The sequence below is a fragment of the Paraflavitalea pollutisoli genome (assembly GCF_029360705.1).
Lineage (GTDB): Bacteria > Bacteroidota > Bacteroidia > Chitinophagales > Chitinophagaceae > Paraflavitalea > Paraflavitalea pollutisoli.
Genome location: NZ_JARKMX010000008.1, coordinates 1,617,674 through 1,733,016, shown reverse-complemented (window position 1 = coordinate 1,733,016; position 115,343 = coordinate 1,617,674). Strand labels below are relative to the sequence as shown.

At 51.6% G+C, this 115,343-nt stretch carries 91 protein-coding genes (2 of these 91 running past the window's edge); 49 read left to right on the top strand and 42 right to left on the bottom strand.

Annotated features, from left to right (window positions below; genetic code table 11):
• From P2W70_RS20620 to P2W70_RS20605, 4 genes are all read right to left on the bottom strand, one after another.
• Positions 1 to 502 carry the 5' portion of a hypothetical protein gene (locus P2W70_RS20620; RefSeq protein WP_276483411.1) on the bottom strand. 92 nt of this gene lie to the left of the window's left edge, so only the first 502 of its 594 coding nucleotides appear in the window; the start codon lies at positions 500 to 502; the stop codon falls past the left edge of the window.
• 113 nt (positions 503 to 615) lie between these two features.
• Complete coding sequence (locus P2W70_RS20615) at positions 616 to 1,872, bottom strand: T9SS type B sorting domain-containing protein (protein ID WP_276485383.1); 1,257 nt, start codon at positions 1,870 to 1,872, stop codon at positions 616 to 618.
• Positions 1,873 to 2,894: 1,022 nt separating this feature from the next.
• Positions 2,895 to 3,995, bottom strand: coding sequence for a hypothetical protein (locus tag P2W70_RS20610; RefSeq protein WP_276483410.1), 1,101 nt, complete (start codon positions 3,993 to 3,995; stop codon positions 2,895 to 2,897).
• A gap of 96 nt (positions 3,996 to 4,091) precedes the next feature.
• Complete coding sequence (locus tag P2W70_RS20605) at positions 4,092 to 4,832, bottom strand: energy transducer TonB (RefSeq protein ID WP_276483409.1); 741 nt, start codon at positions 4,830 to 4,832, stop codon at positions 4,092 to 4,094.
• 124 nt (positions 4,833 to 4,956) lie between these two features.
• Here P2W70_RS20605 and P2W70_RS20600 point away from each other — a divergent pair, with 124 nt between their 5' ends.
• Positions 4,957 to 5,631 carry a GDSL-type esterase/lipase family protein gene (locus tag P2W70_RS20600; protein WP_276483408.1) on the top strand — a complete coding sequence of 225 codons (675 nt, stop codon included), beginning with the start codon at positions 4,957 to 4,959 and terminating at the stop codon, positions 5,629 to 5,631.
• A gap of 1 nt (position 5,632) precedes the next feature.
• Here the strand turns inward: P2W70_RS20600 and P2W70_RS20595 are convergent, their stop codons facing one another.
• Positions 5,633 to 8,095, bottom strand: coding sequence for a DUF5686 and carboxypeptidase regulatory-like domain-containing protein (locus P2W70_RS20595; protein WP_276483407.1), 2,463 nt, complete (start codon positions 8,093 to 8,095; stop codon positions 5,633 to 5,635).
• 175 nt (positions 8,096 to 8,270) lie between these two features.
• On the opposite strand from P2W70_RS20595, the gene P2W70_RS20590 reads away from it, so the two are divergent.
• From P2W70_RS20590 to P2W70_RS20545, 10 genes are all read left to right on the top strand, one after another.
• Positions 8,271 to 11,123, top strand: coding sequence for a S41 family peptidase (locus P2W70_RS20590; RefSeq protein WP_276483406.1), 2,853 nt, complete (start codon positions 8,271 to 8,273; stop codon positions 11,121 to 11,123).
• A gap of 27 nt (positions 11,124 to 11,150) precedes the next feature.
• Positions 11,151 to 11,702, top strand: a complete 552-nt coding sequence (locus P2W70_RS20585; RefSeq protein WP_276483405.1) for an RNA polymerase sigma factor — start codon at positions 11,151 to 11,153, stop codon at positions 11,700 to 11,702.
• Positions 11,703 to 11,810: 108 nt separating this feature from the next.
• Positions 11,811 to 12,911 (top strand): FecR family protein, encoded by a 1,101-nt coding sequence (locus P2W70_RS20580; RefSeq protein WP_276483404.1) that lies wholly within the window; start codon positions 11,811 to 11,813, stop codon positions 12,909 to 12,911.
• Positions 12,912 to 13,018: 107 nt separating this feature from the next.
• A complete protein-coding gene (locus P2W70_RS20575; RefSeq protein ID WP_276483403.1) occupies positions 13,019 to 16,303 on the top strand; it encodes a TonB-dependent receptor in 3,285 nt (1,094 codons plus the stop codon).
• 11 nt (positions 16,304 to 16,314) lie between these two features.
• Entirely contained in the window at positions 16,315 to 17,748 is a 1,434-nt protein-coding gene (locus P2W70_RS20570; RefSeq protein ID WP_276483402.1) for a RagB/SusD family nutrient uptake outer membrane protein, read from the top strand.
• A gap of 2 nt (positions 17,749 to 17,750) precedes the next feature.
• Entirely contained in the window at positions 17,751 to 19,718 is a 1,968-nt protein-coding gene (locus P2W70_RS20565; protein WP_276483401.1) for an isoaspartyl peptidase/L-asparaginase, read from the top strand.
• Positions 19,719 to 19,899: 181 nt separating this feature from the next.
• Positions 19,900 to 20,877, top strand: a complete 978-nt coding sequence (locus tag P2W70_RS20560) for a 3-keto-disaccharide hydrolase (protein ID WP_276483400.1) — start codon at positions 19,900 to 19,902, stop codon at positions 20,875 to 20,877.
• Positions 20,878 to 21,067: 190 nt separating this feature from the next.
• Entirely contained in the window at positions 21,068 to 22,822 is a 1,755-nt protein-coding gene (locus P2W70_RS20555) for a sensor histidine kinase (RefSeq protein ID WP_276483399.1), read from the top strand.
• Position 22,823: 1 nt separating this feature from the next.
• The gene (locus P2W70_RS20550) at positions 22,824 to 23,579 is read left to right on the top strand and encodes a LytR/AlgR family response regulator transcription factor (RefSeq protein WP_276483398.1); all 756 of its coding nucleotides are present in this window, start codon (positions 22,824 to 22,826) and stop codon (positions 23,577 to 23,579) included.
• Between the two features lie 78 nt (positions 23,580 to 23,657).
• Positions 23,658 to 25,112 (top strand): TlpA family protein disulfide reductase, encoded by a 1,455-nt coding sequence (locus P2W70_RS20545; protein WP_276483397.1) that lies wholly within the window; start codon positions 23,658 to 23,660, stop codon positions 25,110 to 25,112.
• A gap of 256 nt (positions 25,113 to 25,368) precedes the next feature.
• Here P2W70_RS20545 and P2W70_RS20540 read toward each other — a convergent pair whose 3' ends face one another.
• Together P2W70_RS20540 and P2W70_RS20535 are read right to left on the bottom strand one after the other, a co-directional pair.
• Positions 25,369 to 25,611: a hypothetical protein gene (locus P2W70_RS20540; protein WP_276483396.1), complete on the bottom strand. Its 243-nt coding sequence runs from the start codon at positions 25,609 to 25,611 to the stop codon at positions 25,369 to 25,371.
• A 240-nt stretch (positions 25,612 to 25,851) separates the two neighbouring features.
• Complete coding sequence (locus P2W70_RS20535) at positions 25,852 to 26,262, bottom strand: hypothetical protein (RefSeq protein WP_276483395.1); 411 nt, start codon at positions 26,260 to 26,262, stop codon at positions 25,852 to 25,854.
• A 165-nt stretch (positions 26,263 to 26,427) separates the two neighbouring features.
• Here P2W70_RS20535 and P2W70_RS20530 point away from each other — a divergent pair, with 165 nt between their 5' ends.
• From P2W70_RS20530 to P2W70_RS20520, 3 genes are all read left to right on the top strand, one after another.
• Positions 26,428 to 28,410: a sensor histidine kinase gene (locus tag P2W70_RS20530; RefSeq protein ID WP_276483394.1), complete on the top strand. Its 1,983-nt coding sequence runs from the start codon at positions 26,428 to 26,430 to the stop codon at positions 28,408 to 28,410.
• Complete coding sequence (locus P2W70_RS20525; RefSeq protein WP_276483393.1) at positions 28,391 to 29,032, top strand: response regulator; 642 nt, start codon at positions 28,391 to 28,393, stop codon at positions 29,030 to 29,032. The genes P2W70_RS20530 and P2W70_RS20525 overlap by 20 nt, the downstream gene beginning before the upstream one ends.
• Positions 29,033 to 29,128: 96 nt before the next feature.
• Positions 29,129 to 29,560 carry a PRC-barrel domain-containing protein gene (locus P2W70_RS20520; RefSeq protein ID WP_276483392.1) on the top strand — a complete coding sequence of 144 codons (432 nt, stop codon included), beginning with the start codon at positions 29,129 to 29,131 and terminating at the stop codon, positions 29,558 to 29,560.
• A 120-nt stretch (positions 29,561 to 29,680) separates the two neighbouring features.
• Here P2W70_RS20520 and P2W70_RS20515 read toward each other — a convergent pair whose 3' ends face one another.
• The 3 genes from P2W70_RS20515 to P2W70_RS20505 form a co-directional block, all read right to left on the bottom strand.
• Positions 29,681 to 30,097 carry an SWIB/MDM2 domain-containing protein gene (locus P2W70_RS20515; protein ID WP_276483391.1) on the bottom strand — a complete coding sequence of 139 codons (417 nt, stop codon included), beginning with the start codon at positions 30,095 to 30,097 and terminating at the stop codon, positions 29,681 to 29,683.
• Positions 30,098 to 30,346: 249 nt separating this feature from the next.
• Entirely contained in the window at positions 30,347 to 33,211 is a 2,865-nt protein-coding gene (ligD, locus tag P2W70_RS20510) for a DNA ligase D (protein ID WP_276483390.1), read from the bottom strand.
• Between the two features lie 57 nt (positions 33,212 to 33,268).
• Positions 33,269 to 34,192 carry a magnesium transporter CorA family protein gene (locus P2W70_RS20505; RefSeq protein ID WP_276483389.1) on the bottom strand — a complete coding sequence of 308 codons (924 nt, stop codon included), beginning with the start codon at positions 34,190 to 34,192 and terminating at the stop codon, positions 33,269 to 33,271.
• Positions 34,193 to 34,373: 181 nt separating this feature from the next.
• Here P2W70_RS20505 and P2W70_RS20500 point away from each other — a divergent pair, with 181 nt between their 5' ends.
• The gene (locus P2W70_RS20500; RefSeq protein WP_276483388.1) at positions 34,374 to 34,928 is read left to right on the top strand and encodes a DinB family protein; all 555 of its coding nucleotides are present in this window, start codon (positions 34,374 to 34,376) and stop codon (positions 34,926 to 34,928) included.
• 54 nt (positions 34,929 to 34,982) lie between these two features.
• Here the strand turns inward: P2W70_RS20500 and P2W70_RS20495 are convergent, their stop codons facing one another.
• Together P2W70_RS20495 and P2W70_RS20490 are read right to left on the bottom strand one after the other, a co-directional pair.
• Positions 34,983 to 36,161, bottom strand: a complete 1,179-nt coding sequence (locus P2W70_RS20495; RefSeq protein ID WP_276483387.1) for an MFS transporter — start codon at positions 36,159 to 36,161, stop codon at positions 34,983 to 34,985.
• 184 nt (positions 36,162 to 36,345) lie between these two features.
• Complete coding sequence (locus P2W70_RS20490) at positions 36,346 to 36,636, bottom strand: oxidoreductase (RefSeq protein ID WP_276483386.1); 291 nt, start codon at positions 36,634 to 36,636, stop codon at positions 36,346 to 36,348.
• Positions 36,637 to 36,882: 246 nt separating this feature from the next.
• On the opposite strand from P2W70_RS20490, the gene P2W70_RS20485 reads away from it, so the two are divergent.
• Both P2W70_RS20485 and P2W70_RS20480 read left to right on the top strand, forming a co-directional pair.
• Entirely contained in the window at positions 36,883 to 37,896 is a 1,014-nt protein-coding gene (locus P2W70_RS20485) for a LacI family DNA-binding transcriptional regulator (protein WP_276483385.1), read from the top strand.
• Positions 37,897 to 38,004: 108 nt separating this feature from the next.
• Complete coding sequence (locus tag P2W70_RS20480) at positions 38,005 to 38,514, top strand: DinB family protein (RefSeq protein WP_276483384.1); 510 nt, start codon at positions 38,005 to 38,007, stop codon at positions 38,512 to 38,514.
• Between the two features lie 82 nt (positions 38,515 to 38,596).
• Here P2W70_RS20480 and P2W70_RS20475 read toward each other — a convergent pair whose 3' ends face one another.
• The 4 genes from P2W70_RS20475 to P2W70_RS20460 form a co-directional block, all read right to left on the bottom strand.
• Positions 38,597 to 39,343 (bottom strand): DUF4397 domain-containing protein, encoded by a 747-nt coding sequence (locus P2W70_RS20475; protein ID WP_276483383.1) that lies wholly within the window; start codon positions 39,341 to 39,343, stop codon positions 38,597 to 38,599.
• Between the two features lie 330 nt (positions 39,344 to 39,673).
• Positions 39,674 to 40,210, bottom strand: coding sequence for a DUF4199 domain-containing protein (locus tag P2W70_RS20470; protein WP_276483382.1), 537 nt, complete (start codon positions 40,208 to 40,210; stop codon positions 39,674 to 39,676).
• A 119-nt stretch (positions 40,211 to 40,329) separates the two neighbouring features.
• On the bottom strand, positions 40,330 to 40,848 hold the full coding sequence (locus P2W70_RS20465; protein WP_276483381.1) for a LuxR C-terminal-related transcriptional regulator: 519 nt from the start codon (positions 40,846 to 40,848) through the stop codon (positions 40,330 to 40,332).
• Between the two features lie 102 nt (positions 40,849 to 40,950).
• Entirely contained in the window at positions 40,951 to 41,298 is a 348-nt protein-coding gene (locus tag P2W70_RS20460; RefSeq protein WP_276483380.1) for a hypothetical protein, read from the bottom strand.
• 337 nt (positions 41,299 to 41,635) lie between these two features.
• On the opposite strand from P2W70_RS20460, the gene P2W70_RS20455 reads away from it, so the two are divergent.
• Complete coding sequence (locus P2W70_RS20455) at positions 41,636 to 42,469, top strand: sugar phosphate isomerase/epimerase family protein (RefSeq protein ID WP_276483379.1); 834 nt, start codon at positions 41,636 to 41,638, stop codon at positions 42,467 to 42,469.
• A gap of 88 nt (positions 42,470 to 42,557) precedes the next feature.
• Here the strand turns inward: P2W70_RS20455 and P2W70_RS20450 are convergent, their stop codons facing one another.
• Entirely contained in the window at positions 42,558 to 43,589 is a 1,032-nt protein-coding gene (locus P2W70_RS20450) for an aldo/keto reductase (RefSeq protein ID WP_276483378.1), read from the bottom strand.
• Positions 43,590 to 43,922: 333 nt separating this feature from the next.
• On the opposite strand from P2W70_RS20450, the gene P2W70_RS20445 reads away from it, so the two are divergent.
• The 4 genes from P2W70_RS20445 (at position 43,923) to P2W70_RS20430 (ending at position 46,433) form a co-directional block, all read left to right on the top strand.
• Positions 43,923 to 44,840, top strand: coding sequence for a DnaJ C-terminal domain-containing protein (locus P2W70_RS20445; RefSeq protein ID WP_276483377.1), 918 nt, complete (start codon positions 43,923 to 43,925; stop codon positions 44,838 to 44,840).
• A gap of 20 nt (positions 44,841 to 44,860) precedes the next feature.
• Entirely contained in the window at positions 44,861 to 45,226 is a 366-nt protein-coding gene (locus tag P2W70_RS20440; protein ID WP_276483376.1) for a hypothetical protein, read from the top strand.
• Between the two features lie 9 nt (positions 45,227 to 45,235).
• The gene (trxA, locus tag P2W70_RS20435) at positions 45,236 to 45,535 is read left to right on the top strand and encodes a thioredoxin (RefSeq protein WP_276483375.1); all 300 of its coding nucleotides are present in this window, start codon (positions 45,236 to 45,238) and stop codon (positions 45,533 to 45,535) included.
• A 115-nt stretch (positions 45,536 to 45,650) separates the two neighbouring features.
• Positions 45,651 to 46,433, top strand: coding sequence for an RMD1 family protein (locus P2W70_RS20430; RefSeq protein ID WP_276483374.1), 783 nt, complete (start codon positions 45,651 to 45,653; stop codon positions 46,431 to 46,433).
• Positions 46,434 to 46,472: 39 nt separating this feature from the next.
• On the opposite strand, the gene P2W70_RS20425 is transcribed toward P2W70_RS20430, so the two are convergent.
• The 3 genes from P2W70_RS20425 to ppsA all read right to left on the bottom strand — a co-directional run bounded on the left by P2W70_RS20425 (position 46,473) and on the right by ppsA (position 51,387).
• A complete protein-coding gene (locus P2W70_RS20425; RefSeq protein WP_276483373.1) occupies positions 46,473 to 47,687 on the bottom strand; it encodes an SGNH/GDSL hydrolase family protein in 1,215 nt (404 codons plus the stop codon).
• Between the two features lie 89 nt (positions 47,688 to 47,776).
• Positions 47,777 to 48,742: an Abi family protein gene (locus P2W70_RS20420; protein WP_276483372.1), complete on the bottom strand. Its 966-nt coding sequence runs from the start codon at positions 48,740 to 48,742 to the stop codon at positions 47,777 to 47,779.
• 209 nt (positions 48,743 to 48,951) lie between these two features.
• On the bottom strand, positions 48,952 to 51,387 hold the full coding sequence (gene ppsA, locus P2W70_RS20415) for a phosphoenolpyruvate synthase (protein ID WP_276483371.1): 2,436 nt from the start codon (positions 51,385 to 51,387) through the stop codon (positions 48,952 to 48,954).
• A 322-nt stretch (positions 51,388 to 51,709) separates the two neighbouring features.
• On the opposite strand from ppsA, the gene P2W70_RS20410 reads away from it, so the two are divergent.
• The 4 genes from P2W70_RS20410 (at position 51,710) to P2W70_RS20395 (ending at position 57,435) form a co-directional block, all read left to right on the top strand.
• Positions 51,710 to 52,582 (top strand): AraC family transcriptional regulator, encoded by an 873-nt coding sequence (locus P2W70_RS20410; protein ID WP_276483370.1) that lies wholly within the window; start codon positions 51,710 to 51,712, stop codon positions 52,580 to 52,582.
• Between the two features lie 237 nt (positions 52,583 to 52,819).
• A complete protein-coding gene (locus tag P2W70_RS20405) occupies positions 52,820 to 53,188 on the top strand; it encodes a hypothetical protein (RefSeq protein ID WP_276483369.1) in 369 nt (122 codons plus the stop codon).
• 222 nt (positions 53,189 to 53,410) lie between these two features.
• Positions 53,411 to 55,747 carry a TonB-dependent receptor gene (locus tag P2W70_RS20400; RefSeq protein ID WP_276483368.1) on the top strand — a complete coding sequence of 779 codons (2,337 nt, stop codon included), beginning with the start codon at positions 53,411 to 53,413 and terminating at the stop codon, positions 55,745 to 55,747.
• 2 nt (positions 55,748 to 55,749) lie between these two features.
• Positions 55,750 to 57,435 carry a PepSY domain-containing protein gene (locus P2W70_RS20395; RefSeq protein WP_276483367.1) on the top strand — a complete coding sequence of 562 codons (1,686 nt, stop codon included), beginning with the start codon at positions 55,750 to 55,752 and terminating at the stop codon, positions 57,433 to 57,435.
• A 380-nt stretch (positions 57,436 to 57,815) separates the two neighbouring features.
• Here P2W70_RS20395 and P2W70_RS20390 read toward each other — a convergent pair whose 3' ends face one another.
• The 5 genes from P2W70_RS20390 to P2W70_RS20370 form a co-directional block, all read right to left on the bottom strand.
• Positions 57,816 to 58,730 carry a helix-turn-helix domain-containing protein gene (locus P2W70_RS20390; protein ID WP_276483366.1) on the bottom strand — a complete coding sequence of 305 codons (915 nt, stop codon included), beginning with the start codon at positions 58,728 to 58,730 and terminating at the stop codon, positions 57,816 to 57,818.
• Positions 58,731 to 58,851: 121 nt separating this feature from the next.
• Positions 58,852 to 59,853 carry an aldo/keto reductase gene (locus P2W70_RS20385; RefSeq protein ID WP_276483365.1) on the bottom strand — a complete coding sequence of 334 codons (1,002 nt, stop codon included), beginning with the start codon at positions 59,851 to 59,853 and terminating at the stop codon, positions 58,852 to 58,854.
• Positions 59,854 to 59,944: 91 nt separating this feature from the next.
• A complete protein-coding gene (locus tag P2W70_RS20380; protein ID WP_276483364.1) occupies positions 59,945 to 60,508 on the bottom strand; it encodes a hypothetical protein in 564 nt (187 codons plus the stop codon).
• Positions 60,509 to 60,523: 15 nt separating this feature from the next.
• On the bottom strand, positions 60,524 to 60,940 hold the full coding sequence (locus tag P2W70_RS20375) for a hypothetical protein (protein ID WP_276483363.1): 417 nt from the start codon (positions 60,938 to 60,940) through the stop codon (positions 60,524 to 60,526).
• Positions 60,941 to 61,064: 124 nt separating this feature from the next.
• On the bottom strand, positions 61,065 to 61,712 hold the full coding sequence (locus P2W70_RS20370) for a porin family protein (protein ID WP_276483362.1): 648 nt from the start codon (positions 61,710 to 61,712) through the stop codon (positions 61,065 to 61,067).
• Positions 61,713 to 61,967: 255 nt separating this feature from the next.
• Here P2W70_RS20370 and P2W70_RS20365 point away from each other — a divergent pair, with 255 nt between their 5' ends.
• From P2W70_RS20365 to P2W70_RS20355, 3 genes are read left to right on the top strand one after another with little or no spacing between them, the layout of a single operon-like run.
• On the top strand, positions 61,968 to 62,852 hold the full coding sequence (locus tag P2W70_RS20365) for an MBL fold metallo-hydrolase (protein WP_276483361.1): 885 nt from the start codon (positions 61,968 to 61,970) through the stop codon (positions 62,850 to 62,852).
• Positions 62,845 to 63,423 (top strand): hypothetical protein, encoded by a 579-nt coding sequence (locus P2W70_RS20360; protein ID WP_276483360.1) that lies wholly within the window; start codon positions 62,845 to 62,847, stop codon positions 63,421 to 63,423. Before P2W70_RS20365 ends, P2W70_RS20360 begins: the two co-directional genes overlap by 8 nt.
• Positions 63,410 to 63,904: a CPCC family cysteine-rich protein gene (locus P2W70_RS20355; RefSeq protein ID WP_276483359.1), complete on the top strand. Its 495-nt coding sequence runs from the start codon at positions 63,410 to 63,412 to the stop codon at positions 63,902 to 63,904. Before P2W70_RS20360 ends, P2W70_RS20355 begins: the two co-directional genes overlap by 14 nt.
• 97 nt (positions 63,905 to 64,001) lie before the next feature.
• Here the strand turns inward: P2W70_RS20355 and P2W70_RS20350 are convergent, their stop codons facing one another.
• The 9 genes from P2W70_RS20350 to P2W70_RS20310 form a co-directional block, all read right to left on the bottom strand.
• Positions 64,002 to 66,344, bottom strand: coding sequence for a TonB-dependent receptor (locus P2W70_RS20350; protein ID WP_276483358.1), 2,343 nt, complete (start codon positions 66,342 to 66,344; stop codon positions 64,002 to 64,004).
• A gap of 285 nt (positions 66,345 to 66,629) precedes the next feature.
• Positions 66,630 to 67,415, bottom strand: coding sequence for an SDR family oxidoreductase (locus tag P2W70_RS20345; protein WP_276483357.1), 786 nt, complete (start codon positions 67,413 to 67,415; stop codon positions 66,630 to 66,632).
• A gap of 20 nt (positions 67,416 to 67,435) precedes the next feature.
• Entirely contained in the window at positions 67,436 to 68,290 is an 855-nt protein-coding gene (locus tag P2W70_RS20340; protein WP_276483356.1) for a fumarylacetoacetate hydrolase family protein, read from the bottom strand.
• Between the two features lie 52 nt (positions 68,291 to 68,342).
• Positions 68,343 to 68,912, bottom strand: coding sequence for a LutC/YkgG family protein (locus P2W70_RS20335; protein WP_276483355.1), 570 nt, complete (start codon positions 68,910 to 68,912; stop codon positions 68,343 to 68,345).
• Positions 68,912 to 70,294, bottom strand: coding sequence for a LutB/LldF family L-lactate oxidation iron-sulfur protein (locus P2W70_RS20330; RefSeq protein ID WP_276483354.1), 1,383 nt, complete (start codon positions 70,292 to 70,294; stop codon positions 68,912 to 68,914). Before P2W70_RS20330 ends, P2W70_RS20335 begins: the two co-directional genes overlap by 1 nt.
• 21 nt (positions 70,295 to 70,315) lie before the next feature.
• The gene (locus P2W70_RS20325; protein WP_276483353.1) at positions 70,316 to 71,053 is read right to left on the bottom strand and encodes a (Fe-S)-binding protein; all 738 of its coding nucleotides are present in this window, start codon (positions 71,051 to 71,053) and stop codon (positions 70,316 to 70,318) included.
• Between the two features lie 9 nt (positions 71,054 to 71,062).
• Complete coding sequence (locus P2W70_RS20320; protein ID WP_276483352.1) at positions 71,063 to 71,827, bottom strand: SDR family NAD(P)-dependent oxidoreductase; 765 nt, start codon at positions 71,825 to 71,827, stop codon at positions 71,063 to 71,065.
• 65 nt (positions 71,828 to 71,892) lie between these two features.
• The gene (gene fucP / locus P2W70_RS20315) at positions 71,893 to 73,188 is read right to left on the bottom strand and encodes an L-fucose:H+ symporter permease (RefSeq protein WP_276483351.1); all 1,296 of its coding nucleotides are present in this window, start codon (positions 73,186 to 73,188) and stop codon (positions 71,893 to 71,895) included.
• 112 nt (positions 73,189 to 73,300) lie between these two features.
• Entirely contained in the window at positions 73,301 to 73,648 is a 348-nt protein-coding gene (locus P2W70_RS20310; RefSeq protein ID WP_276483350.1) for an L-rhamnose mutarotase, read from the bottom strand.
• 302 nt (positions 73,649 to 73,950) lie between these two features.
• Between P2W70_RS20310 and P2W70_RS20305 the strand changes: the two genes are divergently transcribed.
• From P2W70_RS20305 to P2W70_RS20260, 10 genes are all read left to right on the top strand, one after another.
• Positions 73,951 to 77,085, top strand: a complete 3,135-nt coding sequence (locus P2W70_RS20305) for a SusC/RagA family TonB-linked outer membrane protein (protein ID WP_276483349.1) — start codon at positions 73,951 to 73,953, stop codon at positions 77,083 to 77,085.
• An 11-nt stretch (positions 77,086 to 77,096) separates the two neighbouring features.
• The gene (locus P2W70_RS20300) at positions 77,097 to 78,629 is read left to right on the top strand and encodes a RagB/SusD family nutrient uptake outer membrane protein (RefSeq protein ID WP_276483348.1); all 1,533 of its coding nucleotides are present in this window, start codon (positions 77,097 to 77,099) and stop codon (positions 78,627 to 78,629) included.
• A gap of 10 nt (positions 78,630 to 78,639) precedes the next feature.
• Positions 78,640 to 79,413, top strand: coding sequence for a hypothetical protein (locus P2W70_RS20295; protein WP_276483347.1), 774 nt, complete (start codon positions 78,640 to 78,642; stop codon positions 79,411 to 79,413).
• A gap of 140 nt (positions 79,414 to 79,553) precedes the next feature.
• Complete coding sequence (locus P2W70_RS20290) at positions 79,554 to 82,019, top strand: glycoside hydrolase family 2 protein (protein ID WP_276483346.1); 2,466 nt, start codon at positions 79,554 to 79,556, stop codon at positions 82,017 to 82,019.
• Positions 82,020 to 82,021: 2 nt separating this feature from the next.
• Positions 82,022 to 84,364 carry a PDZ domain-containing protein gene (locus P2W70_RS20285; protein WP_276483345.1) on the top strand — a complete coding sequence of 781 codons (2,343 nt, stop codon included), beginning with the start codon at positions 82,022 to 82,024 and terminating at the stop codon, positions 84,362 to 84,364.
• A gap of 8 nt (positions 84,365 to 84,372) precedes the next feature.
• On the top strand, positions 84,373 to 86,925 hold the full coding sequence (locus P2W70_RS20280; protein WP_276483344.1) for a glycoside hydrolase family 95 protein: 2,553 nt from the start codon (positions 84,373 to 84,375) through the stop codon (positions 86,923 to 86,925).
• Positions 86,926 to 86,954: 29 nt separating this feature from the next.
• Positions 86,955 to 89,105, top strand: a complete 2,151-nt coding sequence (locus tag P2W70_RS20275) for a glycoside hydrolase family 31 protein (RefSeq protein ID WP_276483343.1) — start codon at positions 86,955 to 86,957, stop codon at positions 89,103 to 89,105.
• Positions 89,106 to 89,140: 35 nt separating this feature from the next.
• Positions 89,141 to 90,358: an alginate lyase family protein gene (locus P2W70_RS20270; protein ID WP_276483342.1), complete on the top strand. Its 1,218-nt coding sequence runs from the start codon at positions 89,141 to 89,143 to the stop codon at positions 90,356 to 90,358.
• A gap of 15 nt (positions 90,359 to 90,373) precedes the next feature.
• Complete coding sequence (locus tag P2W70_RS20265) at positions 90,374 to 92,260, top strand: alpha-L-fucosidase (protein ID WP_276483341.1); 1,887 nt, start codon at positions 90,374 to 90,376, stop codon at positions 92,258 to 92,260.
• 10 nt (positions 92,261 to 92,270) lie between these two features.
• Positions 92,271 to 93,440 (top strand): glycoside hydrolase family 88 protein, encoded by a 1,170-nt coding sequence (locus P2W70_RS20260; RefSeq protein ID WP_276483340.1) that lies wholly within the window; start codon positions 92,271 to 92,273, stop codon positions 93,438 to 93,440.
• 65 nt (positions 93,441 to 93,505) lie between these two features.
• Here the strand turns inward: P2W70_RS20260 and P2W70_RS20255 are convergent, their stop codons facing one another.
• Positions 93,506 to 93,691, bottom strand: coding sequence for a hypothetical protein (locus P2W70_RS20255; RefSeq protein ID WP_276483339.1), 186 nt, complete (start codon positions 93,689 to 93,691; stop codon positions 93,506 to 93,508).
• A gap of 46 nt (positions 93,692 to 93,737) precedes the next feature.
• A complete protein-coding gene (locus tag P2W70_RS20250) occupies positions 93,738 to 94,283 on the bottom strand; it encodes a DUF6934 family protein (protein ID WP_276483338.1) in 546 nt (181 codons plus the stop codon).
• 132 nt (positions 94,284 to 94,415) lie between these two features.
• Between P2W70_RS20250 and P2W70_RS20245 the strand changes: the two genes are divergently transcribed.
• The 8 genes from P2W70_RS20245 to P2W70_RS20210 all read left to right on the top strand — a co-directional run bounded on the left by P2W70_RS20245 (position 94,416) and on the right by P2W70_RS20210 (position 103,221).
• Positions 94,416 to 94,892 carry a hypothetical protein gene (locus P2W70_RS20245; RefSeq protein WP_276483337.1) on the top strand — a complete coding sequence of 159 codons (477 nt, stop codon included), beginning with the start codon at positions 94,416 to 94,418 and terminating at the stop codon, positions 94,890 to 94,892.
• Positions 94,893 to 95,092: 200 nt separating this feature from the next.
• Entirely contained in the window at positions 95,093 to 95,611 is a 519-nt protein-coding gene (locus P2W70_RS20240; RefSeq protein ID WP_276483336.1) for a hypothetical protein, read from the top strand.
• Positions 95,612 to 95,786: 175 nt separating this feature from the next.
• Positions 95,787 to 97,190, top strand: a complete 1,404-nt coding sequence (locus P2W70_RS20235) for a sialate O-acetylesterase (RefSeq protein WP_276483335.1) — start codon at positions 95,787 to 95,789, stop codon at positions 97,188 to 97,190.
• A gap of 187 nt (positions 97,191 to 97,377) precedes the next feature.
• Complete coding sequence (locus P2W70_RS20230) at positions 97,378 to 98,760, top strand: alpha-L-fucosidase (protein ID WP_276483334.1); 1,383 nt, start codon at positions 97,378 to 97,380, stop codon at positions 98,758 to 98,760.
• An 87-nt stretch (positions 98,761 to 98,847) separates the two neighbouring features.
• On the top strand, positions 98,848 to 100,629 hold the full coding sequence (locus P2W70_RS20225; protein WP_276483333.1) for an alpha-L-fucosidase: 1,782 nt from the start codon (positions 98,848 to 98,850) through the stop codon (positions 100,627 to 100,629).
• Between the two features lie 240 nt (positions 100,630 to 100,869).
• Positions 100,870 to 102,015 carry a glycoside hydrolase family 88/105 protein gene (locus P2W70_RS20220; protein WP_276483332.1) on the top strand — a complete coding sequence of 382 codons (1,146 nt, stop codon included), beginning with the start codon at positions 100,870 to 100,872 and terminating at the stop codon, positions 102,013 to 102,015.
• Positions 102,016 to 102,205: 190 nt separating this feature from the next.
• Positions 102,206 to 102,685 (top strand): hypothetical protein, encoded by a 480-nt coding sequence (locus P2W70_RS20215; protein ID WP_276483331.1) that lies wholly within the window; start codon positions 102,206 to 102,208, stop codon positions 102,683 to 102,685.
• Between the two features lie 110 nt (positions 102,686 to 102,795).
• Positions 102,796 to 103,221 (top strand): hypothetical protein, encoded by a 426-nt coding sequence (locus P2W70_RS20210; protein ID WP_276483330.1) that lies wholly within the window; start codon positions 102,796 to 102,798, stop codon positions 103,219 to 103,221.
• Here the strand turns inward: P2W70_RS20210 and P2W70_RS20205 are convergent.
• Complete coding sequence (locus P2W70_RS20205) at positions 103,218 to 104,267, bottom strand: sensor histidine kinase (RefSeq protein WP_276483329.1); 1,050 nt, start codon at positions 104,265 to 104,267, stop codon at positions 103,218 to 103,220. The two genes, P2W70_RS20210 and P2W70_RS20205, sit on opposite strands and share 4 nt — an antisense overlap.
• 185 nt (positions 104,268 to 104,452) lie before the next feature.
• Between P2W70_RS20205 and P2W70_RS20200 the strand changes: the two genes are divergently transcribed.
• Together P2W70_RS20200 and P2W70_RS20195 are read left to right on the top strand one after the other, a co-directional pair.
• Entirely contained in the window at positions 104,453 to 105,838 is a 1,386-nt protein-coding gene (locus P2W70_RS20200) for a T9SS type A sorting domain-containing protein (RefSeq protein ID WP_276483328.1), read from the top strand.
• A 124-nt stretch (positions 105,839 to 105,962) separates the two neighbouring features.
• Positions 105,963 to 106,982 carry a LacI family DNA-binding transcriptional regulator gene (locus P2W70_RS20195; RefSeq protein ID WP_276483327.1) on the top strand — a complete coding sequence of 340 codons (1,020 nt, stop codon included), beginning with the start codon at positions 105,963 to 105,965 and terminating at the stop codon, positions 106,980 to 106,982.
• A 23-nt stretch (positions 106,983 to 107,005) separates the two neighbouring features.
• Here the strand turns inward: P2W70_RS20195 and P2W70_RS20190 are convergent, their stop codons facing one another.
• From P2W70_RS20190 to P2W70_RS20170, 5 genes are all read right to left on the bottom strand, one after another.
• Positions 107,006 to 108,532: a hypothetical protein gene (locus P2W70_RS20190; RefSeq protein WP_276483326.1), complete on the bottom strand. Its 1,527-nt coding sequence runs from the start codon at positions 108,530 to 108,532 to the stop codon at positions 107,006 to 107,008.
• 230 nt (positions 108,533 to 108,762) lie between these two features.
• Positions 108,763 to 109,656: a BT_3987 domain-containing protein gene (locus P2W70_RS20185; RefSeq protein ID WP_276483325.1), complete on the bottom strand. Its 894-nt coding sequence runs from the start codon at positions 109,654 to 109,656 to the stop codon at positions 108,763 to 108,765.
• Between the two features lie 27 nt (positions 109,657 to 109,683).
• Positions 109,684 to 111,177 (bottom strand): SusD/RagB family nutrient-binding outer membrane lipoprotein, encoded by a 1,494-nt coding sequence (locus P2W70_RS20180; protein WP_276483324.1) that lies wholly within the window; start codon positions 111,175 to 111,177, stop codon positions 109,684 to 109,686.
• 21 nt (positions 111,178 to 111,198) lie between these two features.
• Positions 111,199 to 114,375 (bottom strand): SusC/RagA family TonB-linked outer membrane protein, encoded by a 3,177-nt coding sequence (locus tag P2W70_RS20175; protein ID WP_276483323.1) that lies wholly within the window; start codon positions 114,373 to 114,375, stop codon positions 111,199 to 111,201.
• A 474-nt stretch (positions 114,376 to 114,849) separates the two neighbouring features.
• Positions 114,850 to 115,343 carry the 3' portion of an SMP-30/gluconolactonase/LRE family protein gene (locus tag P2W70_RS20170; protein ID WP_276483322.1) on the bottom strand. It continues 337 nt past the right edge of the window, so only the last 494 of its 831 coding nucleotides appear in the window; the start codon falls outside the window, past its right edge; its stop codon occupies positions 114,850 to 114,852.

The window sequence follows — 115,343 nt, the reverse complement described above, 5'->3', positions numbered from 1 at the left end:
TGGCCGTCAGTTCTGTGATCTGTACACTGTTGTTGTCATCGCTGAACGGACGGTCGTCCCACTCGTAAACAAAATGATCCGGCTTGGTGCTATGCCACTGCCATTTGGCCAGTTCGGCTGTTTTCAGCTTCCCTTTTGAAAAGCGCTGCACGAGATAAGTACCATTCTTACTCATGGTTATCGTGACGCTGTCGACGGTATAACGTATTTCCTGTCCGTTTACGTATTCCCACTCTTCATAATTGAGCAGGTCGGCGCCAGCTGCTTCGGGTGTTACATACCAGGGCTGCTGGCAGAATAAGGTAGCGTGGTCATTGGTCTTTACCGGCTCTGCCTTATTGGAGGTGATGGAGATGGTTTTGCTGCCTGCGCTGTAGTACAGTTTAGACGTCAATTTGCTGTTTTCGATGGCGATACCCGGCAGGTAACCAAAACCTGCCAGTGCGATCGAGTCGCCCGATTTGGCTTCGAATTGCGCACGCCAGGTGGAGTTGTTTTTCAATGGGGTTGGATGTTTCGCGTGCTAATGTAAGGCGGTTGTTTGGATAATGCAAGGGGGACTGGCATATTCAATGCCGGAGGTAGTCGTAGGGCCGTTATTGCTATTGGGTGGTATTACCTGAGCAGCAGTACCTGGCCTTTTTGCCGGATAGGTTTGCCCAGTATATCGGTGCCTTCGGCGATCCAAACATAGGTGCCGGTGGGTTGCGGTTTCTGCTGCCAGTTACCATCCCAGCCCTCGTTCAGTTGGCGGCTTTCAAAGACCAGCTGTCCCCAGCGACTGTATACACGGAAGTATTTTAGTTGGAGGAGGCCCGTGATGCGGATGTGGAGACGATCGTTGTTGCCGTCGTTGTTGGGTGTAAAGGCATTGGGGATGGAGAAAAAGGATTCGTCAACTACACGGATCCCAATGCGACTTGTCGATGGGGTACAATCACCCACTGCGTGTTGTACATAATAAACCGTATCGGACGCGACCTTTTTTCGTACGAACAGACCGGTGTTGTTCTCTTCGAGCAACCGGGTGGCGGCTGCATCGGCATATAGCCGGTAGCTGCCTGTTGCCGGTCCTTTCAGCTGAAGGGTGGCATCGTGGTGGCGCGGTATCACCAGGTCGTCATAGGGTGGGGGTAGCAGGTTGGTATTACTGTTCGTGATAGACAATGCATTCGATACGACGGTGCAGAGCTGTGGGTTGTCTACTGTAAGCGAGTAGTGGCCTGCCTTCGCGTTGGTGAGTGACAGGGTATTCGCCACGATGGCGGCTGTTTCATCACGCCAGGTGTAGGTGACGGCGCCGATCGTACCACTGACCTGCAGGCCCCGGATGCTGCCCAGCGCCTGGTTGCAGGCGTCGTGGGTGACGACCACTTTGCTGGCGTCGATTATGGGTGCGGGATAAGCGCCCAGTCCCACGGAATAGATCTGGCTTTCGCAATGGTTGGTGTCGGTTGCCAGCAGGTGATAACTGCCGGTAGGGAGATTGTACAAGCCTGTATTGGTGCCAAGTGTTTGCCCGCTGTGTGGGTCGATCCACCGATACGTATACAAGGTCGAGTCGTTGGTGAACGACCTGGGTTGTGCAAAGGCATTGCGTCCGTTGCATTTTTCAGAATCTGTATCCACGTCTACGACGCTGATGGGTATAAAACTGGCTACCCGTATGGTAAGGTTGGTGGTGGATGTCTCGCAGCCTGTTGCATTGGTTACTTTCAAACGATATTTTCCAGCGGGCAGGTTGTATACATCGAGTCCCTGGCCTACGAGGTGGTTGACGGTATCGAACCACTGATAATTACCGGCATTGGTAACGTTGATACCCGTGATGGCACCACCGGCGCCGCTGCATTTGGCCGGGGCGATGGTCATGCCAGATAGATCGACGGTAATATCGCCTGCATTCGGAATGGTATGCCAGGGACCATAGGCGGTATCGCAGATGGCGTCGTCCTTATACTTTAGCCGGTAGCGGCCGGGTGGTGCATTGTTCAGGGCACTGTTGGTGGCCATGACCTGCCCTTGCTCGTTGATCCACTGGTGAAACATCCTGCCCTGTACATTGGAAAAGATAATGCCGGTAATACTGCCGTTGGCTTTGCCACAGGTGGCGGATTGTATACCGATACCTGGCTCAATAGTGGGACCGTTTATGTTCAGCACCTTGTAAGGGCCATATGTTTTATTACAGGTAGGGTCGTCCGTTACCCAGGCTTTGAGGTAGTAGCTATCGGGGTAAAGATCTTTCATGCTGTTGCTGCCGGCGACGATTTCCTGCCGGCTGTTCATCCATTGGTAGGATAGATAGGGCGCTGGTTGTACCCAGAGTGAACCGATGTTTTGTCCGCAATACGCGTATTCCATTTTAGCATTGTAACCGGACGGTGGAATAATATCGTCGATGGTATAGTTGGCCTGCCAGTCACATCCATTGGCGCCATTGGCAACACGTAAAGTATAGGTGCCCGGGACCACGTCTTTTAACTGGGGGGTAGTGCTCAATGTATTACCCGACTGGGTCCAGGTGATATGGGTGCCCTGCCGCACGTTGATGCCGGTGATGGTGCCCGTTGGCCGGGAACAAATGGCATGTTTTACCACTACCTGTTGCTGGTCGATGGCAACGGTAGAAAATACAGACGTGGCACTGTCGGGCGTGGTAGCAGTAGCCGCAAGGTTGGGCATGGCGGCGGTGTATGGAAAATGCCATTTACCGGCTGCGTCGGCGGTGACGGAAGCCAGCCAGTTCTTGCCCACGCAAGACGCCTGGCAGTCGTTGGTGTACAACTGGATCTTCGATCCGGGAATGGCCGTACCCGTGATGGTACCATTGTCATAGCTAGTAATGGCAACAAAAGGATCGCCGTCGACATACCCGGCCATCCGGATATTGGTCAGTTGGTTCTTGATGATGTGTATACCCTGCCGTTGGGTGGTAATGGTACCGGCGATACTATTTTGTTCTTGTGGGGCATGGCCACCCAGCTGTACGTCGACGCAGTTTTGGAAACTGATGTCGGTGGGTGTCTGGCAACTGGGGCCGGCCGGATCGATGCCCAGCTTGTTGCCGGTAATGATGGCTTTGTGCAATAGTTTGGATATACGATGCCGCCGGCTGTACTGATGAAATGATTGCCGACCAATTGTGTTTTAGTGGTATGACGGCTATCGTTGTTGTTGCCCGCCAGGTAAAGGCCTCCGGGGAGTTTGTAGGAGATGGTGGAGGTCCAGTCGAGGTTGAACCTGTTTAACCGGATATCGGCAAAGAAGGCATGACTGCTGTTGGGTGATTGGGTGATGTCGACGATGCAGCCGACGAATACATTGCCGTAGGAGGGATCATCGGCCCCAATGGTCAGGTTAGCTGCCTGGGTAAGGGTAATATTGCCGCCTTTGGACGGGGTATTGTCGGCCTGCATACCGAACACATTACCCTGTATGGTGATATCGATGGCGGAATCTCCCTGATGATCCCAGAACTTATTGGTGATGGCATTGCGTACCCCCGTGAAGAGATTGCCTTTGTTGATCGTCCCTATGGAAATATGACTGCTGCCCTTGAGGCCGATGGCGTAGTGGTCGCGGTCGGACATGGTGGGATCACCCATAGAGCGGAAACAAAGTCCATATAGATTGACGTTGGTAGCCTTGTCGATGAGCACATAAATGAATGGTGATACATTGGGCGCGACGAGGACTACTCGCGCTAAACTAATGCCGAATGGGGCACCAACTTGTGTACTGCCATCGATGGTGATGTACGAGGTGAGCGTCGGCAGGCTACTGTTGAGGTAGATGGTGCGGCCGGCGACTGTTGTGACGGGTAGGTTGAAACGAATGAGATCGGGTGAAGCTGTGCCGTTGGCATTGGCCTGCAGGATGGCGGTGCGCAGCGAACCCGGACCGCTGTCTGCATTGGTGGTGACGACAAAATCGGCAGCCGCTGCGGCTTTATATCCGATCATCGTCATCAAGAACAGCAGGACATTTTTCATTGATAGGGTTCTGCTACCAAGTTAGGCAAAATCGTGCATCGGTCAAATGCCCGTTGCCGTTCTTAACAACGAACCGCCCCGAAGGGGGCTGTATGTTTATTCTTGTAATTTGAACACAACGGGCATGGTAAATTTGGTACGCACCTTCATGCCGTTTTTCAGCGCTGGCACAAACTCGAACCCGAATTCTTTCACTAGCCGCAGGGCCTCTTGATCCAGCAACGGATGCGCAGGCGCGCTGACCTGGTAGTTGATCACGTTGCCATACTCATCAATCGTCATTTCTACCAACACTTTGCCTTGTATGTTTTTGTCGATGGCTTCGTAGGGGTAACGCAGTTTGGTGCTCATCCAGCCCAGCCACTCGTATTTGGACATCAGCGGGGTGGGGGTAATATCGAGTTGGTCCTTCACCCAGGTGCCGGCAGTGGTGTAATAGTAATAGGCGGCCGTGTCTTCCTGCAGGTTAAAGACGGCATTGTTGGCCGGGTCGTATTGAAAATCGGGTGTTTCCTGGTTGAAAAATTCCCAGTTGCCCACTCTTTCCCCTTTTTTGTATTGTTTGCGGGATACGACGCGGCCCTTGTACTTGCGCTCCCACACACCGTCTTTCTGGTTGCTTTGATATTGACCGGCTACCTGGAATTGATTGGCATCGCCATGACTTTCTTCGTAGCGTCCTTGTTTGACGGAATCTTTACCGGCCTGGATGGAAAAGGTCTTGTTGACACGTTCCCGGGCCGTGCCGGTGGTGATGGCGATTTGCTGCAAAGGTGTCGTTTGGGAATTGGCCTGTAAGGCAATGAGTAGTGCCAGGGAAACAGAGGTTGGTTTCATGAGGTTAATGGATTTGACAGCAATTATAGGTAATTAACGCTTGATTTGCAAATACCTGCGGCATATGTAGTACATAATAAGCGTCGATGTCTTATCTTGGCGGCCACAAATATTGCCTGTTACCATGAAACACCTTTTACTGGCTGCTCTTTTGGGTGGCAGCTGCTTCACGACCACTGCACAAACATCTGCCGCCACCGCCAATCCCGATTACCGGCCTGGTGCCTATGCCATCAAAGCGGCCCAATTCCGGAGTTATCCCAACTCCACCAAAGACATTATTTTCCTGGGCAACAGCATTACGGCTGGTACAGACTGGGCCGAGCTGCTGGGCAATCCCAACGCCCGCAATCGCGGTATATCGGGCGATATCACCTATGGCATCCTGGCGCGGCTCGATGAAGTGACCGAAGGCCAGCCCGCCAAAGTGTTTTTGCTGATCGGTATCAACGATATCCAGCACAATACCCCCGATAGTCTCATCATCGCCAATTACCGGAAGATCGTACAGACGATCAAAACGGCTTCACCGAAAACGAAGATCCACGTGCAAACCTTGTTGCCGGTGAACAATACTTTCACCCAGTTTAAGAACCACTACAACAAAGACGAGCATATCGCGGCCGTGAACGAAGGCATCCGGAAGATCGCTGCCGAAGAAAAGGTCACGCTCATCGAGCTCAACAAAGCTTTCCAGGATGGTGAAGGCAAGTTGAACAAAAACTACACGATGGACGGGCTTCACCTGACGGCGGATGGATACAAGGTTTGGGCAGGCATATTGAAACCCTACCTGTAAACTATCGCCATTTTAGGTTGATCCGGTCCCAGCTGGTGATGCCCACCTTAAATTGCACAGGGTTTCTGAATTGGTTGGCGACCGAACCTACCACATATACACCGAGCTTGAACTTAGCCAGCGGCGCAAAGGGCCATTTGAATACCCGTTCAATACCGGCAAATACTTCGCCGTACCGCAGGTTGCGTTCAGGGGCCACCAGGAAGCCACCGCCGGCTACTTCCCGTAGTTCCAGCTTCTTCAGCAAGGGTATTTTATTCAGCAGGTAACCATTGAATTCGTGCAGGTAATGCGCCTGGTAAAAACGACGGAAGACGGGGAAGGTGGAATCGAGCGATTGAAAGGCCTCCTGTGGGTTGAGCCAGAGGATTGGATCACCGCGCCGCTGGAATTTATAATCGACCAGGCGCAGGTCGCGCTGGTTGAGGAAGCTGCCGGTGAGCACACTGTAGTTGGAGACACCGGCATGGCTCAGGGCGAATTGTTGCTCGATACCAAACTCGAGGTAATCGAAATCGACCTTGCTGCCTAATAGGCCGGGAATGCCTTTGCGCCAGAGGGCGTAGAAGGTGGGCCAGTCGGACCCCAGGATCGTTTTCTGCCGCGGCTCGCGGATATAACGCTGTCCGGGTGTGTAGGCCAGTTTGATCTTTCCGTATAGCGCATTGTACGGCTCGAAGGGAATGGCCTGGTTCTCTTTCAGGATATCACCAAAGAGGCTATCGATCTTATCGTTGATCTTATAGTCTGCTACCGACCGGCGTAGGGCGAAGTCGAGGTCTGTATGGAGGAACAGTCCGTTGGCGATCTCGAGCCCATGTGCTACACCGATGGCATTGTTGAGGTACACATTGCTGCGCTTGAGCTGGTTGATCCACGCATCACCGGCAAATACAGCCTGGAACTCGCGGCCACCCGATACGCGTACATAACCCCGGTTGAACGGATTGTACATGTGTGCGACACTAACACTGCCATTGAGGTCCTTGTTGCGCAGGCCATAACTCAGGTTGGCCCATACGCGGATCGTTTTCTTGTTGGGATAGGTACGCCAATAGCCTATACTGGGCAATATACGAGCGCCGCCGAAACTGATGGGCTGGTACAAGCCTACCAGCGTAGGCAATGCCCAGGTGCGGTCTTTCTCCCGGTTATAGATGAGCTGCCCCATGAAGACAATCTTTTTCCAGGTGACCTTATTGGTGAGTCGGTCCAGCGAGTCGAGATAGGTTTTGGTATGCGTGGCGTGGTAGATACTGTCCTTGTACCTGATAAACTGTACCTCCTGTGGTGTCAATGGTTCGGTACGTGTGGCTTCCCAAAAACTGCTGTCGCGTTTGTAGGCTTCTTCCGTCGTGGCACTCACCTCATTGCTGAAATATCCTTTGGGAAATGTTTTCTGTAATTCGAAGTGATGGTAGTTGACGGTGGTTTGTCCGGATACCTTGCCTTTGCCCTGTTTGGAAAAATAGGTGAAGGTTTGCCGGGTGATCATCCAGGCCGAATCACCCACAGGTTGGTATTGCTGGTTGACTTCAAAGTAATCGTATTCCGGCAGGTGAAAGCGCGGCAGTTGGAAGCTGGCGGTGCGGATAACCCAGGTACTGTCTTCGATCACGAGTTCGCCTTCCATGGCGGAGCTGCTGAGTTGTCGCGGGCGGAAACTGATCGTGTATAGTTTGCGTCCATTCTCTTTTTCGGTGGTGACCGTTTTGAAGCGGTAAGCGAGCAGTCCGCTGTAACTGACGGGAGAAATAAACGGTATGGCCGACAGTTTGCGTATGTGCAGGCTGTTGTGGTAGAGGTTGAAGTCGCCATCGGTGAGCGAGAGGTAGAAGAGGCCGTCGGGATTACCTCTGCGGCTTACGCCGGTCCGCTCTTCGTGTACCTGTTTGCCGTTGCCCTGATCGTACTTCATAGAGATCTCAGCCATCGCCGTTCGGTTGAAATCGCGCACCATCGTTTGTCGCTCACTGGTATCGGGACGGGCGCGTTTGGGTGGCCTGGCTGTTGAGTCTTTTTTTATGGCACGGATATACGCTTCGCAACTATAAGGGCCAATGGCGTCGAGCAGGCGAGCTTTGTTACGGATCACCTGGCGGATGTATTCTTCCGCCCGATCTTTGGTACGGGCCCGCACCGTGATCTCCGACAGTGAGCTGGATTCACCGGCTTCCAGGATGAGGTGTTGGGTGATGTTCTTATCGACCACCAGGGTGATCTTGCGGCCCTGGTAACCGACCATGGTAATGAGTAGATCGTATTTCCCTGCTTCCAGTTGTAGCTCGTATTTACCATCGGCATCGGTGACGGTGCCCCGTTGCAATTCTTTTACCTGAATGCTGACGTAGGCGAGGGGTTCGCGTTGTGCGTTGGTGATGCGGCCGGAGACGGTAAAGACCTGTGTCCAGCCAGTAAGGCTTCCTGTTAATAGTACAAGGGTTAATAAGCAGTTGCGTGGCATGGGTTGGTTTGCGGGCTCAAAATGTGGTTTTTCGGTCAAAGATTGTCTTAAGGAATTGGTAAAACTGTTCTTTTCTGTGACGGACCAGCCGGTGCCAAAGGTTGGGATGGTATTGTTATTTTCTGGCGGCGTTCGTTGGTTTGTCCGTAATTTGACCGCGCTTTATGGTTTGTATATGAAAAGGATCCTGTTGTTGCTTATATGGAGTGGGGTAGTTGGCAGGTTGCCGGCACAAACGCCTGCGGCTGCCGCTCCGCAGTGGATGCGCTATCCTGCTATCGCTCCCGATGGCAAGACCATTGCCTTTGTGTACGCAGGCGACATCTATACCGTGCCTGCAACGGGGGGAGAAGCCCGTTTGTGGGTGGGTGGCGCGGGCTATGAGTTCATGCCGGTATGGAGCCATGATGGGAAACGGATCGCTTATGCGAGCGACCGCGCCGGTAATTTCGATGTATATGTGCGGCCCCTGGCCGGTGGACAGGACATCCAACTGACCCGACATGTCGCTGATGAATTCCCTTTCGATTTTTCTGCGAAAGATACCAGGGTACTGTTTGGCAGTGCCCGGGTGGCACTGGCGCAAAGCCGCCAGTTTCCCCTGGATGAAGGACACAAGTTATTCGAAGTGCCGTCAACGGGAGGGGATACGCGTTCCTTGTTGTCGACGCCCATGGCGGATGTACGGGTAGGCCCCGGAGGCAAACTGGTGTACGAGGATGTGAAGACCCGCGAGAACCGTTGGCGCAAACACCAGACAGGTGTCGGCGCGCGGGATATCTGGGTGTATGATGCCGCGCAACAGGTGCACCAACGGATAAGTAGCTTTGTCGGCGAAGACCGCAATGGGGTGTATGCTCCCGATGGTAAAATCATCTATTACCTCAGCGAGCGGAATGGTTCCTTCAATATTTACCAGCAACTGGTGGGGGATACTACCGCTGTTGCTGTAACGGCTTACCGGGGGCAGCCCGTCCGTTTTTTAAGTATTGACCGTAACGGCACCCTGTGTTACGGCTATGGTGGACAGTTGTATATTAAACGTTACCATAAGGCGACGGTGCGGGTGCAGGTAAATCCCATACCACGACCCGATGCGCAGCGACGCCAGCTAACCCATCAGCCTGTTACGGAAATGGCCATCTCTCCATCGGGCCGCGAGATCGCCTTCGTCGCCGCGGGGGAGGTTTTTGTGACCTCGATCCGGGATACACGTGTCCGCCAGATTACTGCTACTGCTGCTCCGGAAGCGGGCATTGGCTTTTCGCCAGACGGCAAGCAGTTGATCTATGGCACCGAACGCCAGGGAAGTTGGGAGATCATGCAGGCCACAGCAGTCATGACACCTGACTCGTTGTGGGTATCGGCTACTTCGATAGTCGAGCAGGTATTGATCAGCAATGATGCCGACAACAACCAACCGCAATTCTCGCCGGATGGTCGGGAGATCGCCTACATCGAAAACCGGCAGACACTGAAAGTCTATCATCTACGAACCCGTCAATCGAGAACGATACTCGACCGTCAACTGATCAATGAAGGCGAACTGGATCAATATTTCAAATGGAGTCCTAGTGGACAGCAATTACTGGTACAGTTTCCTGCGCCAGGCAATGGCAATAGCGAAGTGGGCGTGGTGGATGCAGCGGGAGGCGGTGCACTGATCAATCTGTCGCAAAGTGGCTTCGACGATATCCGCCCATCCTGGCAACAGCATGGCCGTGGTATCACCTGGCTGAGTGACCGGGAGGGCCTGCATGGGTTTGGTCGCAGCGGTAAGCGACAGCTCGATGTGTATGGACTTTTTGCGGGGCAGGATACAGCCTTGCCCGCAGCGCAGCGTACACGTTTGACGACGGATGCTGCCTTGTTGTCGGACGCGTTGTTGTCGAACGACGGACAGCGGCTTTATTGCCTGGCAAAAACAATGGATCAATATGATCTCTGGTGTACGGATTTGCAGCAGCAGACAACACGCCGGCTTAGTTCCTTCGGCACAGAAGGTGGCAGCCTGCAATGGGACGATGCCCAACGTTTTCTATATACATTGTCGGATGGGGTGATCACGCAAGTCGATCCGCGCAACGGTAATAAACGGGTGATACCAACGTCGGTAACAATATCGATAGACCTGGAGGCTCAGCGGCGGTCGATGCTGGACCATGTATGGCGGCGGGTAGCTACGGCGTTTTATACAACAGGATGGCATGGCGCCAACTGGCCCGCCCTGCACGATCAGTACGCAGCATTTTTGCCGGGGATCTTCAATAACTACGATCTGGCAGAACTGCTCAATGAAATGTTGGGCGAGTTGAATGTGAGTCATACCGGTGTTACCTATAAGAAAGAGGGCAGCAGAGGAGCAGGAGCAGTGGCTTTCTCGGCGACCACGGATAGTTTGTACCAACGCTGGGTGCAGCGCAACCGGGAGGAGGTGACAAAGGCCAGCCAGGGGCGTATCGGCTATATCCACCTGTACCGGATGAATGATGCCGCGTACCGGCAGGTGGTGGAGGAGGTGCTGGGCAGCATGGATCGCTGCGATGCCCTGGTCGTCGATACCCGCTACAACCGCGGTGGCAACCTGGCACTGGAGCTGGAAGCGTTTCTCAGCGGTACGGCCTTGCGCGACAATGCCAATGACCGCAGCGTGCTGAGCCGGGAGCCCGTGGCCCGGTGGACCAAACCTACCATCGTATTGGCCAATGAAGCCAATTACAGCGATGGTCATTGTTTTGTATACGATTACCGGCTGCTGCACCTGGGCACCCTGGTTGGTATGCCGGTGCCCGGTTCCTGTACCTGGCAATCGGCGCATGCATTAATCGATCGTAGCCTTAGTTTTGCGGTGCCGGTGATGGGCGTCAGGGGCATTAACGGGCGCTACCTGGAAAATCAGGCTACCGAACCCGATATCGAAGTCAGGAACGATCAGGATGCCCTGGAAGCGGGCAGGGATCAACAACTGGAAGCAGCCATACGAACGATGCTGCAGCAGTTGCAACAACCGGTAGCCGACAAGCCCTAACCGGCACCGGAACAAGTATAGTAAGGTATGAATGAGGATGCACTGAATACGCAATATTGGGAACAACTCCGCAAGGGCGACAAACAGGCGCTGTTTGAGTTGTACAATAATACTTATTTCCACCTCGTGCGGTTTGGGTTGAAGATCACAGCGCACGACGAGCTGGTGAAGGACTGTGTTACCCAGCTGTTCTTTCAGCTCTGGGACAAACACACCCGCCTGCAACCAGTGACCCATGTACGTGCCTACCTGTTCACGTCGCTGCGGCGAATGTTGCTGGATAAACTCGCCTATCAATCCAAAACTTCCGCCGCCATCAGCCGTCTCTCGGCCGACGAAGTCGCTGCCGAACTATCCTATGAAGAAATTATCGTACGTGTACAGCACGATGAAGAACTGCGCCAAAAACTGCACCGGGCCATGCAGCAACTGACACCCAAACAAAAAGAACTGATCCGCCTCATGTTCTTTGAAGGCCTTACGTATGAAGAAGTGGCTGCCCGTACCTCCCAAAGTATCAAGACTGCTTATAATACGATCTACAACGCCATCCATCTATTGCGGAAATTACTCAAGTGAGTTTTTGCTCCGGTTAAAATCGCTTTCTCTTCTTTTTTTTAAAAAATAGTTCCAAAATACCCGGGAAATAATCGGCTTCCTGCCCTCTGTATAGATAAAGGCAGCCACATGAATACCCATTTTACTGTTGAAGAGCTGGTGTGCGATGTTTCCTTCCAGCGTTATTGCCGGGGCGACGATGCGTTGGCGGTGGCGCAATGGACGGCCTGGATCGAAGCACATCCTGCGCAACAGGACCTGGTGGAAGAAGCCCGGCAATTGCTATCGATCCTGAACGCCCGGCAGGGCAATGTGCAGGAGCAACGGGGTCAGCTGGCAGATGGCATTGACCGGTACGACCTGCTGAAGCAGTCACTGGCTGACCAGCCAACAGCCACCATCCTTCCGGCCAGGCGGCGGTGGAAATATGTGTCGGTCGTTGCCGCAGCCGCGTTGCTGCTGGCGGTGGCAGGATATTATTGGTACCTAGCTTTCTTACCCACTAAGATATCTCCACCCGCAGTGGTGCGTGCTGTAGATCCAGTCGTAGAGCTGCGTTCGGGCGATGAGCCCCGTAAAACCGTCGTGTTGCCGGATGGCTCGGTGGTGACCCTGCGCAGTCACAGCAGCCTCACCTTGCTGGCTGGTTTTAATCAGTCGACACGGGAGCTGAGCCTGACCGGAGAAGCCTTTTTCGATGTTACCCATCATGTCGACCGGCCCTTTATCGTACACACACGCGCCGCCAATATTGAAGTGCTGGGCACGGTATTCAATGTACGGGCCTATCCTTCGCAGGAACACGTCGAGACGGCTTTGTTTCGCGGTAAAGTGGTGGTGTCGTTGAAAGATCACCCCGAGCAGCAGGTGGTCCTGGCGCCGAGTATGAAAGCCATCGTGTCGGACAAAGGAGGCTTACAGGTAGATGGTGGCCACAAAGCGACGGTACACGTGCTCAAACTTTCTCCCGACCCGGTGAGCCACAAGGCGCAGGAGATCGAGTGGCTGCGCAACCGGCTGCGTATCGAAGACGAACCGTTGTCGGCCATCGCCGTCAAGCTGCAGGATTGGTATGGTATCCAGATCAGCTTTGCCGATGAAGCGGTGAAATCCTATCGCTATACCGGCACGTTTGAAAGCGAAACCGTGGTAAAAGCACTGGAAGCACTGCAACTGTCGTATCCTTTTAGTTTCCAGGTAGACAAAGAGAAGATCATTATCAGTAAATAAAGGAAGAACATCGTATTGATCACTGTAAACCAACTAACGTTATGATGACTGCTCGTGTTAACGCAGTGCGGCGCCGGTTGATTCCCGGCCGGCAACTGTTGTTTTTTATGAAGCTGACTGTTGTGCTGCTTGTTTTTGTCGGCATGCAGGCGCAGGCAAAAACCTTTGCACAGGAAAAGATCAACCTTCAATTAAGTAAAGCAACGATCCGGCAATTGCTGCTGGAAGTAGAGAAGCAAACCGTTTACCGTTTCGTATACCATACGGGGACGCTGCCCGATGATAAACGGGTAGATATCCAGGCAAAAAGTGCCAGTCTGGACCAGGTGCTGAAACAGGCATTCAATGGCTTGCCGCTGGCCTATTCGTTAAAAGATGACCACCTGGTCGTGATCTATGCCACCGACCGCAAACCCGCTCCCGATAAGACCATCAAGGGAAAAGTAACCGGGCCCGATAACCAACCCCTGGCGGGTGTATCGGTGCTGGTGGCAGGTACGCAAACGGGCACCCTGACCAATGCCGCCGGCGATTATACCATCGAAGTACCAGATGCCGCCAAAGCGCTGGAGTTCTCACTGGTGGGCTACCTGGAACAAAAAGTAACCATCGGCCAACAAGCCACCATCAACGTGAGTCTGAAGTTATCCGCAGTCAACCTCAATGAAGTGGTGGTAACCGGTTATACCAGTTATTCGCGTAACAAGTCGGCCTCTGCCGCTACCACCATCGGTGGCGATAAGATCAATGATGTACCGGTAGCCACCTTCGAGCAGGCCTTGCAGGGCCGGGTGCCCGGGTTGCAGGTCAATGCGGTGTCCGGTCAGCCCGGTACCAGTGCCAATGTCGTATTGCGCGGTATCGGTTCTATCGGCGGTAATAACTCGGTGTTGTACGTCATGGATGGGGTACCCATCGAAGCCGGTTATTTTCAATCGCTGAACCCAGGCGATATTGAATCGGTGACGGTGCTGAAAGACGCCTCTGCCAAAGCCCTGTATGGTTCGCGTGGTGCCAATGGTGTGATCGTTCTGACGACCAAAAAAGGCAAGGCCGGCAAACTGGCCATCGAGTACCGGTCTCAATACGGCGTATCGACCCTTACTTCCACCAGGTTTCGCATGATGAACTCGGCCGAGCGCAAGGAGTTTGAAGAAGGCATTGGCGTGGAAACGGGAGCAGAAGCGGGCCCTTTCTGGACCTATTCAAAACTGAATCCCGAATACGCGTCGAAGTCGCCTGCGGAGAAAGCAGAAGCTGACCATATTGTAGATAGTTTGCTCGGCGTGAATACCGATTGGCGCGACCTGTTCATGCGCGACGGTCATTTTATGGAGCAACAGATCAGTGCCAGTGGAGGCAACCAAAATATTCGTTTTTATACCTCGCTCAATTATTTCGATCAGCAAGGGTTGGTGCGTGTGTCGGGATTGAAACGCTATACGTTGAAAAACAACCTGGATTTTACCTATGGCCGCTTCACCGCCAATGTCAACCTCAACGTGGGTTATTCCCGCTCGAGCCTCATTCAAAGTGAAAATGCTACCAGTGGCAACAACCCGTTGTCGGCCGTGTATTACGCGCTGCCGTATGAATACCCTTTTGCACCTGATGGCAAACTGGTGACGACGGGCGATGGTGCCAACTATCCGGTGCTCGATCTGCGCGAAGGCAGTGATTCGTATGAGCGTATGCTGAATTCCTACAACAGGCAGGATCAGCTGAAAACCATCATGGGTATATCGCTCAGCTACCAGTTGCTGGATGGGCTGACGGCCAAAACCAGGCTGGGTATCGACTACCGCGATCAGACCTCCGAGCAGTTCATCAATCCTGATTCCTATGCCGGCAGAAGGGTCTCCAATGGCCGAATGGGTAGTTTTGGCGAAGGACTGGTACGCCGCCTCGCGCTGGTATCCACTTCGGGTCTTACTTACAACAAGACATTTGCCGAAGACCATGATGTGGAAGTATCGGGTTTGTTTGAATACCTGAACAACAAATACAAATCATTTGGCTATACCGGTTATGGTATCAATGGCCGTCTGCCGGGTACACCGGCTGGTGTTGGTAGTCCGGGTGTGTACACCCCAGCCCTGAGTGGTGGTCGTACGGAAAATGCCATGGCTTCCTTTATTGGTTTGCTCCGGTATACGTTCCAGAATAAATATACCGTCAATGCGAGCTATCGCTACGATGGTTCGTCGACGCTGCCCGAGGTAAACCGCTGGCATGGCTTCTATTCATTGGGCGCCAGCTGGGAAGCCAAGCGCGAAGCCTTCCTGGCCGACGTAGACTTTATCAGCAACCTGCGCGTGCGGGCCAGCTATGGTACTACCGCCAGTCCCTTCCCCAGTGATTTTGCTTACCTGCCTACGTATGGCAACGACAGTTATGGTGGCAATACCGCCATCGTGCCTACGCAACCGGGCAACCCCAACTACGATTGGGAGTATGCCAAGGAAGCGAATATCGGCTTTGATCTGGGTGTTGTGAACAACCGTATCCGCCTCACGATGGAGTACTACAACCGTATTACCAGCAACCTGTTCATCGATCAGCCGCTGTCGGCCACGTCGGGTTTCGAAAGCCTGAACATCAGTGCCGGTAAAATGCGCAACCGGGGTGTGGAGATCGATCTGCAGGGCGATATCGTGAAGAGCAAATCGGTGACCTGGACCCTGGGCGCCAATATGGCTTACAATAAAAACAAGGTGCTTGACCTCGGTGGCAGCAATGAGTTTGAGAATGGTTATACCGGTATCATCCGCGTTGGCCTTCCGTATGGATCGCATTATGCCCCCAAATGGGCGGGTGTGAACCCGGCCAATGGCGATCCGCAATATTATACCCCCGACGGACAGATCACCACCGACTACAATGCCGCTACCCTGAGTGTGGCCGAGTTTGGTACCTATATACCGGAGATCACCGGCGGTATCAATACTTCGGTAACGTGGAAAGACTTTTATTTCAACGCCCTGTTCTCGTTCAATGCAAGGGTGTATCGATACAATAATGAAGATTACTTCAACGAGAACCCCAGCTTCATCACCAGCAACCAGTCGGTACGCCTGCTGTACGATCGTTGGAAGAAACCCGGCGACAATGCCATCCTGCCCAGGATCGATGCGCCGCGCAACTTTACTTCCCGCGATATACAGGATGCTTCTTTTGTAAGACTTCGCAACGTGAACCTGGGTTATAACCTGCCTAAATCGGTGATCAACCGCCTGAAGGTGATCAGCGGTATCCAGATCAACCTGCAGGCGCAAAACCTGGCTACCTGGACCAAATGGCGTGGCTTTGATCCGGAAAACGGCAACGAGTATGCCCGGTTCAGCTATCCCGCACCGAGAACTTTTGTGGTTGGTTTAAATGTTAACTTCTAATTCCATCTTCCATGATCACATTACGCACTACCTATAAAAAATGGTTGCCCGGGCTGGCCCTGGTCGCTTTGGGATTTACCGCCTGCAACAAGCAACTGGACCTGACACCCACCGACACCATCGATCCGTCGAAAGCATTCCGCAGCGTGAAAGACCTGAATGAAGGATTGCTGGGGGCTTATGCCAAACTGAATTACTACAGCAGTATCTTCTATACGTCGCGTATTACCGATGAGGTGATGTTGCCCTCCGAGAATAATACCGGTTCGGGTGTGGCTACGCACCGCTGGCAATACGATGGCAGCTTTGTACATGATGCCTGGTTAGACAACTACACTGCCATCGACCGGGCCAACCGGGTACTGGCAGCACTCGACGGCATACAACCCAAAGCAGGGGAGGAAGCCGCGAAGCAACAATACCATGGTGAATTGCTGGCCATTCGTGCCTACTGTCATTTTGAACTGATCCGAAATTTTGCGGCCCGCTACGAAGCCGATTCGCTGGGAGTACCTTATATGGAGCAGTGGGGTATTGGCAGTCCGGCCCGCCTCACATTTGCCGCGACCATGGCGAAGATCAATGCCGACCTCACAGCAGCCAAAGGCTTGGTTCCGGCCGACTTTACCGATGTGACGCGCATTACCTTGCCGGCGATATCCGCCATACAGGCTCGTGTAGCACTGTATGAGAAGAACTGGGACAATGCCATTAAATACGCTACCGAGGCGATCAATGCCGTGCCGTTGGCTGCCCGCTCCAGCTTTACGAATATCTGGCGCGATAAAACGACCAGTGAGGTGTTGTGGAAATTGAAGCGCATTGCCTCCGATGAAGAAACGCCATTGGGCAATGCGTATACCCAGGCCACCTTCCTCGATGATCCGGCTGGTTCTCGCATTTATTACGCGGCTTCTTATAAACTGACAAATCTTTTCGATAAGAACAACGATATCCGCTTCAGCGCCTATATCAAAGTGGATGCAGACCGCGCCGCAGCGGGTAAAACACCCAATGCGGTGATCAAGTACACAAGTGATGATCCAGACAACCGGAACCTGGTCGACATCAAATTGTTCCGTACCGGCGAGCTGTACCTGATCCGCTCCGAGGCGTATGCGCAGAAAGACAACCTGGCCCTTGCCAAGGCTGATTTGAATGCGTTGCGCGCTCAACGTATCAATGGTTATGTTGCGCAGGACTTTGCCAACAAAGACGCGATCCTGACGGCGCTGTTGACAGAACGCTTTAAAGAGCTGGCTTTTGAAGGCCATCGTCATTTTGACCTGCGCCGGTACAACCTGCCGATCAGCCGCAATCCGGAAGATGCCGTCAATGCGCTGGGTGCCGTATTGCTGCCCCCTGATAAGGCGCAGTATGTATGGCCGATACCCAACAGTGAGATAAGGGCCAATAAGAACATGAAACAAAATCCCCGGTATTAAGCATGATGATGAGGTCTATTATACTAGCAGTTTGCGGGCTTTGCCTGCAGACTGCTTCTGCACAAGTCGCGAAGCCACTAAAGGCTTCTTTGGGCCTGATGGGAGATGCCAAAGACGTAACAAGAGTGACCAAAGGCGGTGTAGCCCTGATCGGTGGCGGTGGTAATGTAGATGGTGCTTTTAAATGGATGATCGATCGTAGTGGTGGAGGCGATGTGGTGGTGATCCGTGCATCGGGCGATTACCTCTACCACGAGGATATCGCCAAATGCGGATCCGTAAACTCGATCGAAACCCTGCTGATCAATTCGCGGGAGGTGGCCAATGATGAGTGGGTGGCCCAAAAGATCCGCGACGCAGAGATGTTGTTCATCTCGGGTGGCGACCAATCGAACTACATGAAGTTCTGGCGAAATACCAAAACGTCGGCGGCCATCAATTACCTGCTGAACCAAAAGAAAGTACCCGTAGGCGGCACCAGTGCCGGTTGTGCCGTGCTGAGTGGTTTCTATTACAGTGGTGAGGTGGGCAGTGCCACAGCAGCCGTGGGGATGGACCCCTACGATGTACAAGTGAAACTGTACAACAATGATTTTCTGCAGCCGCCGTATTTGAAGAACGTCATTACCGACCAGCACTATGTGGCACGCAATCGCCAGGGGCGGCATATGACCTTCCTGGCGCGCATCATACAGGATTGGAAAGTGTTACCGAAAGGCATTGCGCCCGACGAGCGCACCGCGGTATGCATCGACGAAAAAGGCGACGCTACCGTAATCGGTGAAGGCAAGGCTTATTTTCTGCTGACCGATGCCGGCAAACGCCCCGAGCGCTGCGAAGCGGACAGGGCATTGCAATGGAAGGCCGGCCTGCAGGCGGTAAAAGTATATGAGGTGCCGGGTAGCCCTACCGGTAATGGTTATTTCTCCGTAGCCGATTTCGATGCCGCCAAGGCGAAAGGCGGCAAATGGTATTGGTGGTGGATGGAGAATGGGAAGTGGGAGCAAAGTCCGATGGATAAATATGTACTCGTCGTGCATGGTGGCGCGGGTACCATCCTGAAAAGCAAGATGACCCCGGAGAAAGAAGCAGCCTATCGCGCAGCCTTACAGCAATCGCTGGAAGCAGGGTATGCGCAGTGGAAGGCAGGTGCATCGAGCCTGGATGCGGTCGTGGCAGCGGTACGTGTACTGGAAGACAATCCGCTGTTCAATGCAGGCAAAGGTGCCGTGTTTACCCACGATGGGCAAAACGAAATGGATGCGGCCATCATGAATGGCAAAACGCTGGCAGCTGGTGCTGTAGCCGGTGTACATACGATCCGCAACCCGATCACGGCGGCCCGTGCGGTGATGGAAAAATCGGAGCATGTAATGATGGTAGGGGCCGGCGCCGAGCTGTTTGCCAAAGAGGTAGGCATCGAACTGGTAGACCCTTCCTATTTCCGTACCGAAGAGCGCTGGAAGGGCTTGCAGGAAGCGCTGAAAGAAGATTCGCTGAAAGCCAAGCTCGACCACAGTGCGGCGCCTCGCAAAGGAACGATCAATGTAGATTATAAATTCGGTACGGTAGGTTGCGTAGCGCTGGACAAGAACGGCGTGCTCGCAGCAGGTACCTCTACCGGCGGCATGACCAATAAGAAGTACGGCCGGGTGGGGGATGCGCCGATCATTGGCGCGGGTACCTATGCCAATGGTAGTGTCGGAGTATCCTGCACCGGCTGGGGTGAGTTTTACATCCGTACGGTCGTGGCCCACGAACTGAGTGCCCTGGTGGAATACAAGGGCCTTACCCTGCAAAATGCCGGAAAGGCGGTCATTGGGCAGGTGGGCAAACTGGGTGGTGATGGTGGCCTGATAGCGCTGGATAAGAACGGCAATATGGCCATGCCCTTCAATACGGAAGGTATGTACCGTGGCGCCATTACTGCCGATGGTAAGATCGAGATCTATATCTATGGCGAGCAATAAGTGATTGGCAGCATGCCCCGTGCAAGGTGTGCTGCTTTGGCAAGATGGTTTAGGTTCTCTCCCTGCTTGAAATAGCACGCAAATCCCGAACCCGCCAGGACAACGCATTAATCACGTTGTCCTTTTTTTATGCCCATAGGCCGCAGATACTCTTTATATTTACGCCCTTATAATGAAAACCATGAACAAGAACCTTTTTGTAGTTGGAATAAGTTGTTTGCTCGGAGCCAGCTCCCTGCAGGCAGCTCCTGCAACGATGACCCCGGTCAGCTTCAGCCTGCTGAATGCAGCAGAACCCAAAGACCTGATCGGTCGTTGGGATATCACCATCGACCGCGATGGTAAGCCCTCACCCTCCTGGCTCGAAGTAAAGCTCTCGGGCAATAGTACCCTGGTGGGATATTATGTAGGTATAACCGGCAGTGCGCGCCCGGTGGCGAAAGTGACTTTCGACAATGGCAAGTTTGGTTTCAGCATTCCGCGGCAATGGGAGCGGGGCGACCAGGACCTGGTGCTGGAAGGCGAAGTAACAACAACCGGTATACAGGGCACAGTGGTACTTCCCGATGGCAAAAAATACAACTGGACCGGCGTTAAAGCGCCCTACCTGAAAAGAGAAGCCGCTCCAACCTGGGGCAAGGCTGTCGAACTCTTCAATGGCAAAGACCTGACCGGTTGGAAAGCCCTTGGTCGCGAGAACCAGTGGGAAGTACGCAACGGTATCCTGACCAGTCCACGTTCTGGATCTAACCTGATCTCCGATCAGAAATTTACCGACTTCAAATTGCATGTAGAATTCCGCTTCCAGAAAGGCAGCAACAGTGGTGTGTACCTGCGTGGCCGTCATGAAGTGCAGATCGAAGACAATCCTGCCACCGACCATCCATCCGCTCATTTGTTCAGCGGGGTGTATGGCTTCCTGACGCCGAGCGAGATCAACTCCAAGGGGCCCAACGAATGGCAAAGCTATGATATCACCCTGGTTGGCCGTATGGTGACCGTGGTGGTGAATGGCAAGACGGTGATCAGCAACCAGGAAATTCCCGGCATTACCGGTGGTGCGCTGGATAGCAATGAAGGCGAACCCGGCCCTGTCTATATACAAGGCGATCACGGTCCGATCGAGTTCCGGAAGATCACGATCACGCCGGCGAAATAGGGGTGATAGATAAATCCCAGGTTGGGACGACCGATCATTGTACAATAATCGCATCCTGATAACAGGGCTGACCATCTACGGTCGGCCCTTTTTGATGAATAGCTGTCAGCCACTCGGCCGGAAGCGGCCAATCCTCAGCGGCGGTTGTTGGCTTGACAATTTTTCAGGAGGTTTGTGCCCGATGAAGGAAATGACACCATATCGTACAACAAAGAGTAGCCGTCGTTACGGAGTGTTGTGGTGTTGCCTGGTAGGCGCCTTGCCGTTGATCGCGCAACAGCCCGCGGAGATTTTTGGTCAGCATATCCTTTTTCAACTCAATACCATCACTACACAGGCCCGGATGCAGGAAGCCATTTACGTTCGGGTGCCGGATACGGCATTGTACCAGGTATTCGATCACCTGCAGGCCGGACCCCGGGAAGGCGTGGTGAAGAACAGTCCGAATAGTCCGCTGATACTTGGTGTAAAATTGAACCCCACGCTGACCAATTACTTTGGTAACCCGGTTAGTTCCGTCACCAGGGACTTTCATAGTTACCGCATCCAGGATAGTTCGGAAGCGGCATTGCTGGCCCTGGGTATTACGCCGGAAAATGCAGGTGATTATCGTTACCACGTCGTAGCCAACGATAGTGTAGAACTGGTGCCCTGGAGCCCTGTGACACAGCTGGAACAGCGCCATGGAGCCCGGAAGCCTTATGCCCTGATCGGGAAGTTTCGCTATCCGGGTAAAACCGTATTGGTAGAAGTGGTGAACACCAAAAACTACGCGAGTCGCGACGGTGTGTTGTTCGACTGGCAAACCGACCTGCGGCCGGTATTGCGGCAGATTACCCTGCAAATGCCCCGCGACTATTTTAACCTCGCTTATCTTGCACGTAACCGTGGTTATGCCACCCGATTTGACCGGTTGACCCATATACCGCTTGATTTTTCCTTTCCGGCCGACAGTGTGTTGCAGGTTACGGTGGAGCTGGAACGAAGGCCAACGGTGGCGTATATCGCCTACCTGTTGCGCCACACAGCCAGGCACCGCGATACGCTGGATGTGGGTTTTGTAAACCCACACGGACAAATCACTATCAACGCTTCTTGGTACCGGGAGCCGGGTAATTATGAACTACGGATAGAACCGATGGCGCGCTGGCCTGTATGGGATCCGGCCCGGATGCTGACGCTTCCCTTCACGGTGTTGCCGGCAACGCGGCAAGGCCGTTATGTGTCGGAGAAAGTATTGCTGGCCTGGCTGTCGGGTTTCGTGGCGTTGGCAATACTGGTGTTCCTGGGGTATCGCCGGTACAGCCGGGGCAGGTTGCAGCAGGAAGCTACACGCAGCCTGCAAGCTCAGCTTCGGTTGAAGGCGCTGCGTGCGCAACTCAATCCGCATTTCTTATTTAATGCCCTGGGGTCGATCCAAAACCTCGTGAACAAACAAAACCTGCTGCAGGCCAATCAGTTCCTGGCGCGTTTTGCGCGGCTAACGCGCAAGGTGTTGCAATCGAGTGAAGAAGACCTGGTGAGCCTGGAAGATGAATTGCAATTGTCGGTTGATTACCTGCAAATGGAGCAATTGCGATTTGGCTTTGAATACACCTGTACTCTCGATCCGGCCATCGTGCCCGCCAATGTCGAACTGCCTGCGTTGCTGCTGCAACCGTTTCTGGAGAATGCGGTCAGACATGGTGTATCGGCCTTGCAAACAGCAGGACGGATCAGTATCAACGTGAAGCCAGATCACCATCACCTCGTGATCTCGATTAGTGATAACGGACGGGGTATGGCAGCTGCTGAACCGCTGCGCGCCGGCGCCTTTGGCCTCAAACTGAGTGAAGAGCGCATTGCCCTGGTCAATCAATTGTATCCAACGCAACCTGTCATCCTGCAAGTCGACTCTACCCCTGCAGGAACAACTGTGCAATTAACCTTAACGAATTGGCTGTAATATGACCCTCAACGCTGTTATCATAGAAGATGAATTGCCCAACCTGGAGAACCTGCTGGGGTTGCTGCGGGATTGGTGTCCTGATGTGCGGGTGGTTGCTTCAGCGGGTACGGTAGCTACGGGCATCGAAGCGATACAGAAACATTCGCCCGCGCTGGTATTCCTCGATATTCAGTTGCAGGAGGGAACGGGTTTCGACGTGCTGAAAGCATTCGATACCGCCGATTTTGAGGTGATCTTTATTACTGCCTATGATCAGTACGGTATCCAGGCCATCAAGTTTGCTGCATTGGATTATCTGCTGAAGCCTGTCGATATACCCGAGTTGCAGACGGCTGTCGGTAAAGCGCAGGACAGGATCGGTGCGCGCCAAAAGAATGAGCAGCTGGAGCACCTGATCAGGATGATCCGTGTACCGGGCAATGACCAGCCCAGGTTGGCCCTGCCCACCTTACAGGAAACCCGGTATGTGCGCGTAGAAGAGATCATACGCTGCGAAGCTTCGGATAACTATACCCGCTTTTACCTGAAACAGGAAGCGCCGGTGGTAGTCGCCAAAACGCTGAAAGAATACGTGGGCTTGCTGAAGGACTATGATTTTCACCGGGTGCACCAGTCGCACCTCGTCAACTTTCGTTATGTGAAAAGCCTGCTGCGTGAAGACGGAGGCGTGTTGCTGCTGGAGGATGGGACAAAGGTTCCGGTGTCGCGGCAGCATATGGAGGCGGTAAAACAAGTATTGAACCGGCTTCCCTGAGCTTGGGCAGGACGCCAGTCTTGATCGCGGGTGATTCGATACTCCGTTATTCCTATTCCCATTTAATAAATCAATTGTATGAAGTATTGTTCGCTGCTGATGGCGGCCCTGTTGTCTATTGCCCATACCGAAGCGCAGGAGCCAGCCCCGCGTATAGCCACGGTGGCGGTGCAGGTAGTGCACCGTACACCGGCCACGCCCCAGGCTTTTGCCGTTCATTTCGTCAATCCCTTTTTTAAAACAACGGTGGCTGCGGCCACCGACACGCTGGGCAGACTGGTGGCCAGGGGCGAACTGGCGGTGGCACAAAACATCACCGTTCGCTACAACGATGTTTTTATCAACCTATGGCTGGCGCCCGGTGATTCCGTTCACCTGCTGGTGGATGCGGCCCGGTTGGGGGAAAAAGATTTTGCCTGGTTGCAGCTATCCGGCGATCATGCCGCGCTATCCACGCAACTCAATAAAGCGCATCAGTATGTATCATCGTTGAAAAGCCCGCGGTACGAGTGGAAGCAGTCGCCCGATAGCATGCGGGCAGCCATCCAGGTCACGCATCAACGACAGATGGGCGCTTACGATAGCTATGCAGCCGGCAGTGCAACTCACCCATTTGTTCGTTCCTTTTTGGAGCGGGATGTTTGGTACGTTATCTCGAATTATGTAACGGATTATGTATTTGATAGTTTGCCCGCCCCTGAAAAGGCCGCTCGTATCGCCCTTTTCCGCGATCCCGTCTTTGGCTTGCATGATCCTGCCAATTTTCAATCCATGATGTTTGCCTACCACCTCGGCTGGTATGCTCAATGGGTAACCGATATGGATAGTGTCGTGCGAAAGGCGCGACAGGCGGGTCGCCTGGAGGAGGCCATGCGGGCGGGCGTACGCGTGTTGGAAAAAGAACCGCGGGGTCTGTGCCGCGACTATATGCTGTACTCTTTTTTACACGGCCTGTGCTTAAAAGAACCGTCGTTGATGGATTTGTTGCCTGCCTGGCGTTCCTCATTTACCAACGCTTTTGTACCAGACTGTCTACAACGTAGTCTGGATCGGGCACTGGCTGTCAACTTCCCCATAAAGCCCCTGTCGGGATTGTACCAACTGGGCGTAAACGGACAGGGACAGGCATTACCAGCTACGGATATGCTGGCGTTGCTGGCAAAGCGTTATGCTGGTAAGGTCGTGTATGTGGATGTATACGCAACCTGGTGTGGCCCTTGCCGGCAGGAACTGCCCCATGTGCCGGCCTTGCAGGCTACCTACAGGCAACAGGACGTCGTTTTTGTAAATATCTGTGTGCAGGATGATAGCAGTGCCTGGAAAAAGCTGGTGCGTACGCAACAGTGGGGTGGGGAACATTATTACCTCGATACGGATGCGAGTAAGCTGTTCATGGGGCATTACCGCGTGGCAGGTGTACCGGCTTACTGGATATTGGATCGACGCGGAAAGCTAGTGACAACCAATGCGCCACGCCCCTCAGCTGGAGTGAAACTCCATCAGCAACTTGACCTGCTATTGAGTAATCCGTAAAAAGAGTAAGGGCCAACTGAACAGTAAAGCAGGTAGCATCCGCTTTCTATTCTGTCGGCCCTTTGGTCACTTAGGATACCAGTTGTTTATTCAAGGATATTTATGGGAAACTACTGCCAGAGGCAGCTTTGGGTACGGCCTATTTCCAACGGAGCACGCTGTGGTGCTGCTACTGAAGTGTTGCAGGGGATACCTCGTAAGAGGTAGGGTCGGATACGGATAATATTGATCCTGATATAGAAGGGTAGGTTGATGCTTATTTATTGGGAGCCTTGGGAGGATAGGGTAGGTCCTTGGCGGCCTTTTGATCGGCACGTTCATCCAGTTCCCATCCCTCTTCTTCAATTTCCTGAGCAGGCAGGTTTTCAGGTTGGGCAGCACCTGCGATGACGGGTGTTTCTTCAGCCGCTTCGTCCATCTTATGATTGGTCTGGTTGATGAACTCTTCCTGCGGCTGTGTCTTCACATCTTTGGGATTTAATTTCTGTCCGTATTCCATAACCAATGTTTTGCTTTACATATAACAATTTTATGCCAGCCCTCCGGGCCGGGGCGCCAGGTGGGGCGTTTTGGGGACAGGTGGAGCAAGGAGTGGCACGATCTACTGAATCATGCCGGGTTAGTCTGTAAAGCTTTATTGGTTTGTACAAAATGCAAGAGGGCCCCGGATCAGCACGTCCGGGGCCCTCTGTATTTTCAGTATGATCATGCAGCAACAGTGTCGCATGATCCTGCTGTGTTATTCAAATCCGTAAGCAGTAGAACCAGTGATCGTGCTGGTACCGCTGAATGATTCGGTTTTTACCACTTTGTCATTCACGAGGATCTCCAGCGTGAAGTTGCCGCCGACCAGCGCCATGCCCGATACCAGGATGACGTCGTACTGCTTGACCGATTTCTTGAATTTCTTCGAGAAGGGCAGGGCAGCAGCGTCATCGGTAGAATGACCGCCGGTTTCGTTGATGTAAGTAACGCTGGCTTTCTTCAGGGTGCTCGTGGTGGTAGTGACACGGTATTCGATGGTCACCTCTTTGGGATAACCGCCACCGCCCGCAGGATTTTCATCTTTGTCTTTTTTGCAGGCGGTAAAAAGGAGTGCACAGGATAACAGGAGAGTCAGGATACGCACAGGGTGTTTTGTCCAGTTCATCTTTATGGTTTTTGTGATCGTGTACGGTATTGGTAAGCAGGGGGCAAAACTACCGGTAGCAACCTCCCGGAACAATACGGCTTCTCCATGAATTTTATCTACTGGTTTTCTGGTATAATGCTCTGTTGGAAATTGAATCCCGGATTTGTTGTTTATTTTGCCGGCATGATCCGTTGTATTGTTCTCTGTTGCCTCTTGTTGGTCACACGGTATGCCGGCGCACAAAATCACATGAGCGGTGAGCGCACCATCGATAGCCTCACGCAGGTATTCCAAACGGCTACGGCCGACAGCGTACGGGCCAAGGCCAGTTACCTGCTGTCGTACAACTGGGCATTCAGAGATCCCGTCAAAGCGAAAGGTTACCTGGCAGAAGGGCGTCGCTATGCCGCCAATTCCTTCCAGGTGGCTGTGGGTAATTTTTATGAAGGCATATTAATGTACGTGACCGGTGCCATCGACAGCAGCGAGGCAGCCTTCCTGCGGGCCGACAGCCTGTTGCAACCCATCGATACCAAAGTAGCCCTTACCTTCCGCTCGGAAGCCTGGCACAACTACGGCGTATTGCAACAGGTGCAGGGCGATGAAAAAGGTTTCGCAGATATCTTATTAAAGCATTCCATTCCGCTGGCACAACAAGCGGGTGATAGCACGGTGCTGGCGAAGAACTTGCACGACCTCGCTTTGACGTTCAAGAATACCTCCCAGTATAGCAAGGCTACCGTGTATATCCTCAAGGCCATCGCGGTATTCCGCGCCATACACGCCCGCAATGAGCTGGCAGTGGCATATATAACAGGGGCGGAAAACTATACCTTATGGGAGCAGTTTGACAAGGCCAAACCCATGCTCGATAGCGCCCATGCCCTCCTGGCGCCTTTTCCCGAATCACCGCTTTTTGTCGATTACTACGCGGCCGAAAGCACCTACTTCAATGCAACCAAACAATACGGCCAGGCGCTGCAAAGCACGGATAGGGGGATTGCCCTCGCCAAACGAATGAACCGGGAGTATGAAGAGCAACGCTTGCAGTTGCAACGCTTCTATGCCTGGTTTGATCAGAAGAATTATGTCAATGCCAAACCCGTATTGTTGTACCTGTTGCAGCAGCCCGGTATGATGGCGCAGATCACCAACCGGCTGCAGATATACAAAGGGCTGGCAGAAACCTATGCAGGACTGAAAGAGATGCCCGAAGCGTATAAATGGTCGAAGATCTACAGCGACCTCAGCGACAGCGTACACGAAAGCCAGCTCAAAACCGATATCCAGGCACTCGAACTCAAATTCAACGATGCCGAAAACCAAAAGCAGATCGCCGGCCTGAAGGCGGAAAATGATAAAGCCCTGTTGACCGCGCAGAGCAACCGCCTGTTGACCTGGTTCCTGGCTTCTGCTGCCATCCTGCTGCTGGTTGTAGCCTTGCTGGCACAGCTGTATTACCGCAACAACCGGAAGCTGTCGGAGCAAAAAGACCTCAACCACCAGCAGCAACTGAAAGAGATCGCCCAGGAGCAACAGATACAGTTTGGCCAGGCCCTGTTGCAGGGAGAAGAGCGGGAACGCCGCCGCATGGCTGGCGACCTGCACGACGGACTCGGTGGCATGCTGGCCGGGGTCAAGCTAAACCTGACCGAACTGACGTATACGTCGCAGGAAGGGGAGCTCAATAAAGTGATCGGACAGCTCGATACCTCCATCAGCGAGTTGCGGCGGATAGCTCGTAACATGATGCCGGAAGCCCTGTTGAAGCTGGGCCTGGAGGCGGCGATGAAGGACCTGTGCGAAAGCCTGATGACAGAACAGGTGCGCATCGATTTTCAATCCCTGGGCGTAGAGCGGTCGCTGGTCCAGCAAACGCAGGTCACCATTTACCGCATTGTGCAGGAATTGTTGACCAATGCGATCAAACATGCCCACGCGACGGAGATCCTGTTGCAGTGCAGCCAGCACGAAGGTATCTTCCTCATTACGCTGGAAGACAATGGCCGGGGATTCGATGCCCGCTCGGCTGCTTTGTCAAAAGGGATCGGACTAATGAATGTCAGGAGCCGGGTCGATTACCTGCAGGGCAAGATGGAGATCAACTCCATCATCAACGAAGGCACCACCATAAATATAGAATTACATGTTGCAGGACAAGGATAAGCTGAGTATCGCCGTGGTCGATGACCACCCCGTGGTCATTGAAGGGTTGCGCAAGCTGCTCGATCAAAAGGAATACCTGCGCGTAGCGGGCAGTTTTACCACCGGAGGAGCATTCCGGGAGTATATGCGGCAGCACCGGGTAGACATCGTATTGCTGGATATCTCGCTGCCCGATGTGAGCGGGATGGACCTGTGCAAGGACATTAAACTATTGTACCCCGCCACCAGTGTGCTCATCCTGAGTAACCACAGCGAACGTAGTATCATCCTGCAGGCCCTGCAGCATGGCGCCAGCGGCTACCTGCTGAAGAATGCTTCCGCCACCGAGTTGATGGCCTGCATACAAGAAGCCCTGGGCGGCCAGATCACGTTCAGCAAGGAAGTGAAAGAGATCATTGCCCGCCCTTCCGCAACCGAATTAAAGGGCATCCCCGCGCTTACCAAGCGGGAGAAAGAGATCCTTCACATGATATCGGAAGGGATGACCACCGCCGATATCGCCACACAACTCACCTTAAGTCCGCTGACGATCGAAACCCATCGTCGCAACCTTCTGCAGAAATTCGATGTAAAAAATGTAGCAGCCCTCATCAAGATCGCTGTCCAGCAAGGACTCGTGTAGCAGCCGATTACCAGGGGCAAAATGGGGATTTTATGCCCGGTGGCTGGCACGCTGTTTTTACCTGTTTAGGTATAACTCAACTAAAAAGGAGGAATCATGAACCTGCGAGAAACTAAATATGAAGCAGATAACCAGACCGGCGTCAACCACGAAGGTCCGGATGCCAATAACCCGGTAAAAAGGCTGACAGCCCATTCCATCATTGGAGACCGGGTGGAGAACCCACAGGGAGATAACCTGGGTAAGATCGATGACCTGATGGTCAACCTGCAAACAGGCGTCATTGAATACGTCGTGCTCGAATCTGGCACCTTCCTGGGGATGGGCGGTAAATTGTTTGCCATACCCTTCCGCGAACTGCGGTTGAATGCGGCGAAGGAAGTATTCGTATTGCACCGTGATAAGGAGTACCTGAGCGAAGCGCCCGGCTTTGACAAGGATCACTGGCCCGATACCAATGATCACAGCTATTTTGACCGTATTACCGCCTATTACGACCGTACGCCGATACCGATGGTACCGCTATGAGACAGAAAGTAAGGGAGTGGGAAATGATGGAGAGAGGAAGTCAATAACAGTTCCCATTCAGATAGAAATTTAGCCAGGCTACCAGGTAGCCTGGCTAAATCTATTTAGGGACCTAACGGCCTATTTCACGTGCTTGCCAACGATCTTGGCCAGTTCGAACATCGTGATCTGATCCTTACCGAAAACGGGTTTCAGCTTGGCGTCAGCATTGATTGCACGTCTGTTCTTCTTGTCCTGGAGGTCGTTCTTCTTGATGTAGTCCCAGATCTTCTTAACGATCTCAGTTCTGGGAAGGGGCTTGTTACCGATCACTTCTGCCAGTGTAGCGCTGGGAGTGAGGGGAGCCATGAAGGCTGCATTTGGTTTACGTGCAGATTTCTTCTTAGCTGCTTTTTTAGGAGCTGCCGCTTTTTTAGGAGCCGGAGCTGCTTTTTTTACAGCTTTCTTAGGAGCTGCTTTTTTAGGCGCTGCTTTCTTAGCTGCCTTTTTAGGAGCTGCTTTTTTAGCTGCTTTCTTGGGCGCTTTTTTTGTTGCCATTGTTCGTTTTTTTTACGATTGATGATGATGTCTAATGCAAGGAGGAAGTGAATTTATTTCCCTGCATCAGACAGGTCAATAATCTTTCCTCCGTAAAATAATGAAGTAATATAGCAAGATTAGGGCATATCAGCATAGCAATTGTCCACGAGTTATTCACTCTATGTTAGTATCCTCATTGGAGAAATGGCATTTTTTCATTGGGAAACGCGTCCGAAGCATCCAATGACCCCTATAACCGAAGCTTCTTTATGACTTCAGTTGCTTCAGGGCGCGGGCTATATTCACCCCCTTGCCTAGCACGGGTTTGAAGAGATCGCCCGTACGTTTGATGCGCGTAATGGCATTGGCGATGGTGAACTTTTGCAGTTGTAATCCCTTCCTGACCTCGCTCCAGTCGAGGGGCATGGAGACGGTGGCGCCGGGCTTTGGGCGAAGGCTGTAAGCCGCTGCCAGTGTGGCTTTGGGCCTGTTTTGCAAGTAGTCGATATAGAGCTTTCCCTTCCTGTTGCGGGTCATTCTTTCTATGCTGGTGAACCCAGGCAACAGCTCATGTACCTGCACCGCGATCAGCTTACCGAAGAGCTGGCATTCATCATAGGTATACCGATGGCCCAGGGGAATATAGATATGTATACCGGTAGAGCCGGAGGTCTTGGGGTACCCCTCGATGCCCAGCTCATCGAGTACCCGCTTCACTGCCCGGGCGGTTTCAATGACCTGTTCAAAAGTATTGCCTTTGTCGGGGTCCAGGTCGAGGCAACACCAGTCGGGATGGTCCGGATGATGGATCGTACTGTTCCAGGGATTCATCTCGATGGCGCCCAGGTTGGCCATCCACAGCAGGCTGGCTTCATTGGTAGGCACCATGAAGTTCTTGTCTTCCCCTTCGCTCGTTGTATAGGGAAATTGCTGTATCCAATCGGGCGACTTGCCGGTCACATCCTTCTGGTAAAAGCTTTTACCATTGATCCCATTGGGGTAGCGGTTCAGTGATTGTGGCCTGTTGACCAGGTAGGGGAGTATATACGGAGCCACCTGGTAATAGTAGTTCAGCATATCCCGCTTGGTGTATTTTTCTTTCGGCCAGAAGACCTTGTTCAGGTTCGTGAATGACAACTCTTGCCCATCGATCACGCGTACCTGGGTGGCTTCCGAAGGGTTGAGCAGGCTTTTACGGTCGTGCTTACCGCCTTTAACCAGCAGCTTTGCGGTAGGGTCCTGCTTGATTTTCTTCGTCACTTCTTTTACATCTACCGCTGTTTCGGCCGTCACGCTGCTGGCTTTCTTATCACTGCGCATGCCTTCAAAGCTGGGATGGCGCATCACGCCATCGCTGGTCATCTCGGCATAACTGACTTCGCCTACCAGTTTGGGTTGTAGCCAGGTAACCGTGGCGTGGGGCGGATCGGGGCGGAAGCGGGAGGGCTTGTTGACATCAGGTACTTCGGTAAACGGACATTTTTTGCTGACCAGTGTTTTGAACTGCTGCATCATCTCCCGCTGCAGCTTGTCATTGAAGCCGGTGCCGATCTTCCCGGTATAGTGAAGCCGCTTGCCGTCGTACACCCCCACCAGCAGGGCACTAAACAGCTTGGGAGAATCCTCGTTCTTCGTAAACCCACCAATGACGACCTCGTGTCTTTTATTGGCTTTCAGCTTGAGCCAGTCGCGGGTGCGTTCGCCCGGCATATAGATACTATCGGCCTTCTTGGCCATGATGCCTTCCATGCCCATCTTCGATGCTACCGCCAGGAAATCGGTGGCCGAGCTCTCGAAGTTTTCGCTGAAGCGGATGATACCCGTTGGGGGAACCAGTGGTCGTAGGATATCCCGACGTTCGCTCAGGGGAAGCTGGGTGAGGTCGTGCCCATCCAGCCACAGTATATCGAATACATAATAGACGAGTTCGCCATCGGCCTCGCTTCGCCAGTTCTGCAGGGAGCCGAAATGCGCAATGCCTTTTTCGTTGACCACACAGATCTCTCCATCGATGATGGCATCGAGCTTCCAGGCTTTTACGGCTTCATACACGGGGTAAAACTTATCGTTGAAGGATTTCTGGTTGCGGGAAAGCAGCTCCACGTTGCTCTTATGGCTTAATGCAACGGCCCGGTATCCATCCCATTTGATTTCATAGAGCCAGCCCGGTTGGTCGAAAGGTTCATTGACCAGGGTGCCCAGCATCGGAGGAAAGGATTTAGGAAAGGCAGCCTTAGGCGCGGCGGACAGACTGGCTAGTGCTTTTTTTTTACGTGTTGGCGTATTGGTTGCTTTCCGGATACCAGCTTTGGAGCGCGCGCTGCTCCTGGTGGTGGCTGCCTTCCTGGGCGCAGCGCTGTTGGTCGCAGCTGCCGTCTTGCGTGGAGCGGCCTTTGTAGCGGGCCTGGCGGCGGCCTTGCCGGCGCTTTTGGAACGGGTAGTGTCTTGGGAAGGCTTGCTGGCTTTGGTGGTGGTAGGGCGCCGCGCAGGAGCCTTGCGCTTGGTGGCAGCTTTCTTGCTGCTGCCGGAAGCCGGCTTTTCTCCGTAAATGTTCTTGCTTGTCTTTTCGACCTCTTCGAGTGTTTTGTCCGATACCACCGAGCGCACCTTGCGGGTTACATCGGTAGTTTTGGCGTATTCGTCGCGGTGCTTGATCAGCAGCCAGGCATTGTTCTCGGCATTTTTGAGTTTGACCAATGCAAACTCTCCCTGCAATTTCTGTCCGTATAACCTGACCTTGAGACTACCCGCCTTCAATTGTTTCAACAGTCCTTTTTCATCTTTCTGCTTATCGCCGGTGGGTTCCAGTGGTTCATAGGTCCCTTCATCCCATACGATCACGGTGCCGGCCCCGTAGTTGCCTGCGGGGATGATGCCTTCGAAGTTGCGGTAATCGTAGGGATGGTCTTCGACCATCATCGCCAGGCGTTTGTCTTCCGGGTTGAGCGATGGCCCTTTCGGCACGGCCCAGCTTTTCAAGACACCGTCCATTTCCAGGCGGAAATCATAATGCAAACGGGATGCGTCGTGCTTCTGGATCACGAAGCGCAGGGCCTTGCCGCTTGCTTTGCCGCCGGTTGGTTCGGGCGTATGTTGAAAGGATCTTTTCTTGCGATAAGTTGCCAGTGCCATAACACATCATTTGGTATAAAGTGCTTAAATAGTGTGCCAGCCTGCATGGCAGGAGGGCTATAGCCAATTGTTGCGGCGAAACCAGTAATAAATAGCGGCAGTTACGAGTACCATGAGGCCAATGGCGGCCGGGTAACCCGCCTTCCAGTTCAGTTCGGGCATGAAGCGGAAATTCATGCCATAAATGCCGACGATAAAGGTGAGCGGCAGAAAGAAGACGGAAAAAATGGTGAGGATGCGGATGATCTCGTTGGTGCGCTGGGCCGATACATTGAAGTAGATGGCCAGCAGCTGGCTGATGTTTTCGGCCAGTGCATCGTATACACTGTGTTGCTTGATATGCAGGTCGCGGATATCGCGCGTCAGGGCATTCGACTCCTGTGGCGGGTCGATCTTGTCGACCACCTCATAACTCAGGATGAGCAGGCGGCGGATCACATCGACTTTGCGTTTGATGTAGTAAAGCCCCTTGAGCATGGGCGCCTTCCGGTGCTTGAGAAATACCTGTTCTTCGTACAGGTCGATGGTGTGGTTCAGCTTGTGGGCAGGGGCTTCATAGCTTTCTAATACTGCCCGTACCACTTCTACCAGGGCCTGTTCGGGCGATTCGCATTCCTGTCTTTTTACTTTCCGTTCGTAGATCATGGACAGCGGCTCCCACGCATGGCGGTGAATGGTGATGATAAATCCCTGGCCGATCACCAGGGCAATCTTATTGGTCAGTTCCTCGACAGTATCGGCATAATTATCCTTTTCGGCAGCGTAGTACCGCAGAATGATAAAGGTGTATTGTTTGAGGCGTTCGTATTTGGGCAGGTGGTCGACGGCCAGCATGTCTTCGATAGACGCATCGTGCAAAGCATATTGTTCGGCAATCTGGTTCAGCTGCGCGGGGGAAGGATCAGTGAGATCGATCCATTCGTAACCATTTTGTTGTTTGTTGGCCAGTTGCTGGGTGCCATTGTCGGGCGCAGTCGCCATGTGCTGCTGTTTGTGCAGGTCGCTGCAATTGGCAGACCCTGTAGCTGACGGCTGCTTTGTACAGGAATATCCTCACCACCAGGATCGGCCCTTGCCGCAATGCACCCTGCAGATTGTCGGGATCGTACAGCTTAGGTACGCCCGATAGCAGGTAGGTTTACAGTATAAAAACAAACAGTATATGCCAGTAAAAAATTACATCGATCTGCCTTATCCGCAACTGGATAAGCTGTTGCAGGAGCTGGATGCCACCGGCCGCGAAGTGTTGGCCGCCCTCTCGGCTTTCAATAACAACAATTTCAATAAAGTACCATTTGCCGGTAGCTGGACGGGTGGCCAGGTGGCGGAGCACCTGCTGAAATCCATCGAAGGCATTCCTTCACTGATCACCGGCAACACCGCCCCTACGGTAGGCCGCGCGCCGGATGCGGAAGTGAAAGGGATTGAAGACATCTTTCTCGACTTCGATATCAAAATGCAGTCGCCCGAATTTATCCTGCCGGGTGATGGTCCACATGACGTAAAAGCTTTGTTGCAGACGTACAGGGCCACCATCGATAGCATCGCCGAAAAAGCCCGTACACTCGACCTGTCGTTGTCGTGTATGGACTTTGAATTTCCGCAGGTCGGGCACCTGACCCGGTGGGAGTGGATCAGCTTTGGCATTTGCCATACAGTTCGTCATGCGCGCCAGCTACGCCATATACACCAGCACCTCACTGCCGTACCGGCCTAAAAAAGCCCCCTTTGTTACAGGGGGCGCTATAATTATTTTGAAGCTACGCGGTCATCAGGCAACACCCGGCTGTTGAGTCACAGCGGCCGGTTGTTTTTTTACTTTTGCCAATGCCAGGCAGAGCATGAAACCGGTAAGAGCCAGTCCGGCACCTACATATTCCGGTGAGGTATAACCAAAGCCGGCGGCAATCGGCAATCCTCCAAGGTACGCACCCAACGCATTACCCATATTGGCACTCGCCTGTAATACGGAAGAGGCCAGCATTTCGGCACCTTTGGCCGAGCTGATCATCAGCATCTGCATCGGGGCGATCACCGCAAAGGCAATGGCGCCTGTTACGAAGGTCATGACCAGGGCAGGGGCTTTGAAATAACTGACCACAGATACCACTAATAGCGCGGCGATCATCGCAATGAGCAAGGAGCCGGTGGTCTTGAGCGGCGAATACCGGTCGGCCAGTCGACCCCCAATAAAATTACCGACGGCCATACCCACACCGGCAACGATCATGATACTGCTGACGCTGCCAGCGCTAAAGCCAGCTACTTCTGTCATGAGCGGCGCGATATAACTGATCCAGGCAAAGAGTCCACCCGTACCGATGGAAGAGATACCAATGATCAGCCAGAAATCGGCCTGCCTGAACACCCGCATGCTCTTGCCGAAGCCTTCTGTTTGCGACGAGGCAATATTGGGCATCCAGCGGTTGATGCTGAGGGCAGCGATCACCGCGATGGCAGCGATGGTGAAGAAGGCATAACGCCAGCCAATCTCGTGCGACATCCAGGTGCCGAAAGGTACCCCCACAATATTGGCCACGGTAAGACCGGCAAACATCATCGATACGGAACGGGCCTCCCGGCCGGGTTCCGATAAACGAGCAGCGGCCACCGCACCCATACCAAAGAAGGCACCATGTGGTAAACCTGCAAATAGCCGGGTTACCAGCAACAGGCCAAAGGAAGGAGCCAGGGCAAACAAGGTATTGAACAGGGCAAAGAGCCCCATCATGCCCATCAGTACATACCGGGGCCGGTATTTGGAGGTCAACGCCGTCATGAGCGGCGCCCCAATCACCACACCCAGGGCATAGATCGCAATCAGGTGACCCGCGGTGGGAATGGATACGGAAAGGTCATTGGCGACATCGGGCAGTACCCCCATCATCATAAATTCTGTCATACCCACCACCATACCCCCGAGGGTAAGAGTGAGCAATCCTGGTTTCATCGTTTTCAAAAAGCTCGTCTGATTCATCTGTTGTTCGTATAATAGGTTCGTATAAGACGACAAAAAATGCCCGCTGGTGCAGGCATTCATGTAGGGGGGATCTCATGTGAGCGCTTGGGCGCTGTTCCCATAGGTAATATCTTATCTCATCATGGGCGGGCAATGTGTCAAAACCATACTGTAACTAAACCAGTCTAACGTGTTTGCCAGCCTGCAATACCTCGGCTACCAGATCCAGATCACTTTTCGCGGCTCCCGATATTACTATGAGGTCTATACTAGAGTCCTCCATGATAGCTCGTTTGTCCTGTACGATCTCCGAGTGCGGATAATGCTGTTTGGTGATCTCAGGAGACACATCGGGGATCAATACCTTCTTGAGGTGAAACCCGTTGCGGTTGCCCAGTGAATCTGTTTGGAAAGATCCTACTGGTTGTTTCCATTCTATGAGCCCCACATTGGTCAGTTGTTCCATTTCTCTCAGGCTTTAGGTGCATAACCCCGAATGCTTGCACAAACCGGGATTATTGGAATGTGTGTTTACGACACAAAACTAGGAATATTTGGTTAAACGTTTAACCGACTTAAGGCCTCTTTAACTTTTATTAATGTGGCTTTAATCCGTTAACTTCAAATATCCTTTTGGTTTTCAGTATATTGCCCGATGCGGGTTGGTTAATGCATTAAGCAGATACTCCGCAAAAAACGGTACGATTGTGATATGGAACGCAAGGTTTCACTAAAAGATATTGCGCAAAAAGTGGGGGTGTCGACCGCCCTGGTATCCTATGTACTCAACAACAAAAGAGAGAACCGGGTATCGAAAGAACTGGCGCAGCGCATCCGCGAAGTAGCGGCCGGTATGAACTACCGGATCAACCAGGTAGCCCGCAGCCTCAAGACCAACAAGACCTTCACCATCGGCCTCATCGTATCGGATATTGCCAATCCCTTCTTTTCGGCACTGGCACGCATCATTGAAGATGAAGCCGAGCAGCACCAGTATACCGTCATCTTCAGTAGCTCGGACGAGAATGCCGCCAAGAATGGCAAACTCATCGATACGCTGCTCGATCGCCAGGTAGACGGGCTCATCCTGTCGCCGCCTGCGTTTTGTGAAGACCAGGTCATCCGCCTGCAACAACAACAGGTGCCCTTTGTACTGGTAGACCGCTATTTTCCCGACCTCAAGACGAATTATGTAGCCCTCGATAATTACGGGGCGGCTTTCAAAGCCGTAGAGCACCTGATCGAAAGCGGCTGTAAACGCATTGGTATGCTGACCTACGATACGGAGTTGTTTCACCTGCAGGAGCGCAAACGCGGGTATGTGGCGGCCCTGAAGCAACACAAGCTGCCTGCCACGAAGTCCCTGTTGAAAGAAGTAAATATCCGGGTAGAGCAGCCGGCCATCGAAAAGGCGATACACCAGTTGCTATCAGGCCCCGAACCGGTGGATGGACTCCTGTTCGCAGCCAACAACCTCGCCCTTGCCGGCCTTCGGTATATCCGCACCTTGCCGGTGCATATTCCCCGTGACCTGCGCATTGTGAACTTCGACGAAACAGAAGCCCTCGATTTTTACCCGGCGCCCTTTGCCTATATCCAGCAACCCCTGGGCGAACTGGGGCGCCTGGCGACCCGCCTGCTGCTGGAAAGCATCAACCAGCGCCCCGCCACGACGCAAATCAACCTCGACGGGCAATTGGTGCTCAAATCGCCCATGCCATTCTGAGGCGCCTGCTTCCTTTTAGAATTTTTTTCGACTTGTTGACTTCCTACTGACATAAGGCTGTCACTGGCCGGTGGTTCCTTTGTGTATCACCAATAAATACCAACTATTATGCAGACCACCGCTATCGCCACCACCGTCTTTATTACACCCGACCAATTATTGCAGCACTGGCAGGGGCATCGTTCGCTCACCCGTAAAGCGATCGAGGCTTTTCCCGAGCAGGAACTTTTCAACTACTCCATTGGCGGAATGCGACCTTTTTCGGCGCTGGCGCTGGAGTTGGCAACCCTCTCCATTCTCGGTGTACATGGGGCAGTGACAGGCACCTGGAAACAATTGGAAGAGATCTATCCGGATAATACCAACCCCACCACGAAAGAGGGCTTGCTGCAGTTGTGGGATGATGCGACCGATTACCTCAATGTGTTCTGGCCACAGATACCAGAAGACCGCTGGCAGGAAACGACCCGGATACTAGGCCAATACGAAGGTACTTTCTACTCGGCCATTCTTTACTGGCTCGATAACGAGAACCATCACCGCGGACAAGGATTCGTGTACCTGCGCTCCCTGGGCATTCAACCACCCTTCTTCTGGGATCGCGGTCAAAGCTGGTAAGGGAATAGTATAGACATGAAACACAAAGGGTGCCCACTGCAGGGCACCCTTTTCACTTAGAGGGGACGATTGGATCTTATAATTATTTATTGTCGTCGGTCAGCAGGCCATTGGCGACGAACTTGATCTGCACCTGTTTGGCAGCATCGGTAGCACCGGGCTTGCCCAGCAACAATACGGTATACACTTTATTAGCTTCCAGCGAAATAGTACGCGTGGCGTCCACGCCGTTGTTGTTCTTGACGGTTACTACCACATTGCCGGCAGTGGCCTCCGTAAACTCATTCACCTTGCCATAGGCAGCCGACTCATTGACGATATTGTTACCGCCTGCTGCGATGGTCACCGTAGAAGCATTCACCGTATCGGTGATGGCATTGATGTACCGTACATAGGCTTTACCGGTGGAGGATGTGCTGTCGAGCTTACCAAAATCGTCGACCGCTACGATGTTGCGGTAGGCGCTGTCGACACCGGTCACGAACAGGGAATAGTATTTACCATCCTCAAACTTGTAACTGGAACTGGTCAGTGTTTTGCCGGCGTTGTAATTGAACGCCTCGATCTGGCGATCGCCTACATAGATATTCTGGTATACACCGGAATAATTGGTATAGCCCAGCGGCTGTTGGGTAAGCAGGTTGCCCGACAGCCGCACCAGTAAATTAGACTGATCGGGAGCCAGGTTGAAGGTCATAAGGCCGGCCGCCGGAATAGGGGTGTTGTCGTAATCCTTGTCTTTGAGACAGGCCGTCAACAATACGCCTGCCGAAACAACAGCGAGCACGGGCACCAGACTTCTGCGGAGATAAGACAGAGCTTTGTTCATTTCATGCGTTTTAATTGTGAAAAGAATTGGAAAGTTCCCGGCAGTAGTAATGGTAAGCGATAAACGTTTAGCTGCGTAAGTCAAATAGGTGTTGGGGGGACTGCAAAGTTATGTTGAAACAACAGCTGTTTTTACTAATGAAATGGTAAAGGATTTGTAAAGCTTCGTTAAAGCAACTGCTTGCAAAAGACAAGCCGGTACGCAGAGCGCACCGGCTTGAAAAAGGTTGCATTAAAGAAGCATTAAATAACGCGCCATAACCCCAATGGCGGCCTTTTTTTCAGGACTGGCAGCAAGGCCGCATAGCAGTTGATCAGTGCCGGCGAGAGCCTACGCGACCTCAGTAGCGGCTTTCGGCTTTCTTTTTAAGATCAACGAACTGATCAGCGCGATCACCACACCGATCGGTAAGATCTCCGTATAGGTCATCAGGATGACGCCCAGCGGTGTTTCATATATTTTGGCGGTACTGGCGATATGCTCTTCTTTTTGGGCGAGCTCGGCAGCCGTGGCACCTGCTTCCCGCGCATTTTTCATCACACACTCACCATACCGTTCTACAAAGTCGGGCATGAACACATAATATTCGATCAGCCATACACCCACATACATCGACGAGGCGATAAGAGCAATCAGCAGTCCGACCTTGAAGGCCTTGCCAAAATTAATGACACCGCCCAGGTGTTTGTCGCGGTAATTCTTAATGCCGACATAAATGAAAGAAAAGGCTACTATGATGGTAGTGAAGCCTAGAATTTCGTTGCCTTTGAAATCAGACCCGGCATACACCTGGGTAGAAGAATAGACCATCATGGCCGTTACAATAAGGCCGCTGAGCAGGCCGAAGATCCAAACGAGTTTTTTCATGTGTACTTGTTTTGTTAGAAGGTTACCCGGCAAAATTGCCGGGTAAATCCATACCAGGCCTCATACTTTGGGGTGATTTTACGGGTGAATCCGAAAATAATACCAATGGGTGATGGGAGTTACTGAATGATATTCAGTTGCTTAGCTTTTTCGATGGCCTGAATGCGGCGTTTGACGTCCAGTTTGACGAAAAGATTGGAGGAATGCGTCTTAACGGTATTGAGCGACACAAACAGGCGGTCGGCGATCTCCTGGTTACTGCATCCTTCGGCAATGAGCTGCAACACCTCGAGTTCTCTTTTGCTGATGCCCGATTGGTTGAGGGCTTTTTCGTTAAGCTGGAAGGGGGGCGTGGCGGGTATTTCTTTTTCCAGGTAGACCGGCTTTTCCACGATCACCGTGCGCACTTTGGGCTTGGTGAGGCGAAGGGCCAGCCAGATGCCCAGCGCTGTAAAGATGATCGCGATGGCGGCGGCATAGAGTTCAAAAGCATGTTCGAGAATGATCAAGCGCAACTGCAGCCAGCGCAGCAAAACGAGCAGCGCGGCCATCGACAATCCATACAGGATCGTTTGTTTATGTCTGGAAATGCTCTTCAACAACATGACTTGCCCGGTCGGGAAAATGACCGGTTTCAAAAATACGATAATTCAGGTGGGAAAGTGTGGGCAGCAGCCAATAGCCCCGAAGCGGTTGGCTTCGGGAGGCATACGGGCAGCAATAACTTCAACGCCGGTTGATCAGGCGTTTTGACTGCGGTTCACCAGCAGTCCAATGATCTTGATCAGGGCAATGAGCACGGGTACAAAGCAACAAATGGCGAGGCAGGCGCAGATGAACGCGCCGGCGGGCATTAGTTCGGCATTGATGGCCACTGTTGCATTTTCAAACAACAGCGCGCCCGCAATGAGTGAAAATAACAAAGTGCCCACCAGGCCGACTCCCAGGGTAATAACGAGGTTGCGGCCGCCTTTTTCCTTGCCATTGAACCTGATCTTGCCAGTGAACAGCAGGAGCAGAAAGAGACCACCGAGCGAGCAGCCCAGCAGGATCTTTACGATGACCGGAATGATTTCATACAATTCCATAATCCGATAGGGTTTTACTACGAGTTTGTTCAGGGTTTATAAAACGGGTCATTTCCCCAGCCGGGGGCACTGGAGAGAAAAGCTTGCTTCTTATTTGTGGAGGTTCCGGCGACCGGACGATCAATAAGGATTGGATAGTCTACAGCTTACACAGGAAAATAATGGAAGTCGCTATCAGGATGGTATGCAACAAATCTAGGTTAAATCAATAATTAACGCCCAACTCGCCGGCGATAAATTTGACACAAGGCAAATTAATTGACATATCGCAAAGAGCTTTACCGGTTTGTTGTATCTTCCGCACTTATACAACCACCACCTGAATTAATTCCGCCATATGACATCAAGACTTAACTTTTTGCAACAGTCGGCCATGGGCCTGGCCGGCACTCTCAGTGTACCACTCGTATCAGCAGCTGCACCCGAAGTAAAAGGAGCCGTAGCGCTCAACACTGGCATCGCAGGCTACACATTCGCTAAATTCGACCTGGAGAAAGCCATTGCGATGATGAAAAAGGTAAACATCAATTACCTTTCCATTAAAGACATTCACCTGCCGCTCAACAGTTCCCAGGAAAAGATCGACAGCGTGAAAAAGCAGCTGGCCGATGCCGGTATCAATGTGTATGCGGTGGGCGTGATCTATATGAAAACCAAAGAGGCGGTGGACGAGGCCTTTGCCTACGCTAAAAAAGTGGGCGTGCCGCTGATCGTAGGGGTACCCAATCCCGAATTGCTCGATCACACCGAGTCGGTGGTAAAAGCGACCGGCATCAGGATCGCCATCCACAACCACGGTCCGGAAGATAAATTGTATCCCGGTCCGGCCAACGTCATGGAACTCATCAAAGGCCGTGATCCCAGAATGGGATTGTGCCTGGATATCGGCCACGCGATCCGTGCCGGCGCCGACCCTGCTACTGCCGTAAAGCTGTACAAAGACAGGATATTCGACCTGCACATCAAGGACGTTACCCTGGCGCAGAAAGATGGTAAGGCCATCGAGCTGGGGCGTGGGGTGATCGATTTTGGTGCCCTTGTTAAAGCCTTGCAGAAGATCAAATACCAGGGCATTTGTGCACTGGAGTTTGAAAAAGATATGAGCGATCCTCTGGCTGGCATTGCAGAATCTGCCGGTTTCTACCACGGTGTGGTAAAAACACTGTCCTAATATAATTGGCCGGGCCCTGCGCCTGGTAACTATAAAAAAATGCCGCCCCAGCGATTGTGCTGAGGCGGCATTTTTCGTCTGCACTATCTTAATAGAACTTCGGGATCGGGTTGAGTTGCGTATCCTGCCGTTGGTGCCAGTAAGGATAAATGGGTTCGCGATCGCTGGCGGCATCCAGTTTTTTCACCTGGTCGGTCGTGAGGTTCCAACCCACCGCAGCGAGGTTTTGTTTCAGTTGTTCCTCATTGCGGGCGCCAATGATGATATTGGAGACTGTAGGCCGCTGCAATACCCAATTAAGCGCTACCTGGGCCACCGTTTTACCGGTTTCTTCGGCTACCTCGTCCAGCGCATCCATGATGTTGTACAACAAAGGCTCGTTGAGGGCTGGTCCATGACCACCACCTTGCTGTACCCGGTTGTCTTTGGGCAGGGGCTGGTTGCGGCGGTATTTACCACCCAAACGGCCGGATGCCAGCGGGCTCCAGACAATGGTGCCGATCTTTTGGTCTATGCCCAGCGGCATCAGTTCCCATTCAAACTCCCGGTCGAGCAGGCTGTAGTAAGCCTGGTGGGCGATGTATTTCGTCCAGCCATAGCGCTCGGATACCGACAGTGATTTCATCAGGTGCCAGCCAGAGAAGTTGGAACAGGCGATATAGCGCACTTTGCCACTCTGCACGAGGTTGTCGAGCGTGCGCAGTGTTTCTTCCACCGGTGTATTGCCATCGAAACCATGCATATGATAGATGTCGATATAATCCGTTTGCAGGCGGCGTAGGGAGTCTTCCACCTGTTTCAGCAGGTGAATGCGTGACGAGCCAAAATCATTGGGCGCATCGCTCATTTTGAAGGTCGCCTTGGTGGAGAGGATCAGTTGCTGGCGAATACCCTTGATGGCATTGCCCAGGATTTCTTCCGATACGCCATTCGAGTATACATTGGCCGTGTCGAAAAAATTGACGCCGGCGTCCATACACAATTTGACCAGCCTGTTGGCCTCGTCTTGCTGGGTAGTACCCCAGGCTTTGAAGAATTCACCGACACCGCCAAAGGTGGCGGTTCCAAAACTGAGCACGGGCACCTGTAATCCGGAATCGCCCAAATGTCTGTATTCCATATATGTTTAGTTGATTATACGAGGGAATTAACAACATGAATCGTGCGTTTGTTGCAAGGGCGCCCATCAGTTGTCTGATACAAGGGTGACAGATTTCTGATAACGGCTTCAAATTACCCTATTTTCCCAGTTCTCCAGTTGCCTATATCACGGCTTTTCATGTTGCATTGACGGAATTTGGCAGACTTAACCTGTTGACGTATTGCCACATGTTGTTAGTTGTCGTAACTTTAGTATACCTCTTTTGTTATACATTGCCTGCAACCGTAACGAACCCGATCGTGGCATCGTATTGTTGTGATTTACATTACCAACTAAAAGCACCAATCGTCTGTGGCTAAAGATTATTATTCTATACTGGGCGTTTCCAAACAGGCTAAAGAAGATGAGATCAAGAAAGCCTTCCGTAAGCTGGCTGTAAAATACCATCCGGATAAGAATCCCGGTAACAAGGAGTCGGAAGAGAAATTCAAGGAATTGAATGAGGCGTATGAAGTATTGAGTGACCCCGAAAAACGTAAGAAATACGATGTTTATGGGCCCAACTGGAACCAGTTCAATGGCCAGCAACAAGGCCAGCACCAATACCAGGGAGGTGGGGCAGGAGGTGGATCTTACGAGTACGAGGGTGATCCCGGTGAGTTCTTTGGAAAGGGCGGCGATTTCTCCGACATTTTCGGCGAATTCTTTGGGGGCGGTGGCAGCCGCACAGGATCACGCCGGAGCACCCGTAAACACAAGGGGCAGGATTATCAGTCAGAGGTGACCATTACGCTGGAAGAAGCGTTTGAAGGCACTACCCGCCTGTTCAATATCAACGAACAGAAGATCCGCATCACCCTGAAGCCGGGTGTTTACGACGGCCTTACCATCAAGCTGGCTGGTAAAGGAGCTGCCGGACTCAATGGGGGTGAGGCGGGCGATCTGTTCATTACCATCCGGGTATCGCAGCATGCCAGCTATCGCCGTGATGGTGACGATCTGCGCCGTACGGTACTCGTCGACTTGTTTACGGCCGTACTGGGCGGTGAAAAGGAAGTAGCCACCCTGGCCGGACAATTAAAGATCAAAATACCGGCTGGTACCCAAAATGGCAAATTGCTGCGCATCCGCGGCAAAGGAATGCCGGTCTATAACCAACCAGCGCAACGAGGCGATCTGCTGTTGGAAATACAGGTAGAAGTGCCCGAAAAGCTGACAGATCAACAACGGGAGCTTTTCCGCCAGTTGCAGGAAAGTTTTCAATCATAGAACCTGAAAATATGAACACTATGTTTCCGGATCTTATCATTTACCGACCGTATACCGACAGCTATGCCAATGTGATCGATGATATCAGGGACATATTGATCAGCCGAAAACTGATCCACTATGCAGGTTCGTTACAGGAACGCGCCCTGCTGGATGACGAAGAATTGGCTCAAGCAGTACAAAAAGCGTTGGTCGTATGTGTGTCTGCAGGCATTCTTCCAACGGAGCATTTCAAAAGCATATTCGTCTATGCGGGTGACACGTTGAAAAAAGACTGGCTCGTATCGGACCTGGGCTTGCAACTGATATTGCTGAATGCCGATATCGGCAATCCGGTGGTAGCACGCTTGCAGGTAGAGCTGGCTTCGGGCCGGGTAACATCTTAATTTGAAACTATGAAATCATTTCAGGAACTGATTAATGGCGATATGCCGGTGCTGGTGGATTTTTATGCCGATTGGTGCAGTCCTTGCCGGGCCATGGAGCCGGTGATCCGGGAAGTAGCCCGGGAAATGTCGGACAAGGTGAAGACGATCAAGATCAACGTAGATACCAACCAGCAGGCGGCGCAGGCTTATTCCGTATCCGGCATACCTACTTTGATCCTTTTTCAGCAGGGAAAAGTGTTGTGGCGGCAGTCGGGTATGTTAAATAAAAGTAACATCCTGTATGCGATCGGGCAACATGTGGTGTAGTGAACAGGCGATTCAGGCAGCCCGGCGCAGCATATCGGTACTATACTGATTACCGGTAATATGGCGGCTGCTTGAAATATCCGTACTTTAGCAGGGCGACCATTACGGATATTGTATGAAAATTACCACGATCGGATATCACCTGGGCGGACGTTTGGATCTAAAGTTGATCAAGAACAGCCTCACCTTTCACTGTGTTTACGCAGATCCTACTGAATTGATCTACGAAACCAGCCAGTATTCCTGGTTCCAGGTATTCGATTATGGCAGCGTAGTATTTTTCGGCATCGAAAAGACCCTGCAAACGGATATCATCACCTCCATTCGCCGCATCCTCAACCTGGCAGTTAACGAACTCGAGAGCGAAGAGATCGATATCGAAATGGTGCCGGATTCTCCCACCAAAGCTTTTTTTGACAAGATCATCGTGAACCACATCAATGTAGATGTGGCGAAGATCGTAATGCTTAACATCGCACAGTCGGTAGCCCTCGATTACTACATCGATCAAACGAATATGTTGCTGGAGCAAACCACTTACCTCAGCAACGAATTGGAGGAGAAGGGCAAGTTCTCCATTAAGGGCAAAGCGCTGCTCAAATACATCGGTAAAGTACTCAACCTGAAAAACCGGATTGCCCGCAACCTGTACATCTTCGACAGTCCCGATATTACCTGGGAGGATCAATACCTCAATGAACTGCATGCCAAGCTGAATGTTGAGCTGGATATCCGCATCCGGCACCGGAGCCTGCAGGAGAGCCTCAGCATCATCCAGGAAAACCTGGAGATCTACAAAGACATCAACCAGCACTCGCACAGCAGTACGCTGGAATGGATCATCATCATCCTGATTGCGGTGGAGATCCTCAATATCTTCTTCGATAAATTGTTTTAGGGGCTTTTAGCAGCCCTTCCACAGCCGATTGCTGGCTGCTTATTCATTCACCAGGAAATGAACGATGCGGCAGGCGTTGCCCGTGCTATTCACATTATGTGTGTTGGCGACGCGCAACACCAGTTTGTGCTTCCTGCGCGGCAGGTTACCATCAAACAATACATACCAGGGCAGGTGCAGGGATTTGCTCCACTGGGTAAAGAGGTCGATCTGCCGGAAGGGAGCGCCATCGATCGAGTATTCGACGATGCCGGCATCCTGACCAGACACGATGGCTATTCCTATAGCCGTGCCCTTGAAGGAGAAATTCAGGGTGGCGCCGGCGGTAACGGTGGTCAGCATGGGGACATGTACAAATCCTTTGCGGGTGTTGAGACCATCGGTGGGCGTCCAATCGGGGTTAATAGTCCAGGCGGTATCGGGACGTGCTTCGGTGATGGGAACATAGCGTCCCTTATCGAAGGCGGTGGTGTTGAGGGGGGCGGGGAGGCGGTGTTTGGTGAGGCGGGGTGTGCGACCGATATAGGCCAATGCGATTTTGTCGGCCATCTGCCACAGTTCATAGATGGTTTCAAAATACAACTGGTGTCCGAAAGGAGCGGGGTGCAGGTCTTTGAAATCCTTCTCCCAGGTGAACTCCCTGTTCTTAATACGGTCATGAACTTCTTTGGCGAGGTTGATGGAGGCAAGATTATAATGGGCGGCGACCGTTTCGTGGTTGCTGATCTCGGTGGGTGTAATGCCCTCGTCGTAATCCTTCAATTTATCCGGATCGGCGAAGGACATCAGCACGATATCCATATAGGGATTGCTGCGCAAAGCATGCCGTACGATGCCTTCGAGCGTGCACATTTGTGTAAGGCTATCGGTACCGTTCACGTGGTCGTTGACGGCAGCTTCGAGGAACAGCAGATCGATTCGGCCCGAGTCCAGCACATCACGTTGTAGTCGAAAGGCGTGGGGCAGGCTACCGAGGGAGGGAATGCCGGCATTGATGAACCTGAGTTTATTGCTGGGATAGCGGGCTTGCAGGAAAGAATCTACTTTATTGCGCCAGCCGTTCATGTTGGTGATAGAGCCGCCGAGGTAAGCGACGGTGAACGTTCTGTCGGTGGCATCGAAACCCAGCCGGATGGCGCAGTTGGCGATGGAGCGGGGAGTAATGAACTCCTGGCTCAACAGCCGCTGGGAAAGGGCCGGTAAAGAGCAAAGGCATAGGCTGGCAAGTACGAATAAACAGCAGATACGGCGCATGGCGATCAATTAGTGCCGCAATGTATTCAATAGCTGGCGAAAAGACAACGCTTTCCGCCAGCTATTTAGTGAGCTATGTTGGCCTTCCCCTATTGGGCTGACCACAAGGATTCCCTTTTCCAATGAGTAGTGAACCCCAATAAATTGTAATTAATACCGGGATATTCATCGGTAATTGCAAGCAGCTGCGTTTTGAAAGATGATTTATTATTACAGGTGTTTAACATGTGTTGAATGCAACACATTACAGCATATAATGACGCATTATTGACGACGTCAGCTTCGGCTAAGAATTGTCGACTCCTTTTTTGAGGTAAAGAAGGTGCAAACGTAATTTTTGAATAGATTAATCGTGCATGATGCGCACACTTGTTTCTGATAAAGGAAAAGCAATGCAGCCAGGATACAAAGTGCTTTTTGGTAAGACCGAAATGATCATGTACAGCAGTTTTCTCTTCGCATGGTTTTAGGTTCTCAAATAAAATTGAAAGCGTACCGAATGTAATAATTTCAACCATCATCCATGACGGAGGGAGTTCAGGTGTGTATAGGTCTTTGTAACTTTTCAAGAAAACCTCATCTGGAGCTTTCATATACTCCTCCAGGTTTTTAATATACATAGCATGGTTAAAAGTGTTGGGGATTTCTTCCCCAATTCTTGCGTTTCGTATCATTTGCCTCCTCTCTTGCTCAGAGATGAAATAGTTGGAGTCCAAATACCAGTGCGCCCCATAACCTGCTGCCATCTTGTTGGATAGCTGTGTTTTGACGGCAATTTCTATATTCTCTAAAGCCTCAAAAATTAACATTTTTATTTTTCGATCAAAGAGGTAGAGGTCTCTTACTTCCTCAAACTTTGTTCCCGCAAAATAATTTCCGCTGTTATTCTTGTAGTCTTTGAAACCATAGGAGTAATGCTTAAATCGAAAATAACTAATATGGGATAACCAGTGTTCTGCGGTAGCTTCTTCTTCAATGATAAGCCCCTTTTGCTGTAGGAGAATGAGTTGTTCAGCAATCGTCAATGAAGGTTGCTTGAAAGAGATTTTTTCCAATCGCTTTTGTTTCTTATGGCTATTAAAAGAAGAACCTGTCAGAGTTGCGCAGTGTTCTTTTCAGAACCCGAGGCTTGACAGGTGTTATTACCATAAAATTACAAAGAATTTAATGAATAACAAATTTAAATAATAAATTAAGTTTGGTATTGATAATCAATTTTTTAAAAGCTTCCACCAACGACTTAGGCGTTGGTGGAAAGGTCATCTCACGCCGTCATCACTTTCATCGCCTGCTCGATATGGTGAATGGCTTTGGCCGTCTTGTAGTAGGAGTCCGGCGTCACAGAGATCGAATCGATGCCCATCTCTACCAGGAATTGGGCAAAGTCGGGGAAGTCGGAGGGGCCCTGGCCACAGATGCCCACTTTGATATTTGCTTCACGGGCAGTCTGGATCAACATGGCGATCATCGACTTCACCGCTTCATTGCGTTCGTCATAAATATGCGCTACGAGAGAGGAGTCACGATCAAGCCCCAATACCAATTGGGTAAGGTCATTCGACCCAATGGAGAATCCGTCGATGTGCCGGGCAAATTCCCTCGCCATGATGATGTTGGAAGGTAGTTCTGCCATCAATACAACCTCGAGTCCGTCCTTGCCACGTTCCAGTCCACCCGCTGCCATGGCTTCATACACCTGCAGCAACTCTTTCACCGTGCGACAGAAGGGGATCATGACGGCGATATTCTTCAGCCCCATTTTTTCGCGCGCCAGTTTGACGGCCTGGCATTCCAGCAGGAAGGCCTCTTTGTATTGGGGTGAATAATACCGTGAGGCGCCACGCCAGCCGATCATAGGGTTTTCTTCTTCCGGTTCAAAATGACTGCCGCCAAGCAGGTTGTAGTATTCATTGCTCTTGAAATCGGAGAAGCGCACCAGCACGCGATGCGGGTAAAAAGCTGCCGCGATCTTGCCGATGCCCTGTGCCAGTTTCTCGACAAAGAATTCCTCTTCGCTGGCATAGCCTTGCGTGATCGTAGCGATAGACTTCGACAAACCTTCATCCCCCAACTCGCGGTGGTGCAGCAGCGCCAGCGGATGCACTTTGATGTAATTGTTGATGATGAATTCTTCGCGGGCCAGTCCAACCCCTTTGCTGGGTAAGGCGGCAAACCGGAACGCCCTATCGGGCGAAGCTACATTGAGCAGTATAGGTGTCTCCGTGGGTGCAAAATCATCCGTCTCGTGCCGCGTAACCTCGAACGCTATCGCTCCATCATATACCCAGCCGGTTTCTCCTTCGGCGCAGGACGCTGTGATGAGTTGGTCTTCCTGCAGCGTGGTTGTGATATGGCCACAACCAACGATCGCAGGCACACCCAACTCCCGGGCTACAATGGCGGCATGACAGGTGCGGCCTCCTTTGTTGGTGATAATGGCGGCCGCTTTTTTCATGATGGGTTCCCAGTCGGGGTCTGTGATATCGGTCACCAATACATCGCCGGGGTTGAATACAACGGTATGCAGTTCCTGCTGGTGAATGGAGTGCAGGATGCGTACCCTGCCACTGGCCGCCTTGTCGCCCACGGCGATGCCCTGCGCGAGTACTTTGGAGGAACGATCGCTATCGGTGAGGCGGTATTCGGTATAGTTGCCCGGACGGCGGCGGGAGTGGATCGTTTCAGGACGGGCCTGTACTACAAACAACTCATGGGTGAATCCGTCGAGCGCCCATTCTACATCCATCGGGCACCAGCGTTGGTGTACAGCGCTGTAATATTTTTCAATCTCCATCACCCAGGTGGCCAACAGCAATACCTGGTGGTCGGGCAGGCAGAACCGGGCTCTTTCTTTGGATGTGGTATTGACGATCGCAACCCTTTCGCCGGGCTCTTCTCCATAGATCATCTTCTTCTCCTTAGTGCCCAGTTTCTTTTCGATGATGGCCGGGAAACCTTGTTGCAGGCTGGGTTTGAATACTATAAACTCATCAGGCGACAGTGTGCCTTGTACGATCAGTTCACCCAGGCCATAAGCGCCATTGATCACGATGGCATCTTTAAAGCCACTTTCGGTATCGAGCGAGAAGGATACGCCAGATGACCCTACATCCGAGCGCACCATCTTTTGAATGCATACCGATAAACCAATCTTGAAATGATCATAGCCAAAGCCTTTCCGGTAACTGATGGCCCGATCCGTAAACAGGGAGGCAAAGCAATGTTTGATGGACGTGAGTAGCTGATCGATTCCCCGTACATTGAGGTAGGTGTCTTGCTGTCCGGCAAAGGAGGCGTCTGGCAGGTCTTCTGCAGTGGCAGAAGAACGAACGGCAACATCGGTACACAGCTCCTTATACAGCTCGGAGAGCTCATCATACGCATCACTGATCTGGTCGATCATTTCGGGTGGGAAGGGGCTGCGGTGGATCATCTGGCGGATGGCGGCACCGGCAGCCTGCAGGGAGGCAATGTTGTCGGGAATGATGGTGGCCAGTTGATCGCCAATCAGTACTTCCAGTTTGTTGAAACGAATAAACTTGTTGTAGCCATGTACCGTAATGATGAATCCCTGCGGAATCCTGACACCTAATGGGGTCAGGTGTTGAAGCATTTCTCCTAAAGAGGCGTTTTTGCCGCCGACAAGTTCAATGTCTTTAATGCCTGCCTTGTGCAGGGGCATGATGATCGGGCTAACCATGTGTTTTGTTTTTATGGTGTTATAGGTATGCTCACAGGCGTTGCAGCCCGTAATGATGTCATACGAGATCCATGGAAGGCAAGAAGGACAAACTGGATTGTTGATGATGCGCTGAAAGCTACTGCCGGCGCAGGTTGCCTGATTGGCCCCGGCGATGGTAGTGGATGTGCAGACCGGCGATATGACCAGCTTGCGAGATCAAAAGTAGGCGCAAATGAAATAACTCCTTTCCACCCGATTACCCAGTTTTTGTACTATCTTAACATCGATTGGTGATTGGATAGCCAATTGCATACCATGAAAGTATTAAAATCGATTTAGCATGAAGGCCCAGTTGATGAAGATCCAATTGGAGGCGGAACATTCATTTAGTGTTCGTCATGACCGGGTGCCTTATTTTTACAATCAATGGCATTACCACCCGGAGTTGGAGCTGATACATATTATCAAGGGATACGGGCGTCAGTTTGTGGGTGACCACATTCACCACTTCAAGGCCAACGACATGATCCTGCTGGGGGCCAACCTGCCGCATTGGTTCCGGAGTGATGAGAAGTTCATGCGCAAACAATCGAAAATGCAGGCAGAAGCCATCATTGTACATTTTACACCGGAATGCCTGGGCGCCGATTTCTTCCGGTTGCCCGAAAATAAAGACCTGTTGCGCTTACTCGACCGGGCGCAGCAAGGCGTACGGATCAAGAACCAGACGCGGTTGGCTATCGCATCGTATATGGAGCAATTGGTGGAAGCGCGTAAGTCGGAGCGTATCATCCTGTTGATGCAGATATTACATACGATCGCAGGATCGCGGCAAACGAAGACCGTATGCAGCAAGGGACTCGATTTTCACTACAACGAAATGGAAGCCGACCGCATGAAGAATATCTACCAGTACATCATGAAGAATTTTGCGCGGGAGATCACCCTGGAGCAGATTGCCAATGTGGCGCATATCAGTCCCAATTCCTTTTGCCGTTATTTCAAGTCGAGGATCAAGAAAACCTTTTCGCAGTTCCTGATGGAAGTCCGCATCGGACATGCCTGTAAACTCCTCGCCGAAACCCAGCAATCGATCGCCGAAGTGTGTTATGATAGCGGATTCAATAATTTCTCCAACTTCAACCGGCACTTCAAGAGCATCACGGGCACCACGCCCATGGCCCACCGCAAACATTACCAGGAGGGGCGATAACCGTAGGGGCGTGAGCAGCAGGCGGGGTGTGTGCAATGGCTTTCGTGGGCTATCGATTCATTTGGGGGGTGGCGAACTATGCCGTGCAGGAAGCCCGGTGCGACGGCGCCACCAGGTATGGGTCCAATAAGAGGCGTTCGGAGGTTGTTATACCCCTAATCACTATTTTTTCCTGAACCTATAGCTGCATAGGTGATTTTTTGCGCTTCCGGTATTACTTTTGCACAAATTTCACGATTGAAGCAAATTGGCGCAATAGTATTACTGGTGATCGTGCTGGCACAGACCTTCAGCAAAAGCTGGATCGTGCTCAGTTTTGCCATCAACCAGCGTAAGATCGCCGCCACGCTTTGTGAGAACCGCGCCAAGGTCAACTCTTCCTGTCATGGTAAATGTTACCTGCGCAAGCAACTGGCCACCCAGGATCAACAGGCCAATTCCCCGCTCAACGGGGGCAAAGAGAAGTTTGAGACCTTCTTATTCAACGAAGTAGCTGAAGCGGTGAGCTTTGCGCCGCTTGCAGATCCAGCCGCTGTTTTCCCACACTACCAGGCGCCCATTCTGCAACAGGATGCTGCCGCTATTTTTCACCCTCCCCGAGCTTAGTACGTCGTGTAACCGATCGTGTGTTCCGCTAAGCCAGCTTAACCGGTGAGTTGGCACAGTTGGCGCATGCGATGATTCCCAAAGCCTTTTCGGTCCGGGATAATCTGTCATTTCATGATCCAGAATCTCCACTTCATGCACCCACCCATTGAAGTGGCCCGTTGTTCCATGCACTTTTGCGCAGGCAAAGGATGCTATACTTCATGCCAAAACCGGCGTTTTATGAAATCTATTCTAACAGGCCTCATCGGCTGTTGTGTTCTATTTTTGTGTCAAGTCAGCTACGGGCAGTCCACTGCCTGTCGCGCCAGGATCATCGATGCCGTTACCAAAGAAGCGGTCATCAGCGCGACGATACTAATCAAGCAGTCGCAGCAAACCCTCACTGCCAGCCATACCGGTGAATGCGATATTCCCCTCAATGGTCAGGCTCAGTCCTTACTGATAACCTGTATTGGTTATCAGCCTTTGCAGGTAGTGGTAAACCCGGATCAGGCAACGTTGTTGATCCAGTTGCAATCTGGCAACAACACCATGCCCGAAGTCGTGATCTCGGCCAACCGCGATGTAGCCCGTCGGTCGCAGGCACCGGTGGCCATCAATACCCTGACGGCTAAAACCATTCAGGATACAAAACCCATCACCGTCGATCAGGTGCTCAATAAAGTAAGTGGTGTGTATATGGTCAACCTGGGCAATGAGCAACACTCCATGAGCATCCGCCAGCCCATGACCACCAAAAGTCTTTTCCTGTACCTGGAAGATGGTATGCCCATCCGCACCACGGGCTTGTTCAACCACAATGCCTTGCTGGAAATGAACATGGCTGCCGTCCGGAATATCGAAGTGATCAAAGGGCCTTCCTCTTCTTTGTATGGTAGCGAAGCTATTGGCGGGGTCGTGAATTTTATTACACTCGCCCCGACAGCACTTCCCTCGTTGAAGTTGTCTGTACAAGGCAACGATATTGGGTACAAGCGCGCCGACCTGCAAACGGGCTTTACCAGTGGCAAATGGGGTGTCAGCATCAATGGTTATTATGCCGATAAACGCAACAGCTATATCGAATACAGTGACTTTCACAAAGGGATCGTGACGGCGCGTGTAGATTATCGTTTCAGCGACAAGACCCTGCTGACCAATTCAATCACCTGGCTCGATTATTACAGTGATATGCCCGGGGGGATTGATAGTGCCAAGTTTGCCAGCAAATCATTTAAGAATCCGCAGACCTTTACCTACCGCAAAGTGAGCGGACTGCGCTACCGTACTTCGTTGCAGCACACCTGGAACAATCAAAGTAAGTCCAGCATCAACCTGATGTACCGGGATAATTCCATCGGCCAGAACCCTGCCTATTCCGTCAAAGACGACTATCGCCGCCAGGGCGCCGGCTGGATCGGGAAGAAGGACCTTGCCCACGGTGAGATCAACGATGCGTCTTTTAATAGCTATGTATTCATCGCACAGCACAAACAACAGTTTGACTGGAAAGACGCCGCTGTCATCGGTGGCGTGTCGGCCGATATCAGTCCCTCTACCTACCGGGCTGATTATATCCGCATTAAAAAAGATACGCTCACGGGTAAGTATGACAGCTATCAGCAAAAGGACAGTGTGCTGACCAATTACTTCAGTAACCTCAATAACTATGCAGCATTCCTGAACCTGGAATTGTCTCCTATACCAGCCCTGCGCATCGTGGGCTCCCTGCGTTATGATGTGTTTCGCTACCAGTTCAACAACTACCTGACGCCTTCCGCCTATAGCGGATCTCCCGATACTGTCAACCTTTTCAGCGCGGTAAGTCCGAAGATCGGGTTTACGTATAATTTCAGTCCGCGGGCAGGTATCTACGCCAACTACAGCCAGGGTTTCGTGCCACCCCAGGTGACGGAGATGTACCGGGGGGTAAAAGTGCCCAACCTCGATCCGTCTGTCTTTTACAATTACGAAGCGGGTGGCTGGTTCTCTTTGCTGAAGGGTAAACTAAGCGGTGATGTGAGTGTCTATTTTCTCGATGGTACCAATGAGGTGGTATCGGTTCGATTGGATGATGGCAGCACCGAAAACCGCAATGCCGGCAAAACCGTACATATGGGCATTGAAATGGGCGTGAATGCGAATCCCATACCGGAATTGAGCCTACGTTTCAGTGGTGCTTTCAGTCGCCATGAATTTGATGAGTTCAACGAGAAGGGCGTGCAATACAACGGCAAAGAAATGAATGGCGCGCCCAATTGGATCTATAATGCAGAAGCCTGGTACCGACCCGCCTATGCAAAAGGATTACGCGTTGGCCTCGAATGGCAACACCTGGGCAGCTACTGGCTCGATCCGCTCAATACGGTCAAGTACAATGGGTTTGATGTAGTACAGCTGCGTGCCGGCTATCAGTGGAAGGCCTTTGAGGTGTGGGTGAATACGGTCAACCTGGGCAATAGCTACTATGCCTATACGGCGAGCAAAAGCAGTTTCGGCTATAGCTACAATCCTGCCGAACCCCGCAATGTAACCGTAGGGTTCTCCTGCGATCTTGGTCAATTCCCTAAAAAATAATCATGACGATCCGTCAATATATACGCCGGCACATGTATCGCTGGCACCGCATCGCCAGTTTGATCATTGCTATACCTGTTTTTTTGTGGGCACTCAGCGGCTTCATGCATCCGTTGATGACCAATGTGCGTCCGCAGGTAGCTACACAAAAATTACAGGCACAGGTTATCGATACGTCGGCCATAAAGGTATCTTTGCGGGAAGCGCTGGAGAAAAATAAGGTAGATAGTTTTAGTCAGTTCCGGTTGGTGGCCATGCACGGCAACTGGTTTTACCAGGTGAAGTTGCCCGGGCAGCTGGTCCTGAAATATTACAGTGCAGAGAATGGCAAGTTGTTGCCCAATGGAGATGAGCTATACGCGCGATACCTGGCCCGGCAATTCCTGGAAGGGGATGAACTGGCAGCCGAAGCGACGAAAGGCAACAAACTGTTAGCTTCCCTGCAGCCTGAGCCATTGCCCGGAGGAGGCAGTACACCAGCTTCGGTTGCCCTCCATGGTGAAGAGCAGGACTGCTGTACGAATACGATGGCAGCGATCCTCAACACGACCAAGGGGGCTAAAATAAGCTCGGTCGAGTTCAAGACACAGTTTGACGAAGCATACAAATACGTGAACCGTTACCTGCCAGCTTATAAAGTGAGTTTTGCGCGGGAAGATGGTATTCGTATATATGTAGAAACGGGCTTTGACCGTTTCGCGTTTGCGGTCGACAATAAACGGGCGGCTTTCGATACCTTCTTTTCCTGGTTTCATACCCTGGGTTGGCTCGATGTGCTGGGGCGTGGTAAACACCTGGTAGAGGTAGCCATCATGTTGCTGGCCATCTTTACTACCGTAATGGGGTTGTACATGTTCTTTACCACGAAAGCGAAGAAGGCAACTGGCAACCCAACAGTACGCGCCCGCCTCATTCACCGGTATACGGCTGTTACCGCTTCTTTGTTTACGTTGTTGTTTACTATTAGCGGCGGTTATCATGCTTTGTCGAAACTGAAGCCCGATATCCGGGATCAATACGCCGCTAATGATCATTTCTCCATCAGTCAGGCAACACCCAATTTGGACCGTTTATTGCAGGTAGTAGGGGCCGATCAACAGCTGACCAATCTGTCGCTGGTGAAGATGGGAGCGGAGACCTATTGGCAGGTGTTTTCCAAACGCCGCAAGGCGGAGGAGAAACCTGGTGGTGCTCCCGGCAAAGACCTGATGAAAAGCATGAGTGTGCCGCCTCCCTCCACGCTCTATGTGCGAACATCCGATTATACCCTGCTCCACAATGGCGAAGTGTTGTATGCTCAATCACTGGCAACGCGCTTCACCGGCCGACCTGCTGATAAGATCATCAGTACAGCCGTGGTGACGAAGTTTGAGGGCGAGTATGGGTTCGTCAACAAGCGACTGCCGGTATGGAAAGTGGGCTATGCGGAAAACAGCCACGAGCGCTGGTATGTAGAAACGAGTACGGGTAAATTATCTACCCTGGTCAATGACCAGGATCTCGCAGAAGGGTATAGCTTTGCCTTGTTCCATAAACACCATTTTATGGATTGGGGCGGCAAACTGACCCGCGATATCAGTACGATGTTCTGGGCCTTTTTACAAATGCTCATGATTGGGTTGGGATTGTGGTTCTGGTCCAAAACGCGCAAAAAAGCCTGGACAACGAAGCTGGAACAAGGAGGTTAGTAAGCGTCTTTTGGATAGAGCGGTAATGCCCGGAAAAAGTCATTGAGCGCGACGATCGGCCTTACTGCCCGTATCGGCTCATTATATAGTCAAGCCTGCAGCGACAACTTCACCAAGTTGCCGCTGCAGGCTTTTTTAATGTATCAATACTGCTTAGATGTCTCGTTCATATCACGCTGATAACTCCATCATATCCCGTAGATGTTCCGTATCTATATAGAGACGGAATATCTACGGGATATATACGAGACATCTACGGGATATCTACGGAACATCCTGGTATGGGCAGACAATACGAAACCCATCCGGATCGCTGGTGGCGGCCCGGTGACGGGTATCATAAGTTCATTTTGCTGGATGGGAGGGCGGGTGAAACGGGCTTACAGGAAGCTTTTGCGGTAGGCGAGTGGCGTGGTGTTGGTTTTGTTCTTGAACAGCTTATTGAACGATTGCGGGCGTTCGAAGCCCAGCTGGTAGGCGATCTCTGCCACCGTCAGCTCGGTTTGTGCGAGGAAGGTGCGGGCCTGGTCGATCAGGCGATCGTGGATATGCTGCTGGGCTGTTTGCCCCGTATGGGTACGCAGCATGTCGCTAAGGTAGCCAGGCGACAGGTTGAGTTGACCCGCCAGGTATTCGACGGTTGGCAGGCCTTGTTCGGTGGTTTTGTCGGATTGGAAGTAGTCGGTCAACAGGTTTTGCATCCGGTCGATGAGGTCGATGTTGGCCGCCTTGCGGGTAAGGAACTGGCGCGTATAAAACCGGTTACTGTAGGTAAGCAACAATTCGAGGTGGGCAACGACGACATCCTGGCTAAACTGATCGATGGGACGCCTGTATTCGGTGTCGATATCGTTCATGATCCGCCCGATGAATTGTTCTTCTTCGTCGGAGAGGTGCAAGGCTTCGTTGACCGTATAGCCAAAGAAGCCATATTCTTCTATCTTTTTCGCCAGGGGATAATGTCTGATCAGGTCGGCATGAAAGGAGAGGCTAATGCCACTGAGCGAATAATCCATATCGCTTTGATTGGCCAGCAATTGTTGGGGCGCAATGAATGACAATGCGCCTTCGTCAAAATCATAGTAACTGCGGCCATATTTGAATTTTCCTTTGAACCCGCGCTTCAGCGCCACACAGTAGAAGTTGAGGGCGAATGGCTGCGACAGTTCCGGCGCATTGTGCATGGAGTCTTCCATCCTGAACACGCTGATCAATGGATGCAGCGGTTTTGGCAGGCTCAATATCCGGTGTTGTTCGGCTATTGTGTTGATCAGGTATGGTGATGTCGACTTCATGTGTTAGACTGATAACAGCGCAGACGGCCTATGGTTGTCTGCGCTGTCGGGTTATTGTTTTGGTGCATGCCGATTCGGGGACTGGCTGCCCGATGGCCGTGCAGGCGGCGGTTCCGCGCGGCTATTTACCCACCATTTGCATACCGGACGCATCGTAACGGTCGCCGGTGGCAGTACCCAATGGTACGATCGCTTCCAGCTGTGCTAATTCTGCGGAACTTAACTTAATCGCCCCTGCTGCTATGTTTTGCTCCAGGTATTTGACGCGTTTAGTACCGGGAATGGGTACAAACCCTTTCGATACTACCCAGGCCAATGCCAGTTGGGAAGGGGTGATCTGCTTAGTGGCAGCCATTTGTTTGATGGCTTTGACCAGGTCGAGGTTCTTGTAAAACTGTTCGCCCTGGAAGCGGGGCATCGACTTCCGGAAATCATCTGCCGGGAGGTCGTCGGGTGTTTTTAGTTCGCCGGTGAGCCAGCCGCGGCCGAGGGGTGAATAAGGCACAAATCCAATGCCGAGTTCCTGCAACGTGGCAGTAATGCCTTCTTCTTCTACCGAGCGTTCAAAGAGCGAATATTCCGATTGAACGGCGGTGAGGGGATGAATGGCATGGGCTTTCCGGATGGTGGTGGAAGCGACTTCCGACAGGCCGATGTAGCGCACTTTGCCTTCCTGCACGAGTGCTGCCATGGCGGCTACCGTTTCTTCGATAGGGGTGTTGGGATCTACGCGGTGCAGGTAGTAGAGGTCGATGTAGTCGGTGCCCAGGTTCTTTAAAGAACGTTCTGCTGCTTTCTTTACGTAGGCTGCATTGGCTTTAAAACCCCAGGTGAGGGTGCCGCTATCGTCGATCTCGTAACCAAATTTGGTGGCGATGGTATAGGCGGAGCGATTGCCCTTGATGGCTTTGGCGATGAGCTGTTCGTTGACGAGCGGACCATACAGGTCGGCGGTGTCGAGGAAGGTGCAGCCCAGTTCGCGGGCGCGGTGAATGGTGGCGATGGCTTCTGCTTCATTGGCTTTGCCGTAGATGTCCATGCCTGCCATGCCGGTCATGCCCATACAGCCCAAGCCTATTTTGGATACGATCAATCCCTGGCTGCCTAATGCTGTTGTTTCCATGTGCTTTGATTTTAGAACAACAAAATTCGGCTTCGGGCGTGGGGCGAAAGTTTCCGGATCACGGATAGTTGTATCCAAAACCGGGGAGGGGTTAACTGGCTGAAGCTCCGGCAGGTTGCTGACCGATCGGGCCGGGTTCGCCTGCATCAATATATTGTAGGGAACGCCTGTTGAAAAACAACAGCCCGCCCATCAGCGCGAAAATCATGCCGGGGAGCAGAAACTCCAGGATGGTATTGTTGAGCAGCGCAAACGTACGAGGTAAAAAGCGGAGGCTGATCTGTGTATTGATGAATCGTCCGATGACGAAGGCCGTAAGCCAGGCGATGACCGTGCTGAAGACGCTCCAGTGCCGGCGGCGGCATAGTAGTATGCCCAAGATCAACGCTATCAGTAAGCCTGCTAGTTTTGTGAAGAACGGTATGGCCAGGTAATAAGGCATGGAAGTTTTCAGCGCTACATGACGCCGGGCTAGTTGCTGTATCACGTTTTCGTCAGGCGAAGCTGTGCTAACTGCCTCGATCAACGGTGTGAACCATAGATGTGCCACGCTGTAAAAGGCTTCCCCAATAAACCAGTACGCAAGGAAATGGATCAGCAGCAATCGCCTGTTGAGGGTGAATGATGTTTTGTCGTTGGGTGTTGAACGGGGCATGGGTGCGGGTTATTGTTATGTCGTTGTGGTTTTGCTATCAGTGGCTGGCTTGCTGGAAATACGACCCGTTTCAATAAACGAGATAGCCGCTCTGCTATAGATCAGTAGCAGCGCGATGCTCAGTAACAAGCTGCCATAGAGAAAAATGGCGATCCAGAGCGGAATGATCGTTGTTCCGATGTCAAGCACCAGGTCGTTTATCAGGGGGAAATTGGGTCCGTAGTAGTAAAATAAAACCGATAGTAGTAAGCCCAGGATGGTGTTCGCCACCGCCCAACCTCTTTTTCTGGATAACCGGGTAGTCAATAAAAGGACCAGGCCCGGGCCTGCAAAAGGGATTACCTGTCGTATAAAGGTGATAACAGGAGGCGGATCGGGAGGAAAACACATGACAGGCAGGTCGAGCGTGCCAATAAAGGCCCACAGTTGCATCGCAAATGGAAAAAGCCAGCAGGCAATACTGTGCAATAACACCTGTCGCCAGTTGAAGGCAAATCGATTTTTGAGAGGTGAAGTAATATCGGTCATGGGGTGGTGGGGCGCGATAAGTGCGTAATTAAAACCTGGGGTTGCCTGATGGGCCGGAGCTATTCTGGTTAGTGAACGTATACATCAATCCGACCTGGAAGACGCGGTGAGCGCCGTCGCGGCCACTGCCATTGGGAACGCCATTGGGGTCGGTGGTGATGCCCCTGATCAATCCGCGAAAACCATAGTTGTAGCGCAGGTCGATGGCCAGTTGATTGGTGAGCCAATAACTGCCGCCGGCATCGAGGCCCCAGTCAAAATGCTGGTATCGATCGGTGATATCGTCTTTGTTGGACCCATATTTTGAAGTCGCTTTTACGAGGTAGCCAAATTCAGGTCCGGCATACAATTGAAATTTTGTAGCTACGGGCACCGACAGTAACAGCGGCAGGTTGATGTAATTCATGCGACTGGTCACCTGACCGTTGGCGCCTACCAAGGGCGAGCGGTATCCTTTCTTGGAGTAGAGCAGTTCCGGTTGCAGCACCAATCCGTCTCCAATGGGAATGATGAAAAGGGCGCCCAGGTAATAACCAACGCTGGCTGTATTGGGATTGCTGTCGCGGTACCGGACATTGTTGATGTTGATGCCGCCTTTTACGCCGGCAACGACCTGTGCATCGGCGGAGAACATGGCTGCGAACAGCAGTGCGTGAACGACCAGTAGTTTTTTCATTGGTGGGCAGGTTTCGATCTGCCTTAAATGTACGACGCCAGGCTGTAACGGCAAAGGATATGTCTGATAAGCCGATCTACACCCCGGAAGAGGCCGTTGAGGCGGCTTTTTCGCGCAATGAACCCTGGCTCTCCGTCGAAGAGTAGCTGATGGTGTACTGGTGCATCGACACTGCGATTACAGGAAAGTCAATTATTTAGCGCCTGATACCTTGCAGCTAAATTCCAAGGCAAAGTTTTATCTTGAGGATCTATTATGAACCGGCAACTGACGATCACGGGGTACTCCACCGCACTTTTTTCTACCTGGTATTTTATCGACGAGTTGTCGCTGCTGCTCGATGCCGGCGACGGCGTAGCTGCTGGTCTGTTGCAGAAAAGCCGCAAGGTGAACCATGCTTTCATCTCTCACCCGGACCGTGATCATTTGATGGGCCTGTTTCAGTTTAACCAGCTGAATGCCCGCGAAGGTGGGCCTGTCATTTATTATCCCAAAGATTCTTCGTCTTTTCCCGCTATGCAGGCCTTTATGTCAACATTTGATCCGCATGTATCGGGAACGGTATGGCGCCCCATCGAAGCCGGGGCACGCATCGCTGTCAATCCTGAGATCCAGGTGGAGGCGATCCGTAACGGTCACGTAGAAGTGCCGATGGGCGTTGTGAAAAGCCTTAGCTTTAAAGTCGATGAAGTGAGAACAAAACTAAGGCCAGATCTGGTCGGATTGCCGGGAGAGGAAATCAGGAAGATCATTGACGAACAAGGCAAGGCCAGCACGACGATCGAGGTCCATAAAACCCTGGTGGGCTACTCGGCCGATACGCCGGTAGAAGACCTCGAGCGCTGGAACCATTGCGATGTGCTGATCCATGAAGCCACCTTCCTGGGTGGTGACGATGACCAGCAGCTGATGACGCACGGGCACAAACACAGCACCCTCGAGCAGGTGATGGAGATGGTGAGTGGCTTGCAGATCGGTACGCTGGTACTGGGCCATTTTTCGGTGCGTTATAGTGCTGAACAGATCGACGGGAAGATCCGCCGGCTGTGTGACCAATATGCGATCAATATACCCGTACACCGCATCCTGCCGGGTGAGATCGGCCGGGATATTTTACGACAAACCCCTATCAATGCTTAAAAAACGTTTTACCGCTGTAGTGCGTTTACTACTGGTTGGCTTGCTGCTGATTGGTACGTCGATGACCGTAAAAGCAGATACCGTTGATAATTACCAGATCTACCTGCGGGATAGCCTGGTAGGAAATGAACAGGATCGGGGCGGGGTTGTATTACGGGCCGCGCATATTGATGATACCCTCAAGATCATTTACATTCATTGCGGCATGTATTATGGCGAGCGAAAGCTTGTGCTTAAAGACGATCACGGCAAGGTTGTGTTGCAGGTAGTGTACCCAGAGCTACAGTTAGGAATGATGGTTTTACCTGTACGCCAGATCGCCCTCGCATTGCAAAAACAGCCTCATGTGGGTACGCTGAAGTTTTTTGACGGATATTTCAGAGAGAATGGCGCGTGGATTACACAAATAAGGGTTGATATGCCTTGGTCCGTGTTGACTCCTGCAGAAAGAATTTTGTCAGGCAATCTGATAGGCCCGGGCGGCTGGTTGGTGATTGTAGTTGTCCTGATCACGATCGTTTGGCGTATCATTGCAGGAATAACCAAAACGAGAACCCGTGTCAACCAATAAACCCGCCCATTTCGATCGCAGCCTGCTTGGCCCCGAAGACCAGGCGATCCTGCAGGAGTTTTACGCACGCAAGGAACGGTTTGACCAATATTTACAAGCCCGTCAGGTGCACCTGGTGACCTGCCCCGGCTGTGGCTACCCGACATTGACCCAACGCAAAGGATATGAGATCTGTCTGGTCTGCAATTGGGAAGATGATGGTCAGGACGAAGCCCAGGCCGATGAGGTTTGGGGTGGCCCCAACGGCAATATGTCGCTGACGGAAAACCGGCTGGGCATTGGTGCTTTATTGCAGGCCAAAGCGGCCGAGCAAGGCGCTGCTATCCTGACTGAACCCGGACAGGTGCTGCCCATCCTGGAATACCACCAGGAAGTCATCGACCGCTTTATCGATCAGGGGGTAGAAGGACCCTCGGGTGTGGCCATGTACAAGGTCAAGGTCGAGCAATTGCTGAAGGCGTTGACGGGCAAGAAAGGGTAAATGGTGGGAGGGGTAACTTATAAAGAAAATCCCCCAAAGCTTCGTTGGGGGATTTTTATTGGCCGACCAGTTTTTCTCGTGGAGAGATTCTTGGGGTTTAGAGTTTGAACGCTACGCTGGCAATGAAGTGCGCAGGCTTTTGAGGTGTACCGTTGTTGTTCCAGAAACGCTCATTGGTCAGGTTGTTGCCTTTCAGCGACAGCCTGTATTTGGGAGCGTCGTAAAACAGTGTACCACTTATCAACGTATAAGAAGGCACTTCGAAAGCGTTGGCTGCATCGAACCAGGAAGCGCCCACATAATTCACCCCGGCACCGATGCCAAGGCCTTTGGCTTTACCTTCCTGCAGGCTATAGCTTACCCACAGGTTACCGATGTTGCGGGGGCTGAAGATCACGTTCTTGCCCTTCAGTGCGGCCGTAGAATTGACGTATACGTTTTCATTGTAACCATAACCCGCCACGACGTTCATGCCTTTTACCGGGCTGGCGATCACTTCTGCTTCCACACCGCGGCTACGTTGCGTACCATCCTGACGTGTGAAGGTCTGGCCATTCACCACTTCCGTGCGGGTAGAGTTGGTGACGTCGATCTGATAAACACTTACACTACCGTTCAACTGCGTATTAAAGAGATCAAACTTCACACCACCTTCCCATTGGTTGCCATATTGAGGATCCAATACCAGGATGGTATTGTCTGGTTGTGTAATTGGCGCCAGGTTCACAAAGCCATTCATATAGTTACCGAAAACCGACAGCCTGTTACGCAGTAATTGGTATACCAGGCCAAACTTGGGCGACAGCGAGGTTTGCTCATAAGCACCTGCATACACACCCGTGTTCAGCGTGCGGGTACCGTCTGTGCTAAATCGATCCACGCGTAAGCTCAACATGGCCATCAGGTCGTCCGTGATGTTCACCACATCAGAAGCGTAGATGCTCGCGTTCTTAGATACGGTGCTGGTACCATTGAAGCGGGTGGCGGAAGCTGCATCCAGCGCTGGCCGGCTCATGTCCTTGAGGGGACGGCGAAGATTGATGGTATCAAAGTTGATCGTTGCCCGGTACAGTTCGTTGTAGTTGTAATTGTAGTCGAGACCGATCACCATCCGGTTACGGATACCGGCGATCTTGAAGTCGCCAATGAAGTTCTGCTGAATCTCGATATTGCCGAATGTTTCTGGTGTCTGGTTGCGTACCACGCGGGCAAAGGTTGAATCGGTCAGCATATTCAAAGCCGTCCAGTACAGGTGTTTGTAGAAACCCACCGAGTACAGGTACTTGGTTTGTGATTTCCATTGGTCAGAGATCTTGTAGTCGATCTGGAACTGCAGGTTGTTGATGCCGTTGGCTACATCGGTGCTGTTGTTGATATAGGCTCTGTTGTAATCCAGCGGCAGGTCTTTGAAGCTGCGGGCAGTAATGTTGTTCAGGTTGCCGAGGCCGAATGACTGTACGGTATAGTTGCCGCGGGTGGCTTCCAGGTCAAGCGTGAACAGCAATTTATCATTCACCTGGTACGTGAAGGTAGGCGCAAAGGTGTAGTTCTTGTTGAAGCCCTGGTCCTGGAAGCTGCCTTCCGATTGGGCGGCTGCGTTCAAGCGGAAGAGCATGGTCTTCTCTTTGTTGAGGGGCGTATTGATATCCGCCGTTACGCGGCCAAAATCGTAGCTGCCTGCTGCAAAGCTCACTTCGCCACCGAATTTCTCATAAGGGCGTTTGGTAACATAGTTGTACACGCCACCGAAAGTGGTGTTACGGTTGCTGCCAAACAAGGTGCCCGATGGTCCTTTGATGGATTCAATCCTTTCGAGGATAGCCGGATTGAGGGGAACGATCGCGCTGGTGGCCATACCATTTCTCATACCAATGGTGGTAGAAAAGCCACGCATGCTGAGGCCCATCGAACCACCTGCGGAGAAGTTGGGAACGGCACCGGGCACATTGCGAAACAGGTCGGTACGTTCAATGATCAGCTGGTCGGTCATCAGGGCACGTCCCACTACATTATATACCTGCGGGTTTTCCATATTGCGCAAAGGCATACGGGCGACAAACTCGCTGGATTTATAGACGAATTTACTTTTGGAGTTGGTAACGATCACCTCCGCCAGTTGATTGGTGGAGATGGTCACCTGCAGGTCAACCGTTACGGTCTTATTTTCTTCCACCACCACTTGCTGGCGAACGGTTTCATAACCTACCAGGGTCAATTCGAGTTGCTGGGTGCCAACCGGTACTTTGGTGAGGATATAGGTACCGCCTTCTTCACTGACAGTGCTGCGGCCGGTGCCGACTGCCACGATGGATACAAAGGGGGCGGGTTGATTGTCGCTCGTTGTTACCCGGCCTCTGATGGTGCCGGTGGGGGCTTCGTGCGCCATCGCGTTACAAGCCAGTACTAAGAAAGCCAAAACCAGGTACAGATTCTTCTGCATAAGCGTTCGTAAAATTTTGCGCAAAATTGAGCGCCTACAATCATTTATCCCTTACGCATCAGGAAAATGGGTTTACTAATTTGGAAAAAAAGCACTCCCAGATCGGGAAAAAACGACGAATAAGACCGGACAGTCGGCGAGCGCTCGGTCCAGGAGGCATTGGCTGCAACGTGAAACCTGACTGGTACGTCAATTATATACCAGCCAACAAAGGACTATGCAAAAAAAAGTGCCCCGACAATTGTCGGGGCACCTGCACTTATGTAGAAATCTGTAAACCCAATATTACTCGCTGATCGCACGGTCGAGGTGTACATAGCCACCATCCACGTGAATCAGTTGGCCGGTGGTATGACTGGAAGCTGCCGACAGTAGGAAGGCGGTGGCATTGCCCAGTTCTTCCGACGTGGTCATACGGTGTTCCAGCGGGATCTTCGAAACGATCGACGCCAGTTTGGCTTCCGAATCGGGCAGGCCCTTGATCCAGCGCTCATACAAGGGCGTCCAGCATTCCGCCACCACGATGGCATTCACCCGGATGCCGTAAGGCAGTAATTCTACCGCCCACTCGCGGGTCAGCGCATTGCGACCGCCATTGGAGGCGGCATAGGCAGAGGTACCACCCTGGCCTGTTTCTGCCGTCTTGGAGCTGATGTTCACGATCGCACCCTTCGACTTTTTCAGTTCGGGTAAAGCGTGGTGCGCGATGAGGTAGTAGTGTATGAGGTTCTTGTGCAGCGAAGCGATAAAACCCTCATAGCTGCCGTTCTCCAGGCCTACACCGTCATTGACGCCTGCATTGTTGACCAGTCCGTCGATACGGCCATATTGGCTGATGACGGCCTTTACAGCGGCTTCACAGGCTGTGGGATCGGTGAGCTCTGCCACGACCTGGCCGGCCTGCTGACCCGCCGCTTTGATCTCGCTAACGGTTTTATGGTTGTCGTCTGCATTGCGGCCCAGGATTACGGGGATCGCTCCCTCAGCAGCCAGTACTTTTGAAATGCCTTCTCCGATGCCTTTGGCGCCGCCGGTTACAATGATGACCTTGTCTTTTAATTGAAGATCCATATGGCGATTCGTTTAATGGGTTAGGGTTGATAAGCTTTCGCTACCTGTTTGCTGGTACCGAGTCCGTCGATGCCGAGTTCCATTACGTCACCGGCTTTGATATAAACCGGCTCTGGTTTTTGACCCAGGCCCACACCCGCTGGTGTTCCGGTAGAAATGATATCGCCGGGCAGCAGGGTCATGAACTGGCTCAGGTACGATACCAGGAAGTTGACGTTGAAGATCAGGTTGGCGGTGGTGCCGTCCTGATAGGTTTTGCCATTGACGGAGAGCCAAAGGCGCAGGTTGTTCACGTCTTTGATTTCATCGGCGGTTGCGATCCAGGGACCGAGTGGTGCGAAAGTATCGCAGCTCTTACCCTTTACCCACTGTCCGCCACGCTCCAGCTGGAAAGCGCGCTCGCTGTAGTCGTTGTGCAGGGCATAACCGGCGATATAATCTGCCGCGTCTTTCTCTTCTATATAAGAAGCTTTTTTGCCGATGATCACGGCCAGCTCTACTTCCCAGTCGGTCTTGGTGCTGTTTTTGGGGATCACCAGGTCATCGTTGGGACCTACGAGGGCCGAAGTCGATTTGAAGAACACGATGGGCTCTGCGGGCAGCGCCATATTGCTTTCTTTGGCGTGGTCGGCATAGTTGAGGCCGATGCAGATGATCTTGGAAGGACGAGCCTGGGGGGCAGCCCAGCGAATGTTTTCCGCTACTTCGGGCAACGAAGGATTTTTATCCAGCGCCGCTTTCAGCTGGGCAATGCCGTCTGTTCCAAAGAAAGTCTCATCATAATCACGGGTAATGGAAGACGTGTCATAACGCTTGCCATCCAGTACAACGCCGGGCTTTTCCTGTCCGGGTGCTCCAAATCTGATTAGTTTCATGCTATTCAGTATAGTTTAAAAGTAGAATATACGATGTTGTTTTTGTGCCTGCTCAGCGTTCGATGAGGAACACCTGCATGCTGCGTGGCCCGTGGGCGCCAATCACCAGCGATTGCTCGATATCGGCGGTCTTGGACGGCCCTGCAATGAACACGCCGTAAGCAGGGTTTTGTTGTCCCATGACGGCATACGCGTGGTGCATGTTACCGACCAGCGTATCCTTATCGATCACCAGCACCAGGTGTTGTGTGAGGAAGGGGAGTACCCTGTTGGCACAATCCCAGTCGGTGAGCCAGATCGCTGCATTCTCCGCTACGCCCAGTTGCCCTTTCAATACCACCACGTCGATGGCGGCGGGATCCTGTACCAGTTGTTCGTTGACAGCTGTATCACCATCCACATAGTTCACGATGCGTTGCGCCTCGGGGTACAGTGCTTTTACGGCTGGTGCGATGGGCGTCCCTGCTTTTACCAGGTTGGCCTTGCCGCCCGATTTCTCCAGCGCTGCGCTGAAGGATGCCAGCAGGTCTTCTGCCGGCCAGGCAAAAGCCGGTATCTCCGGTAAAGGTACAGGGGCTGGTTTATTTTGTCTGGCTGCTGCCAGTATTTTATCACGACTCATTATTGGTTTCCTCCGTTTTTCTGGTACCATTCCCGGAAGCTCTCTTTGGGAGGCGTGGGAAGGTCTCTTTGTTTGGCCCAGGGATTCAGTCTCTTGTTCAACGCCAGCGAAGGGAACCAACGCAGGAATTTGCGCGCCCATTTACCGGCAAAGCTATAGCGGGCAGGGGAGGAGAGTACACTCGCCATGGCTTTCATACTGGCCGTTTTGGCGGCGGGCACGTATCCTTCCTGGGTCAATACCTGTCGCCATTGGTACAGCTGGTTGTGGATATCGATCTTGACCGGACAAACATCTGTACAGGAACCACAAAGGGTAGACGCAAAGGGCAGGTCTGCATTCTTGCGCATGTCCAGGTTCGGGGCCAGGATGGCACCAATGGGGCCTGCTGTTGCGTTGTGATAACTGTGTCCGCCACTGCGGCGATATACGGGGCAGGTATTGAGACAGGCACCGCAGCGGATACACTTCAGCGAATTGCGGAAAGCTTCACGACCCAGCTGCGTGGTGCGGCCATTGTCGACGATCACGATGTGCATTTCTTGTCCGGGTGCCGGTTTCCTGAAATGGCTCGAATAGGCGGTGATGTTTTGCCCGGTGGCATTGCGGGCCAGCATACGCAGGAATACACTGAGGTGTTCCGTACGAGGAATGAGCTTTTCGATGCCCATACAGGCGATATGGACTTTGGCGAGGTGGGCACCCAGGTCGGCATTGCCTTCATTGGTGCACACCACGATAGCTCCCGTCTCTGCTACGGCGAAATTGACGCCGGTAATGGCGATGTCGGCAGCCAGGAATTTCTGGCGTAAATGTTCTCTTGCTGCCAGCGCCAGGTACAATGGATCGGATGCGCCTTTTTCGGTACCGAGGTGCTGGTGAAAGATCTCACCCACTTCTTCTTTCTTGATATGGATAGCCGGCAATACGATATGGCTCGGCATTTCTTTGTTGAGTTGCACGATGCGCTCGCCAAGATCGGTATCTACCACTTCAATGCCCTGTGCTTCGAGGTAGGGATTGAGGTGACATTCTTCGGTGAGCATCGACTTGCTCTTGACGATCTTCCTGGCGTTATGCTGTTGCAGGATGCTGTGCACAATGCGGTTGTGGTCGGCAGCATCGGCGGCCCAATGTACGATGACCCCATTGGCCTGGGCGGCAGCTTCAAACTGCTCCAGGTATTGATCGAGTTGGGAGAGGGTATGCTCTTTGATCTGCGAAGCGAGGTTACGCAGTTGCTCCCACTCCGGTATCTCATTGACGATCTTATCCCGCTTGTAACGCACGAACCACAATGTTTCATCATGCCACTGTACCCGCGCCGGGTTGGCGAGGAACTTTGTAGCTGCTTCTGCGTGTGGTATTGTTTTCGTCTCCATGTATGATAGAATAGTGAAAAACTATAATCCGGCTGCCAGTACTTCTGCAATGTGCATGACCTGTACCGGCAGTTTACGTCGTTTGATCAAGCCTTCCTGGTGCATGAGGCAACTGACGTCGGTGCCGGTGACTACCTGTGCTTCGTGTTTGGTGTAGTCGGCTACCCGTGATAGTCCCATGGCAGCCGATACGGCCTCTTCGGTTACACAAAAAGTGCCACCGAAACCGCAGCATTCATCGGGCCGGTCGAGGTTGACGAGTTCGATGCCCTCTACCATTTTCAACAACTGAAGCGGTTTGGAAAAACGCGGCGTTACTGTTTCGGTGGACGCTGCCAGTTGAAGGCCACGCTGCCCGTGACAGCCCTGGTGTACCGCTACTCTTTTGGGGAAGCGGGCCTGAAGCGATTGCACCTGCACGATATCGGTGAGGAATTCGCAGAGCTCGAACACGCGTTGGCGTACCTGGGTGGCTTTGTCTTCCTGCTTCGGGTCGTGTAAATGGTCTTTCACATGCAGTACACAGCTGCCAGACGGTGATACGATGTAATCGTATCCGTCGAAGGCTTTGATGAAATTGGCGTTGCACGAATGGGTCAGGTGTTCAAATCCGCCGTTGGCCATTGGCTGGCCGCAGCAGGTTTGTTGCATAGGAAAGTGGACATCGAGTCCCAGGTGTTGCAACAGTTTGAGGGTGGCAATGCCTACCTGGGGGTAAAACTGGTCTACATAGCACGGAATGAACAGGGCTACACGCATCTCAAATAATTAACTGTTCAACTTAATAAACCCGCCGTCGATGGGGTAGTCGCAACCGGTAATGAAGCCTGCTTCATCGCTGCACAGGTACAGGATGAGGGCGGCCACTTCTTTCGGCTCGGCCATGCGGCCGATGGGTTGTGTTTTGGATAATTTGTCAAACATCTCTGCTTCCTGTCCGGGATAGTTGTTCTTAAGGAATCCATCTACGAACGGGGTATGCACGCGGGCGGGCGATACGGAGTTGCAACGGATGTTCTCTTTGATATAGTCTTTGGCTACCGACAAGGTCATGGCCATCACGGCGCCCTTGGCGGTAGAGTATACGAACCGGTCATTGAGGCCTACCCAGGCAGCGATAGAGGCCATGTTGAGGATCACACCACCGCCGGCAGCCCGCAATTGCGGGATGGCTGCGTAGAGACAGTTGTATACGCCTTTCACGTTGACGTTGATGACACGGTCGAAGTCGGCTTCGGGCGTGGTATCGGCTTTGCCGATATGGGCGATGCCGGCATTGTTGACGAGGATGTTCAGTGGCCCGATCTTGCCGAAGGTGGCGATCACATCTACCTGGTTGGCGACATTGCAGCTATGGCCGGTGGCCTTGCCGCCGGCTGCCGTGATCTCCTGTACGGTGGCGGCCGCATTGTCTTCGTTCAATTCAATAATATGCACTTCCGCTCCTTGCTGGGCAAACAACACGGATATGGCCCTGCCAATTCCGCTGCCGCCTCCTGTAACTACTGCTTTCTTACCAACTAATGAAAACATTTTAATGCTAATATTAAACGTGTAAAATTATACGGATCGACGAAACAACTGTCCTGTACCTGCTGCTAAGCTGCTGCGGGCAAAGGCTTTACTTTATATCCCTTCCAGCCATACCAGGCAACCACCACAAAGCAAACCAATGGAATTAAATAGCCATATTGAATATTGCCTGTAGCGTCGGAAATGCCTCCTAATGCAAATGGAAGCGCTGCGCCACCCACGATGGACATGATGATCAGCGATGATCCCAGTTTGGTATCGGCACCAAGACCATGAATGCCCAGTGAGAAAATGGTTGGGAACATGATGCTCATAAAGAATCCTATGCCAATCAGGGCGTACACGACGGCCATACCCTCGGCAAAGATCACCACCACGGAAAGCAGTATGTTGATGATCGAGTAGATCGTCAACAGCTTTTGTGGTTGGATATAACGCATCACAAAAGTTCCGATAAAGCGACCCGCCATGAAGGCGATGCCATAGCCATAGCCCAGGAACTCGGCAGCCCTTTTTTCATTGATGCCAGCTGCCTTGGTCACAATCACAATAAAGAAACTGGTGACACACACCTGGGCGCCGACATAAAAGAATTGGGCGATCACCGCTCCGGTGAGGTGTTTATATTTAAACGCGTGCAGAAAACTTTTGCTTTCGCCAGCATTGTCTTCTTTGGTGTCGGGCATTTTCGCAAAGGCAAAAATGACTGCAACGGTCAATATGATGAGGCCGAGGATCAGGTAGGGCATTTTTACACTGTCTGCTTCCGATTGAAAATAGGCTTCTCTGGCTACGGCACTCATGGCTGCCAGTTCTTCATCTGTGTGAGCGGTGCCAGACAGAATGAGTTTACCTCCGATCAATGGAGCTACCACGGTAGCGAGTCCATTGAATGACTGGGCCAGGTTGAGTCGTTGGGTGGCTGATTCGGGCGGACCCAGTACGGTGGCGTAGGGGTTGGCGGCCGTTTCGAGAAAGGTAAGGCCGCTGGCGATCACAAACAAGGCTCCGAGGAAGAGTGCATAGGTGCGCGTGGAAGCGGCAGGCAGGAATAAAAAGCAACCACCTGCAAATAGTATCAGTCCAAGAAGGATACCTGCTTTGTATCCATATTTACGCATGATGTAGCCAGCCGGTAAGGCCATGGCAAAATAGGCGATGAAAACAGAGAAGTCCACGAGGGAAGACTCTACCACATTCAGCCGGAATGTTTTTCGTAAGTGCGCTAAAAGAATGGGGTCGATATTGTGAATGAAGCCCCAGAAAAAGAAGAGGCTTGTGACAAGGATAAAGGGCAGTAGCAGGGTTTTCCTGGCACTGGAAGCGGGGTTCGAAACGGTTGGCGAAGCAATACCTGGCATAGCATGAAAAGTTTTGACAAAAGCTGTTATATGTAATTGATCGGGTTGAAATTAGGGCAAAAAGGCGATCTGCTTCGGGCGATGAACGCAATCGTTCCCGGAGCAGGGCAGGCTAGCTGGCCTGCAGGTCGAAGATCTTCTCCATCAGTAACCATTTTTCACCCGGTTTTGCCACGGGAAGGGCCTGCTGGTATTGCCACATCAGCTCTTCCCAGCGTTGTACCGTGGGGTTGGCGGCATCGGCAATACTTTTCCGGTCGAATGAAAACGTATCATTGACTTCCATGATCATGAACAAGCGATCGGCTACCCGGTAGATCTCCAGTTGTACAATACCGCTCTCGCGGATCGATTGCAGTATTTCGGGCCATACGGCACGGTGATAGGCCTCGTATTCGGCAATCAATACCGGATCATTCTTCAGATCCAGGGCAAGACAATATCGTTGGTAGTTGCTCATGCGTAATGGTTGTAAATGATTTGTAACCTCAATATTCATCAATGTTTGTGAATATCCCTATGCCTTGCCAAAATAGTTTATTATAATGGCAATACCATGAAATGGCACTTGCTCTTTTGTTCCTTATTTGCATGCATAACCTGCTTAAACCTGCAATTAATAAAAGACCAAAATTAATTGCCATATCCGTTCCGGCCGGCCAACCGGAATCGCAGGGCTTCAAAAACCCGATTACAAAACGTTCCGAACGATCAGAGCATACCCAATGCACTGACCGTTAACAACTGAAAATTGCATGCTTTATGAACAGTAAGCTCTCCGTGCACCGCCGTGCTCCTTATTCAACGCGGCCATGGTGGTGTATCGCACTCCTCGTTTTGTTTTTTCAACTTCCATTTGGTTCCCTATTTGCGCAGACGAAAACGGTGACGGGTATCGTGACCGACCTGAAGGGTAATCCCCTCTCCGGTGTCAGCGTCAATATCAAGGGTACCACCACCGGTGCTACGACCAGCGCAGATGGTAAATACAGTATCGCTGTAGCCGGCGACAACATCGAGCTGGAATTCTCCTCTGTAGGCTTCCTCGCCAAAGTAGAAAAAGTAGGTACGCGCACCTCGATCAATCTTTCGCTCAACGAAAGCACCTCCAACCTCGATGATGTGGTAGTGATCGGTTATGGTGGCAAACAAAAGAAACGCGACGTCACCGGTTCGATCTCCTCGGTCAATGCCAAGCAGATCGAAGAACGTCAACCCGTCAACATTTTCGACGCCTTGCAAGGGCAGGGCGCGGGTATCCTCGTCGTGAATGACGGTGGTGGCGCTCCCGGTGCAGAAGGTACCATCCAGATCCGCGGTGCCTCTTCGCTCAATGCAGGCAATGGTCCCCTCTACCTGGTAGATGGTGTGATCAACCCCAATGGTGCCAGCATCAACCCGATGGATATCGAGCGTATCGAAGTATTGAAAGATGCAGCTTCTGCCTCTATCTATGGATCACGTGCTGCCAACGGTGTTATCATCATTACCACCAAAAAAGGTAAAGAAGGCAAACCCCGCATCGACGTGAACCTGACCAATATCTTTGGTAAACTGGCGCATAAACTGCCGATCAACAATGCACAGGGCGTACGGGAGTTCCGCCGCCTGCAAAACGATAACCCTACCTCGGGTGGTAATACCGATTCGCTCAACCCCGGTTTCAACTCAGACAATGACCTGCAAGACCTGCTCCTGGGCGAAACAGCCCGCAAGACCCAGGTCAACCTCGGTGTTAGCGGCGGTCGTCAGGGCCTCAGTTACTATACGGGCCTCAACTACCTGGAAGACGAGTCTATCATCCCCAACAGCTATATCAAGCGCGTACAGGCGCGTGTGAATGTCGAGTACCAGGCTACGTCCAAACTGAAATACAGCAACAACATCACGTTTGTATGGCAGAAGGGAAATTCTATCCCGGTGGCGCGTACAGTAAACGTAGTGTTTGACCGTCCTTCTTTCTCGCGCATCTTCTATCCGGATGGGTCTTTGACCAGCTATATCGGTTCCAAAAGAAACCCGCTGGCCAATGCCCTGTACGAAAAGAACGAACTCGAGATCATGTCGGGTCAGTTGAACAACAGCCTGAACTACCAGTTTACAAAGGACCTGACGTTTACGACCATGTTCAATGCCATTCTCGAGAACAGGCAAACCATTCAGTTCTCTCCCCGCATCCTGTCTACCAACCGTGACCAGAACAGCGGTTCGAATGAAATGGGCAAGAACTTCTTCTGGGAGTACCAGGCCTTCTTCAACTACAACAAGAAGATCGGAGATCATAATATCCAGGGTGTAGTAGGTTTCAGCGCCGACAAGCGCCGCAATGACCTGCACCACAGCGAATACAAGAATGTGGTGAACGAAGAGGTGTTCGTTACCTTCCCTTCTTATATCGTTCCTACTGACACGTATACCGGCGCTACCGGTGTTACTTCACAGAACGTATTCACCCGCTGGAACTATAGCTACAAAGGTACCTACAACGTGTCGGGTGTATTCCGCCGCGATGGTTCTTCCCGCTTTGGTCCCGAGAACAAATACGGTAACTTCTTCTCCGGTTCGGCCTCCTGGCGTTTTTCGGATGAGCAGTTCATGGGCTGGGCTTCAGAGTTCCTCAATGATGGTCGCATCCGCGTAGGGTATGGACAGGTAGGTAACGACCAGATCGGTAACTACGATCACCTGACCAAGTACCAATTCGACGGTAGCTATGGTGGTGTGGGTAGTGCTGTTACGAGCAACCGTTTTGGTAACAAAGCCATCAAATGGGAAACTGTAGAACAGAAAAATGCAGCGATCGAACTGAGCTTCTTCAGGGGCCGTCTGCAATTGTCTGCTGAATATTATGTCAAGACGACCAAGGACCTACTCTATGATCGTCCGCTCGCGAATGAGGCCGGATTTACTGTCGTGACTACCAACGTAGGTACGATCCGCAACCGTGGTCTCGAGTTCGTCGTGAGCGGTACACCACTGGTTAGCAAAACTTTCAACTGGGACATCAGCGGTAATATCTCTTTCGAAAGAGGTACCATCGTATCCCTGGCTGATGGCGGTTCCTTTATCGCCGGCAATAAATGGTATGTAGAAGAAGGTGGTCCTATCGGCAACTTCTATGGCTGGAAGAGCCTGGGTGTATACCGTTGGGATGAGTCCAATGCCTATACGCAAAACTGGAATCAACTGACCGTAGAACTCGATAAAGACGGTAAGCCGTTGTATGAAAATGGCAAACCCGTATATAGCTACAATGGCCAACCCTATACCGACCGTGTATACAGCATGTACGATCCCGGTGGCAAACTGAAAGGCGGCGACGCCATCTGGAAAAACCTGAATGGCGATAGCCTCATCAATGACGCCGACCGTCATGTGATCGGTAATTACCAGGCCGATTTCTACCTGGGTATCATCAACAACTTCCGCTACAAACAATGGGGGCTGTCGTTCCTGATCAATGCCTCGGTAGGTGGCGTGATCTACAATACCCTGCAATACAACGCCAACTATCCTTCCAATACAGGCCCTGGTTCACCCATGGTGTTGGCCAATTCCTGGAGAAAACCAGGCGATATCGCCACCCTGCCTTATTATCCGCAGCGTCAGAACAGGGGTAACCTGAAAACAAACGGTAACAGCATCTACCTGGAAGACCGCTCTTTTGTTCGGTTGTCCAATATCAGGCTGACCTATACCCTGAAGCCCACCTGGGCCAACAAGGTATTTGCCAAGGGTATTACTGCCTTTGTATTTGGCCAGAACCTGCTGACCTATACCAACTACACCGGCTACGATCCGGAGTTCAGTTCGGGTAATGCGTTGACGCCTGGTGAAGATTCGGGCAAGTATCCGAAACGCCGTGAAGTGGGTATGGGCTTAAATGTTAATTTCTAAAAACGATTGTAATGCTGCACAAACGAATCTATATTCCGGTCTTACTGCTCCTGGTCATGTTCATGGGAGGTTGTAAGAAATTCTTAACGCAGGACCCGCTTGCCGAGGTGGCGGAGTCGCAGTTCTTCAAAAGTAAATACGATGTCGACGCCTCTATATCGGGTATGTACCGCCTATTTCAGGATGTGATGGTGGGAGAAGCCCAGTACAAGGATCGTTACCATATTTGGGGTGAGTTTCGTTCCGATAACTTCGAGCGTTTTCTGAGCTATACGACTACACAGGTCACAGAGATTACGCTCAACTCGGTGACGCCCGACAATGAGTTCTCTTCCTGGACCGGGTTGTACAATGTGATCTACCGCGCCAACGTCAATATCAAATACGCCGCTAAAGCCGCTGAGTTCGATAGCCGCATGACCAAAGATGCCATCGATAAGGCGCTGGCAGAAAGCTATGCCATGCGTGCGATGGCTTATTTCTACATCGTACGGGTATGGGGCGATGCCCCCATCTGGACGGAGCCCTATGAAAGCCTCTCCGACAGTTCTCAACGTGTACGGGAGTCATCGACCAAGATCCTGGACGAGCTCATCATTCCCGACCTGGAGAAAGCCTATTCATTGACACTGAAGAACCAAACGCCGCTGTTTCACAGCATTGGCGAAGGTGCCATCGCCGCCCTGGCGGCCGACGTGTACATGTGGAAGCGTGACTATCCCAATGCCATCAAATGGATGCAGAACCTGTTCAAGGCCAAAGCACCTACTGGTAAAGTGTATGGTGGTAACCTGATCACCGACCTGCAGCCTACGGCTACCTGGAAGCAAATGTTTACCAGCCCTGCTACCAGTGCTGAAACCATCTGGACACTGGACTGGTCTTTTGCCGCCAGTGGTTGCGCCTGTATGAGCATTTCTTATACGCCCAACAACAAACAATACATCATCGATCAGGATGTATGGAACAAATGGTTCCTGCCTTACCAGAATACGACCGTACTGCCGGATATCCGCGTACGCCAGACGCATGATGTATGGGCCAATAACCGTGATCGCTTCATCAAGTACTATGCTTCTCCGGCCAACCCGACAGCAGCCTACACTTTCCCTGCTACGCCTGAAGAAATACCAGCTTATGTAACGATGTATCGCCTGGGTGATATGTACCTGTTGTACGCGGAAGCCCTGAATGGCAACAACGACCTGGCTGGCGCCCTCAAATACCTCAACTTCATCCGCAAGCGAGCCGGTGTAGCCGAGTACCTGCCGGGTGATGTGGCGGTGGCTGATAAAACAGCGATGGAAGACGCTATCCTGCAGGAAAGACAATATGAACTGTATGGGGAAGGCAAGCGCTGGTTTGACCTGGTGCGTACCAACCACGTACAAAAGGTAATGGATCCTGTGTTGAAAAGAAGGCAACTGGCCGGTGGTCAGGATGCCGTAGGGTTCCCCGACCTGCGCAAGACGCTGTGGCCGCTCAACCGTTCGGTGATGAACGCCAATAAGAAACTGAAACAGAATCCTTCTTACGCCGACTAAAAATAATTATATGAATTTCTCTATAAAGAAGACATTGCAAATAGGCTTGGTGGCACTGCTGGGGTTGACCTTGTTGCCCAGCTGCAAAAAACTGTTTGGACTCAGCCGGCAGGAAGACTTCGAGTATGTGCCCGAAATACTCGATCCGCACATCAACATGACCGCCCGCCAGTTTCTCGAAAACAGGTCGTACGGTGCCACACCGCAGGATACTGTTTTCAAATGGATGCGCATGGGGCTCGAATATGCCGGTGTTGATCTGGCTGAATTTGAAAAGGCAGACCGCACTTATATCTTCCTGCACAATGAAAGCATTCGCCGGGTAGATGCTGCGGGCAAGGTAACGGGTGGATTCTTTTTCAGCTATCCGATCGTGCAGAAAGATGCGAATGGTAACCCGATCCTCGATGCGGTGACTGGCCAACCTAAGACCACACCCGCTACCAAGTGGAACGATTACGATAAAGAAACGGTGAAGAACTATTTCTTATATCTGATCGGTCAGGGAAAATACAATTTCGAAGACCTTAATAACCTGAACAAAGATGTCGTGTCGATCCTGCCGGCCGGCTCCAAGGCCACCAAAGAGTCGACACTCGGCTATATCAATAACGGCAACGGTTTTGACCAGGAAAGCAAGTTCTGGCTCAAGATCAAGAGCAACAATGACCTCGGCCCGATCGTGTTCAATGACAATGCCGACGATCGTTCGGCAGGGTATATCGCCACCAACGGAATAATACACGTGTACGGTGTGGCATTGGCGCCCTTCCGGCCGCAATAGATGAATTTGTTTTGCAGATCGTATCGATCATAAAAGGTGACACCGCGGTACGGAGGTGTCACCTTTATTTCGTCAACGTTTTCGCTTTTATTTAGTCGGTCCGCTACCTATTGAACAGATTGTTTCCAGATATTCGTGACATGAACAGGAATGTATTAAGTTGTTTTGTACTGTTATTGGCTTCCTTGCTGGTAAAAACAGCCACTGCACAAGTTTCCACGCGTCTTTTGTCAGGCTGGGAATACCTCCGCCAGGACCTTGGCGGCATATGGGAAGCAGTGCGTCCGGTTGGAAAGGGTAATCCGGAAAGTGTACCCCTTTGGAGCAACGTGACCTTGCCGCATTGCGTAAACGCCGCCGATGGCGTAGATCCTGACGTCAACTACTACCAGGGACCCGCCTGGTACCGTACGCAGCTGGATATTAAGAATCCTTATACGAATGGCCGTACCCTGCTTCATTTTGAAGGTGCCGGTCAGAAAACGGAAGTGTATGTATACACCACCAAGGTGGGAGAGCATGTAGGCGGCTATGATGAGTTTACCATCGATATCACAGAAGCTGTGCAGGCATTTGCCCAAACAGAAGTGTATCAAAAGCAATTCAAGGGCAAAGTGCCTGTCTCTATCCGTACGGATAACTCGCGTGATCTCGAAATGATCCCTTCCGACCTGTCGGACTTCAATGTTTACGGCGGATTGTACCGGTACCTCAACCTCGTGTACACGCCGGCTTTATCCCTCGATAAATTATTTGCCCTGGCCGAAACGGACAATACCGGCCGTACCGGCAAGGTATCCGTCAAGGCCCGGTTTTACAATCCACAACGCATCAGCAATACCTCAGTGGTCGTTAAATTATTCGATCCTGCGGGCAAGCAGGTCTATACTACCACGAAGGAAATGCTGACGGGTACGGGCGATGCCCCGGTCGTGGATTTTACCATTAAGAAACCCCTGTTGTGGTCGACGGAGTCGCCCAACCTGTATACGATAGAACTTACGTTGAAAAGACCGGAAGGCAGCTTTACCCAACGGGAGAAGATCGGCTTTCGGAGTTTCGAGTTTGTGGACAACGGCCCCTTCAAGCTGAATGGCAAACGCCTGCTGCTGCGCGGCACGCACCGGCACGAAGACCATGCCGGCGTGGCGGCTGCTATGACAGAAGCTCAGATGCGGGCTGAAATGATCATGATGAAAGAGATGGGTGTCAACTTCATCCGGCTGGGCCATTACCAGCAATCGCGCACCATCCTGCAACTGTGCGACAGTCTCGGTATCGTGGTGTGGGAGGAAATTCCCTGGTGCCGTGGCGGCCTTGGGGGTGACGTGTACAAAGAGCAGGCGCGGCGTATGCTGCGCAATATGATCGAGCAGCACTACAACCATGCTTCCGTGATCATCTGGGGATTGGGCAATGAGAACGATTGGCCCGGTGATTTCGCGGAATTCGACAAAGAGAAGATCAGGGCTTTCATGAAAGAGCTGAATGACCTGTCTCACCAACTGGATGCCTCCCGTAAAACAGCCATCCGTCGTTGCGATTTCTGTAAGGATATCGTCGACGTTTATTCTCCTTCCATCTGGGCAGGTTGGTACCGGGGTATCTATACCGAGTACAAGCAGGTGTCGGAAGAGGAGTTTAAGAAAGTAAAACATTTTCTCCATGTAGAGTGGGGCGGCGACAGTCATGCCGGCCGCCATTCGGAGAGTCCGGATAAAGCGCTGCAGGCCATCAAAGCGGCCGGTGCAGCCGATGAACGGGCAGGGGATGCTTCTTTGTATGGGGGCGCCGCTCGTGCCTCGAAAGACGGTGACTGGAGTGAGTCGTATATCTGCAACCTGGTCGACTGGCACCTGAAAGAACAGGAAACCATGCCCTGGCTGACGGGTACGGCCCAATGGCCCTTTAAGGATTTCTCTACGCCCGTGCGTCCTGATAACCCTGTACCTTATATGAACCAGAAAGGGGTCGTAGAGCGTGACCTGACGCCCAAAGAATCTTTCTATGTGTTCCAATCTTACTGGACGGCCAAACCAATGGTGCATATCTACGGTCATAGCTGGCCCATTCGCTGGGGGCAGGAGGCAGAAGAGAAAATGATCAAAGTGTATTCCAACTGCGAGGAAGCGGAACTTTTCCTCAATGGAAAAAGCTATGGCGTGAAAAAGCGCAACAGCCAGGATTTCCCGGCTGCCGGCCTGCGCTGGAATGTTAAACTGGAAAAGGGATTGAACTCCGTCAATGTTATTGCAAAAAAAGGCAAGGAATTCGTACGCGACGCGATCAGCTTCCAGTACCAAACGGACACCTGGGGCAAACCGGCCAAACTGGTGTTGAAGAAAATAAAAGAAGAAAAAGGAGTTGCCACCGTAGAAGCAACGGTGCTGGACGCGAAAGGTGTACCCTGCCTGGACGCAGCCAACTGGGTGCGTTTTGGATTGGCGGGTGATGGCGAACTGATCGATAACCAGGGCACTTCTTCCGGCAGCCGGTTGGTGCAATTGTACAACGGCCGGGCCATCATCCGGATCAATACCAACAAAGGAACCAATGTGGTGAGTGTCAAAAGCGAAGGGCTTACGACAGTCACCCTACAATTGTAACTATGATGCGACTACTGTTCTTCTGCTGCTTGTTGTGGACGCAGTCCCTGATGGCGAAAGACCTCTATGTGTCGGTGAGCGGCAATGACCGTCATCCCGGTACCAGGCAGCAACCTTTTGCTACGCTCGACAGGGCGCGGATAGAAGCCGGTAAGTATAGCCGGGAAACAGTGGTCGTGTATGTCATGACGGGAACCTATTACCTGACATCCTCGCTTGCATTTACAACAGCTGATAGCCGTTCGGTCAAAGCGCCCTTGCGTTTTGAAGCGTATCCTGGTCACCACCCGGTGATCAAAGGGTCGAGGCGTTTGACCTTGATATTTACTGCCGGAGACCATGGTATATGGACAGCGCCGTTGCCGGCAGACCTGGTGGCCATGGATCAATTGTTTGTCAACGGGCAGTTGCAGGTCATGGCCCGTTATCCCAATTACCAGCCTGCCGCGAAACCATTGCAGGGTACGGCTGCTGATGCGATCAGCGCTGCGCGCGTGCGTGGCTGGCAACAGCCTGCGGGTGGTTATATTCATGCTTTGCACGGCGGCGAGTGGGGCGGCATGCATTACCGCATTACCGGTAAAAAGAATGATAGCACCTTACAATGGGAAGGAGGCTGGCAGAATAACCGCCCATCTCCCCTGCACAAGCAATACCGTTATGTAGAGAATATCCTGGAAGAGCTGGACAGCGCCGGCGAATGGTATGCAGACCTTTTCCGGCGGCTGTTGTATTACAAGCCGTCAGCAGGTGTTGATCTGCAAAAGGCGGTGATCGAGGTACCGGTATTGGAAAATCTGGTCAGCATACAGGGACAGCCCGGCAACCCGGTACAGTACATCAGCTTTAAAGGTATTCGCTTTGAGCACAGCCTGCGCACGTTTATGAAGAACCGGGAACCGTTGTTGCGCAGTGACTGGACCATCGATCGCTCGGCAGCTGTTTTGTTTGCGTATGCTGCTAACTGCTCGCTCATCGATTGCGACCTGTTCGCACTCGGTGGTAACGCAGTATTCTTCAGTAATTATAATGTGAAAAATACGGTGCAGGGTTGCCATATCCGTGACATCGGCGCTGGCGCCATCAACTTTGTCGGTAACCCCGCTGCGGTGCGTTCGCCCTCGTTTCGATACGAAGCTTTTGTTGCCTATCACGAACTGGACCTGACGCCAGGCCCCCGGGGAAATGATTTTCCGTCGAACTGCCTGGTGCAGGATAACCTGGTACACGATATTGGCGGAGTAGAAAAACAGGTAGCGGGTGTACAGTTGTCGATGGCGCAAAGTATCAAGATTGCGCACAATACCATCTACAACGTACCGCGTGCGGGCATCAATGTTAGTGAAGGTAACTGGGGCGGGCACGACATCGCTTTCAATGACGTATTCAATACCGTGCTGGAAACGGGTGACCATGGTGCTTTCAACTCCTGGGGGCGGGACCGGTTCTGGCATCCCCGCCGCGCTACTATGGATTCGCTCATGGTAGTCCACCCCGATCTTTGGAAGCTCGATGCGGTATTGCCGACACGTCTCCACCACAACCGGTTCCGTTGCGACAATGGATGGGACATCGATCTCGACGACGGATCTTCCAACTACTATATCTACAACAATATTTGCCTGAATGGTGGCCTCAAGCTGCGGGAAGGTTTTCACCGGGTAGTAGAAAACAACATCATCCTCAACAACTCCTTTCATCCGCATGTGTGGTTCAATAAGAGCCTGGATACGTTCCGGCACAATATCGTGTCTGGTCCGTACCTGCCTATCCGGATAAACGACTGGGGAACTGCCGTAGACGATAATTTCTTTCCCGATTCCGCCTCGCTGGCGAAAGTGCAGACCTGGGGCGTAGACAAGCATTCGAGGGCCGGGAAGCTGGTCTTTGCCGATGCATCCCGGGGGGATTATTTTGTGATGAGCACCTCGCCTGCACTGGCGACCGGTTTTACCAATTTTGATCAGGCGGTGGGCACACGTAGCAAACGGCTAATCAAACTGGCCGCTAAAGCGCCCTTGCCGGTGCTAATGACCTCGGCTGGGACCGGTGCGGAAACCGTGGAATTCCTGGGATTGAAAGTGAAGAACCTGACGACGCTGGCAGAACGTTCTGCTACCGGTATGGACCGCGAAACCGGTGTGCTGGTGGTGGAAGTACCTGCTTCTTCTGTTTGGCATGGGTTCGTACAGCCCAATGATGTGATCCTGGAATTGGGTGGAGAGACCATCAACAAAGTGCCCGACCTGCTGAAGGCACGTATGAAAGTACAATGGCATGCCACCGTGCCTGTGATAATATTCCGTGATCAGAAAAGGCAGGAGATCAAACTGCCCTTGAAATAACAACGACTATGCTTAAAAAGATTGCCTCGCTGCTGTTGCTGGGTATTGGCTCGTTGAAAGGATACAGCCAATCCAATCCCTCTTTAAAATTGTGGTATAACCGGCCTGCCAAAGCCTGGGAAGAAGCCTTGCCACTCGGTAATGGTAAAACAGGCGCGATGGTATTTGGCCGCGTTAAGAATGAACGATACCAACTCAATGACAATACGCTGTGGAGTGGGTTTCCCGACCCGGGCAACAATCCCAATGGCCCAACGGTATTGCCGGAAGTAAGAAAAGCGGTGTTTGCTGGCGACTATACGAAGGCTGCGGAATTGTGGAAGAAGATGCAGGGACCTTACTCGGCCCGTTACCTGCCGCTGGGTGACCTGCACCTGCAGTTTGCCCAGGATGATACGGTGGGTACTGCCTACTACCGCGACCTCGATCTTACTACAGCTACTACCACCGTTCGTTATACAACGGGTGGTGTGCAATACCAGCGTGAAGCGTTTACCAGTTTTCCCGATAAGGTGATGATGGTCAGGCTGACGGCCAATAAAGGCAAGAGCATCAGCTTTACCGCTACGCTGACCAGCAAATTGCACTTCACCACGGCTGCCACGGCCAACAATCAACTGGCCATGACCGGTAAGGCGCCCAGCTTTGTCGCCAATCGCGAGTCGGAACCTAAACAAGTGGTGTATGGCTCGGACGGCGAAGGGATGAACTTCATCGTATACCTGTTCGTAAAGAACGAAGGGGGCATGGTAAAACAATCCGGCGATAAGGTTACGGTGACGGGCGCTGACGCCGTGACACTCTACCTGGCCGAAGCCACCAGCTTCAACGGATTTGATAAGTCGCCCGGCAAGCAAGGCAAAGATCCCGGCATCGAAGCGGGTACGAACCTGAAGAAGGCATTGAATTTATCCTGGGCGCAGCTGCGGCAACGCCATGTGGCCGATTACCAGGCTTTGTTCAACCGGGTGAAGCTAGACCTGGGGACCAACGTTGCTGCCGCCAAATTGGCTACCGATGAACGCCTGCTCAACTTTGCCAACACCAAAGACGATAACCAGCTACAGACCTTATACTACCAGTTTGGCCGCTACCTGCTCATCGCCAGTTCAAGGCCAGGCTCCCGGCCGGCCAACCTGCAAGGGATCTGGAACGATCATGTACAGCCACCCTGGGGCAGTAACTATACGACCAATATCAATACAGAAATGAATTACTGGCTGGCGGAGAACACCAATCTGTCTGAATGTCACCAGCCCTTGTTCGACTTCATGAAGGAGTTGGCGGTGAATGGTGCGGTGACGGCTAAGGTCAACTACAATATCCAGGAAGGATGGGTCACGCATCATAACTCCGATCTATGGGCCAAGACCTCACCACCCGGCGGTTTTGAGTGGGACCCACGTGGCATGCCACGCTGGAGTTGCTGGCCGATGGCGGGTGTTTGGTTCAGTACGCACCTGTGGGAGCATTACCTGTTTACGGGTGATCAGCAATTTCTGAAAGACAAGGCCTGGCCTTTAATGAAAGGGGCTACCCAATTTATGTTGCATTGGCTGGTGCAGGACAGCAGTACTACGTACCTGTTGACCAATCCCTCTACTTCGCCCGAGAATACGATCAAGCTGAACGGTAAGGAATACCAGGTGGCGCTGGGCAGCACGATGGATATGTCGCTGCTGCGGGAGTTGTTTACCGCTGTGGTGCGGGCCGGCAAGGCGTTGAAGACCGAGCCTTCTTTTACAGCACAGGTGCAGGCAGCCCTCGATCGCTTATATCCTTATCATATCGGTCAATATGGACAGTTGCAGGAATGGTATGGCGATTGGGATGATCCGAAAGATAAACACCGACACCTGTCGCACCTGTTGGGGTTGTATCCTGGCAGTCAGATCACGGTGCAGCAGACACCGGAACTGGCGGCGGCCGCGAAGCAGTCGTTGATACATCGTGGTGATGTAAGTACAGGTTGGTCGATGGCGTGGAAGATCAACTGGTGGGCCCGCTTGCAGGATGGTGATCATGCCTACAAAATATTATCGGATGCTTTTACCTACATCGATCCCAACCAGACCCGCGAAACCATGGGTGGTGGCGGTACGTATCCCAACCTGTTTGATGCGCACCCACCTTTCCAGATCGACGGCAATTTCGGCGCCACAGCTGGCATTACGGAGATGTTATTGCAAAGTCATGCCGGTTACCTGAGCTTATTGCCAGCCTTGCCGGGCGCCTGGCCCGCCGGCAGCATCAAAGGGATAAAGGCCCGGGGCAACTTTACCGTAGCCGTCGATTGGAAGCAGGGTAAGCTGGCGACCGCAAAGATCTATTCGGGTTCGGGTGGCGTTTGTCGTATTCGTACCACCACACGGGTTAAAATAGTGGAAGTAAAAGCCAATACGGTGCTCAGTAATACTGTCAATCCGTTGAATATTGCATATGGAAAACCTCCTTATGAAAAGAAGCCGAATGCACCCCTGGTGGCCATCGGTCAGGAAGGTGGCTATGTGATCGAGTTTGCTACCGTGAAGGGCAAAACTTATACGGTGGTGGGCTTGTAGCTATTGAACAGTACTACAATACATGCTATATGAAAGAACGTTGTCGACGCTTATTGATTGTTTGTTGTTGGCTATTGGTGGCTGCTCAACTGAGTGCCCAGGCGCCAGCCTGGACAGAAGTGGCACCCGGTGTGTGGAAGACCATCATCGGTAAACCGGAGTCCTTCGACTTGTTGAAGGCATCAGGAGCCGTTCCCGACAAAGCGGCTCTGGCTGCCATTCGTAAGGCCGGATTCCCCCTCGTAAGAACTGAAATCGCCGGCCGCGTGCAGGATGGAAAGACTTACCTGCGTTTCCCCTTGCAAAGAGAAGAACAGGTATTTGGATTCGGTCTCAATTTCCAGACCGTGCATCAGCGGGGTAAGATCTTACAGCTGCACGTAGATCATTTTGGCGGAAAAGACAATGGCCGCAATCATGCACCTACACCGTTTTATGTTTCTTCCCTGGGTTATGGGGTTTTCATCAATGCAGCGCGTTACCTCGATGTGTATGCTGGTTCCGGTGTTCGCAAGGATAGCAAAAATCCACCGGTCGCGAAAGACCGCAATACGGATAAAACCTGGGCTTCCCGTCCTTATTCGGATGCGGTAGAGATACTGGTGCCAGCGGGTGGGGTAGAAGTGTATGTGTTTGAAGGTCCGACCCCATTGGATGCCGTACGCCGTTTCAATTTGTTCAACGGTGGTGGTTGCTTACCTCCACGCTGGGGACTGGGCTTTACCCAGCGGGTACAAAGGCTCTACAACGCTGCCGATGTCAACAAAGAAGCGGAAGAGTTTGAACAGAAAGGATTTCCCCTCGACTATATTGGTTTGGAACCGGGCTGGCAAAGTAAGTCTTATCCCTGTACGTTCGAATGGGACAAGACACGTTTCCCCGAGCCTAAACAATTCGTGCAGGATATGCTGAAGAAGGGTATCCGGCTCAATCTATGGCTCAATCCTTATGTTTCGCCCGATGCCTCCATGGCGAAAGCAATAGCACCCTATACGGGTTCTCATACCGTATGGGTGGGTGCCGTGCCCGACCTCACGATGCCGCAGGCACGCAAGATATTCTTTGGTCAACTGAAGAAAGACCAGGTGGCTATCGGTGTCAGTGGTTACAAGATAGATGAAGTCGATGGCTACGATCATTACCTGTGGCCCGATGTGGCAATATTTCCTTCTGGTCATAGCGCCGAGCAGTTGCGGCAGACCTATGGCGTGTTGGCGCAACGCTACAGCACCGAACTTTATCGTCAGCAGAATACCCGCACGTTTGGCCTCGTCAGGGCTTCGAATGGGGGAGCTTCTTCTTTCCCCTATGTTATCTACAATGATTACTATAACCACGAAGATTTTATCACGGCGCTGATCAACAGCGGTTTTGCCGGTGTGTTGTGGACGCCCGAAGTAAGGGCTTCTAAAACAGGTGAGGAATGGCTGCGCCGTTTTCAGACGGTGATCTTTTCGCCGATGGCGATGATCAATGCCTGGTCGAGTGGTACCAAACCCTGGACGTATCCCGAAGTGGCGGATCAGGTGAAGCAACTGGCTTTGCTGCGTATGCAGATGATGCCGTATTGGTACAGTGAGTTTGCCAAATACCGGTTTGAGGGCACTCCGCCTTTCCGGGCGATGAACCTGGAACCCGGGTTTACGCAGGAAGTGAAAAAGGAATCGGTCAATGAAAACCTCGAGCAGAATCCCTATGCGGAAGCCGCTGCGAAGGAGATCAAAGATCAGTACATGGCGGGTGAATACCTGTTGGTAGCGCCATTGTTTGCCGGTCAAACGACGCGTAAAGTGATCTTGCCCAAAGGCAAATGGTATGATTTCTATACGGGTGAATATGTCGGAGAAGGACAGGTGATCACGGTAACACCTGGCTTGGATAAGATACCGGTGTACGTAAAGGATGGAGGCATTGTACCAATGATGCCAGCCAGGCTGCATGCCCCCAAGGCAGGGGAGGTGGTAGACCTGGAGGTGCGTTACTACGGCGATAAGCCCGGCACCTACAAATTATACGATGATGATGGGGAGACCTTCGATTATGAACAGGGCGCCTATAGCTGGCGTACCATCAGCATCACGAAAGATGCGAATGGACAGGTGAAAGGTACCCTGACAGCCCCGGTGGCGGGCAAGCCCAATACCATTGGACAGGTGACCTTTACCAGGATGACGAAATAGGTTGGTGCGCTTGGAGCACCGCTAAACTTATACTTATGAAAGTGAAACATATTGGGTACACTGCTGCCGGTCACCCGGTCCGCATCACATCGATCGGCGTCATGGCTTTGCTGTTGTTGCTCATGACACCGGCAGTGGTGACAGCCCAGTTACAAAGCAGTTTTGCAAAACAGGTATCGGCCATTCTACGCAAGCAGGTCTTGAAAGAGGCCAATTGGGCGATGACGCAGCAGCCGGTAACCGTGACGGATAGTTATTCACCACGCAGTGCGGGAAGTCGTCATGATTTCTATTCGGAGGGAGATTACTGGTGGCCCAATCCTGTATCGGTGGATAGTCCCTATATACAGAAAGATGGGATGACCAATCCCGAGAATTTTGTGGCGCACCGGCAGGCGATGATCCGCTTTAGCCGGATCATGGGGGCGCTGGGATCCGCGTATCAGCTTACGCATGACCAGCGTTATGTAGCGCATGCCCTGAAGCATTGCCGGGCCTGGTTTATCGATACGGCCACCAGGATGTATCCTCACCTGTTGTACGCACAGGCGATCAAGGGCCGGGTAACCGGACGGGGTATCGGTATCATCGACACCATTCATTTTATGGAGGTGGTACAGGCCTTGCTGGCGATGCAACAGGCCAAAGGCATGGAAGCAGGCTTCTTGTCGGCGGTGAAGAATTGGTTTGCTCAATACCTTACCTGGCTCACGACCCATCCTTATGGGAAAGATGAAATGAACGCCGCGAATAACCACGGCACTTGCTGGGTGATGCAGGTGGCGGCTTTTGCACGATTTACCGGTAATCAGCCCTTGCTCGACTTCTGCAGCGACCGGTATAAAACAGTCTTATTGCCTAATCAAATGGCAATAGACGGCAGTTTCCCCCTCGAGTTGAAACGGACCAAGCCCTATGGTTATTCCCTCTTCAACCTCGATGCCATGACAACGATCTGCCGTATCCTTTCTACCAAAGACAATAACCTGTGGGCTTATCAAACGGCCGATGGCCGGTCGATCCGGAAGGGTATTGAATTTATGTATCCGTTTGTGGCCGATAAGAGCAAATGGACTTTTAAACAGGATGTGATGTACTGGGACAATTGGCCGGTAGCGCATCCCTTTTTGGTATTCGGTGCTCAAGCGTATGGACAGCAGGAATGGCTAGCGACCTGGGCCCGGCTCGACCATGCGCCCACGGTAGAAGAAGTGATCCGTAACCTGCCGGTCAGGAATCCCCTGATCTGGTAACCTAAACATTGGCCAATGAAGAGATACACCATAAGCCTGCTCGCAGCAGCTGCGTTTTCTGTAGCCCTACAAGCGCAGACGGCGGGCGACGAAGATAAGGAGATGTTTAACCGGGCTAAGTCGCGCGATCAGCAAGTGATCGATGCGGCTGTGAGGGGCTGGTGGACAGCCTCCATGAAAACACATGAGCAACGCGTACAATGGTGGCGTGATGCCCGATTTGGCATGTTCATCCATTGGGGCGTTTACTCGCTGCCGGGCGGCGAATGGAAGGGCAAGCAGGTGGGAGGGTATGCCGAGCACCTGATGCGGAAAGAGAAGATCACCCGGGCCGATTACCTGGCCCTGGCGCACCAGTTCAACCCGGTCCGCTTCAACGCGGAAGAATGGGTGTTGCAGGCGAAGCAGGCGGGCATGAAATACTTTATCGTCACTGCCAAGCACCATGATGGCTTTGCGATGTATCCATCTGCGGTATCGGATTTTGATATCGCCGATCAAACGCCTTTCAAGCGCGATCCGATGGCAGAGCTGGCAGCGGCCTGTAAGAATCATGGCTTGAAGTTTGGCTTCTATTATTCACACGCTTTTGATTGGGAGCATCCCGACGCGCCGGGTAATGATTGGGAATTGAACAATCCCGGTGGTGATAAGCTGTTGCATGGTGGCGCCCGTTGGTTTGATGAACATCCGGAGTTGCTGCCCAAAGCGCAAAAGTATGTCGCAGAGAAAGCGATCCCACAGATCAGGGAGCTGCTCAATAAGTATCATCCGGATATCTTATGGTTTGATACGCCGCATAAATTGCCATTGTCGGAGAATATACTGATCCTGAAAGCTATTCGTGACACCGATCCGGACGTAGTCGTAAATGGCAGGCTGGCGCGTAGTGCGGACATCAGCTTCGGGGATTATAAAAATACGGCTGATCGACCCGCCGAGTTTTTTCCGGTGACGGGTGACTGGGAAGCCATTCCCACCACCAATGAGTCGTATGGGTACAGTAAGTATGACAGCAGCCATAAGCCGGTCGCCTACTTTATTCAACTGATGGCGAAGGCGGCATCACGTGGGGGCAATCTGCTGATGAATATCGGACCCAAAGGCGATGGTGCTTTCGATACGCGTGACGTGGCGATCCTCCAAGGGATTGGCGCCTGGACCCGCCTGAACTATGAAAGCGTGAGTGGGGTGGAGGCGTCTGGCATGCCGCTGCAAAATTGGGGTGTCACTACCCGCAAGGGTAATAAACTGTACCTGCATGTATTCAACTGGCCAACCGATGGTAAATTACAGGTAGGCAGTATGCCAGCTGCTGCCCGCAAGGTTTACCTGCTGGCGGGTAAAAAGTCGTTGGAGTTTGGTAACGTCTCCACGAGCGATGGTTATGCGGGATTGGAGGTGCGGCTACCCGCTACATCCACCGATACAGCCAATACAGTAGTGGTGGTGGAGCTGGGGCCGCAGGCCAGTAAGCTGGACGATCACACGTTTGTCGCCGCCAATATACCCGTCACCCGGTTACTCACCTTCGATGCGGTGCAAACCGGCAAGGGCCTGCAATATGGTGATGGAAAAACGGATAAGTACTATGTATCGGGTTGGAAGTCGACCGACCAATGGCTGCAGTGGAATATTAACTTGAATAGCCCGGCAACATATAAGGTGATCATTAAATATATTGCGGGGCCATCCGCTGGTGGATCGTTCTCCCTGTCGGGGGGCGGGCAGCAGCGGTCGTTCAACGTCGTTACTGGTCAGCGGGAAACTGACGTGCGCGTACAGGAGCTGGGGGAGTGGGCGTTGAAACCGGGTCGCCAACAGTTGGTGTTGAAGCCGGTATCTGTGGGCGGACAAGAATTGATGAAACCTTTGGAAATACAATTGATCAAAATACAGTAAACTGCATTATATGAGACTACTCGGAACATTAGCAGCAGGTGTTTTATTGCATGGCGCGTTGCAGGCGCAGGTCAAGTTGCCGGCGGTATTTGCCGATGCGGAAAAACAGACCGAGGTGATGCTGAAGGCGGTGCCGGAAGCCAGGGAAGGGAAAGCCGACCTGGTGTCTCCCCGTACGATCGAAAATGGCAAATTGAAATTGGTGGCTTCCCGCGACTGGACCAGTGGCTTCTTTCCCGGGGTGTTGTGGTTCCTGTATGAGTATACCGGTAAGTCCGAATGGCAAACCCAGGCTCGTGCGTATACTGCGAATATCGAAAGAGAAAAGACCAATGCCGGTACGCATGATATGGGGTTCAAGGTGTATTGCTCTTTCGGTACGGGTTATCGCCTGACAAATGATGCCGCGTATCGAGACATCATTATACAGTCTGCCAAAACCTTGTCAACCCGCTTCAATCCGAAGGTGGGTTGTCTGCGTTCCTGGGATCACCACAAAGAAGTGTGGGGTTTTCCGGTGATCATCGACAATATGATGAACCTCGAGTTGCTGTTTGAGGCGACCAAGCTGACCGGTGATTCTTCTTTTTACAAGATCGCGGTGGCGCATGCGAATACCACGATGAAGAACCATTTTCGTCCTGACTTTAGTTCCTTTCACGTGATCGACTATGATACGGTGACGGGTGCGGTGGTGAAGAAGAATACCCACCAGGGGTATAGTCATGAGTCGGCCTGGTCGCGTGGACAAGCCTGGGGTTTGTATGGATACACGATGTGTTACCGGTATACGAAGGATCCTGCCTACCTGCGGCAGGCAGAGCAGATCGCTGCTTTTATCCTGAAGCATCCACGTATGCCTAAAGACCTCGTGCCTTATTATGATTTCGATGCGCCCGGTATTCCCAATGAGCCGCGTGATGCTTCTGCGGCTGCTGTCATAGCTTCTGGGTTGTATGAATTGAGTGGTTATAGCCAGCAGGCGAAGTACTATCGCAACACGGCGAATAAGATCGTGACCAATCTTACCAAATCCTATCGTTCACCCATTGGGGAGGATTTCGGCTTTATCCTGTTGCATAGCACGGGTTCCAAACCCTCCAATAGTGAAGTGGATGTGCCGCTGAACTATGCCGATTATTATTACCTGGAAGCGTTGTTGCGGGGGAAGAATAAATAACAGGATGACCTATAATATGAAAAGCCTCCAATTGGAGGCTTTTCATATTATAGTCGGTTTGATTATTAGAGCGATTTGAGCAATGTCATAAAAATATGTGCCTGCTCTTTGGTCTTGATCATTTTGTGCAGGGAAGATTGCTCGCCTGATTTGAGGGTGAACTTTAAACCCGAGGATCCATGTTTTTTGGCGTTCTTAACGAATTCGTCGACGTCTTTCATGACCTTTTTTCTAAGTTCGTTCTTTTCCATTGTTGTAAAATTAGGGTTTATTTATATGGATTCAAATTAAAACTGTTTACGCTTGTTTTTCCCTAAAAATGAAGTAGTTGTATAGAGTTTGGCAGCTTATGTTGTCAGTTTCTGTGATTCTTTTGGGTACTATAATGAAGTCGTCTTTTTTGTATTCAATGTCTCTGTATAATCTGACGTAGTAGTTAACCCTATATATGTCGAATAGCGTCTCCAGATAAGCAAAGTTATTCATGATACATCTATAGTATAAATAGGCTCTTCTTGTATCTGACCCATCAATGCCAATAAATTTCCCTTTGTGTATCGTCAGGAATGTTACGCTGGCAAATACGATTGTTGAAAATACTTTTGAATGATCGGCGTGCGTAAGTTTTATGCGATCATCAATTTCGTTTTGTTCATTAAAAGGGCCAAATGCGAGGTTGTGAACATCAGGAATCAAAGGATGCACTTCTTCACTGATTTGTATGGCAATTAATTGCTGCCTGCCATCTGACAGCGAAGAGTCAAAGGTGTAATAGCGAAAATCTCCGTCAGGATAAGTAAGCTTGTATCTGTTTTCTATATCAATTCTAATATTCAGCGCCATTCAATAGGTGATTGATTGCATACTATACGTTTTTTTATTATGCCTGGATTTCCCATCCTCGAAATAGTTCACTGCTATCATTGGTAATCCAGTTTTCCTGGCCAATCGTATATTGCGTGCTCAATATTCTGTATGCGTAGCTGTATCCCTTTCTTGTTCATGTTGGTAATTTGCGCCTCCTGTCAATCGCATAAAAGCAATGCGGTGAGTCTGCCCTGGCCCGCCGTTACTGACAGCGTCGTCGTCAGTCAGCTGGCTGGTAATTGGTTGGCAACCCCAGCTACGAATAACCTACTGGACAAAAAGCAATACAAGAAAGATTCCATCTACCTAGAGTTGCGTGCCGACTCCTCCTTCCGGGCACGCCTCCCCGATTGCCTGGATGCTGCTGTGAAAGGTAATGTGAGCTGGGACGCGATCGGGACCTGGAAGCTGTTCAACGATGCAGGAAACTGGAAGCTGGGCATGTCATTCGTGGCTGGCCAGCTGTTTCGTTACAGAACCTTCACCACGTTTGACCTCGTGCTGATCGATTCACAACTGACCATCTCCCGGTTTGTGGGTGACCCGGATAAAAAAGAAGCACTGCAGTTTACCCAAAGCAAATAGACCTACTCATCGTTAAAGTATAGCCTCATGCGTCAGAAAGTGTTAACTGTCTTACTGATGGTGTCTGCAACCATGGCATCAGCGCAGAAACTGCCCAGCCTGCTGAAACAGTTGTCGATATAACGCAATTCTATACTATCCTGCTGACATAGGGCTGTCACTCGCAGGCTGTTTATTTGTGTGATAAAACCTCAACAGCTATGCAAAACGTTCAATTTGATGCTGCAGGCGACCTCGCCATAAGCCCATCCGATACTTCTTCCTTCAGCGATTTCGACTTTCTGATCGGAAGCTGGCAGGTGCGCAATGTTAAATTGAAGACCCGACTCAACGGCTGTACAGAATGGGTGGAGTTTGTGGCAACACAAGAGCTACGCACCGTATTGTTTGGCCAGGGAAATATTGACCATTTCAGGACAGATTTTTTCGGCAAGCCATTCGAAGGGCTTACCCTACGTTTGTTTAATCCGCTAACACGACTTTGGAGTATCTACTGGGCCGATAGCAACGCTGTAACGCTCGATGCGCCTGTAAGCGGTTCCTTTCAGGACTACATTGGTTATTTCTTTACCAGGGATAGTTTTGAAGGAAAGCCGATCATTATGCAGTTCAGGTGGGATGCCACGAATCCGGAAGAACCGGTGTGGAGCCAGGCATTTTCCGCCGACAACGGACAAAGCTGGGAGTGGAACTGGTATATGTATTTTTCACGGCTATAAAGCCAATCACCTACTTTTCCCGAAATACCATCCGGCTGCCAAAATCGTTGACTAGTTGGTAAACCCTGCACGTCGCCGTTCGGGGTTTTATGTTTTAGTTGTGTTGTGAATTGCCCCTGCGTAAATAAAAAACTAATCCTTACTTTAGGTTCTGCTAATCAAAAAAGTTTGCAATATGATCAAACAGGCTTTAAGTCTCTCCCTCGCTTTGCTGGCCTATTCCGCCCAGGCGACCGTTACCCTTCCCGCTTTGTTCGGCAACGGCATGGTGTTGCAGCAACAAACCAATGCAGCCATCTGGGGTACCGCTAAACAGCAAGCGACTGTTGTAATCACTACATCGTGGGATAAGAAGAAATATACGGTTCGTGCAGGCAGCGATGGGTCCTGGCGTACTGCCGTACAAACGCCGAAAGCGGGTGGCCCCTATGAAATCACGATTACTGATGGAGAAATACTGAAGCTGTCGAACATTTTGATCGGAGAAGTCTGGATCTGCTCCGGGCAATCCAATATGGAAATGCCGGTGAAGGGGTTCAAGAACCAACCGATACTCGATGCAGATGATATGCTGTTGAATGCGGATGATACGGCCATTCACCTTTTTCGTGTGGAAAGAGCATTTACCAAAATACCGCAGGCCGATGTGAAGGCTAAGTGGGAAATGGTGTCTCCAGATGCTGCGAAAGAATTCAGTGCCGTGGGATACAATTTTGCCCGCATACTGCGGCAACGACTGAAGGTGCCCATTGGTATTATCCAGACCACCTGGGGAGGGACGCCCATCGAAGCCTGGATGAATGAACCCAGTCTGAAGCGGGTAGCGGGTGTTAAATATCCTGCTGCTGATGCAAAAATGACCAAAAACGACCCGATGGTATTATTCAACGCCATGGTCGCACCATTGATTGGATACAATATCAAAGGAGCATTGTGGTACCAGGGAGAGTCGAACCGGTTGCAGCCTGAGATCTATGCCAGCCTAATGCAATCGATGGTAACAGAGTGGCGCAGTTTATGGAATACCGGTAACTGGCCCTTTTACTATGTTCAGATCGCTCCCTACCAGTATCCCAGCGGCCGTCCGCTGATACCTTATCTGCGAGAAGCACAGGACAAGGCACAGGCTTTAATCCCCAACAGCGGTATGGTGGTATGTATGGATGCCGGGGACCAGAAAACAATACATCCGGCCAATAAAATGGTGGTAGCCAAACGGCTGGCTTATTGGGCACTTGCCAAAACATATGGTAGGGAAGGGGTACCCTATCAGGGCCCGGTATACAAGTCGATGTCTATTAGCGCAGACACTGCCCGGCTGACTTTCAACAATGTGCCCAATGGTCTTACTACCTACGGAAAAGAGTTGGTAAGCTTCGAAATAGCAGGCAGCGATAAGAAATTTTATCCGGCGCAGGCAAAGATCACCAATGAAGGGGTCAGCCTGTACAGTACACAGGTAAAAGGCCCGCTGGCAGTACGCTATGCCTTCAAAGATTGGCCCGAAGCGGAGCTGTTCAATACCGATGGTTTACCCGCGGCTCCCTTCCGTACCGATGATTGGGCGCTCGTGCCATAACGCAGATTTATTGATATCGAAACGATATAGGGTCCCGGCCTGGCCGGGACCTTTTTAATGCTCCCATGCCGGATGACCGGCCTTGCTAATTTCGTTGAATAGTATGCCAATCGCTGGCTTCCCATGACCCGAAACCTGCCTAATTTGCTGTTGTTACGACTACTATTTCCCATAAATTATTGCACCCATGTTAAGACGATTCATTTGCCTGCTTTCCGCCTCCTGCATCCTGTATACCGCCAAAGCCCAGCCTGCTCCAGCTGCCTCCAAGGAACAACGGATGGAATGGTGGCGCGAAGCCCGGTTCGGCATGTTCATTCACTGGGGCGTGTACGCGGTACCTGCCGGCACCTATAAGGGGCAAAAGATCAACCGCATTGGCGAGTGGATCATGAATCGCGGTAAAATTCCTGTGGCCGATTACCAGCAGTTTGCCGCGGCATTCAATCCTGTTCACTATGATGCCGATGCCTGGGTAAAACTGGCGAAGGACGCGGGCATGAAATACATCGTCATTACCACCAAGCACCATGACGGGTTTGCGCTGTTCGACAGCAAAGCCAGTAAATGGGATATGGTGGATGCAACACCGTATGGCAAAGATCTCCTCAAGCCACTGGCTGAAGCCTGCCGGAAACACGGGATTAAACTAGGGTTCTATTACTCCCATGCCCAGGACTGGAACAATCCTGGTGGCGCTGCTGCCCGTAAAGTAACCTCCGAAGGATGGGCCAATCCCGACTCTGCCCGGATCGATGCTTATACAGCGGCGCATAAAGGCCACTGGGATCCTGCACAGACCACCAAGACCATGGATCAATACATCGATGAGGTAGCCGTACCGCAGGTGAAGGAGTTGCTGACAAACTACGGCGACGTTGCCGTGTTGTGGTGGGATACACCAACAGACATGACCGATGCCTATGCCGAAAAGTTTAAGGAAGTATTGAAGCTGCAACCGAATATCATCACCAATGACCGGCTCAAAAGACCCAATTTCGCGGGTGACTATACCACACCCGAACAACGTATTCCCAAAGTAGGGGAGATGGATGGCAAGGATTGGGAAACCTGTATGACGATGAACGGTTCGTGGGGATACAAAAGTTATGACAACAACTGGAAGCCTACAGCGACCCTGATACAAAACCTCATCGACATTGCCTCGAAAGGGGGGAACTACCTGCTCAATATTGGCCCCAAGGCCGACGGAAATATTCCTGCTGAAAGTATTGAACGCCTGCAGCAGGTAGGTAAATGGATGAAGGTAAATGGAGAAGCGATTTACGGCACCAAGGGCAGTCCGCTGGCGCCCATGAGCTGGGGCCGTTGTACGCAAAAGACAGAGGGCGGCAAAACCTTTCTTTATTTGTCCGTATTCGAGTGGCCTGCTAACGGTAAACTCGAAGTGCCAGGTGTAAAAGCTAAGGTGGCAGGCGCTTCCTTGCTGGCAGGTGGTGTGAAAGTGAAGACTGGACAATCTAAAGACATCCTGACTCTTACAGTGCCTGCTCAGGCGCCGGATCCCATCGCCTCCGTGATCAAAGTTGAATTGAAAAGCGGTTTGTAGCACAACGGTTATACAATCTTTTTTACGGGTCCGGCTTTCGTTACAGATGCCGGACCCATTATTTTTAATAATGCAGCTTGCTTGTTTATGCAGTATAATCGAATGGTTCTTGCCTTGTTGTTAGGGGTAGGCCTTTGTCAGGCACAGGCCCAGGATGAAATGTGGGATAAAACTTCTTCTGGTAAAAATCATCCCAATATCCAATGGTTCAAGGATGCCAAATTTGGGCTGTTCATCCATTGGGGGCTCTACTCCCAGCTGGGTGGTGTCTGGAACAATAAGCGCTACTATGGTAGTGGTGAATGGTTGATGAACCAGGCAAAAGTGCCCGCAGCTGACTATGCTGCTAAAGCCGCACAGTTCAATCCGGTCAACTTCAATGCCGATGAATGGGCTGGCCTGGCCAAAGACGCTGGTATCCGCTACATGGTGATAACTGCCAAACACCACGAAGGATTTGCCATGTACGATTCTAAAGTAAGTAATTTCTCAATTGTGAAAGCCAGTCCCTATCGAAAAGATCCGATGAAGGCGCTGGCGGAGGCTACCCGTAAACGGGGCATTCAGTTTGGATTTTATTACTCGCAGTTCCTCGACTGGCATGAGCCGGATGGTGGCGGCAATCGCTGGGATTTCGAGGAGTCGAAAAAAGACTACCTCCGTTATTATCGTGAAAAGTCCATTCCACAACTGAAAGAATTGATGACCAACTACGGGCCGCTGGGCATTGTATGGTTCGATATGCCGGGTGGTCTTACACGTCAACAGACGCAACAGCTGGTCGATACGTTGCGACAATTACAACCCGGTAGTCTTTTCAGCAGCCGCGTAGGGCAGGGGTTGGGCGACTACCGTGACTTTGGTGACTCTGAAGTACCACCTGCACCGATCGAAGAAGTATGGGAGTCCATCTATACACACAATGATTCGTGGGGCTATATAGAGCATGATATGAACTTCAAGTCGCCGGCCGAGATTATCCGGCTGCTGGCCAATGTGGCTTCCAAAGGAGGCAACCTGATGTTGAATGTAGGGCCCGATGGGAAAGGGAATATTCCTTCCTACTCGGCAAAATACCTGCGTGAAACAGGACGCTGGCTGGCGGCCAACGGGGAAAGTATTTATGGTACCACCTATGGGTTTGTGCCGGGGCAGCCCTGGGGCGTTACGACGGCCAAACCGGGCAAGCTTTTCTTACATGTGCTGGACCGCCCACGGGATGGTAAGCTGTTATTGCCAGACTGCTCCGTGACTGCGACGAGGGCCTACGCCCTGGTGGGCAAAAAGCCGCTGGTGATAGATCGTAGGGGAGCTGACCTGTATGTGCAATTTCCTGCTGCGGAACCAGCAAGCCCCAATACCGTCATTGTACTTGAATACACGGGTAAGGCGCCAGCTTATAATACAAAAGCACCGGTGACCATATCTGCCCAGGTCAATGAAAATATTGTGGAGGCTGTACACGCAACCACGGCGGATAGCGCTGCTGTAAAAAGCCTTACGTATAGCCATTATTTTGGCGACTGGAAACACGCTGTGTGTGTCACCGATATGCAGGGGGCGAATGATTCAGCTACCTTCCACCTGCGCATCACGGAGCCGGCAGATTATAAGATCGTGCTGGAGTACGCCTGCCCCGCCGAGAGTGCCCGTCAGGAAGGACAGTTGACCATCGGTGGGCAATCATTTCTATTCCGCACGCTCCGCAGTTCCGAATTCGATAAGAGCAATCCGCTGCTGTTCATACAGCATGCAGTAGCGATTACCACCATCGGGAAGCCGGGGTTGTACAGTATAACGGTAAAGCCAAGACAGCAGGGCAAGGAACTGTTTAAGTTGAAAAGCATCCGTTTGTTACCGGTGCATTGATGCTTGCTGGTGACACTGCTAAAATAGGTGAATAGGAAGTAATAACACTCGTTGCACTATCGCGAAAATAGCCGTCAATTGCAGTTGTTAAGTATTGGCGGGCATAGAATATAGCAATGGTTTACAAATAGCATGAGCAAGCGATTACTCAATGATGCTTCCTTTACTCAACACATTGTAAGATAGGTCACCTCCGGATGGCGGGGGTGACCGTCTTATTCATATTTTTAAACGATACGTATGAACCCAACGATCAAATGCTTGCTCCTGGCAACAGGAATAACGGCGATGGCTACCAATAGTGGCTTTGCGCAATCGAAAAAAGAAACAGGAGGCTTGAAATCCTGGCCCGAGGGCGCCTCTCCTGCAGCAGTAGGGAAAAAAGTAGCCGCCCGCTTTGTGGCCGTGCCGCATCCCAATTTTGGCCGCCCTACACCGCCTAAGGTGATCACCTATCCGGAAGTATGTGCCTGGTATGGTGCACTGACTTTCGCCCGGGCCAGCAACGACAAAGGCTTAACCGGACAACTGGCCAATCGTTTTGAACCATTCTTTACCACCGAAAAAAGCATGATCCCCATTCCCGATCACGTAGACTACGCGGTATTCGGATCGGTACCCCTCGAGCTGTATATGCAGACCAAAGACGCGCGTTACCTCGAAATGGGAAAAGGTATTGCGGATAAGCAATGGGGGCCTCCTGAAGGGCCTCGGGTGAAGCCGGAGAGCCATGACTATTACAAGCAGGGGCTTACCTGGATGACGCGGATGTGGATCGACGATATGTTCATGATCACAGCTGTACAGGCACAGGCATACCGAGCCACCGGCGATAAAGTATATATTGAACGGGCGGCCAAAGAAATGGTCGTATACCTCGACTCGCTCCAGAAGCCCAACGGGCTTTTCTACCATGCGCCGGATGTGCCTTTTTTCTGGGGGCGGGGCAATGGCTGGATGGCGGTAGGGATGGCAGAATTGCTGCGCTCCCTGCCAAAGGACAATATCCACCGCGCGAGGATCATGCAGGGGTATCAACTGATGATGACTTCTCTGCTGAAATACCAGGCCGATAATGGTATGTGGCGTCAATTGATCGATGATCCTGCTTCCTGGGAAGAAACGTCGGGAACAGGTATGTTTACCTATGCCCTCATTACCGGCGTAAAGGAAGGATGGCTGGATAAAAAAGCCTACGAGCCCGCCGCCCGCAAAGCCTGGCTGCAATTGATCACGTACATCGACGATAACGGCGATATCCGCGAGGTGTGCGAAGGAACCAACAAGAAAAATGATCACCAGTACTACCTCGACCGTAAACGCCTGGTAGGTGATATGCACGGGCAGGCACCAATTCTGTGGTGCGCCACTGCCTTACTGCGCTAAAAAAGAAACGGCTGGCTGACTTTCGCAGATAGCAAAATGACTGCGACAGTGAGGCCTTCGTGAACATTTTTAAAACCTTTAACAAAGGGCGGCTCAACAGGGCCGCCCTTTGTTATTGAGTGGTTATTTTAACATCTTCTTTCTAACTATTGCCCCTCATTTGCAGTCTATAAGGTATAAAAAGTTTGTTATGAAAAAGCTGCTATTTGTATTGTTGTCGGTTGGATTGGCGGTAGGCGCATCTGCCCAGAAAAGAGTAGTAGTTAGAGGAGGAGGACCGGTAGTCAGACCACGCATGTCTGTTGGTATGGGCTTCGGATACGGACCTTTCTATCCTTACTACGGATATGGCTTCAACCCCTGGTGGGGACCCTCCCCTTACGCTTACGGGTACAATTCCCGGCCGTCGCGCCTGGACCTCGAAGTTCAGGACATCAAACAGGATTACACCGACAGGATCCAATCTGTCAGGTTACAGGATGACATGACCGGTCGCGAAAAGCGGCAAACCATCCGTCAGCTGCGCGTAGAGCGTGACAACGCCGTGCTGCAAGCCCAGAAGGATTACTACCGCAAACGTTCCGAGTCGAGAAGAAAGCCAGCTCCCGCTCCTGACCAGGGTCAACCGAACGACAACAACGAAAAACAAGAAAACAGGACCGAAGGTTAATGCCTCTCTACTGAAAGACCAGGTGGATCCCCGTGATCCACCTTTTTTTTGCCTGTAAGGGGGATGCAACGGTTGCCCCACACCGGTTGTCAACGATGAAAACATTACCTATGCGTGCTTTTGCCATAGCTTTATTACTGTTGACTGCTGCAGGATGTAAAAAAGACCAGCAACCCGAACTGATCATCGACCCGGTGATTGAAAAAATCGCCTTAAAGGGAACTTTCCAGCGCAATACAACTGTGGAAGGGCCGAAAGTGCCGGTGGAATTGGAAGTGGGTGCAAATGGTGGCTATAGAAACAAGGGGGCGGCTTATGCCAACCGTTACCCGGTGATTGGCTACGGCCGTTTTGAGTCAGGGGTAGATTTTATCAATTTTATTGACTCTTCCCATTATACCGCCGACTTTGACTGGAGCCTGATCCTGCAAGGTAAATACCAGGCGTCTCGTGAAGGTGATTCGATCGTATTGACTAAGGTATATGGTACGCAGCAGAAGGATATTTACAAATTGAAAATGGTAGCTGCCAACTAAACGGTGGCCTCTTCTTCTACCTTGATGAGCGGCACCACCACCGCAAAGGTTTTCTCATCTTCCTGTACGATGATGTCATCTTGCTTCAGCAGCTTGTATTTGTTGACGATATTGTTAAGCCCGACCTTATTGGAAGAAATACGTTTTTTTCGTTGAAGGTTATTGGATACGATCAATCGGGGACCGGCCACTGTAGTGATCACGATCTGCAGTGGCCGGTCTTTTAACATCATATTGTGCTTGACGGCATTCTCCACCAGCATTTGTAAAGTAAGCGAGGGTATCCTGTACCAGACCAGCTCATCGGCAATATTCATCTCCAGGAAAAGACTGTCGCCATACCGTGTTTTGAGCAGGTGATAATAAGAATTAATGAACTGCATTTCCACCCACAGTGGCGCCAGGTCGTCTTCATTGTTGCGCAACAGGTAGCGGTATACCTTACACATCTCATCCAGGAATTTCTCCGCTTTGGTCGGGTCTTCGCTGATCAGCGAAGACAAAGAATTGAGGCTGTTGAAGAGGAAATGAGGATTTACCTGCGCTTTCAGACTTTCCAACTGCGTTTGCAGGTTTACTTTTTTGAGGTGTTCCGCTTCATCGGTCACCTTTTTCCATTTTTCATAAAAAGCCACCGCTTCGTGAAAACTGGCAGCGAGTATGGCAAAACCGGCACTGATGATACAGGCCATCAGCATCCTCCAGGGATCCAGTTGGTAGTGGAAGAAGTTGAGCCGGTCGTACAATACAAAGACCAATGCTACGGTGATGATGGTCACCAGCACGTGCAGCACCATGGAGGTAACAACCCGTCGCAAAGTCTGGTTATTCCCGGGATACCGCGCATTCATCAGCAGGGAGATCAGCAATTGCAGGTACCAGGAGATCATACCAAAGCCTGCCGTCAGCAGCGACGACCACCAAAAGACAGCCGATCCGGAAAAGTACGATTTCCCGAAAATGCAGTAATTGACCAGTAAGATGACCGGAGGCAGGAGCAGTCCGATGATCACCCAGTTCTTTTTAGTGTAATAGGCACGCTTCATAGTAGAGCAACGCAGGCTAAAATAAAGGCTGCCCCGGGCTCAACCTAATTTCAGTGCATGAATTGCGGGTTTTTGCGTTTGAATTGTCATCCGCCATGCAACTGCCGATACTGCCCGGTTGTCATTGTTACACGCCACCCGCTGCAGCCTGTCCGGGCTGTACAATCATTGACAAAATTTCTACCATGAGAAGCTTTTTGTTGCCAGCCATGCTGGTGTTGGCCTTGCCGTGCATGGCCCAGTCGTCCTTGTTCGATTCGATGGTGGCCTATCCCGTCAAAGAACGGGTGAGCAGTTTTCAGGTAAAAGACCTGACCGGGGACGGTATTAAAGATATTCTGGTGATGTATCCCGCACTCAAGGAGCATTTTGGAATACTGACGGGGAGAAGCGGGGGAACTTATGGCCAGGAGCAGATCCATGCCAAGCCCGTCAATTACGGGCGAAGCAGCATTGCAGACTTCAACAAGGACGGCTGGCCCGACCTGGTACTGTCCAGCTATTGGGACAATGGCATCCGGGTGTACTATGGCAACGCTACCGGTCAATACATCAACAGCACCTATTTTGCTACCGGCGTACATGGCCGGGAGGTGACCTGCGTCGATATCAATAAAGATGGATTCGATGACATCATTGCCACCACCAGCGGCTCGGGCAATACGATCTCCCTCCATGTATTTATCAATAAACGTGATGGTTCCTTCCATCCCAAACAAACCTATCCTTCTATGCTCGATACCTGCCGGGAGATATTTATTACCGATAAGAACAAAGACGGACTGCCGGATATTGTAGTCAGTAGTTCCTTTCCCTGGGTGCTCTTCTATTATCAGCAGCCCAACGGCAGCTTCGTGCCTCGCTACCGGCCCACCTACACCGCTGCCCGGGTAGCGATCGCCGATGTCAACAATGACCTTAAGGATGACCTCTTACTGTTGTACGCCTCGTTCGACAATATGCCTGGTTCCGACAGCCTGGTCATCTTATTGAATACGGTAGATACAGCCTATGCACCTGGCTATAAAGTGCCTCAATTTGCCAGTCATAAACTGCGGCCCACCGACCTGCGCGTGGCTGATGTGAACCGCGATGGCTACCAGGACCTGGTGATGAACCAACTCGATCTCGACGGCGCTTACACCGATACGGTGTTTTACCTGACAGGTCAACCAGGTGGCACTTTCAGCCCGCCTGTTGCGGTTCCCCTGCCTGCTAATGTGCAAACGATACAGCTCGCCGATATTGACCTGGATGGCTTTCCAGACCTCCTGGCCGTTTGTGAAGACAATAAGCTATACACAATTTTCAACCACAAAGCATCAGAGCGATTGCCGGTACAACAGCTAAGGGTATTTCCGAACCCCGCCACCGGTCATGTGTCGCTCGGCGGGTTGCCCGTAGGGCCACACCATATTGGGTTGTATACTGCCGGTGGCACGAGGATACAGGCGTGGAGCAATAACGCGACGCAATGGAGTACGTCTGTTGCACAGCTGCCGTCAGGTATCTATCATTTTCGCGTACAGGGTAGGGCAGGCAGCAGTACGGGAACGTTCAGGAAGCTGTAGGAGGTGTCAGAGGGGGAGGTACGATTTCTCGAAACGATGACGAAAAAGGGGAGCTTTTTGCATAAATATTTCCGAAAATAGTTGCGTACCTTTAGAGCCGCCTGTTTAATAATGTAAGTGTTATATGGAACCTGTTAACCTCAAAAGACTCGCCAAAGAGCTGAACCTCGCTATCTCCACCGTGTCACGGGCTTTGCGCGACAGCTACGATATCAGCCCCGAAACCAAGAAGCGCGTTTTCGAACTGGCCCAGCAGCTCAATTACGAACCCAATCCATACGCAAGCAGTTTACGCAAACAAAAAAGCAGGACCATTGCCGTGGTGATACCGGAAGTGGCGAATAACTTTTTTTCCCTGGCCATCAATGGCATTGAATCCATTGCGCAGGAGAAAGGTTACCACGTACTCATCTACCTGACGCACGAGGACTACCAAAAGGAAGTATCCATTACCCGTCACTTGCAGAGTGGGCGGGTAGACGGAATTCTGATGTCAGTGTCTGCCAGCACAGAGGATACCAGCCATATCGTGGAATTGCACAATAAAGGCATCCCCATTATCTTCTTCGACCGGGTGTGCGATGCCATAGAAACCTCGCGGGTGACCACGGATGATTATGATAGCGGATTTAAAGCCACCGAACACCTGATCCAGAATGGTTGCCGGCAAATCGCCTACCTGTCGTTTTCACAACACCTGTCAATCACCAACAAACGCATGAGGGGCTACCTGGAAGCTTTGGAGCATTATGACATCAAACCCGATAGGCGGCTGATGGTACAATGCAGTATTGACAATGGACAAAGTTATCCGACGCTGCGCAAAATGCTGTCGGGCAAAAAGCGTCCCGATGGGATTTTTGCATCTGTAGAGAAACTGGCCATTGCCAGCTATCATGTATGCGAGGAGCTGAAAATATCCATCCCCAGGGATATCAAAGTCATTAGTTTTTCCAACCTGGAAACCGCCTCACTGCTCAATCCTTCGCTCACCACCATCACACAACCTGCTTTTGATATTGGCAAAAAAGCAGCTTCCGTGTTATTTCGCAGCCTTGAAAAAAACAAACAGGTACAGCTCACGGAAACGGTGGTGCTGAATTCTGCCTTGATTGCAAGGGCTTCTACCAGGTCTGATAAATAGCCTGCCTGTAAAGCTGAAATCGATTATGTTTTTTTTCTTGCCTGCAGCTGTGCCTGGTATAGCGAGGCTGGCTGTAATCCGGCTTGATTTTGCCCTTCCCATTCACCATCGGGTCTGCCTTTCAGGCGCCCCTCCGCTTTGCCTCCTTTCATGCCGATATTATAGTTCTTGCCCGATACCCAGGGACTTTGTATCGCCGCCTTTTTAGCTGTACAATTCCACAACACCTGCGTTACGCCAGCCCAGCCATGGCCGCTGCCCCAATTGCCGCGATCCTGTACGTTGATCTCTCCATCGGTAATGATGTTGTCGTATAAAGTGCCTACCGCCCAACGATGGTGCGGGCCAATATCTGCATGTGTTTGTTTGGCCGTACAGTTATAAAACACATTCGGGCCAAGGGTGCGGGCACCGGTTACAAAATCATGACGGCCTTCGGTTGTGTGGCAATTTATGAAGAGATTACACTGTCCATTGTTGTTGAAAGAGTATCGACGGCCTCCGGTGATCTGCGATTTCGCATCGAGGCATTTACTGTCTTGAACGGTCATGTACCGGGCGCCGCCACCGAGGTTAACACAGGAGTATCCAAAGTAGCGGGAGGTTACATTCCGTACCCAGCCCTGCTCCGCCTTGTTGATGGCAATAGCATCCCAGCCGTGGTTTTCAGCGGTATCGCTGGTATAAGCCGATTCCAGGAACATGTTTTCTATACCTACTTCACTGATGCGGCCTTCAAAGGAGTACGGATAGATCTCTCCACCGCCGTACTGCGTATCAAGGGCCTGTACAATGGGGTTGTCGATGTGAACCTTGTTCCCCTCGATACGGGTAATGGTGCGTTCAAAATCCAGATCATATTCTTTGGGCCGCCATTGTTTGGTGCCGCCACGGTCTTCGATCTGATCCATCTTGTTATCCCTGATCCACTGTTCCGTACCCGGGCTGAAAACAATGATCGCATCACCTGCCTTCAGTCCCGTAGCGTCTGCCACGGTAAAGGAGAAACTGCCTACCGGTACATAAGGGTCGGTTATTTTGACGCGTTTGCCGATGGGTTTGATGCCACCAATGCCGCTGACGGAAATAAGGGGCTTTTGTTGATCGGCAGTTAATAGGAGCCTTGTGCCCTGCTCGCTATCGCCTTCTCCACGCAACACGATGCCACTCGCATTGATCTGCAAGGTGGTGGGAATACGATAGGTTCCTTTCTTCAGCAGGATGGCTCCGCGAAAACCGTTTTTGTCGGGTTGTTGTTGAGACAATGCATCAATGGCGGCTTGTATCCGCGCGGCGACCTGTTCTGATGGCTGTATAGTGGTAACTATGGGCAAGTTGGGGATTGCCCGATCTCCCTGGTGATAGCCCACCCGGCTAAAGTCGGGAAGTATGTTCCCTTTTTCATCAGGTGTATAGGTAAGTTGACCTTTCTTATCTGTACGCACAAATTTCGAGGTCCAGTTTACGGAACGGACAGTGGTAAAAGCCGTGATGGCCAGGGTGCCTGCGGCAAACAAAGCAATAGATCGGGTAGGTGGGATAAAAGCCATACGCTGGTATTAGAGAATGAAAATAAGCACAAAACAAAGATGGCAGGGTTCGTTGCCAGAATTGTTGAATGCTTTGCTAATCGCGGCAAGCGTAAAGGGTGGAATAATGCCGGCAGCTAAAGTGTCACTTGGTAGTACAGGATTTAAAGGCAAATTACTGCTATGCAGTTGGTATAATGAAAAGGCCGGGCAGTCCACTGTCCCGGCCTTTTTTATGGAGGTGCTAATTGTTATTGTCTCACCAGTTTCTCGGTAACGATACGGCTGGGACCCGGAATGGGGTAGCCATATTTCAACCAGAATGTTTTGGTGGCAGGATCGTACCGGTTATTGTAGACCGGATCTCCGGCAATATTCGCCACGGAGGCCGTCGTGCCGGAGGTGCCGGAACCTGGCGTGATGGTTACTGTATTGTCGGCATTGATCCGGATATTGATATTGGTACCGGTGAGGTCTCCCAGTGTTTTAGTAACACCACGCGCACTGATGGTGCTGAGGAAATCTTCCTGGTCAATGTCCCGTGGTGCGGTAGGGTGTTGAAAATACCCCGTCGTATGATAATCGCCTTCATAGGCATTGGTGACCAGCAAGCCGGCTACACCGCCTTTAAGGTTGCCACTGATCAGGATACCCGGGTTGTCGACAGCCGTGATCTCAAAACCCAATGCCCAGTCCTCACCCTGGAACGACAGGGGCACGAATTTCAATTGCAGGTAGCCGATATCCGACCCGCGGGGAATGGTCACCTTTCCGCCGGCATTGGCGATGGTGAACAGGTTGGCCGGAGGTACCTTGAAGGCCGTACCATTGGCGGCATTGTATTGATCGACCAACGCATTATTCTGCGTCACGGTCACGTTGATGTCTTGCGCTGCCGGGCCCGAAGCCAATGCTATCGGGATCAGGTTGACGGTAGTGTCCTTGTTGGAGTCGCCGAACACAAAAGGTAGAAAATTGATCGTCGAGGTGGCTGTTAATCTCACCTCCACCACATTGGTCGCCCCTCCTGCCAAAGACTGGATCTCGCGGTTGTCGAATGCATCATCCTTTAGACAGCCGGCCATGCTGGTGCCCAACAACGAGCCGAGGGTAAGCATGGATAATAATCTTATGGATAGTTTCATAACTAGATTTTTTGGGTAATCAAATGATTAAGGCTGCCAGAATAATTTAGACGTAAACTGGTTCTGGGTACCCTGCGCATTCACATTAGCACTGTTGGTCGTGTATTCGCTTTGCGGATACAATAACCGGACAGGAATGGTATTGGATAACCTGCCAGGGTTGACGGAAATATACCCGTTGTTGGGTAACATATTCAGTCTCCGCTGGTCACTCCAGGCTTCCAGTGGGTTGATGCCGGCGAGCGCTATATATTTCTGGTAGGTGATGAACTTGGCACGTGTAGCGGCTGTGCCACCAGCATTCGACCAGTTGGCGATGGGGGTACTGGCCATATAGGTGTTGGCGGCAGTAATCGCATTGGGTACACCCAGCCAGGAGAATGATTCGCGCACCGCATCTTCATAGGCCGTCTTGGCATCGCCTGCCATCCAGCCGCGGGCAATGGCTTCTGCTTCCAGGAACATACTTTCTACCGAAGTCATGATCCACTGGTCCTGTTCGGCACTACGTGCCAGGCCCGGCCCAAAGGAAGAACTGTTGGCGCCGACCGGGTTGCCCGCAGCCAGACCGTAGGTGGTGCCAGTAATGGCGCCGCCGTTGGCAGGTGCCTTGAAGAAACGGTTGAGGCGTGGATCAGACGTATTGCTCAGCAGGTCCACAAAATATTTGTTGGCCCTGGTGGCGGTGCTGGCTTCTGCACCAGTTGGTGTGAGACCATAATTGGCGTAAAATGGAGACTGTTTGTTGACGGCATTCTGATAGCCAGGATTCACCGAGATGGATTCTCCTTCATGCAGTACGCCGCCATTGGCGACGATCTTGGCGATCTCTGCAGCCGGATTGAATCCGGAGACCTGCGATTGCCTGATCAGCATACGCAACTTGAGGGTGTTGGCAAATTTGATCCACAGTTCAGTATCGCCACCAGTCACGATGTCTGCCGTTTCAAAAGACGACCGAACGGGACCGTTGAGGTAGATGATGGCAGAGTCGAGACTGGTTTGCAGGCTCGCATAGACAGTCTTGGCGTCATCAAAAGCCGGCTGGGTATACTGGTTGTTTTTGAAGGCCTGTGAATAGGGAATATTGCCGAAGATATCGACCAGGTCCTGGAACAATTTGGCAGATAATACCATCGAGGCACCAGCCAATACGGAATCACCCTTGGCTTGTGCTTTCACTTTTACCAGGTTGAGGTCAAACAATACATTGTATTGGTTTTGCCATAACGCGTCTCCAAAGGTGAAGTCGATGTTATAAGTAGTTTCATCCTGTTGTATCGCAAAGTCGCCCGACTGTGCCCAGTAGCCCATCCAATTATTGATGAACTGGAAATTACCACTGGAAGAACGGGCGCCGGTGGCCTGTGCAGCCTGCGGAAATAACAGTTCGGGCGTGATGTTATCATCCGTAACCCGGTTTGGATCCTGGTTCACATCCAGCCATCCCTTCTTGCAACCCGCCAGTCCTGCCGCACCAACCAGCAGAACAACGAATAGTTTATGATATATGGTTTTCATGTAATTCAGTTTAAGTATGAGTTAGAAAGTAACCTGCAGTGAACCACCAAACAGCCTGGAGGCCGGTGATTGATAGGAACTCGCCAAACCGAAGGTGTTGCCTGTCGAGGAATAGTTGAATTCCGGATCACCCCACTGGTTCGACTTGGGTACGAATAACAGCAGGTTACGACCAATGGCGCTCACCGTGATGCGTTTGATCACTTGCTGGTTGCCAAACCATTTCATGGGCAGGTTGTACGAAATATTCAACTCACGCAGGCGCCAGGCGGCTGCAGATGCGAAGTAGTTGGTGGCGATCGCCGTATTGACCGCTGCACCGGTCCAGAAGGCATAGTTGCCGTCCTGTACCTGAACATTGGTATTGGGTACGTATTTGGAACCATCCCATACACTGGAGTTGGGGAATATGAAGCGTTGACGACCGTATTCACCACTGCGGCGGGAAATACCGGAGAAGTCCATATCGCTGCCCAGACCAGAGTAGAAGTTGTGACCACCTTTGTAGTCCCAGGTCATGCTGACGGAGAAACCGCCCAGCGTAAAGGAAGGAGTGATACCTATCACCCACAAGGGCAATGAACGGCCTCTTACAACCAGCTCAGCTGCTTGTGAAGGATAGCCTGTTGTGCCATCCACGATCACGCGGCCCAGTGAGTCGCGTTGATAGTCGGTCAGCTGGAAAGAGAAGGCAGGTTTGCCAACCACGGCGATATTGTTTGCAGTGGGAGAGCTGACTGAGTTCTGAATAAAGCCCGAGTTACCACCGATCACAACTGGAATGTTGTTGAGGGTGCTGGTAACTTCGTTGTTGTTGTAAGTGGCGTTGAACTTGATGTCGATGCGTCCTTTGCCGATATTCACCAGCGGGTTCAGGCCCAGGTCCATTTCCACACCATAGTTCTTGAAGCTGGCGGCATTGGCCAGTCCGATGGTATAACCGGTAGTGGAAGATTGTGATACTTGCAGGATCTGGTTGTCCGATTTCTGGTTGAAGTAAGTTGCTTCCAGGTTGATCCGGTTACGCAGAAAACCTATTTCACCACCAATTTCAAAGGTCTTCACAAACTCCGGCTTGAGGTCGGGGTTAGGAATGGTTTGGTTGGCAGTAAAGCCTGCTACGTTGCCGTAGGGGAAACCACCCGGCTGTGAATAGGTAGCCTGCAGCGAATAAACGCCTACGTTCACGTTACCGGATTTGGAATACGCGGCCCGCACTTTGGCAAAAGAGATCAGCTCGCTGTTCTTGATGCCAGGGATGGCATCAGATAGTACCACGGCGCCGTTCACGCCAGGATAGAAGAAAGAACGGTTGGATGCCAGCAAACGGCTGTCCCAGTCATTCCGCCCGGTTACTTCGAGGAAGGCCCAGTCGCGGAAGCTTAGCCCCACACTACCATACGCGGAGAGCAACCTGCTCTCCGTAGTCGCATTGCTGGGATAGAGCGGTACATTGGCGTCACCACTGCGTACCGCTACATTATACAGGTAGGGCACTACCAGGTTGTTGCCGCCTACCGAAACATCCTTGGTCCGGTTTTGACGAGTCATTCCCCCAGCGAGGTATTTGATGTTGAAATCTTTGTTGATGTCGTAGTCGCCGTTCACGAAATAGTCCAGGTTCAATACGGAAGTGAAGGCCTGGTCGTCAAATACACTGCCGGGACGGTTGGTGTATTGCGTAGCGTTGCGGTGATCATGCGCCCAGTCGGTCACCTCGATAGGAGCGGTCGTGTTTTTGAAATTGGTAAAGGCCAGATTGGTGCTGGCGCGTACCGTACCTTTCAGCCAGGGCCAGAACTGGTAGCTGACATCGATATTGCCAATCAGGTCATCCTCGCGGCCCTTCTGGCGCAGGTTGCCAATGATCCAATAAGGATTCACGGCGAATTCATTATAGTAATTGGAGAACTGGGCGTATTTGTTATTGCGCCAATCCTTATAAGAGGTCAATGGCACATTGCTGGGCGTTTGCAATACGAGGAAGAAAACGCTGCCGTTATACGCTGGCAACAATCCAGCCATACCGTTTTCATTGACTACATCATAATTCTGCAACACATAGTTCAGGCCATAGTTGACAGAAAGATTGCCGTATTTTTTACCGCCATTGAAACGAATACTGGTACGCCGGTTCTGATCTTCCGGCATCAGGCCTTTGATCTTCGCATCCTGGATACTTACGTAGAAATCTTCTCCCGATAAGGAGATGGAGTTTTGATAGGTAAGACCGGTATTCCAGAATTTGGTCTTGTCTTTTTTATGCAGGTTGGAATAGGGGCCTCTTTGTATATCGCCATCTTCCAGTTCAATACCGATGTCCTGCATGGTGCCGTCGAAGCGCGGACCGTACATTTGGTTTTCGTACGGCACATAACCGTAGTTACCATATTGGTCTACGATCTCACCGGCACCGGCACCAAACTGGTCCTGCAGTTTTGGGAAATAGGCCACTTTGGTAGCCTGTACGGTACTATTGACCGTTACACTCATTTTCTTGGTCGCGCCTTTTTTTGTGGTCACGAGGATCACACCGTTGACCGCATCCGGGCCATAGATGGCAGCCGATGCGGCGCTCTTCAGTACCGTGAGGTCCTGGATATCGTCTGGAGGAATAGACGACAGTAAGCCCAGTGGAGTAGGGGCCCCATCTACAACCAGCATGGGTTGGTTGTTACCCGTAAGCGACCGGATGCCACGGATGTTAATCTTGGCGTTTTCGAAAACGCCACTATTAGTGGTCGCGATCGATACACCAGATACTTTACCGTTTAATGCTTGTTGTACATTGACGGCTTTACCTTGAACAATTGTTTTGTTGTTGAGTGAGGTGGCTGCGTAACCCAGTTCCTTGGCTTGCCGCTTGATACCCAACCCCGTGGTTACAATTACGGCGGTTAACTCTTCGTTGGATTTGACTAGCGTGATTGTCAGACTTTCTCCCTGACCAGCAGTGTTGAAAGTCCTTGATGTATAACCAGATGCGCTGATTTCCAATACGGCGCCCTGTGGTGCATTGATCCTGAAGAAGCCATTTTCGTCAGCAGCAGCGCCGGTGGTGGTGCCGCTGAGCTTGATGGATGCAAACGGTATCGGATCCCCTTTTTCATCGGTTATCCTACCCGTAAGCGCTCTTGTCTGACACAGCACCATGATACTCCATAGTAATACTACAGGTAGTAATAGAACTTTTCTCATGTTTAATGATTTGATGGTAGAAATAGTTTCGAGAGAATTGATTTCTAACGGTAAAGGACCGCTGTTTGAAAGAAAGCAAAGCCCCCATTTGCCTATTGGACAGGAAGCATCGTGTAGATGCTGCGTATCATGATAAGAAGGTAGGTTATTATTTTAACGCGTTAACGATCAGTTATAGATTAGACAATATTAAGCCGGGGATGGGTAATTAATTATACAGCGATATTTAGTTATAAAAGTTGTGCCAGGTAACTGCAATCTGTAGGTGAATTGGACAAAAAATGTAAATGTTATTCGATTGTTATTGAGTTGTTATGCTACTCTCGTAATTACTATGTATTGTATAAATTACTTCTCACGACGCTAATTATTCGGTAATTCTCATGTGTCTTAATAGGTTAAAAAGAAAAGCTCCCGGTTTCTTCCGGGAGCTTTGTGTTTTTCTCCAGCTTCGCTGGAGATTGGTAGCTTCTTTTATTTAAGCCTGTAAGCGGTCACGGTTTTACCAAAAAAAGTAGGTACGTACACAATCCGCTTGACCGGATCATACCCGATATCGGCCGTATTCTTTTTTTGCGGGTGTGTTTCCAGTAAGGTTTCTACTTTGCCGTCAGCATGGACGTAAAACAGGTAGCCCACCCAGGCGGTAACGAGGTAGTCGCCATTGCCGATTGGTTCAATGCCGTCTGCTCCCTGTGGTAAATCGGCGATCTTGGTCAGGTTTTTCTTTGCATCAGCCTTTAAAAAGGATTTGCCGGCACCAATGATCAGGTCTTCCCCAACTGCTTTTAAACCATTTAGGCCCGGCAGGCTTTCCAGGTACAGTTTCAATTGACCATTCTCCAACTTCCATACCTTAAAGGTTTTAGAGTCTGAAACATAGACCTCGCCTTTCTCAGATACAGTGACGTCATTGAATGATTTAGCGCTGTCGTGGGTGATCTTTTGGAGGATCTGTGCGGTCGTAC

Coding starts and splice junctions, on each gene's coding strand:
- P2W70_RS20615 (WP_276485383.1), bottom strand. CDS start 1,872: ATGACCATCGCCCCGGCCAAATGCAGCGGCGCCGGTGGTGCCATCACG.
- P2W70_RS20610 (WP_276483410.1), bottom strand. CDS start 3,995: ATGAAAAATGTCCTGCTGTTCTTGATGACGATGATCGGATATAAAGCC.
- P2W70_RS20605 (WP_276483409.1), bottom strand. CDS start 4,832: ATGAAACCAACCTCTGTTTCCCTGGCACTACTCATTGCCTTACAGGCC.
- P2W70_RS20600 (WP_276483408.1), top strand. CDS start 4,957: ATGAAACACCTTTTACTGGCTGCTCTTTTGGGTGGCAGCTGCTTCACG.
- P2W70_RS20595 (WP_276483407.1), bottom strand. CDS start 8,095: ATGCCACGCAACTGCTTATTAACCCTTGTACTATTAACAGGAAGCCTT.
- P2W70_RS20590 (WP_276483406.1), top strand. CDS start 8,271: ATGAAAAGGATCCTGTTGTTGCTTATATGGAGTGGGGTAGTTGGCAGG.
- P2W70_RS20585 (WP_276483405.1), top strand. CDS start 11,151: ATGAATGAGGATGCACTGAATACGCAATATTGGGAACAACTCCGCAAG.
- P2W70_RS20580 (WP_276483404.1), top strand. CDS start 11,811: ATGAATACCCATTTTACTGTTGAAGAGCTGGTGTGCGATGTTTCCTTC.
- P2W70_RS20575 (WP_276483403.1), top strand. CDS start 13,019: ATGAAGCTGACTGTTGTGCTGCTTGTTTTTGTCGGCATGCAGGCGCAG.
- P2W70_RS20570 (WP_276483402.1), top strand. CDS start 16,315: ATGATCACATTACGCACTACCTATAAAAAATGGTTGCCCGGGCTGGCC.
- P2W70_RS20565 (WP_276483401.1), top strand. CDS start 17,751: ATGATGATGAGGTCTATTATACTAGCAGTTTGCGGGCTTTGCCTGCAG.
- P2W70_RS20560 (WP_276483400.1), top strand. CDS start 19,900: ATGAACAAGAACCTTTTTGTAGTTGGAATAAGTTGTTTGCTCGGAGCC.
- P2W70_RS20555 (WP_276483399.1), top strand. CDS start 21,068: ATGACACCATATCGTACAACAAAGAGTAGCCGTCGTTACGGAGTGTTG.
- P2W70_RS20550 (WP_276483398.1), top strand. CDS start 22,824: ATGACCCTCAACGCTGTTATCATAGAAGATGAATTGCCCAACCTGGAG.
- P2W70_RS20545 (WP_276483397.1), top strand. CDS start 23,658: ATGAAGTATTGTTCGCTGCTGATGGCGGCCCTGTTGTCTATTGCCCAT.
- P2W70_RS20540 (WP_276483396.1), bottom strand. CDS start 25,611: ATGGAATACGGACAGAAATTAAATCCCAAAGATGTGAAGACACAGCCG.
- P2W70_RS20535 (WP_276483395.1), bottom strand. CDS start 26,262: ATGAACTGGACAAAACACCCTGTGCGTATCCTGACTCTCCTGTTATCC.
- P2W70_RS20530 (WP_276483394.1), top strand. CDS start 26,428: ATGATCCGTTGTATTGTTCTCTGTTGCCTCTTGTTGGTCACACGGTAT.
- P2W70_RS20525 (WP_276483393.1), top strand. CDS start 28,391: ATGTTGCAGGACAAGGATAAGCTGAGTATCGCCGTGGTCGATGACCAC.
- P2W70_RS20520 (WP_276483392.1), top strand. CDS start 29,129: ATGAACCTGCGAGAAACTAAATATGAAGCAGATAACCAGACCGGCGTC.
- P2W70_RS20515 (WP_276483391.1), bottom strand. CDS start 30,097: ATGGCAACAAAAAAAGCGCCCAAGAAAGCAGCTAAAAAAGCAGCTCCT.
- ligD (WP_276483390.1), bottom strand. CDS start 33,211: ATGGCACTGGCAACTTATCGCAAGAAAAGATCCTTTCAACATACGCCC.
- P2W70_RS20505 (WP_276483389.1), bottom strand. CDS start 34,192: ATGGCGACTGCGCCCGACAATGGCACCCAGCAACTGGCCAACAAACAA.
- P2W70_RS20500 (WP_276483388.1), top strand. CDS start 34,374: ATGCCAGTAAAAAATTACATCGATCTGCCTTATCCGCAACTGGATAAG.
- P2W70_RS20495 (WP_276483387.1), bottom strand. CDS start 36,161: ATGAAACCAGGATTGCTCACTCTTACCCTCGGGGGTATGGTGGTGGGT.
- P2W70_RS20490 (WP_276483386.1), bottom strand. CDS start 36,636: ATGGAACAACTGACCAATGTGGGGCTCATAGAATGGAAACAACCAGTA.
- P2W70_RS20485 (WP_276483385.1), top strand. CDS start 36,883: ATGGAACGCAAGGTTTCACTAAAAGATATTGCGCAAAAAGTGGGGGTG.
- P2W70_RS20480 (WP_276483384.1), top strand. CDS start 38,005: ATGCAGACCACCGCTATCGCCACCACCGTCTTTATTACACCCGACCAA.
- P2W70_RS20475 (WP_276483383.1), bottom strand. CDS start 39,343: ATGAACAAAGCTCTGTCTTATCTCCGCAGAAGTCTGGTGCCCGTGCTC.
- P2W70_RS20470 (WP_276483382.1), bottom strand. CDS start 40,210: ATGAAAAAACTCGTTTGGATCTTCGGCCTGCTCAGCGGCCTTATTGTA.
- P2W70_RS20460 (WP_276483380.1), bottom strand. CDS start 41,298: ATGGAATTGTATGAAATCATTCCGGTCATCGTAAAGATCCTGCTGGGC.
- P2W70_RS20455 (WP_276483379.1), top strand. CDS start 41,636: ATGACATCAAGACTTAACTTTTTGCAACAGTCGGCCATGGGCCTGGCC.
- P2W70_RS20450 (WP_276483378.1), bottom strand. CDS start 43,589: ATGGAATACAGACATTTGGGCGATTCCGGATTACAGGTGCCCGTGCTC.
- P2W70_RS20440 (WP_276483376.1), top strand. CDS start 44,861: ATGTTTCCGGATCTTATCATTTACCGACCGTATACCGACAGCTATGCC.
- trxA (WP_276483375.1), top strand. CDS start 45,236: ATGAAATCATTTCAGGAACTGATTAATGGCGATATGCCGGTGCTGGTG.
- P2W70_RS20430 (WP_276483374.1), top strand. CDS start 45,651: ATGAAAATTACCACGATCGGATATCACCTGGGCGGACGTTTGGATCTA.
- P2W70_RS20425 (WP_276483373.1), bottom strand. CDS start 47,687: ATGCGCCGTATCTGCTGTTTATTCGTACTTGCCAGCCTATGCCTTTGC.
- ppsA (WP_276483371.1), bottom strand. CDS start 51,387: ATGGTTAGCCCGATCATCATGCCCCTGCACAAGGCAGGCATTAAAGAC.
- P2W70_RS20410 (WP_276483370.1), top strand. CDS start 51,710: ATGAAGGCCCAGTTGATGAAGATCCAATTGGAGGCGGAACATTCATTT.
- P2W70_RS20400 (WP_276483368.1), top strand. CDS start 53,411: ATGAAATCTATTCTAACAGGCCTCATCGGCTGTTGTGTTCTATTTTTG.
- P2W70_RS20395 (WP_276483367.1), top strand. CDS start 55,750: ATGACGATCCGTCAATATATACGCCGGCACATGTATCGCTGGCACCGC.
- P2W70_RS20390 (WP_276483366.1), bottom strand. CDS start 58,730: ATGAAGTCGACATCACCATACCTGATCAACACAATAGCCGAACAACAC.
- P2W70_RS20385 (WP_276483365.1), bottom strand. CDS start 59,853: ATGGAAACAACAGCATTAGGCAGCCAGGGATTGATCGTATCCAAAATA.
- P2W70_RS20380 (WP_276483364.1), bottom strand. CDS start 60,508: ATGCCCCGTTCAACACCCAACGACAAAACATCATTCACCCTCAACAGG.
- P2W70_RS20375 (WP_276483363.1), bottom strand. CDS start 60,940: ATGCAACTGTGGGCCTTTATTGGCACGCTCGACCTGCCTGTCATGTGT.
- P2W70_RS20370 (WP_276483362.1), bottom strand. CDS start 61,712: ATGAAAAAACTACTGGTCGTTCACGCACTGCTGTTCGCAGCCATGTTC.
- P2W70_RS20365 (WP_276483361.1), top strand. CDS start 61,968: ATGAACCGGCAACTGACGATCACGGGGTACTCCACCGCACTTTTTTCT.
- P2W70_RS20360 (WP_276483360.1), top strand. CDS start 62,845: ATGCTTAAAAAACGTTTTACCGCTGTAGTGCGTTTACTACTGGTTGGC.
- P2W70_RS20350 (WP_276483358.1), bottom strand. CDS start 66,344: ATGCAGAAGAATCTGTACCTGGTTTTGGCTTTCTTAGTACTGGCTTGT.
- P2W70_RS20345 (WP_276483357.1), bottom strand. CDS start 67,415: ATGGATCTTCAATTAAAAGACAAGGTCATCATTGTAACCGGCGGCGCC.
- P2W70_RS20340 (WP_276483356.1), bottom strand. CDS start 68,290: ATGAAACTAATCAGATTTGGAGCACCCGGACAGGAAAAGCCCGGCGTT.
- P2W70_RS20335 (WP_276483355.1), bottom strand. CDS start 68,912: ATGAGTCGTGATAAAATACTGGCAGCAGCCAGACAAAATAAACCAGCC.
- P2W70_RS20330 (WP_276483354.1), bottom strand. CDS start 70,294: ATGGAGACGAAAACAATACCACACGCAGAAGCAGCTACAAAGTTCCTC.
- P2W70_RS20325 (WP_276483353.1), bottom strand. CDS start 71,053: ATGCGTGTAGCCCTGTTCATTCCGTGCTATGTAGACCAGTTTTACCCC.
- P2W70_RS20320 (WP_276483352.1), bottom strand. CDS start 71,827: ATGTTTTCATTAGTTGGTAAGAAAGCAGTAGTTACAGGAGGCGGCAGC.
- fucP (WP_276483351.1), bottom strand. CDS start 73,188: ATGCCAGGTATTGCTTCGCCAACCGTTTCGAACCCCGCTTCCAGTGCC.
- P2W70_RS20310 (WP_276483350.1), bottom strand. CDS start 73,648: ATGAGCAACTACCAACGATATTGTCTTGCCCTGGATCTGAAGAATGAT.
- P2W70_RS20305 (WP_276483349.1), top strand. CDS start 73,951: ATGAACAGTAAGCTCTCCGTGCACCGCCGTGCTCCTTATTCAACGCGG.
- P2W70_RS20300 (WP_276483348.1), top strand. CDS start 77,097: ATGCTGCACAAACGAATCTATATTCCGGTCTTACTGCTCCTGGTCATG.
- P2W70_RS20295 (WP_276483347.1), top strand. CDS start 78,640: ATGAATTTCTCTATAAAGAAGACATTGCAAATAGGCTTGGTGGCACTG.
- P2W70_RS20290 (WP_276483346.1), top strand. CDS start 79,554: ATGAACAGGAATGTATTAAGTTGTTTTGTACTGTTATTGGCTTCCTTG.
- P2W70_RS20285 (WP_276483345.1), top strand. CDS start 82,022: ATGATGCGACTACTGTTCTTCTGCTGCTTGTTGTGGACGCAGTCCCTG.
- P2W70_RS20280 (WP_276483344.1), top strand. CDS start 84,373: ATGCTTAAAAAGATTGCCTCGCTGCTGTTGCTGGGTATTGGCTCGTTG.
- P2W70_RS20275 (WP_276483343.1), top strand. CDS start 86,955: ATGAAAGAACGTTGTCGACGCTTATTGATTGTTTGTTGTTGGCTATTG.
- P2W70_RS20270 (WP_276483342.1), top strand. CDS start 89,141: ATGAAAGTGAAACATATTGGGTACACTGCTGCCGGTCACCCGGTCCGC.
- P2W70_RS20265 (WP_276483341.1), top strand. CDS start 90,374: ATGAAGAGATACACCATAAGCCTGCTCGCAGCAGCTGCGTTTTCTGTA.
- P2W70_RS20260 (WP_276483340.1), top strand. CDS start 92,271: ATGAGACTACTCGGAACATTAGCAGCAGGTGTTTTATTGCATGGCGCG.
- P2W70_RS20255 (WP_276483339.1), bottom strand. CDS start 93,691: ATGGAAAAGAACGAACTTAGAAAAAAGGTCATGAAAGACGTCGACGAA.
- P2W70_RS20250 (WP_276483338.1), bottom strand. CDS start 94,283: ATGGCGCTGAATATTAGAATTGATATAGAAAACAGATACAAGCTTACT.
- P2W70_RS20245 (WP_276483337.1), top strand. CDS start 94,416: ATGCGTAGCTGTATCCCTTTCTTGTTCATGTTGGTAATTTGCGCCTCC.
- P2W70_RS20240 (WP_276483336.1), top strand. CDS start 95,093: ATGCAAAACGTTCAATTTGATGCTGCAGGCGACCTCGCCATAAGCCCA.
- P2W70_RS20235 (WP_276483335.1), top strand. CDS start 95,787: ATGATCAAACAGGCTTTAAGTCTCTCCCTCGCTTTGCTGGCCTATTCC.
- P2W70_RS20230 (WP_276483334.1), top strand. CDS start 97,378: ATGTTAAGACGATTCATTTGCCTGCTTTCCGCCTCCTGCATCCTGTAT.
- P2W70_RS20225 (WP_276483333.1), top strand. CDS start 98,848: ATGCAGTATAATCGAATGGTTCTTGCCTTGTTGTTAGGGGTAGGCCTT.
- P2W70_RS20220 (WP_276483332.1), top strand. CDS start 100,870: ATGAACCCAACGATCAAATGCTTGCTCCTGGCAACAGGAATAACGGCG.
- P2W70_RS20215 (WP_276483331.1), top strand. CDS start 102,206: ATGAAAAAGCTGCTATTTGTATTGTTGTCGGTTGGATTGGCGGTAGGC.
- P2W70_RS20210 (WP_276483330.1), top strand. CDS start 102,796: ATGCGTGCTTTTGCCATAGCTTTATTACTGTTGACTGCTGCAGGATGT.
- P2W70_RS20205 (WP_276483329.1), bottom strand. CDS start 104,267: ATGAAGCGTGCCTATTACACTAAAAAGAACTGGGTGATCATCGGACTG.
- P2W70_RS20200 (WP_276483328.1), top strand. CDS start 104,453: ATGAGAAGCTTTTTGTTGCCAGCCATGCTGGTGTTGGCCTTGCCGTGC.
- P2W70_RS20195 (WP_276483327.1), top strand. CDS start 105,963: ATGGAACCTGTTAACCTCAAAAGACTCGCCAAAGAGCTGAACCTCGCT.
- P2W70_RS20190 (WP_276483326.1), bottom strand. CDS start 108,532: ATGGCTTTTATCCCACCTACCCGATCTATTGCTTTGTTTGCCGCAGGC.
- P2W70_RS20185 (WP_276483325.1), bottom strand. CDS start 109,656: ATGAAACTATCCATAAGATTATTATCCATGCTTACCCTCGGCTCGTTG.
- P2W70_RS20180 (WP_276483324.1), bottom strand. CDS start 111,177: ATGAAAACCATATATCATAAACTATTCGTTGTTCTGCTGGTTGGTGCG.
- P2W70_RS20175 (WP_276483323.1), bottom strand. CDS start 114,375: ATGAGAAAAGTTCTATTACTACCTGTAGTATTACTATGGAGTATCATG.